Raw genomic sequence first — 81153 nt, forward strand, 5'->3', positions numbered from 1 at the left:
AAATTTGTCGGTTATGACCACCCTCGGCTCGCCAAACCTGGCAACCAGCCTTTTGAAAAAGCGCTTTGCCGCTTTGGCATTTCGGCGAGTTTGAACAAGAACATCGAGAACGTCTCCATTGGCGTCGATCGCACGCCACAGCCAGTGTTTCTTGCCACTGATCATGATCACGACTTCGCCCATGTGCCACTTGTCATTCGGTCGTGGGCGATCCCGCCTGATGCAATCTGCAAAGTGTTGACCAAAGCGATTGACCCACAGCCGGATCGATTCTCGGCTCACAATCACACCCCGCGCTGCCAACAAGTCTTCAACATCAGCGGTGCTCAACGCTAAACGGTGGTACGCCCAGACAGCGTACGCAATGATCTCCCGAGGGTAGCGGAAGCCCTTCAGGCGCGACATGTGGCTCGGGTCAATCATGGCGCCGACATAGCTTGCTCAAACCGGGCGAACAACTTGGCAATACCCCTGCAGAACCTCACTCCTGCCGATGTCTACTTTGGACGCGGCCGGACCATTCTGAAACAACGAGAAAGGATCACACGGAAGACCATCGAAACCCGGCGCTTGCTTCACCGCAAATCCGCCGCATAATCAACCCAACCAGATGAGCCAGATCCTCTCTTAGATCAGGCCCCTCACAGGCCCAAAACCCCTGACGACGGACACTTGGCTGGGACCGGACGTTCCACCAATCAGCTCCAATCCCGGATTTACGACTTAACCCCTCACCCGATGCTCGTTCGGCGGCACAACTGCGGTGCACTTTGATTGCACGGGCAATTTGCGTTCTCGACCCACATGCACGTGCTTCAACAATTTGCCTTGAACCTTGCTGACCTCACCAACTCAAACCTCATACTCCCTGAGTTGACAATCCATTTCATTTCGTAATAACAAATAATATATACCAACGCAGTTTCTTTTTGGAAGCAGCGTCAACATTCGTGGGCTGGATAGCGCATTCAAGCAGCAACACTGGGAGCAAATTGGTCGAACTATGAACATGCAATTCAAAACCCTACCCAAGGTTGGGCGCTCTGAATCCGAGATCGAGTTGGAACTGGATCTAATTCTGCAGGACAATGAACTAAGGATGGGAAAGGTCTTCCAACCACCCAAAGGTGTTGAAGACTTCTCAAAGAGGATCTTTGCAAAATTCATGTCGGAAAATGCGATCAAATCGCAACGAGGCGATTGGATCGGCGAGATAGAAAAACAAGTAATTCAGATGTGCGTTGGTCTTTTCAATGCCCCGGGTGACGCAAGCGGAACCTTCACAAGCGGGGGATCAGAGAGCATCTACACAGCAGTTCATGCCATTCGCGAATGGGCAAAAACCCACAAACCACACATCACAGAACCAGAGATCGTCGTTCCCTATTCCGCTCATCCGACTTTCACAAAAGGATGCCACTATTTCGGTTTGAAAGAAGTTCGAGCAGGGCTGGACGAAACCTGGCGGGCATCTCCGGAACTAATGGATGCGGCTGTTACCAAAAATACGATCGCTGTGGTCGCATCAGCACCCTGTTTTCCCTATGGCCTTTATGATCCCGTTCAAGAGATTGGCGATATTGCCACAAGACATGATTTATGGATGCACGTTGATGCATGTGTGGGCGGATACCTTGCCCCTTTTCTTGAAGAATTGAATATTGGTCTCCCGCGATGGGATTTCCGCGTCGGAGCGGTTCAATCAATCTCGGCAGATCTGCACAAACTCGGATGCTGCTTGAAGCCAGCTTCAACTGTTTTGTGGCGATCGGAACAGCTGTTGCAATACCATCATTTCCACCCAAGCAATTGGCCCTGTGGCACCTACGACATGGTCGGATTTGCCGGCTCGCGAACCGCAGGACCAATTTTTGCAGCCTGGGCCACCTTGCAACATTTGGGGGTGAATGGGTTTGTGCGGGTTGCCGAAGAACTTTTGATCAGAAAGAAAGAGCTTTTCGACGGGATCAACGAAATTGAAGGACTGAAGTGTTGGGACAACCACCTGGTTCCAGTGGTTTTTGAAGCAACCTCCGTCGACCTTGCGAAGGTGAAGGCCGAAATGAGTAATCGCAAATGGAACTTATACGGCACCCAAGAGCCACCACTCATCAATATTTGTCTTGATCCTGCCAGCGACGACAATGTCGTCGACGAGTTCCTTTCTGATCTAAGCGATGCAGTTCGACTGACCCGTCAGGGCAGCGTGCTGACCAAAGGGTCCCTGAGCTACTAGGCACACAGTGCAACGAGCACAAAACAGATGGCTCATTTCGGAGATGCATCCGCAAAAACCAATTGGAAAGATTGCGACAACAAATCGGGAGTTTTGAAAGAATGGCATATGCGATCTCTGTCGACACTGGTGGCACCTTCACAGACGTTGTCATTTCCAAAAACCACAACCTGATTGCAATCGGTAAGTCACTAACGACCAAAGAAAGAATATTCAGCGGTGTGAAAGACGCAATTCTCAACGCATCAGGGAACGCTGGGGTCGATATAGCCGAGATATTTAATGAAACCGATCGCATCATATACGGAACGACTCATGCAACAAATGCAATTGTAACGCGCAATACGGCGAAAACCGCCTTTCTAACAACCAAAGGCTTTCCGGATATTTTGCTTTTGAAGGAGGGTGGGAAACTCAGTGCGCACGATTTTTCCAACGACTATTCAGCACCGTACATTCCTCGCATCAACACGTTCGAGGTCGACGAGAGGATTATGTTTGACGGGGCAATACATCGGCCTCTCGACAAGACAAACGCGCTTTGTCTCGTTGAAGAAATAAAGCGTAGAAACTTCGAAGCAGTGGCTGTCTGTTTGCTTTGGTCAATCTCAAATCCTGTCCATGAACTATTGTTTGGCGAACTGTTGCAAGAACACGCGCCAAATATAGCTGTTTCGCTCTCGCATCAATTAAATCCCGTTATGAGGGAATACCGCCGCGCCTCAGCGACGGCGATCGACGCCTCCTTAAAGCCGTTGATGCAGAAACACCTTAGGAGCCTTGAGGAGGACCTGAACAATGTGGGTTTCGACGGTGAGCTTTATGTCAGCACGGTCGCCGGAGGCTGCAACAATGTTTCCAGCTTGATCGAACAGCCGATCTATATGATCGGTTCAGGCCCGGCTATGGCACCTATTGCTGGCAGTGCGTTCGCGACGGAAGAAGGGACGAAGACAGATCTGATTGTTTGCGACACTGGCGGAACAACATTTGATGTTGGATTGGTCCGGGACGGAAATCTGACCTTTACACGCGAGACATGGTTGGGGCCAAAATACTCTGGAGACCTTCTTGGGATTTCCGCCGTCGATGTAAGGTCCGTTGGCGCTGGCGGTGGTTCCATTGCCTGGCTGGACGATGCTGGACTCATGCATGTCGGTCCACAGTCGGCGGGATCAAATCCAGGTCCGGCCTGTTACAACCAAGGTGGAGAAAAACCCACGGTGACAGACGCGGCTGTTGTGTTGGGTTACATTGATCCAAACTACTTCTTGGGCAGTCGAATGAAGCTCAATTCAGAAGCTGCGTTTGCTGCCATCCAAACACTCGCAGACGAGCTTGGCGTTGGTGTACAAGATACGGCCTGGCAGATATTGCGGTTCGCAAGCGATTTCATGATGCGCGCAATTTCTGACATCACCATCAATGAAGGCCTGGATCCGCGCGAAAGCACCATTGTCGCCGGCGGCGGGGCTGCCGGCCTGAACATTATGATGATCGCTGAGGAGTTGAACTGTTCAAAAGTTATCTTGCCGCGTGTTGCATCCGTCCTTTCTGCGTCGGGAATGCAGTTCTCAAACATAGTTGCGGAGCAGTCGGCAAGCTTGCCTACAGTGTCTTCCAACTTTAGCTACGAAAAGGTCAACACGGTGTTGGCCGAGCTCATTGACCGGGTTGAAAGACTGGGAACTGGTTCTCGAAAGGACAGAGATGGCACTGTCATTGAGTTGACGGTGGAGGCCCGCTACGAGTCGCAGGTATGGGAACTTGATACGCCATTTACATCGTCCATATTTGACGGTCAGTCCAGCGTCGCAACGTTGGTCGAAGCCTTCCACAAAGTGCATGAACGAGTATTTGCCGTTCGCGATGAAACCAGCGACGTCGAATTCATCAACTGGAAGGCCAAACTCGTGGTGCCATCTGGCATAAACGCTGAACAAAACCCTGAAAAAAGAGATCCGAGAAGCGCCACCACTGACCAACACAGATCGTGCTTTTTCGGGCTCGAAAAAGAGATCAGTACACCGATTTACCGGGCCACTGAATTGCTGCCAGGGCATGTCGTCAGCGGGCCGGCCATAATTGAAGCAGAGACCACAACGGTTGTGGTTTTTCCAAAAATGTCCGCCGAAGTCACAATGTCGGGCAATTTTAGTTTGTTGTCAGACAATGGAGAAACGAAATGACGGTCGATGACACAGCAACATTTGATCCGTACATGACCGCCATTATCCATAATAGGATTCAAGGGATCGTGCGGGAGATGACCAATACGCTTCTTCGCGCGGCTCGGTCGACTGTTATCAATACCGCTCGGGATTTCAGCTGTTCCATATGCACTGCCGACAACCAGTTGCTGGCAGTGGGTGAAGGGCTGCCAATACACATATTCGGTAGTGGATTGCTGACTGAGGCGATGGGCAAGTTTCACGCTGAGAGCCTCGCCGAGGGTGACTGTTTTCTCCACAATGATCCCTACAACGGCAATTCGCACGCGGCAGACCATGCGTTTTTGACCCCGGTGTTTGTTGATGGAGAGCACCTATTCACGGCTGTTGCAAAAGCCCATCAAGCAGATATCGGCAACAGTGTGCCGACAACCTATATGGCGACAGCTCAGGATCAATATCAGGAAGGCGCCCTTATCTTTCCTGCGGTAAGGATACAATCGAAGTACGAGACCAACCAAGACATCGTAAGAATGTGCGAAGCTCGAATTCGTGCTCCACGTCAATGGTATGGCGATTTTTTGGCGGGCATTGGTGCAACAAGAATTGCAGAACGGCGACTGAAGGAGCTTTGCGCCAAATACGGCGTCGAAACCATAAAGAGGTTTATCAAAGACTGGCTAAACTACTCCGAGAACCGGATGATAAATGCCATCCGTGAATTACCTGAAGCCAGCTTACACAACAACGGAGCTCACGATCCGATCGCTGATGTTTTGCCGGATGGAATTGAGATAAACATCAAGATCAACGTCAAGCCGGAAGACGCAACAATTGAACTGGATCTGCTCGACAATGCTGACAACATGCCCTGCGGCCTCAACGTGAGCGAGGCCTGTGTTGTGTCTGCATGTTTTGCCGGCGTGTTCAATGTCTTGGACCCCAGTATTCCTCGAAACTCCGGCTCCATTCGAAGACTGCGCATTTCACTTCGCGATGGCTCCATCTGCGGCAGACCGAAGTTCCCACACAGCTGTTCCGTCGCTACCACAAATGTATCCGACCGCCTTGTTAACATGACCCATTCTGCATTTGCGCAACTGGGCGAAGGCCACGGGTTGGCTGAGGGTGGCGTAGGAATGGGAGCCGGGGGCGGCGTCATTTCAGGTTATGATACCAGAGGAGCGGAAACGCCCTATATCAATCAACTTATCGTGGCCGGTGCTGGCGGACCTGGCGCGCCGTCTGCTGACGGTTGGCCAACCTGGGCTTTGCCGGTAAACGCTGGATTGATGTACCGCGACTCCATTGAAGTCGAAGAATTCAAGCATCCCATGCTTTTTGACTATCTGCGCATCGTTCCAGGCAGTGCCGGTGCAGGTAAGTTTCGAGGCTCTCCTGCAACCGAATTGTCCTATGGGCCGACCGCCGGAGATATGGAAGTTCATTGGCCGTGTGATGGTACGGTGCATGCACCAAAGGGCATTCTTGGTGGTTTGGATGGTTGTACCGCCCGACATTTCCGATTGTTGCAATCAGGCAAGGCTGAGGAGTTGCCAAATGTTGTGGCCGTCACGCTTGGAGTGGGTGAAAGGGTAAGCGGTTACAGCACGAGCGGTGGTGGCTACGGTGACCCGAAAGAAAGAGATCCTAAGAAGGTTCTCAAAGATGTTTTGGAAGGCTATGAAACCGTCGAACGTGCCAAAGAGGTGTATGGAGTTGCGTTTACCGGTGATGTTGCGGGCGAAACCCTGGCTATAGACAAAGGTGCGACAGCAGCACTACGGACCTAGAAGACGAAAAACTCCAGCCCTATTGCCCGGGCCGGGCAATATCGAAGCAGCAGCTCACAATTTCATCGATGCATGACGACACAGTGATTGGCGTCCCAATCCACTTTGGAGATAGAGGCAACCTCTGAGGTCGTGTCCCAGACTCTGGCTTGAATCTGCCCAAGAGGGGTTCTTAGAACCTGATCGGTATATTTGCCCTTGTATATGGATTCGACATGTTCACATGGAATCCCGTGCTCAGCTTCTGAACTGCTTAACAAACGGATATGTTCTGATCGTATGCCGACATAGACCTCCATTCCCACATCAATCTTGGTGGTATCGTTGCTGGTTCCCTCCAGTTCGAAACCTGCAAGCTCAAATCTAACCTTGTTGTCATTCGCATCCAGGACTTTTCCTGAAAAAATGTTCTCAAACCCCATAAAAGAAGCCACCTCTCGGCTAACTGGGGAATCGAACAATTCTGCCGGCGAACTATTTTGAGCGATGGTACCACCGCTCATCAAGATGACTCGATCGCTCATTGTCAAAGCTTCTTCCTGACTGTGGGTGACATATATAAAGGTGAGCCCGACTTTTTGATGCAAATGCATGAGCTCAATCTGCATATCCATCCGCAGCTTCTCATCAAGGGCGCCTAGCGGTTCATCTAACAGCAAGATTTTGGGTTTCGTTACCAGAGCACGGGCCAACGCTACACGCTGTCGTTCTCCACCTGACAATTGGTGAATTCGTCTTTCGTATTTCCCCTCTAATTGCACGAGTTCCAGTGCCTCTCGGCCCCTCTTAGTGCGCTCCTGTTCCAGGACACCGCGGACCTTCAATCCATACTCGACGTTTTGACCAACGGTCATGTGAGGAAAAAGTGCATAGTGCTGAAAAACCGTCGTACAATCCCTTTGATTTGCCGGCTTACCTGTTACATCCGTATCGGCAATTCGCAACACACCAACTTGGCTTGGTTCTTCAAGTCCGGCGATAATTCTAAGCAATGTCGATTTTCCAGACCCGGAACGACCAAGCAGTGTTAGAAACTCACCCTCCTGCGCACAAATAGAGACATTGTCCAAGGCCACCACATCGCCATATCTGTGCGTAACATTGGACATTTCTAGAATTTTGCCGCCTTCCGTTCCACAACCATTCTTCTCGGTTTGTTTGGAGGGTGCGAGCTGCGGCACGGATTTCTCTTTGGTCATTTCTCTCAGTCTCCCGAAATCATCATTCGAATTGCGATCACGGATATCGCTAAACTGGCAACAGTAATCAGCGCACTCATCGCGTAGATCAAAGGTATCGTTGAATCGTGTGAACCGGATTGAATCCATAAAAACAACGGAAGCGTGAGTTCACCCGATCGCATAAAAATGCTGCGTGGCAATTCGTTGAATGACAGGAGAAACGAAAAGAATGCTCCCGCGAAAATGCCCGGTTTCATCAGGGGAAATTCAATATCCCTAAACTGTCGCCACCGCGATGCGCCCAGGTCTGCCGCCGCTTCCAACAATCGGGGATCGAATCGGCTTGATACGATCAACATACACAACAACGCGAAAGGAAAAGCCCAAACGAAATGTGCCAATGCCAGTGACCACATCCCCATTTTTACGCCGATTACCAACCGGTAGTACATGAACATGCCAGCTCCAAGGACGATCCCTGGAATAAAAAGAGGAAGCAGAAACAAAAGCAGGTAAGGCCACCCACCCTGAATCTTAGGCAGAACTCTACCAACGAGCAGCGCGCAGGCAGCACATGCCAAGCCGGTAAATACTGCAAGGCACAAACTTAAAAACACCGGTTGCCCAATCCGAAAGGAATTGTTGTCAATTAGTGCGTTGTACCACTTCAGGGTAAAATCCCCGGGTATCGTCGATAGAGGCTCGCCACTAAACGACATTAAAATCAACCAGATAATCGGGAAGTACAAGATTGAAAGGGTAAAGTACCCCAAGAATGCTGCGACAATCTTTGAGATGGTTTGAACTTTTCTATGGCTGCGAAGCATGCGCATTTCGCGTCACCTTTTGAGGCCGTCGAACACTCGGCGGATACCGCCGAGTGGACGAAGAGACAGAACAAAAACACCCTGCATCAAAAACATAGCCACCAGGACAAGCATCGCCATTGCCGCAGCTACGGTGTAATTCAACGAGCTTATGAGGTTGGCAATGGCCGGACTGAGCATCAACGAGTTGTTTCCACCAAGCATACTAGGTACCACAGTGTCGCCAAGCATGGGCACGAAGGTGAAGATGAACCCGGCCAGGATCCCCGGCATCGCGAGTGGTAGAATGACGTTCCTTAAAGTCTGAAAGTCCGAAGCTCCGAGATCGCCACTTGCTTCGATATAGTCGTCATCAATCAGTGATATTGAAAGAAACAGCGGCCAAACCATGCTTGGGAAATACGATACGACGAGACCGAAATGAACGGAGAATTCTGAGAATAAGAGCCAATTGAGCGGCTCTGCGATTAGGCCCTGTTCGATCAGCAGTCCATTGATCAATCCTTCGGTGGAAAGAACAGATCGCCAAACGAAAATACGGGCCGCAGGCGACAAAAAGAAAGGAACCATCATCGCCACAAAGGTGAGCGACTTCCAAAAATTGTTTTTCAAGGATTTTGCCAGCCACAACGCGAAGGGAAATGCCAGCAAAAATTCAATGACGGTGACCGTCGCACAGATGCGCAGAGTTCGCGTGATCACTGGAGCGCCCGAATACAAGAACAAGTCTCGATAGGCATTGAGCGTCGGCTCAAACAGAATGTTGATGCCACGGGTTTTCACAAATGATACCGCAAGGATACAAAGAAGCGGCGTGAGAATTCCGAGGGCCCAGATAGCGGTATATGTTTTAAGTGACGCGTAGCGAGGAAAGCCATTGGTTCCAAATCTGCCAAAAAGCAAAGCTGGCGAACTATTCGGCATGATTGGCTCCGAAATTGTCTAGTATTTTAAGAATGTATTGCCTACCAGCCGGCTTGGCACCGGCTGGTAGGCACCCTAATTTCTAGACAGCAAGCACCCGATTCATCTCGGCCGCAAGTTCCTGCGTGTTGTCCGGCAGGCCATTAAACCAGAAGAGTTCTTTGGAGAACTTGTTCTTCACTTTGTCTGTAGCAGCATCGAGTGCTGCAGTGGTTTCAGCTTGCATGCCCAGACTCTTTGCATATTCCTTACCAAGATCCGGGCGGGCGGTCACGTAACCGGTTTTGGGGGTTATTTGAGCCGCGTACGCACCTGACATAAACCAGTCAATCGCCTTGTAGGCGTTTTCCTGTGTGCCTCTGTCAACCACCTGGGCCGGGATGGCGAGCGTGTGGGCCCATTTTACATAGAATTCCTTGGCATCCGCATAGGCCAGATCCCTTCCCGCAGCAACACCTGCCTTTGCGGCAGGCTCCCAACATTCTTGAGCGTCGACTTCGTTGTTCTTGAAGTTGGAAACCTGGTCGTCAAAGGTTGACCAGAAATTGCGGAACTGTCCGGCCTTCTTGCGTTCGATCAGAAAGTCCCCTCCTTTCTTGATGGAACTGACCGACGGGTTTCCCGGGTCGTCATCGTCTATAATACCGACGGAGGTGGCATAAACAATTGCTTTGATCAGCGAGAAAAAATTGTCGCCAATTGATGTCCGCCCCATCGCATCCGGATTGTCATAGACTGTTGCCCAAGAAACTTCCTCGGGCGGTATTGGCAGGCCCAGCTTATCTGGCGCATAGCCGAAACTGTCTGCGTTCATCGTCAAAGGAACGGCCCAATGTGCATCGTTAAAGGCAATCATATCCATATCACGCACCGGCACGGACATGTCGCTCCAGTTGCTTAGTGCGGCCGTATCAAGAGGAAGAATGTAGCCTCCGTCAGACAGTGTTTTTTCAACGCCGGATATCGCAGAAATAATGTCATATCGATCCCCTGCATCATTCACCATGACCTCATTTAGATATACTCCAGAATCGTCTTTGATGAGATCGACTTCAATTTTCATTCCCGTTTCAGCTTCGAACAGGTCCCAAGATTCGGGCACAAATGTTGGCGCCGATAACAATACACGCACAGTCCCATCGTTGGCTGCCCGCGCTTGCCGGGTTAATCCGGAAGCGATCATTGGGGCTGAAAGCACGACCGAACTCGCAGCAATGAACTTTCTTCTGCTGAGTTTTCTCGTCAGTAGCTTGTTACTGTTTGCAACTTTCATTTTTTCACTCCTCCGTTAGTTCAGTTTGTTTTGCTGCAAACCACATCGCCATCCGGCAGCCAGGCACCAGCCGGCGCTTTCCCGAAACAAAGCCTTATTAACGAGCCAGAATCTGCAAGCACGCTCCGGAACGGAAACAGGCGACAAGAGTTCCGATGACCTGGATCCTGAAGCCCTTCCAAAAGTCTCGACTTTTTAACGGTTACACTCGTCATCTTTGCCCTCTGATGCAATTGGTTTGCCCAACTACGAGTACGCGCAAGGCCTTCACGCATCCCCTTCGGAAACTTTTGTTTGATATTTGTTATGACAAAATATGGGCCGCTATTTCGATTGTCAAGTTTGGCAAGCCCTTGACCAAACGAGCAGCCATCTAGGCTCCAGACTCATTGAATTACAGCCAGAACAAGACGGTGGCAGCGAGTGCTATGGCTGAAAGGAATACCGTTGGGGATCTGTCATATCGAGTGGCGACACGACGCCAGTCTTTCAAACGTCCGAACATGATCTCGATCCTGTTGCGTCTTTTGTAGCGGCGTTTATCGTATCGGATAGGCTTTTCGCGTGATTTCCAGCCAGGAATGCAGGGCTTTATTCCTTTGTCAATCAAGGCCTCACGGAACCAGTCCGCGTCATATCCCCGATCCCCAAGCAGCCAATCGGCTGATGGCAGGCTGCTCAGCAGGGCCCTGGCTCCAGTATAGTCGCTGATTTGTCCGGCCGTCATAAAAAACCGGATCGGGCGACCCAAAGTGTCTGTGACGGCGTGAAGTTTAGTGTTCATGCCACCTTTCGTCCGCCCGATCAGCCTGCCACGCCCCCCTTTTTTAACCGCAGGCTGGAGGCTGTGCGGTGCGCTTTGAGGTAGGTCGCGTCGATCATGATGGTCTTGTGGTCTGCTGCCTGCGCGGCCAATCCTTCCATGATCCGTGCGAACACTCCCATGTCACTCCACCGCTTCCATCGGTTGTACAGTGTTTTTGACGGCCCGTACTCACGAGGTGCATCTGACCACCGCAACCCATTGCGGTTGATGAATATTATGCCGCTCAAGACGCGTTTGTCATCAACGCGGGGCTTGCCGTGGCTCTTGGGAAAGAACGGTTTCAACCGAGCCATCTGCTCGTCGCTCAACCAGAAAAGACTGCTCATCTCGCCTCCTGAAGTTCAGGCGCTTGAATCAGTCAGATGCGGAAACTGCAACCAAATCAATGGGTCTGGAGCCTAGGGCCAGAACACTGGCAGCCAGCAGCAGTTAAGCTGACAAACTTTCAACAATCAGAGTGAGCTCTGCGCTTTGCAGAGTGCACATCAATCTGTGATAGGCACCAACTTCCGCGGCTTGACGCTTCTGCAGGGCCGCCGTTATTAATAATAACAAATCAAAGAGGTTGTCTGTCATCCGATTTGGTAGGCATCGTTGAGATTGGATAGCGTGTAGAGTTTGGCCAGTACACCAAAGTATTATTAGGATGCATCTACTGCAAGGGTCAGAAATTTTCGAACGTTTCAATTCGCCTCACCGCAGGCGAACTGTTGACAGTCCTTACGGCCCTCCTCACCGAATTGGGCAAACAGAGTGAGAAACGGATGCTGTTTGGCCAGTGCTCCAGGTTCGCTGAGGGTATCCTTATTTGGATATGGACTGATTTCGAATTGCAGGTAGGTTGCACAAGAAGGGAATGCGATGACAGTGGACAACCAACCAGTCGTAAGTCGGGCACAAAGAGAAACCGTTCAGGACCGCATATACAATGAAGTCAGAAACGGACTGATGTTTGGCCAATTTGCGCCAGGTCAAAAACTGAAACTGCGTGCCTTGGCGAAAGATGCCGGAACCAGTTATCTGCCGGTACGAGACGCGCTGGGCCGGCTTGTCGCCGAAAAGGCGCTGCATCTGCTGCCCAATCGAACGATTGCGGTTCCTGAGCTGTCCAGAGAAGTTGTTGATGACGTGTGGCGAGTCAGAATTCAGCTGGAGGAGTTTGCAACTTTAAACGCAGTAAAAAATCTCACGAAGGGTGATTTGAGCGCATTAAATAGCATTCAAAAGGAGATGAGTAAGAAGATTGCAAAGGGTGCGCACCTCGAACAGCTAAAAAGCAACAAAGCTTTTCACTTCGCGATATACGAAGCGGCACGATCACCGGTTCTCATCGGATTGATCGAAAACCTTTGGCTTCAAGCAGGACCCTACATCTCCTTTACTCGCAATATGAAGGATGATTCCAAGATACATTTTCATGAGGAGGTACTGCTTGCAATTGAAACAGGTGACGCAAAATCGGCAGCAAATGCGATCAAATCTGATCTGATGCAAGGCCTACACTTAATACGGGCGATGTTGGAGGAAGCTGAAGCCAACGAAACATGAAATCTGCGCACGTTTATTGTCGATGTCGTTCTGTTGGGTCGGCACAGGTTTTGGCATTTGACGATTGCGCTTCGCTAATTGGTTGGCCCTGAACAACCGGTAGGCCTATGATTTTGTTGATAAACGGGTCGGTTTTATTGGGCCGTAAGTGCAGGGTTTGGTATTATGGGAGCAGGAACCCTGCAATTTTGAGCCCTGAAATGAAGCCGAGAATGCCACCCCCGGACCAGGACGATCGGTATTGCCAAGTTGTTTGCGTCAGATTGCACTTCATTGGCAATGGTTGGATTATGCGGACATTTCAGCGGTGTAATCGACCCAGAGGCTGAACGCGTCGTTGCGGGCGTGGCGGTATGAAGTTGCGGTGAGTTGATAGCGGCGAGGGCGGAAGATCAGGCTGATCTGGTCATGTGCGGAAAGAAACCTCTGAGCCTGCCTATGAGATTTAAACCGGCCAAATATCTTCTCTCGCTTTCTGGTCGGGCGATGCGAAACTTCGATCGCGTTGTTTAGACCTTTGTGCGCGCGATGGTCAGCGTCTGGGGCCAGTGCTTTGACCGGTTTGATATAGCTACGTAATTTGTCGGTTATGACCACCCTCGGCTCGCCAAACCTGGCAACCAGCCTTTTGAAAAAGCGCTTTGCCGCTTTGGCATTTCGGCGAGTTTGAACAAGAACATCGAGAACGTCTCCATTGGCGTCGATCGCACGCCACAGCCAGTGTTTCTTGCCACTGATCATGATCACGACTTCGCCCATACGGCGCAAGCAACTTTTCGAGCGCAAACAGTGTCGAACCCGGAAACCCGATGACCTGTTTGCCTCCCTTGATCAGCTGCAATTGATCCATGCGCCGCGTATTGATCAGCACGACGTCACGGTCGTATCGGCCTTTAGGTGTCGAACCCTCTGTCAGACCGGTATTTGCGGCTTGCATGATGACGATCCTGTCGTGATCGACGCAGGCCTGCAGCACTTGCCACTGTTCCAGGAGAGTCGCGGGTTGAACAACGGCCAGAACATCACCTTAGCGCAAGGTCTCGTCGAACCACTACTCGGAATACCGGGCCTGGCGCGGCCCAACCGTAAGGATGCAGCATGAGAATTAGTTTTTGGCTCAGATCCCTTTGGCAGCGTTATGGTCCCAAGAGACGGCTTGTTGTCGTCGAAGGAGATACACCCCCAGCTCCAATCCCATCACGTCACGTTTATCTTTGACCCTGTACGCACGAAGGGAGTAAAAACGGCAAGATTTCAGAGTTTGGTTTGAGCTATTGACATCGGTCAGTGTTCCGTAAGTATATTCCGATATATAGTTGAAATTGGAATGTGCATGCAACAGATTTGGTCCGATGAGGAGCTGAGAGCGCGTTGGATTGTAAGTGACGCGGAGCTTGGCCTGTTGAAGGGCATGTCTGAGCGGCGGTGTCTGACGCTTTGCTATTACCTCAAGTATTTCCAACTTCACGCGCAGTTTCCCACGTCGTTGGATTTTGTCTCTGCGCAGGTGCTTGAGTTTCTGGCGTCGCAGATTGGTAGCGCCGAAGATCATGGGCTTCCGGTCGTTCCGAAGAGAACGGCTCGCTTTTACCGACGCCAGGTTATTGCGTTTCTCGACATTCAGCACTTTGACAAGGAGGCCCGCGCGGTTTTCCTGGATTGGCTTGTCGAGGCCGTTTTGCCGACCGCTTCAAATGAGGCGACATCGGAGGCTGCCATTGCAGAATGGTTCTTGTCCATGCGAATGATCCGCCCCAGGGCCAAAGCTCGGGCAAACCTGATGGCGAAGGCAGAGCGTCGGTTTGAGCGCATTCTGTTTGCCAGGGTCGCAGGTCGGCTTTCCGATGACCATCGGGCGCGCCTTGATGCCCTGCTTGAGACGGCGGATGGCTTTTCTTCCTTTGCCGAAGTGTCGCGCAGTTCCGGTGCAGCCAGCGTGGAAAATGTGCTCAGAACGGTGACACGCCTGGAAACTGTTCGAGCAGTCGGTTTGGATCAGTCGATCCTGGTGGATGTGCATCCTGATATTGTTGAACGGTTTCGGTTGCGGGCGGGCACAGAAGATGCGTGGGACATGCGCCGGCACCCGGATGAAACGCGATATGCGTTGCTATGCTGTTTTCTTATTCCCCGCGCGGCCGAGTTGACCGACGAACTCGGTGATCTTCTGATCAGCATCACCCACAAGATATCTGCCCGTGCGGAAACCAAGGTCATCAAAGAGCTTGTGGCCGAGTTTCGCAAGGTCGAAGGCAAAACGACGCTCCTGTTCAAGATGGCGCTCGCAGCAGAAGCTGAACCGACCGGTCGAGTGTGTGATGTGATTTTTCCGGTGGTCAGCCAGAAGACCATCAGCGATCTGGCCAACGAATATCGTACGGAGAACCCGTCATTTTCGTATCGTGTGCATCGTAAGATACGCCGATCCTATGCGCAGCATTACCGGCGCATTCTTCCCGTGATCCTCAAGTCACTCACCTTTCGGTCAAACAATCAGGGCTGGCGCCCGCTATTGGATGCCATTGAAGTATTGGCCGCAGATACAAGCAGGAAACCACAGTACTTTTCTCTTGATGAGGTGCCGCTTGACGGTGTTGTCAGACCCAAGTGGCGAGATATTGTCATTGAGCCCGGACCAAGCGGGCAATCCCGGATTAACCGCCTCAACTATGAGATTTGTGTCCTTCAAAGCCTGAGGGAGCGTCTGCGCACCAAGGAGGTATGGATTGAAGGTGCGGCCAGATACTGTAATCCGGATCAGGATCTGCCACAGGATTTCGATGACAAAAAGGAGCAGTATTTCCGGGATATTGGACAGCCATTGGAAGCTGATCTTTTTGTCGAACGCCTCAAGGGTGATCTCATCGCCGCCCTGGATGTGTTTAACCGCGATCTGCCCTCAAACAATGACGTGGCGCTGAAATCGCGGGGCGGGAAAATCCGGATATCGCTCAAACCACTGCAGGCCCAGGATGATCCGACAATGCTGGATGCGCTGAAGGAGGAATTGACCCGCCGATGGCCCATGACCAACCTGCTGGATGTGCTCAAGGAAGTCGATCTGCGTATCGGCTTCACCAAATCCTTCCCCACGGCGGCCGCGCGACAAGCCCTGTCCGGCGATGAGGTGTCCCGCAGGCTTCTACTGGCGCTCTATGGGATCGGGACGAATATCGGGCTCAAGGCCATCGCGGCCGGACCACACAATGTGACCTATAAAGAGCTGCTCTACATTCGGCAGCGTTTCATTCACAAAAATGCATTGCGCGCCGCAACCCGTGCCATTGCCGATGCCACAAACCGTGTTCGCGCCACAGACATCTGGGGTGATGGCAGCAGCAGTTGCGCGTCAGATTCTACCCAGCTCGGGTCCTGGGATCAGAACCTGATGACCGAGTGGCATCAGCGTTATGGCGGGCGTGGTGTCATGATCTACTGGCACGTTGATGCCCGCGCGACCTGCATCCATTCACAGCTGAAACAGGTATCTTCCTCAGAAGTGGCGTCGATGATCGAAGGTGTCCTGCATCACGGTACCGATTTGGAGATTGACCGCCAGTTTGTTGATACCCACGGCCAGAGCGTTGTCGGTTTTACCTTCTGCTCTTTGCTGGGGTTTGATCTCATGCCCCGGTTCAAAGGAATAGCGCGGCAAAAGCTGGTGCGGGCTCTTCCAAAATCCGAACGCGCCTATCCAAATCTTGAGCCGCTTTTCGTGTCCAAACCGATCAATTGGGATCTGATCGCTCAGCATTATGATGAGATGGTCAAGCTGGCGACTGCCCTGAAACAGCGGACCGCGGAACCAGAGGCCATTCTGCGCCGTTTCATCCGCGGCCAAAGCCACCCGGTGTTTGCGGCGCTTCTGGAACTCGGCAAAGCGGCAAAGACAATCTTTTTGTGCAAATACCTTGGCGACAAGGATTTGCGGCGCGAAATCAATTCTGGCCTCAACGTGATTGAGCGCTGGAACGGGGTGAACGACTTCATCTTCTATGGCAACGGTAATGAGTTGGTATCCAACCGGCGCGACGATCAGGAGGTCTCGGTTCTGTCACTGCATTTGTTGCAGGCCAGCATGGTCTATGTGAACACGCTCATGATCCAGGATATCCTCGCGGATCAGGTCTGGCGCAAGAAAATGACCAACCGCGACATGGCGGCACTGAACCCTCTGCCACACAGCCACATCAATCCATACGGAGTCTTTGATCTCGACATGAATACGCGCCTGCCCCTGAATGACATGCCGGTGGCGGCATGATCTATTCCGAAACTTATAACAAACGGAACAATATTATCTGGACGCAAAATCAACACCTTGCGAAATCCGTAATTCTGTTCCGTATAGGTGGCCGAAAAACAGGTGTAGAACCATGCTGATTGGCTATGCACGGGTTTCCACGACAGGACAAAACCTGGAAAGCCAGATCGAACACCTGCAGACGGCGGGTTGCGATAAGATGTTCCAGGAAAAACTGACTGGCTTTGACCGCCGTCGCCCACAGCTAGAAAAGATGCTCAAAACCCTACAGCCGGGCGATACTCTCATTGTCACCAGCCTGGACCGGCTGGCCCGATCTACCCATGACCTCTTCGCTATTACTCAAAAAATAGAAACATCTGAGGCATCGTTTCGGTCTCTTCGGGAGCCCTGGGCGGATACCACCAGCTCCATGGGAAAGTTCTTACTAACTGTTTTTGCCGGACTTTCTGAACTGGAGAGAAACCTCATCAATGAACGAACCGACGAAGGCAGGACATCAGCCAAAAAACGCGGTGTGAAATTCGGACGAAAACTCAAGCTCACAATCCACCAGCAAGATCAAGTCAGAACCATGCTACAGGAAGGCCAATCCATCCGCGCCATCGCTCGACATTTCAACGTCGGCGTCGCTACAATCGACAGGATCAAGCGATCAACCCACCAGAGTTGAAAATCTTGCCGTTTTTACCCCCTTCGTGCGTACATGGCCAATTCCAGGCCAAGGACTGCGCCAACGCGGTGCGTGGTGCCTTGACCGGATCACGGGTTTTCCCGGCGAAGTATGCCAATACCTGCTGGTCCTTGATTGTCGAGAATGACGGTGTCAAGGTGGACGCTACCGATGAACCGACCGAGGAAAAGATCGCTAGCGTGGACGATTTTATCATTTAACCCGGCGAGACCACCGACTTTCGCAAGGCAACATTCGAGGAATCCGAGAGCTGGTACAACGCGATCACCGCGGACATGTCCGGTTGGGCGAAAACCGGGCAGCAAAATTCAATCATCCGCAAGCAGGCTGGTCAAATTCGCCGCCGCCGCTTTCAGCATTTCGACATGCGCAACGGCATCGGTCAGGCTGAGCCTTTGTTCCGGTGCGTGAAATGACAAAGTCGAGACCAACCTGCCATTGCCTTCCTCAATCGGCACCGCGATGGCGATCATACCTTCCATGAACTCGCTATTGTCAGTGGCATAGCCGCGTTCGCGGATTTCCACGGCTTCGGCCATCAGCTGCCCGGGGTCCGAGACGGTTGTCGCTGTTTTAGCGGCCAGATCAGCGGACATTGCGTAGCTGCGCAGGTGCCGGCGGTCGAGGCTGCTGAGATACATCTTGCCACTGGCGGTGCAATAGAACGGCACGCGCGTGCCCACCGGAAGTTGGATGCGCAGCGGCCATTTGGTTTCGACCCGGTCGAGATAGACCATCGCATCGCGATCCGGGATGGCGATGTTGCAGGTCTCGCCGATCTCATCTGCCAGTTGGTTGAGAATGGCCAGCCGCGCGGTCCTGATCCGTAGCGATGACAGGATGCCGGTGGACATCTTGCGCAAACGAAGGCCGGGGGAATACCCCCGACCGTCAATCTCGCGTTGGATGAAACCCTCTTGTTCCAGCGTGGTGAACAGACGGTGGATCGTGGGCTTTGGCAGTCCGAGGCGCTGGTTCACCTCGGTTGGTGTGACGGGAACCCCGGCCTCGGCCATGGCTTCAAGTACCATGAGCAGTCGCAGGTTGGTCGGGATTGCCGCTTCTTTGCCGCCAGTATCCAAAATGCCGTCCACTTGTTTGGCTCACATAACTCGTCTTAGCCCGATGGGATCAGGATCGTCGACAGCGTTGGCACCAGGGCCACGATGATCCAGACCGACAGAAGGGCGAACAGATAAGGCACCGTGTAGCGCAACAGGCGGAAATAGGGAACGCCCGTCACCCCTGATGCGACATAAAGGTTAAGCCCATAAGGGGGCGTGATGAACCCAATCGACGCACCCACCAGGAAGATCACCCCAAACTGCACCGGTTCGACCCCAACGGAATGGGCGATGGGCGCCAGAATGGGGGCGAGGATGATGGTGACCGGCAGGCTTTCCAGCACCATGCCCGCGACAAACACAATCGCCATCGAGGTAAACAGCACCGCATAATAGCCGCCCATGCTGCGGACGAAGTCGCCGATGAACTGCTGTGCGCCCAGAACCGACAGAATCTGCTGCATCACCACCGAGACCGCGATCAGCGGTGCCAGAATGCCTGCGATCTGCGCCGAACGCATGGTGATTGAGGGCAGTTCCAGCGGGCCGAAGCCCTTGACCACCAGATACTCTGTAATACCGCGCTCGCTGAAATCGCGCTCCTCGGAAGGCGAGCCCATCAGCTTGTAGATCGGCAGGCTGCAAAAGCCCACGATGATGCAGAAACCCACGGTGACACCGGCCGCTTCGGTCGGAGAGAACTTGCCGGTATAGATGCCCCACAACACCAGACCGATCGCGAAGAATCCCAACCAGGCGCCGACCGCGGTTTTGAACACGCGGCCGAATTGCAGCCGGATCAGATGCCCCCAGCCGTTGCGGGTGCAGATCACGAAGGCCACCAGCATCATGCCGCCAACCATCATCGCACCAGGGATAATGCCCGCCACGAAAAGCTCGGAAATGGGCAGGTTCAGCAGGAAGCCGTAGACGATGAAGATGATCGAGGGCGGGATGATGATCCCGACCGTGCCACCTGCAGCGGCAGTCGCCGCCGAGAAGCGCTCGTCATAACCGCCCTTGACCATCTCGGGATGCAGCATCGACCCGATCGTGGCTGTAGTGGCCGAGTTCGAGCCCGAAATGGCCGCGAACAGACCGCAGGCCCCGAGGCTGGCCATAGCCAGACCGCCGCGTAGCCAGCCCAGACAGGAATAAGCGAAATCGCTGAGCCTGCGGGCAATGCCTGAGCGGTTGATCAGGTCACCGGTCAGAATGAAAAGCGGCATCGCCAGCAGGGCGAACCCGTCGGTGAACACATCCGCAAGCGCAGAGCCGGTGTTGATCAGCGGCAGGCCGAGGACAAAGCTCATCCCGATGACCCAATAACCGATGACCAGAAAGACCGGCACACCCAGCATGAACAGGAAGGTGACCCCTAGCGAAATCAATGTAACCCAGTTTCCGTCTGTCATGGTCTTCTCCTCAATCCGCGCCGATGGCGACAGGGGCGATCAACGGTGCGCCCGTCTGAAGGTTTTTCAGGTCGGTGAGCCAATTCTCCATTGACCGCGCCGCGATCAGGATGAAACTCAGTGGAACCGAGACCAGGAACCACCATTGCAGCACGTTATCTGTGCCCAACAGAATCTGGAAATTTGCCGCCGAATTGGCTGCAACCTGCGTCGAGGTGACAACAACGATCCATGAAAACCCGATCCACAGCACCGCATCCAGGGACAGGCACAGAAATTGCAGCGTCCTTGGCATGTTGGTGCGAAACTCGGCAAAGGCCAGATGGGTCCTGAGCTTGACGTTATAGGCACATCCGGCCCAGGTCATGATCAGGAAAAGAAAGGGCGGCAGGGTCGTCGACCAAGGCGCCTGCACATTCAAAATGAAGCGCCTGAACACCTCGACAAAGATGATGACGCCGATCAGCAGATAGGTCGACACCATCACCGTGGATTCCAGATTCCGCTCGACCCAGGGGACATATTTGTAGAGCAATAAAAAGAACGCCCCACCCAATAGCGTGGCAAACGCGCCGACCACCCAGGCCGCGTCGGTCTTGAGTGCTTCACTGATCATCCAGGCGTCATTGGATAGAACCGCGCTGAAGATCTCCGAGATATCGCTGACAATAGTCGTCATGATCTGTCTCCTCCCTGAGACCGACAATAGCGTATGTGTGAATATGCGGGATTTGATCGGCGGCGGGGCTCGCCCGCCGCCTGACCTGAGTGTTTAGGCTTTCCACCAACGGCGCGGTTCGACATTTTCCGGCTTCATATCGGCAGGCACTTCGCGCGCGATGCGATGCAGCTCGGTATAGGTGTCGATGCCACCGGCCCACTTGTTGATCCGCTCGCGCCACTGTTCCCATGGTTCGGGCTGATATTCGGGCGAGCACATTTCTTCGGCCAGCTTGATCTGTTCGTCCGCCAGGAACGCGTTGCGCACGTCGTTTTCGGCAAAGATCGTATCCGGCAGTTGCGGGTCCGAGAAGCCAACGGTCTTGACCAGAGCAGCCTCGTTTGCCGCCTGTACATGTACCTGCGCCAGATAGGAGGATTCCAGAACCGCGTCCTGCAGGTGTCCGTCCAGGCTGTCGAACACCTTGGCCGACATAGAGGTATGTTCGGTGCCGCAAAAGAACCGCAGGTCGACAGATTGCGTCACGACCGGTGCCATGTTGGCATAGGCCACCGCAGACGCCCAGGTTTCCGCGCCGTCGATCAGGCCGGTCTTGAGGCCGTCGAGCGTTTCTTCCCATGCCACCGGAACCGGGTTCAGTTGCAGCAGCTGCATCGCGATCCGGCCCAGCTGGGTGCCTGTCACGCGGTTCTTGGTGCCAAAGAGTTCTTCCAACTTGGTCACGGTGGGTCTTTCGGCAAAGGACTGACCCATCTGCAGCCCGCGCAGTTCGCAATGGCTGAACAGGAATTTCAGACCGTGACGCTTCTCCAGCGGCTCGCGCAGGATGGCGTTTGATTCTGGGCTGTAGAGGAAGTGATACTGCGACGCGCGGCCCGGGAACACATAGGCATAGTCGAGCACGTTCAGGTAAGGCGCTCCACCGGCCGAGTTCTGGGTCGAGGCGGCATAGATGTCGACGATACCGTTCTGGGTTTTTTCAACGCAGGACAGCTGGCCGCAGATCTGGTTGTCCCCGATGAATTCGACCCGGATTTCACCATCGGTGCGCGATTCCAGATCGCGGGCGAATTCCAATGCACCGGCGCGTTCGATCAGAAGGTTGCGCGCGTTGAACCCCGACGCACCGAATTTCAGCGTGTGCTTGGCCTCTTTCGCGAAGCGCTTTTCATAGGTCGATTCGGCAGCGGCGGCGAGCGATGGCAGCGATGCGATCCCGCCCAGAGACCCGGCAGCGAGCAGGGTCGACGACAGACCATACTGTCCTGAGAGCTTAAAAAGGTCCCGCCGCGATATTCTGCTGAGCTTGTCAGCTACTTTCATGGATTCTTCCTCCCGTGGTACAGAATTCTCGTTATTGAGACTTGTGGTATCATTTTTAGTGGATTAAAGATGGTGACGCAAGGAAAACTTGCACGAGACCAGTCCCGATCTGGCGGAGGGCCAAAAAATGCAGACACAACAAGCTGATTACATCGTGGTTGGAGGAGGATCGGCGGGCTGCGTCCTGGCGAATCGTCTGAGCAAGGACCCGGCAAATCGTGTGATTCTGCTAGAGGCGGGTCCGCGTGACTGGAACCCGTGGATTCACGTTCCGGTCGGGTATTTTAAAACCATGCATAACCCGTCGGTGGACTGGTGTTACCGGACCGAGAAGGATGAAGGCCTGAATGGTCGCGCCATCGATTGGCCGCGCGGCAAGGTTTTGGGCGGGTCGTCTTCGCTCAACGGACTGCTCTATGTGCGTGGTCAGAAAGAGGATTACGACCGCTGGCGTCAGATGGGCAATGAGGGTTGGGGCTGGGAAGATGTGCTGCCGCTGTTCAAACGATCCGAGAATCAGGAACGCGGTGCGGATGAGTTTCACGGCACGGATGGTGAGTTGTCGGTGTCCAACATGCGCCTGCAGCGCCCGATCTGCGACGCTTGGGTCGCGGCGGCGCAAACAGCGGGCTATCCTTTCAACTCGGACTACAATGGTGCCACGCAGGAAGGCGTGGGCTATTTCCAGCTAACCACCCGCAATGGCCGTCGTTGCAGTTCGGCTGTGGCGTTCCTGAACCCGGCTCGTAAACGCCCGAACCTGCAGATCATCACCAACGCATTGGTGCAGCGCGTCGTGATCGAAGGCGGTTGCGCCACCGGCGTGCGCTATCTCGACAAGTCGGGGCAGGAATGTGAAGTGACGGCAACGCGCGAGATCGTGCTGTCCTCGGGCGCGATCAACTCGCCGCAGATCCTGATGCTGTCGGGCATTGGTGAGGCGGAGAAACTGAAAGAGAACGGCATCGAGGTGGCGGCCGACCTGCCTGCGGTGGGCAAGAACATGCAGGACCATTTGCAGGCACGTCTGGTGTTCAAGTGCAATGAACCCACATTGAATGACGAGGTGCGCAGCCTGATCAATCAGGCCAGGATCGCGATGAAATACGCGCTGTTCCGGGCTGGACCGATGACCATGGCCGCCAGCCTTGCGGTCGGGTTCATGAAAACCGGCCCGCATGCGGATACGCCCGACATCCAGTTCCACGTACAGCCCTGGTCCGCCGACAGCCCCGGCGAAGGGGTGCATCCTTTCTCGGCCTTCACCATGTCGGTCTGCCAGTTGCGGCCCGAAAGCCGGGGCGAGATCGTGCTGGACGGCCCGGACCCGCAAACCTATCCGAAAATTCACCCGAATTACCTGGCGACCGATCTGGATTGCCGAACCATCGTCGAAGGGGTCAAGATCGCCCGCTCGATCGCGCGCGAAGCGCCCTTGAAGTCCAAGATTTCGGAAGAGTTCCGCCCAACCAAGGACCTGCCGCTGGATGACTACGAGGGCACGCTGGACTGGGCACGCAGCAACTCCTCGTCGATCTACCACCCCACTGGCACCTGCAAGATGGGGCAGGGTCCGAACACGGTGGTGGATGCGCGGCTGCGGGTCCATGGCATTCGCGGATTGCGTGTGGCCGATTGTTCGATCATGCCCGAAATCGTCAGCGGAAACACCAATGCACCGGCGATCATGATCGGCGAAAAGGCCAGCGATCTGATCCTTGAGGATCAGGCCTGACCGGCCTGAATCGCGGATCCCGGCAGGCTCGTCTGTTTACCCTTTGGGATGTGCGAACAAGGCGCATTCGCGCTTTCCGTGCGCAAGCGCGGTTGTTTATTGATCCAATGCGGGCCAGAGTGCTGGCCATTGGGCACCTGTAGCGCATCCAATGCGCCGCGCGGGAACCCGTCCCAGCCGGAGGCGTCTTCAGTGCGCGCGAGAATACGGTGACCAGCGAGACGCAGACGGGTACCGGGCAGGGCGGGACCGCTCCGCTCAACCGGCCTTTGCTGGGGATCAACTTTTTCGCTGGCGATGTCACGGCCGGGTTCGGGCCCTATCTGGCCATTTATTTGCTCGCGCAGTTGCACTGGTCGCCGCAAAGCATCGGCTTTGCGTTGGCGCTCGGCTCCATCGTGACGGTTATCGCACAGACCCCCGCCGGAGCGCTGATTGACTGGACCAGCGCCAAGCGTGGATTGATGGTGGCCTGCATCTCTGCCGTTGGGGTGGCCGCGCTGACGCTGGTGATCACGGATTCGCAATATGCGATCTATGGCGCGCAGGCGACGATGGGTGTTGCGCTGGCCTTTCTGGGTCCGCTGATCGCCGCGATTACACTGGGCGTCGTCGGGCGTCAGGCCTTCACCCGGCAAACCAGCGCCAATCAGGCCTGGAACCACGCAGGCAATGTGGTGGCCGCCGCCATTGCTGCCGGGCTGGCTTTGGCGGGGTTTGTGGACGGGGTGTTCATCCTGATCTCGGTCATGTGCCTCGGCATGATCTTTTTCACCGCATTGATCAAACCCTCGCAGATCGACCATGAGGCCGCACGCGGCGGGGTCGCCGAAGACAGCGAAGGCCAGGAACAACCCAGCGGCTTTGCCACCATCCTCAGTGAGAAACGACTGATCATATTTGGCGCCTCGATCATCCTGTTCCACTTTGCCAATGCCAGCATGTTGCCACTGGTCAGCCAGAAAGTGGCCAGCGGAGGCGATACCAAATCGGGCATCGCCTTTACGTCGGCCTGCATCATCTCGGCCCAGTTCATCATGATCGCCATGGCCATACTCTGCGGCAAGACCGCCGATATATGGGGCCGCAAGCCACTGTTTCTGATGGCGTTTTCGATCCTGCCAATCCGGGCGCTGTTATACACGCTGACCGACAATTCGGTGGCGCTGGTGGCGATCCAGTCGCTGGACGGGGTGGCCAACGGAATCTTTGCGGTGCTGTTCCTGCTGATCGTGTCGGATGTCACCAAGGGCACCGGGCGGTTTAATGTGGCACAAGGCGCGCTGGCCACGCTGGTGGGGGTCGGGGCCTCGGCCAGCAACCTGATCGCCGAAGAGATCGTGCAGATCGCCAGCTATGACATGGCGTTTTATTTTCTTGCGGGCGTGGCAGTTCTGGGCGCGCTCATATTTGCGTTCCTGATGCCGGAAACCGCCCGGCACGCGCGCCGCGATCTGGCCGATTCCTCTCATTCGGAGACCTGACAAGCCGCGCTTCCCGTAGACCACGCAACCAATTCCGGAGAATACCCATGTCCTTCAGCCTTGGGGTTTCAATCGCCGTCTTCACCCTGATCGCCATTCGCGAATGGTTGCCCTCTTTTCTCAAGATCTGGCATGTGATGACGGCGGGGGCCGTGGTGCTGCTGGTGAGCATGACGATCACGCCGCAGGATGCGCTCAAGGCGATTGACTGGAACGTGATGCTGTATCTCTTCTCGGTGTTTTCCATCGGTCGGGCGCTTTATGAAAACGGCATCTCGCACCGGATCGCCGGGTGGATGGTGGGCTGGCGGACGCCCGGCGTGTCACTGGTCGCCTTCATGCTGCTTTTTGCGCTGGTCGCCGCTGTTCTGACCAATGATGCGGCGGCGATCATCGGCACGCCGATTGCACTGATGCTGGCACATCAGACCGGTGCGGATCAGCGGACATTTCTGATCGCGCTGTGTGTGGCGGTCACCGTCGGCAGCATGGCGACCCCTATCGGCAACCCTCAGAACCTGCTGATCGCGGCCAGTGGCGAGGTGCCGGCCCCCATGGTCACCTTCCTGATCTGGCTGATTGTGCCAACGCTGATCTGCCTGGGCGGCAGCGCGCTCTGGTTGTCCTGGCGCATGGTGGTGACCACGCCCGAGGCCGGGACCAGTGAAATCGAGGGGCAGGAGGGCACGCAATGGCCGGTCCTGCTGGCGATTGCGGTTCTGGTGGTGCTGGTCACGGTGGAAAGCGTGCTGGCTGCGACCAGGTCTGATATCGGCTATCCACTGGGGGTTGCGGCGGCCATCGCCTGCCTGCCGGTCTACCTGTTCGACGGGGCGCGAGTGCGGACGTTCCTGCGGCTCGACTGGCCGACGCTGGTGTTTTTCGTGTCGATGTTCATCGTGACCGGCGCGCTGCTGGAGTCAGGCTCGCTGCAGGCCATGCTGGGCGACGAGCGTCAGCACATGAACGAGCCCATGGTCACCGCCGGGATCAGCTTTTTCGGCAGTCAGGTCTTTTCCAACGTGCCGCTGGTGGACATGTATCTGAAGCTGCTGCCCTCGTTCGAGGTGGCAAACCTGATGATGCTGGCGGGCGTATCGACGCTGGCGGGCAATGTCTTTATCATCAGCGCGGCCAGCAATGTGATCGTGCTGCAGATGGCCGACCGGATGGGTGCGAAAGAAGTCACTTTCACCCAGTTCATGAAAGATGTGCTGCCCATCGGGCTGGTCTCGACCGGGATCACAATCGCCTGGATCCTGATGCTGGAAACCCATCTGGGCGGGTGAGTGTGCTCAGCGGCAAAGCTCGATTGTCACATGGGTGATCCCGTGCTGCTCGCTCAGCCAGGTCTTGACCCGCGTCTTGACGTCCTGGGCATCGGTAGCGGGATCAACCGTTAGCTCCAGCGTCGCCATGCTGCGTTCCTGGGTGATGGACCAGGCGTGGAAGTGCCCCACCTTGGAGACGCCAGGCACCTCGTCCTGCAACTGATGGGTCACCGCGTCGCGGTCAAACCCTACAGGCGCGCCCTCGAGCAGGATATGGGCGCTGTCGCGGACCACCGCCCAGGCGGCGCGCAGGATGATCAGCGCCACAAAGACCGACAGGATCGGATCAATCGGCGTCCAACCAGTATAGATGATGACAATCGAGGCGATCAGCGCCGCGACCGAGCCCAGCAGATCACCGATCACATGCAAAACGGCGGCGCGGATATTGAGGTTCTCGCCACCGCCGCGCGTCAGGATCACAAAGACCGCGATATTCACCGCCAGTCCGGCCAGCGCCACCCACATCATCACCTTGCCCATCACCGGGGCGGGGTCTGACAGGCGGCCCCAGGCCTCCCAACAGATCCAGATCGCAACGAGAAACAGCATCAACCCGTTCACGAATGCCGCCAGAACCGAGAACCGGTCAAACCCATAGGTGCGTTTCCAGTCGGCGGGGCGGCGGGCCAGACGGAAGGCGCTCCAGGCCAGGATCATCGCACCGAAATCGGTCAGCATATGCCCGGCATCCGCAATCAGCGCCAGCGAGCCCGAGATCAGCCCGCCCACCAATTCCACGACCATGAAAAGACCGGTCAGAACCGCCGCCCGCGCGACCTTTTTCTCGTTGGCGGCGTGGTGGTGATGGTGCCCTGCGGCAGAATGATCGTGATGGGCCATGAGCGAGCCTCCTTGCGCGGCACGCCGGCCTCCCGGGGTCCGCCGTCAGTTTTTTGGCACTCTGTGACGGGTTTGATGGGTTCGCAAGCGGCAATAACAAAATTTCGCGCAGCGGCGAAACCAACAGCCGCAGCGCGTGACAGGCGCTGCGGCGTGCGGAGTGGCAGATCCGGGAGGACCGGATCAGGGGGTAGCAAATTCGCTTCCGGTCCAGACAAAATCGAGCTGTGCAAAGACCGGAGAGGTCAGGGTCACCTCGGCGGGGTAGAGCAGGTTCAACTCGTCGCCAAAACGGGTTTCGCCAGGAACAAGCCCGGTGATGTTGTGCCAGACGCTCCAATTGCCCGCATCCGTGACGGTGGTCGGATCGCTAACCGCCGCAGGCTGATGCCAACCCGCCGTATTCAGGATCGGTGTCAACTCGAAGCGCACATCATTGCTGGTGACCTCGGAACATTGGGCGGTGTCGCATTGCCAACTGGCCCAATCATCGGCGGGGATGGTGCCTGCATCGGGCGCGGCGGGGTCGATCACCCGCACCATCACCTGAAACGCACCACCCGCATCGGGGCGCGTGACCGATAGCGGATCAATGGCCGGATCACGCAGCGCCGCCGTGGGCGCCAGCCGCAACAGCCGTCCGATCAGGTCAAGCTGCGCTGGTCCATCAGCAGGCGCCATGCCGCCCGCAAGAGGCAGGCTGCGCGGCGCGCTCAAGACCGGCATCGCGCCACCCTGCACAGCAATAGCGGCCAATGCGGTGTCGAAGGCTGCGATAAAATCGCTGCGCAGACTGAAGTCGAGCGGGAAACTGGCCTGTTGCGGCCCCTCGGGCCTTACCTGCGCGCGCGTGACGAAGCTGAGAGGCGGCAAAGCACCGGGTTGGGGCAGGTTGATCTGCGGCCCGGCGATGCCAAGCGCTGCAGCAATCATGCGCGAGCGCTGCTCGACCTCGTCATACTCGGTCAGCAGGTTGATATACCCGCCCACCTCGGTGATGTTGCGCGGCGGCGGGATGCGCGAGGGCGCGACATCGCCCGAGATCGCCAAGCGGTGCGCGATGACCTCGCGCGCGCGCTGGATCGCGGGCGAATTGGTGGTTTCCAGGATCGAAATGATCGCCTGTGCGACATCCTCGTCGATCGACGTTTCTTCGGGCGGGTTTGTACTAGTATCACTCATAACCAAATCTCCTTTGCACGCTCAGCCGCCAAGACTGTTCAGGAAGTCCAGTGCAGCCGCGCTGCCCAGCTTCCGGTTCGACCCGTCGGGCGCTTCGGTGTTGACCTTGTCGAAAGCGCCAAAGATGTTTGACAGGATGTTGGCATTGCCCGGGTCCTTCAGCGCGTCCGCGCCGCCGGGGAAGTCCGAGAAGAAGCCGGCGAAGAAGTCACGCCGCTTGTCCTCGTCCTGCGCGCCCACCAGCGCGCTGATGTTTCCGGCATTGTCCCCGAACTTCGCAAACTCCGCGAGCTTGGACTTGTCGGCGGCCTTCTTGTCCTTTTCTTCCTTGTCCTGTGCCAGCGCCTTGGCAGCAGCCAGATCCTTGGCCTTGCCTGCCAGTTCGGTGGCCTTGCCGACCAGATCCTTGGTCAGATCGGTAGCGGAATCCACGGCCTTGTCGCGACCGGCCTGCACCGACTGGGTTTCGGCCTGCAGCTGTTTCTGCAGCGCCTCAAGCCCGGTCAGATCGGTGCCCGCGCGGGCCAGATCGGGGGCCGCCTTGAGGATCTCGGCCAGCGGTGAGGACGGGATAGCGCTGCCAGTGCCGATATCACCACCCGCGATGGTCAGAGCGTTCGTCGGCTGGTTCGCGGCCAGATCACTGGGTGCGCGGGTGCCGAAGATCGAACTGTCATCCGAGGGCAGGACAGGCGCGTCGCCCACCGGCGGCGGCGTCGGTGAATCCTGCCAGTTCCAGAACCGGCGATGGTCGATCATCTCGCAGGAATTGCAGCGGCCCAGAACGGCCTCGCCCAGCAGCCCACGTGTGGGCAGCGATATCGAGCGTCGCGGCGGGCGGAAATCCTCGCGGTGGAAGCGCAGCAGACTGTCCTGAATGTCACCGGTGGTCAGCTCGATCCGGTCCGACAAATCCGCCGGAATGTGGAACGGCATGATCATCGAGTTGCCGTAGAACCCCATCACCCGGTTCGCCACCGCGCTCAGCAGCGGGATTTCCGATGAGGCATCTTCGAGCCCGCCCTCGGGTACGCCAATCGTAAAGCGTTCCAGCAGGATCGCGCGTTCCTCGTCAGTCATGCTTTCCCAGATCGAGCGCGAATAGGACACGGTGTTGGACACCACATGCTGGTACAATTCCTCGATCCGGCGCAGGTCGCGACGGCTGAGCACATCGTTGACGGCAGCCACCGCGTAAGGCAGCCGGGGCGGCAGGGATTGCACACTGCCATCATCCAGTACCGTTGCTTCATCTGCCTGTCCGTCGTTGATCGTGGCGCTGAACCGGGTGACCAGCGGCGCGCCGATCTGGTCGTCGAACTCACCCCCGCTGAGCGAGGTGTTCAGGCTGCGCTCGATATCCCGCAGCGCGCGGCCCGGATCGTCGTTGCCCAGGATACCGTCGGTGATGCCCCCCAGCAGCCCGGGCAGGGTGATCTCTTCGCCTCCGGTAAAGAAGGAATAGGCGAAACGCCCGGTGCGGCGATAGAGTTCCACCCGCGCGATATCGGCATGCTCGACCGAACGTGGCAGGGCCACGCTGCCTTCATAGGTCGTGGTGCGCACGGTGTTGCGGCGGGTGTCGGCCAGCCGCACCAGCAGATTCTCGCGGTTCTTGGCCGGTTTTTCATAGAAATCGTCGATATCCACGGGTGCGCCCACCAGCGGCACCGGACCGATCCGGTCGCCATCCTTGGTGATGATCGCCGCCGAGATATCGTCATTGGGCATGAAGACGCCGCGTGCCGCGAACTTTACGATGTCCTGCGCGGTGCCCACATTGTTCTGCGGCTGGGCAAATGGATCAGCGGCGAACTCTTCCAGCAGGCGCAGCGCGCTGCGGCGTCTGCGGCGGCTGCCGAATTCCTTGCGCAGGGTTGCGGCATGACGCAGCACGGTGGCGTAGCGATGCAGCAAAAAGGCGCGGTTGACCGCGGGCGGCAACGCTTCGGGCTGTGGCACCCGCCGGAATGCGATCAGTTGCATCGGGACGAAACAGACCAGTTGCACCCCTTCGATCCGAGTCTCGATCGAGAAATCGCGCAGCACTTCGAACCATTGCATGGTCATGGCATGGCAATGGTTGCGGTTGGCCACGAATTTGGTCGACGCCCGGCGCCGGTCGGTGGCCGTGGCGGTGCGCACGCTGGTTCGGCTGGACCGGCGCTTGACCGAAGCCGAGCGTTCCAGCGAGGACGAAAATGCCTCATGGGTTTCCGACAGGAACGAGCGCGAGGTGTTCTGCGAGGCCGAGGACGAGCCGCTGGAACTGGAACTGGCCGAGCCACGGGTCCATCCCGCGCCACCTGCGATGCCGCCGAATAACCCGCCGATAAATCCGCCAATACCGCCACCGACGCCGCCCGAAAAGCCTTTGGAGCTTGAGCTGTTATTGGTGTTGAAGCGGGACGATCCCTGAATCAACTCGCTCAGCGCTGTGTTGAAGGTGGAATCGAACGAGGTATCGCGGCTTTCCTCGAATTCCTGCTGTTCGCTGAAGCTCAGGCTTTCGCGTTCGCGCACACTGAGTGTTTCGCGCTGTTCGGACACCACGATGCGCTGCTCTTCGCCCGGTGCGAGCGGCAGCGAATAGATCAGACGCCCCAGCGACAGCCCGGCATGCACCGCCGTGGAGCGCATCTTGGCGACATAGCCCAGCGACAGGCTCGAGGCTTTGGGCACATTCGTCGGGCGGGCCTCAAGATCCTCGAAGAAATCCTCGACATCTATCGGCTCTTCAATCGGTACCCGGTCGCGAAAATTCCAGTCGCCATCGCCGTTCTGCAAGGCGCTCAGCACGTTGGACGCGCTGACGCCCGCGCGCACGAACGCGCTGCCCGGTACAGTCGTAGGGAACGTGACGCCGCCGACCACCCGGTCGCGGGTCAGGTTGGCAGGCCCCACCAACGGATCGGTCAGCCGATAGAGCACCGAGTAGCGACGGCGTGAGACAGTGCCACCCTCGGTCCGGTATTCCGAGGCGCAATCGCCCTCGCCCAGCACCAGCGGCGGCTGGTTCGATTGGAAATCCTCGATATTCTCGTCCGCATCCTCGGAATCGACGGGGAAAAGGTCCGTCAGTTCACCGACCGCCGAGCGGGCCAAAGGGGTCAGGGTACGCTCCAGCACCACCAGACCCAGCTGGCCATCAATGGCATCCACCCGCGACACGGCATGGGTCAGGCTTGCATTCTGCCCCCGCAGCCGCAGGCGCAGCCCGCTCTGCGGCGCGCGCAGCCCTGGCAGGGCCAGCGAGAACCGCCCGCGCCGGTCAGTCACCGTCTTGGGGACAGGCCAGGAAAAGCTGCCCATGCCTTCGTTGCTGCCAAACTCGGGACGCATCGCTTCGACGATCAGCCGCTCGGCGGGTGAGCCGTCGGGGTTCAGGATCTCTCCGCGCAACTTGGTCGCAAGCGTGGCAGGGAATCCGGCAAAGAACCCGGCCTCGCCCAGATCCTTCTTGAAGGTGCCAAGCTGGCGGAACACGGCCGTCATGCCAAGGCTGCGGCGCTCGACCAGTTCTGCCACGGCATCGGGTGAAAGTTCGATCCCTTCGCCGCGTCTGAGGGCACGCAGTCGGTCCTGCTCGCTGCGTTTGTCAGAGATGACGGCAGTGACCGCATCGCCAGATGCCGAGAATTTGAGAGCCTCTTCTGCCTGCGGTTCTGCATCCGGGACGGAAACGGAGATGGAACGGGAAGATCGGTCTGAATCAGCCATAGTAAACCTTTTAACTAATTGAAAACGCTAAAATATAACAGAGTAAGTCAGAACAAATTGGTGCCAGTATGGATACAATCATAACACGATTCGGCCCGATCAGCGCATTTCAGGCGGTACATGCGCGGCGAGTGGCGAAACTGCGCCGATGGGTTTGGGCAGTGTTTATACGCTGCCAAAGGTGGTGGATTCCGCATAATCATTCACGGTTGGCCGCGTCACAGCGCACCCGATCTGGAACGGCAATGGGGGTCAGGCAAGCTCTCCGGCGCTTCGCACTTGTACTACGCGTTAAGCGGGCGGTAGCATTCGTCATAACCCCCTCGGGGTTGCACAATGACGTAATGAAACCAACACAAATCTGTGACCTATTTCACCTAGCCAATCCTGCGGGGCACGACAACAAAATTGGCGACAATTCTGGATATGCCCGGCTCTAGCCCCCGGCGGTTTCAGACCGAACGTGCCCTGTTCGATACCCCGGCCAACAGCATTTTGGGAACTTACCGATGACCAACACACCGCATTTACCATCCACTGCTGAGACGCAGGGCCAATTGGACGTATTCCATCTGACCATTCCCGAAATTCAGGGTGCCGGGCATGTCTCGGACCATGAAGGGCAGGAGGTCCGGACCTCGGGGATTGTCACAGCGGTGGATCGCGCGGGCTTCTATGTGCAGGACCCCGAAGGCGATGGTAACGACGCGACCTCGGACGCGATCTTTGTCTTTACCGGAAATGGCGCGGGCGATCTGGTATCGGTCGGCGACGCGGTGGATCTGCGCGGTGTGGTCAGCGAATTCATTCCGGGTGGCGCTGGCAGTGGCAACCTGTCGACCACGCAACTCTCGGATGTCGAGATAGACGTGACCAGCAGCGGCAACGCGCTGCCAGCGGCAACCGTACTGGGTGCTGCGGGCCGGACCCCGCCGACCGAGGTGGTGATCTCGGACGACGAATTGCCGGTGAACCTGCAGGAGGAGCCGGGCACCTTCAATCCCGAGACCGATGGCATTGATTTCTACGAAAGCCTTGAGGGAATGCTGGTCACCATCGACAACCCCACCGCCATTTCGGCCACCAACCGGTTTGGCGAGACCTGGGTTGCCGCCGATGATGGCGCGGGTGTGACCTCGCCCAGCGGGGGCTTGAATGATCGCGGTGGGTTGAACATCAACGCCGACGCGGATGGCACCGGCGACGTGAACCCCGAACGTATCCAGATTCAATATGATGGTGATCTGCTACCCGACGGCTTCGACGGGCCTGCCATCAATCTGGGCGATGACCTGTCGAACATCACCGGAGTCGTGGATTACGGCTTTGGCAATTTTGAGGTCAAGGTGACAGACCTCTTCGAGGTAGAAACACCCTCGACAAACACTGCCGAGGTAACTGCCATCGAAGGGGGTGACGACAGGTTGACTGTGGCCACCTACAATATCCTCAACGTCACCGCAGCCGAGGCAGATGGAGATGCCGACCAAATCGTGCAGCTCGCAGGTCAAATCGTGAACAATCTGGGGGCGCCGGACATCCTTGCGCTGCAAGAGGTGCAGGATGATAGCGGCGTTGCTGATGACGGCACGCTGAGCGCCGAGCAAACGCTGTTGGCGATCGTGGACGCGATCGAGGCAGCCGGTGGTCCGCGCTATGAATTTGTCAGCGCGGTGGTGGATGAGGATGGCGAAAATGGCGGTGTACCGGGCGGCAATATCCGCAACGCGTTCCTCTTCAATCCGGACCGGGTTGAAGCGAAAGAATTTGTCACGCTGGAATCCGATGTGCTGGCCGATCTGGGCGTGAGCAACCCGGACGCGTTCGAGGGCAGCCGTGATCCGCTGCTCGGCGTCTTTGAATTCAACGGGCAGGAGGTGACGCTGATCAACAACCACTTCTCGTCCCGCTTCGGGTCAACCCCGGTGTTTGGCGGGCCGCAGCCCTTCGTGCAGGCGGGCGAGGACGAACGCGAGGCGCAGGCGCTGACGCTGAACGAGGTGGTGGACGGCTTGCTGGCCGAGGACCCGGATGCGCGGGTGACGGTTCTGGGCGATCTCAACACGTTCGAATTCACCGATGAACTGGCCGAGGACCTGCCCGGCGTTGGTGATGAAAAGGTACTGACCAATCTGATCACCCGGGTTGAGGGGGACGAAGCCTATACCTTCAATTTTCAAGGCAACAGTCAGGTGCTGGATCATATCTTTGTCACCGACCGGTTGCTGGCCGACGTCGAGGTGGATGTGGTGCATGTGAACACCGATTTCACCAATTTCGCCTCGGATCACGAACCGGTCGTGGCAAGCTTCCTGATCGAGGACCCGAATGATCCCGGTGAGCTTCTGTTGGGCAGCAAAGGAAGGGATGTGATCGAAGGCACCGGGCGCAGCGATGTGATCCTCGGATTCAAGGGCCGGGATCAGCTCTTTGGACAGGACGGTAACGACGTGATCTTTGGCGGTCGCGGGCGTGACCTGATCGAAGGCGGTGACGGGGATGACACCCTTAGCGGTGGCCGGGGCAGGGATACCATCCTGGGTGGTGAAGGAGACGATTTCATCTTTGCCGGGCCGGGTCGCGACGTGATCGAAGGCGGTGCGGGCGACGATCTGCTGAATGGTGGGCGTGGCCGCGACAGCTTTGTCTTCGAGGGTGATTTCGGGGATGACACCGTGCTTTGCTTCAAGGTCAATGTAGATGAGCTTGAATTCGTGGGCACAAATGAGATCTCTGTCACCGAGACTGACAGGGGCACGTTGCTCACTTCGACTGGTGACGCACAAGGAAGCGTCGAATTGGTTGGTTTGTATAACTGTGAAGACGATTTTTTGATTTTCTGACAAAAATAGATCGCTAAATGAAAAATCCGGCGCAAGCCATTGCGCCGGATTTTTGCGTTGTTTCAGGAAATGTCACTCGGGTTTTCGGATGTTGAACACCATTTCATGCTCCTGCCGGCTGGCGCCCTCGCCGACGGCCACATTGTATCCTGCGTTTTCGATATTGTAGCCCTTTTGCATCGCAATGATCAGCACCGCGCCGAAGGTGGCGAAGCCAACCACAACACAAACGGCGGCTATGACTGCCAAGCTGATGAGCACGATCGATCCGGCTGACAGGCCCCCGTCAAAGGGTCGAGCAAGATGGCTTTGGGTTTCAGCCCCGATGAACTGGCCGCCGCGTTCCAGAATTTGCGTGCGGAAGGTTTCGGCGACAGGGCCGTCAATGGCCAAGTCCACCGCCGCGTCCTGCTCGATCAGTGCGCGCATACGGTTGTGCGAGCCAGGTTCGGTCAGCGGGGTGACCACCGGTGGCGGGGTGCCGTCTGGTGAGGCATGGACCCGCAGCCGGAACTGCAGGCTGCCTGTGGGCACCGGATGCGACCAGCGCACCAGCAGCCGCAGCCTGCTGGTCGCGCCGCGCGCCGGACGATCCACCACCTCGGCCCCGGCGGCAAGCGAGGCACCGGGCGTCGCCAGATCGATCAGGCTGAGTTGCAGCCCTTCGGGGATGTCGACCTCGAACACCTCTTCGCCGCTTTCAATGCGCGGTATCTGGAACAGACCTTCGGGCGCGGCAAAGCTGCGGGCCTCATCCAGGACCACGAGATTTCCACCCGGACCGGCCTCGGCACCGTCACCGGTGACGGTCAGGGCGCGGCCCTGACCCTGCACCGGCGCGGGCGAAGCCGCTAGGTAAAAAGCTGGTCGACAAAGCCCGCTGCGGCCTCGGGGGGTGCTCCCTTGCGGATCGCTTCGGCAATCGCCGCCGCCTTCATGTCTCCGTTGGGGTCGGTGGCCCCCATGGAATAGGGCCGCACCAACCCTTGTTGGGTCGCGATTGTGGTGCGGGTATGCACCGTCTGGGCCGTCGCCTCGATCAGGGATACCGTTGGCACCCCGGCGCTGAGGCCGATTTCGAAGGTCACGCCGATGGGCTGATCCTGCGTGTTGGTGATCACATGCGCCCCAACCGGCATGCCCACCAGCCCATCGTCAAGCCAGCCGATGGTTTCGACGGAGACCCCATAGGTATAGCTGGTGCCGCCGAAGTTTTCCGGCCCGCCCCGAACCACGGTGAACTGGCCGTTCACCCCGGCTGATGCGACCCAGCCCCTGACTTCGGACAGCGCACCGTAAAAGCCGATGCGGCGACCTGGGGCAAAGACGATGCCCGCCCCGGCGGTGCCGCCTTCGCCCAGGCCAGCGCCGACCGCTCCGCCAAAGCCGATGGTGACATCCAGCCGGTCGCAGATCGTCAGGATCGTGTCGAAATCGATGAAGGCCGCCGCCAGATAGGTGGCCGGGTTGATCGCGCCCACAGTGGCGCGGATGGCGTTTTCGATGGCAAAGATCAGCACCTCGGACTGCCACCCCTCCAGCACGGTTGCACCGGGCAGATGCACGGTATTGTCCGAAAAGGCACGGCCCATGCTGAAGCTGCCCACCCGCCCGCGCGCACGTTCCCCGGCGATATCAAGCGGCGGGTCGATGGGCAGCACGTTCTCGATGGCGCGGCGATTGGCGTCGCTGAAACGGTTGATGGTGTTGCGGCCATTATCGGTAAGAATTGCATCGCCGGAACCCGCCACCATGCCGGTGCGATCAGTAAAATTCCTTTGGCCACCTTTTGCCATCAGCGAACCACCATGCCCGATTTTGGAGCCGTGGGGGAAGTGGCCGATCTCATGGGCTGTGGTTTCACCCAGCATCCGGCCATACATCGCCGCCGCCAGATCGAGATTGGCGGAGGTCAGGCTGGAACTGCCCAGTTCGTCTTCAACCGCCGCCACCTCAGGTTTCGAGCGCATATGGCCCAGCAGAACACTTACAACATTGTGCTGGTTCAGAGGTGCCGGCAAATCGCCGGGCTGATGGTTGCGCCCCCGTTGGGTGCGACGAAACCGGGCTGTTGCACCAGTTTTGTGACTCTCCTCAGGGTCGATGGCATCGACTTCCGCAGTGATGTTGGCCAGCGAAACTGAAGCTGCCACCGCTTCGCCACCCGGGAACCCTGCGTTGGCGCCCACCACCAGATGTGGGGGCAGCGCCTCTCCGGGGAAGATCACCCGGATATTGGTGTCCTCATAGAGCAGTTGCATCACTTCGCGCATCTCGTCGATCAGCGCGGCGCGACGGCTGCGCAACCCGAGACCATCAAGGAAAGTGTCGACATTGGCGTCGAAGACGACCTTTACGAAATGGGGGGAACTGACCAGGTATTTGTTGGATTCGATCGTGGTGCCCGAGGCATCCTTGACCATGCAATCCACATGCGCGACGCCGGGTGCCAGCGAGCGCAGCGTGACGCGGGTTCCGCCCGCGCTTTGCGCCGTGCCCGAGCCAGCCTCGAACAATACGCGGGTGCGGTCACCAGCATCGGGAATGTTCCAGCGCACCGAGCCGCCATCGGGCATGTTGGGCACCGAGACCTCCAGCACCGTTGTGCCCGAGATGTCGTGGGTGTCATGGCCGAAGGTGCGGCGCGAGACGCTCATGCCGCGGCTGGTATTGGTGACGATGAAGCTGCGCGCGAAGGGGCGTGCGTAATAGCTCTGGGCGCTGACCGGGGTGCCGGTGCGGCCCGGGCCTGCGCCGCCTGCGGGGTCCTGCGGCATCGCGGGAGCCGGGGCGGGCAGGGCCACTGGCATCGCCTGCGCGGGCATCAGCGGCAGTCCACCCACCGAGGCGCGCGAGCGCGTCATCAGCGGCAGACCTCCGACGGCGGCGGGGCGCGACAGGCTTTGCGCCACCGACATGATGCCACCGCCGCGCGCCCAGTCGATCTTGTCGGGTGTCAGCAGCACGCCGCGATTGTGGTGGCTGTCACCACTGCGCCCGCGCGCCACATGCACACCCATGACGGGGATCGCCTCGGGCAGATCGCCACCGGAGCTGTCGTTGTTGAAATGGGCGAAGACCGGTGAGCCGGAATTACCTTTGCGGGTCTGCAGATTGTATTCAACGATCTCGCCGCCCGCGCTCAGGCGGCGCACCCGGTCGATATCCAGATGCTGGCGGTCACTGGCCACATCCTGCCCGCCATAGCCACAGACCGCGATGGGCGCGTCACCTGCAGGCGAGTGGTCGATCAGCTTGAAATGCTCGCCATTGGGCGGGCCTTGGGTGACGCGGATCACCGCCATGTCATGACTGCGATCCTTCGCGCCTGAACTCAGCCAGGTCGGGTGGATGGTCCAGTCCTGCCGCTGCACGCTGAAACGGTGCGGGATGTTCGAATTGCTCTGCTGGCCGGGGCGGATCGACACCGATGTCGCCTCTTCGATCGCCGTGCTGCCGGGGGCGGTGTCATAAAGGTTGTGACCCGCGGTCAGGATCAGATCCGGCGCGATATAGAACCCGGTGCCGCCATAGGTGCCCGACGGGTAGGTCATCACCAACTTGCAGATGGCCGAAAACGGAAAATAGCCGGTATTCTGCACGCCGACGCGGAAGTTCTGATGGCGGACGGCAAAGCTGGCGATCTGCCGGATCGCATCCCAGGGGTTGGTGGCGTCGATGATCGGATCGACGGCGGCAAAGGGGCGGGCACGGGCGTAATCAAGCGGCATGGCCATGGCATGTCCTTTCTGGGATCGGGAATTGAGGGATATGTCCGGCGCAAAGGGTCATTGCTGTTGCTGCCCTCCGGGTGCGCCGGTGATGGGCTTGTTTGCGCCCGGATTCGGTGTGTTTTCCTGGATCTGCGCAATCACGGCGGTGTCGGCGAACCGTTCCAGCGGGAAGTAGTCGGACTTGAACCGCAGGTCGACTTCGCCGGTCAGATCGGCCGAAACGTCGATCTCGGATTCGGACGATTTCTTGGAGCTTGAGACATAGCTGACAGTGGTTTTCATCGAGGCTTTGACCGGCGACAGGAACCAGCCATAACGGGCGGATGCTTCGGTCTTGGAGTCAAATTTCTGCGCCGATTCCGCCCGCGATGTGTCAGTGGTGTCGATGCGGAACCCCATTGACGCCTTGATCCGGCCCCGGGTGATGACGATGCGGTTCATGCCCATCAGCACCATCGTGGCCAGCGTCTGTTGGCGCGATTGCGCGATCTTGCGGCGCGCAGCGGGTACGAGGAGGGTCTCGATGCTTTCCTCGTCAACGCTGGTGACCTCTTCGCCGAGGTTCAGGTCGCCCTGGAAATTCGGCTGCGCCGCGTCCTCTGCACCTTCTTGCGGTACCAGGCGTGGTTTGCCCGACGAGGTATCGAGCCGGACCACCTGCGGATAAGCACCCGCCAGCCAGTCGCGGGCGTTGTTGTCGGTGATGTTGTCGGCTTCGAATTGCTGCACCGTCTTGGCGACGTTGGACAGCAGTTCGGCATAAGCTTCCATTTGCTGGATTGAACTGTCGACGATGGCCTGAAATGTGCCCTTGATCAGGTCGGCGACAAAAGTCGGGAAAGCGATGGCATTCAGGGTGTCCTCGGTGATCCGGGCCACGTTCGAGGCCGCGACAGGGGTGAAGCCGCCCTCCTGGTCGGGCTGGAACCCTTCGGCCTGCGCGCGCGCCGGGGCGGTCATGGCGGCGGGGGGCGTCATGGTCCCGTCCACTACCCGCCGCTCGCGCACCACCGGGGTCTGATCGAGCTTCATGGATTGGGTCCAGTCATCCTCGATCAGCGTGGCGGTATAGGTGGTGATCCGTTCCAGATCATCGCGCATTCTCGACTGCGCCCCGGCAGGCAGTTGGTAAAACGCGGGCGCGGATTCCAACAGCGCCTTGACCTGACCCGCTGCCAGCGCCTGCACTGCCGGAGAGGTCGTCATCTCGGGCCCGGTGTTCTGGCCGAACGGGCCGGGCAGCGGGTTGGTGTCCTGAAGCTGTTCCAGTTCGGTCATCCGCCGCCTCCTCCGGTTACAGTGGCGCCAGCACCCTCGACCGCGCCACCGACGGCGCTGCCCACGGCCCCGGTTGCGGCGCGCCCGGCCTGGCCTGCGGCGTCGATCAGGCCATCGGCGATGGTCGGGGCGGGCTGTTCGGCATGGGCCTGCGCGCGGTCGGCCACCACCTGCGCCGCTGATGGCCCGCTGGCGTTGCGCTGAGTCATGCCCGCGACGGCGTTGATCGGGTGGTTGGCCTCGGGGTTTGGGGTGTTGCCGCGAATGCGCTCGATGCTTTCGGCGCGGGCCAGACGGTTGAGCGGCAGGTAGTCGGTCTCGAAGGTCAGATCGACCTCACCGGTCAGGTCGGCCTGCACATTGATGGCACTGTCACTGTCGGATTGCTGCGAGCTGACATAAGCCACCGAGGTGCGCGCCGAAAACGCCACATAGAACATGCCCTGCACCGAGTTCTGGTGGCTGAAGTCAAAGGTCGAGGCCTCTTCCGCATGGGCGCGGTCGCTGGCGTCGATATGAAACCCCATGGTGGCGCGCAACCGGCCGTGGCGGATGACGATGCGCTGCAGCCCCAGCATCACCATCGAGCTGAGCATCTGCAGCCGCGATTCCGCCAGACGGCGCCGCGCGGCGGGCACCAGGTGTTGCTCGATCGTTTCTTCGTCCAGCGATGCGACCGGGTCGGGCAGACCCAGACGGCCCTGCATCCCCTCCAGCGCGCTGCCTTCAGCCTCTTCGCCCGCCTCGGTCAGGCCGACGCGGGGCGTTTCCTCGGAGGTGTCGATCTGCATCAGATCCGGGTAGGACTGCACCAGAAAATCCCGCGCCTGATTGTCGGTGATATTTTCGCGAGTGAACTCGGCCACCGATTTCGAGACATTCTCGACCAGTTCCATGAAGGCCCGCATCTGCTTGATCGTGGCCCCGATGATGGCGTCGAAAGTGCCATTGATCAGGTCCGCCACGAAGGTCGGAAAGGCGATCGCTCGCAAGGTGGACTGAGTGATATCGGCGACCCGACCGGTGGCCGCCGTCTGCAGGTTTGCACGCGCCGCCTGCGTGCGGGCGACGGGTTGCGCCTGCGGGGCAGGCTGGTCTTGCGGGACTGGGCGATAGGTGCGCTCATGCCGCACCAGCGGCATCTGACCAAGCTTCTGGGTCTGGGCCCAGGCATCGCGTGCCAGTTCGGCGGCATAGGCGCTGATATCGGTCAGTTGGCCACGCATCCGGTCGCGGTCCGTCTGGCTCAGCGCATAATAGCTGGGTGTGCGGTTCAGCAGCGCGTCGATCTGAGTCTGAACCAGCGAGACGGTCTCGGCACCCGGTCGGATACCCTCGGGGGAAGGCGCGCGGTCATAGGGGGCGGGCAGGCTGTTGAAACGGGTCATTGCAACCACCCCGGCGCGCTCTGATGGGTCGGCTGTGATGCCAGGTCGATCCCGGCGGCAGTGAGCCAGAGCTCGGCCCAACCCGCGGCCTGCGGTTCGCTGGAAATGGCGGCGGATATCGCACGGCTGTCAGCGCTGCGCAACGAGGGCAGGTGATCGGCCATCCAGCCGATCAGACGCAAGCCAGTCTGGGCACGGGTGATGTGACCAGCCAGATCGGGTGTGTCCGGCCCCAGCACATTGCGCACCACATCCCAGGCATTGGCACCCCGGAACAGCGTCGCCAGACCCCGATGATTGAGCGCATTCAGAGCGACCCGCAATTGCTGCGACAGCCGCTCGGCCACGATCAGCGTATTGCCCTGCATCCGGCCGCTGAGCGAAGCCAGCAGCGATTGCGCCGCCACTCCGGCGCGCATTGCCGTCCCGGTCGAGGAGCTATAGCCCCCCAGTGACTGCGCCGCGCGCAGCAGTGCAACGCAGAACCGCGCAAGCTGCGGCTCAAACTCGCGATTGACGGCGGTGTCGCCAAGATTGGGGTCGGCATAGCCCACCCCGAACACCCGCGCGAAGATCTGATTGCGCAGATCGCGGCCCACCCAGCCTTGCTGCATCGCATCGGCAAGTCGTTCCAGCCGCTCTGCCGCCTCGCGGTCGGTCAGGTTCAGGGTAAAGCGGTTGGCGGCGAGTTCCTCAGCCACGCTCATCAAATAGGTGCCTTCGATCTCGGCGGAGAAGTAGAGCGCAGCGACCACCTGCAACGCCTCGGCGCTGATCTGGCCGCCCAAGCCGCCGCGATACTCCGGCAGATCGATGAACAGCGGATCGCCGCCCAGCCCCATAGCCACCGCCGCCGGAAACCCCGGACGCGCACGGTCGAGCAGGCTGGCCACATGGTCCAGCGAGCGCGAGAGCGTGGCGGCGGGTTCGGGCATGGCTCAGCCTCCGATACCGGCGGGGGGTGGTGGCAGCGGCGGCGCAGGTGGCAGCGGAAGGGCCGCCCCTGCCTGCTGTTGCTGCGGTGTGGGCTGCTGCGCGACCTGGGTGATCACCGTCTCGTTGGTGCCCAGCATGTCCATCATGTTTTCCAGCGGGAAATAATCGGACTTGAAGCGCAGATCCACATTACCGGTCAGCTTGGCCTTGAGCGTCGATTTGCTTTCGCTTTCATCGGTCTGGTTGGTGTCGATATCGGTCTTGACGTTCAGCCGTGTACGCTCGGATTCGCGGTTCTTGGCAAATATCCACCAGCCGTCGCGCTTCTTCTTGTTGTGGCGTTTGTTGTAGGTCTGCTCAAAACTTGTATCGATTTCCTGATTGCGACGCAGCACGTCCCTGGCATCGATCGAGAACACGCAGCTGGCCTGGATCTTGCCATCGGTAACGACGATCCGGTTGATGCCCATCAGTACCATGGTGGCCAGCAGCTTTTGCCGGTCCATCGCCATGTTTTTACGCACCGCAGGCACGACCTGCTGCTGCATCACCTCTTCGTCGCCGGGATCAAGATCGAAGGGCAGGCCGAGGCTTTGCAGAAAGCCGCCCATCTGATCCTCATTGGCGTCCGAGCGCGGTGCGATACCGGGGGCATCGCCACTCCAGTCCTGCTCGAACAGGTCGGAATTGCCCGAAACCATCTGGTCCATCGCCTGTTCCTGCGAGACATTGTCCTGCATGTACTGATCGACCGATTTCGAGACATTGGCGACCATGGTGGCATAGGCCTCCATCTGCTGGATCGACGTCTGCACGATCGCGTTGAACACCCCTTCGATCAGCGAAGCGCAAAATTGTGGAAAATCAACGGCATCAATGACGCTGGCCAAGTCGGTCCCGGCGTTTTTGGTGGCCGCGTTCTGGAAATCGACACCGGCGCCGGAGAACCCGCGTTGCCCCTGATTGGGCGCGCCGGGCCGGGGTGGTTCGGCGAGCGCCTGCGCGGGAGCGCTGCCTGCGGGGTTGTCGATGAAGACAGACATCGGCAGGCCCGCGGTCTCGCCACCCGCATCGGTGATGAAGCGGGCCACCTTGACCGTATCGCGCGCCACCTCGCGCTGTTTCTCGGGCGGCAGAGCGCGGAAGGCAGCCGAGCGGGTCAGCACGTTGCGCACGTTCTGGCGCACATGGTTCAGCGTGTCGTCCATCGGACCTGCAGGTGTCTGCAGCGGCGGGTTGGGGGAGGGGTGCATCATTCTGGACCTCCGTCAATTGAGCCGGGGCTGGGGCCAGCCGGCCTGCGCCGCAACCGGCGCGCCATTGCCCGGCAAGGGTGGCGGGGCGGGAATCGGGGCAGGTGGCTCGGGGGCTGTCGCCGGGGTGGTCTCCATCGCGACGGGGCGCAAGAACAGCGCCAGACGCGCGGGCATTTCGGCACGCACGCGCACCGACAGCACGGTGACCGAACCTGGCCCGTAATAGCCATCCGGCGTCATCGCGGTCATCCAGCTATCGAGCGCGGACAGGTTCTGCGGACGCTCTGTCAGCGGCAGACGCAAGAGCGGCAGCAATTGCTCGGGCGTGTCGGGCAGGGCGTCGATATTCACGTCAACCCGCATTTCCGGCCCTTTCGGCGTGTTGAGCAGCGTCAGCGTCGCCGCACGTTCCGGCAGGCTGAACCTTGCGCCCAGCACAAAGGCCAGCAAGGTCTGGAAGCCGCCATGGCGGGGACCCATCCCGAAGGCCTCCATCAGCGGTTTGAACGCCTCCAGCGAGGTCTCGCCAGGGATTTCGAAGGCTACCTGCTGCCCGCCGCTCATTGCCGAGGTGCGGATCACCGTCGCGAAGGGGCGCAAGCCGGGCAGGGCGGTCAGGGCAGTTTGCGCCAGCGCCATCACCGGCGCGGGCAGCAATTCAAGCGTCTGCGGCCCCCACTCAAAGGCAGCATGCACCTCTCGCAGGCCCGATCCATCGACGCCAAGGGCATAATGCGCCCCGCCCGAGGCCGAGACGCCATAGCGCGCCCGCGCCGGTTCCGAGCACCGATCATACCAGCACAGCGGGTCATGGCCGAAATGGCTGTAGATCATCGAGCGTACCGTGTCGTTGGTCATCTCTCGCTGATCTCCGGCGCTGATTCCGCGCCCGGTTGGCGTGACCTGAAAGGCCAGCGCGCGGGACTGGGTTTCGGAGAAATTCGGCGCAAAGCTGCGTGACGCCTGCGCGCCCAGAGACGGATCGCCCAGCGACCAGTCCAGCGAGCGGTCGAGCGCACGCGCCACCTGTTGGTCCGAGGTGGGATCGGCGGTCATCAGGCGCTGCGCGGCGGTATGCAGTACATTCTTGGCGGCGTCAGCGGCGCGGGTGTGATAGGTCATCGGACCCTCCCTTCAGGCTGGTTCCCCGGATCAGAGCCGTGGCAACATGGACAGGATCTGATCGGGGCGGGGCGTCTGCCCGCTATTGACCAGATCGCGCAGCGCATTCACGCCGGTCATGTCGACCGGGGGCATTGCGCCGCCTCCCATACCTCCCATTCCGCTCATGCCACCCAGGTCGGGCAGGCTGGGTGCGGCATGGGTCTCGACCGGTTCGGAATATTCGTCGATCAGACTATCACCGATTCCGGTCACCGCGCGGAAATGCTGCGCCGCATTGACCAGGCGGACAGAGTCGGCATAGCTCAGATCGCCCTCATTGGCCTGCGTGTCAGAGAACAGCGGCGTTGCTGCGCCCTGCGACCAGACGGTGTGGTTTTCGGCGATCACCGACATGATGCTCTGGGTTTCGACGGCCAGCGTGCGATGCAGCACGGTGTTCACGGTGATGCCGAACTCGCGCTGGCTGACCCGTTCGATCACCTGCCACGGCGTGGTGACACCAAAGGCGGTCCGGACTGCGGGCAGACCGAGCACTTTCATTACCTGCTTGATCTGGCGCGCCATGCGTTCGGCGGTAAAGGCGGTCCCCGCCCAGCCCCGCAGCGAGACATTGGCCGCGAAATCGCGGATCGCCTTGCGCACGAACTCGCCGGAGGTCAGCTGGAACCGGCGGCCACGTGCGGCATTGTCGAACTGGGTGACCAGACTGCGCTGGCGCTCATATTCGGCCACCGCCGAGACTGAGCGCATCAGCAGCGTGTTAAACTCGGTATTGGGCTGGATATCGAAGGCCAATTCGCCCCCCGGCGCACCAAGAACGCGGGCATAGATCGAGCGCCGCGCGCCTTCGTCCAGCAGGTCGTCCTGATCCCAATAAAGATTGTCCAGCACCCGCGCCGAGCCATCCGAGGCCGGGATCGGCAGCAATCCCGCCACGAACAGCTCCAGTATCCGGGCGCAGGCCTTGATGGCAAATTCAAGCTGGTAGCCGACATAGATGGTCGACACGGCGCGGATATTCTCGCGCTCGATCTCGTCATTGAAACCCGCCGGATCGTTGAGCGGCGGCAGATCGACATTGGCCACGCCACCGCCGCCACCCGAACCGCCCGAGGCGACATCGCCATTGTAAGCGGCATCCACGGTGGGGGTCAGCAGGGTCATGTCACCCTGATGCTCAGGATAGGTGTCGACCGCTTTACGGGTGGCCACGGCGAGCGACTGGAAAAACGCCTTGTCGCCTTCGCCCAACCTGCGGCGGATAATTTGCCAGGTCCGGACAAAATACCCAATGCGTTGGGTCTGTTCAGGATCCGGCGCGGTCATCTGCAGGAACAACTCGTTGCCGTCATTGTCGATTTCGCCGCTCTTGTGGCTGTCGATCGCGACGGTGCCGGATTCGGCGGCACTGCCCGACAGTTCGGCCACAGCCTTTTGCGCATGGGCAAAAAAGCGGGAATCCTGCGGGTTGTAGTGCCCGTCCAGCAGCATCAGTGCTGCGGTGGCCGCTGACCAGACCGCCGCGTCATCGCCATCATTGGGGCCATGCCCCAGCAGCGCGACCGAGGTCACCACCGCATCGACATAGATCCGCTGATTGGCGGTGTCGCGCAGGGCGGGCGGCAGACCCGCCGGGTTGAATGCCAGTTTTTCAAGAATCTCGTCCCGAATGGGTGTTGGGTCGAACATTTTATCCTCCGTTCCCGTGTCGCCGGGGGTTTGGGTATCTGCCCGCGGCGCAGGCTGAATGGTTTTGCCCTCACGGGCGGACGCGAGCGCATGCTCGAAGAATTGTGTGTCGAGGTCGGCCCCCAGATCGGCGGCGGTGCGCCAGATGCCGCGCACCCGGTCCTGATGCACGCTGGCGGCGGTGACATTGCGCGACAGCCAGTTGGCGCTGTCTTTTTCGACCTCACCATTGGCATCGGCCAGCTGGGCCATGCAGATGGCCCGCGCGACCAGCGCCGAGGCGGCTTCGGCGGCCTGCAGGCTGGCATGATCCTCGCGGGCTTCGCGCAGCTGCACGGTCACCGTCTCGAGCATGTCGATATCCATATGGGCCGAGGCGCTTTCGGCGATCTCGGCCAGTGCCTTGCTCTCGGCCTCGGTGGCGGAACCTTGCATCACATAGCGGGACAGAATGGCGAGCCCGTCCTCGCCGACGGTGTCGATAAAGCTCATGGGCTTACCTCCTCATATGCCGGTAGTATTGCGTCGAGCCGCGCCAGCGCGGCGGGAATGTTCAACAGACCCCAACCGGTATCCTCATCCGGCTGGCGGCCTTGATTGTCAGCGGAAAAACACAGCGCCTGGCGGGCCTCTTCGGTGGTCAGGTCATGGCCGCGCCTGCGCGCGCGGGCGGCCAGCAGGGCCGCAGCGCCAGAGACAAAGGGCGCGGCGTGGCTGGTCCCGGTCGATCGGCCATAGCCGTGCAGCTTGGTGGAGTGCACCGCCTCGCCCGGCGCGCAGAGCGCCACATGCGGGCCACGCGTCGAGAAAGCCGAGACTCGGCCATCCAGCGCCATCGAACCCACGGCAATACATTGCGGTAGGGCGGCGGGGAAATAGGCTTCACTCAGGCCGGAATTGCCCATGGCGGCAACGGGGATGGCGTTGCGGGCGGTGGCATAGGCGATCGCATCTGCATGGGGCGGCGGGGCCAGCGGGTCGAGATCGTCGCGCGCGGTGCCAAAACTCATGTTCAGCACCTTGGCACCCAGATCGACGGCGGCTTTGATGGCAGCGTCAATATCGGACAACCCGCCAACGCCAAAAACCGGGCCTTCGCCTGCCCTTGCGGCGGCCAGCGCGCGCACCGGCACGATCCGGCAGGCGCCGCCGACACCATGGGTCATCGACAGTCCGCGCGCACCGATGATGCCCGCGACGTGGCTGCCATGGCCGGTCTCATCCCGCGCACAGAAATCACGCCCCAGACTATCACCAACCAGCGAGACGCCCTCGGTGATCTGGCCCATGCCCAGATCAACCGTGTCGTACCCAGCCACAAGGCGGCCATCGAATTCGGCATGCTCCAGCGCCACGCCGGTGTCGATCACTGCAACAGCAATGTCAGAAGAGCCGGGTTCAATCCGTAGCGCCGCCAGTGCCCCGACATGATCGAACGGGGCGCGGGGATCGGCGGTGCCGTGGTCTTCGGCAACAGGCGGTACGGTGGAGAGCGGCTCAGTACGGACCCAATCCACTGCATCGGCATCGCGCAGCGCTTTGACCACGTTATCGGCGCATGCAGGTTCGGCCAGTTCGATGCACAGGACCTGTGACAGGCCAAGTCCGGTTTCCAGATCGTTGTAATCAGCGTCCCGCTGGCCAATCCGGTTCACATGGACACCGGCATGGAACACCCGGCGCGCCCGCATGCCGGTGGTCTGGCGCAGGATCGCGCGGTCCACATTTCCGCTGCCATCAACCGAGCCGGACGCCCGGCGGGCGCCGTCCAGCACATCCAGATGGGCAGGTGCGCGGGTCTCGACGCCTTGCCGTAGCTTAAGCTGCAGATGACCGCTGCGTCTCATGTACCCGATCCTCCGGTCAGATCGAAATCCTCCATCTCACCATCGGGCATTTCCACGATCAGGCGACCGGGGCCCATGGCCCAGCCCTGCGGCAGGGAGAAAGAGACAGACGAAGGCTTCGCCGTCAGGAGGTTCAGGTTCTGTCCGTCCAGCCGTGCCACCGGCAGGCGACCGCCATCGGTCAGATTGTTGCCCCGCAGCTCGATATTGCGGGCATCGGGTTTGATCGCGAGCTTGCGGCGGCGCTGCCGCAGCCGGTCCGCAATCGGGTTCGAAATCGGAGGTGTGGATTGTTCGGGCCCTGGCCCCACAGGCGCGGAAATCTTCGGCTCAGGCTGCGGTGTAACCGGAGAGAGCGGGCCGCGCGGTGGCCAGAACCCACCCGGCTGCGCCGGTGGTGTCGGGTCTGGCTGTGGCGGGGTCACGCCATTGGTTGGTGGTCCCGGCTGCGGCGGCACGTCCGGGGGCGGCAGGTCCGGCGCCGCTGAATCGGGCATCGGCACCTCTGGTGTCGCGGTTTCGGGGTCGACCACATCGCTCAGCCGCGGCCGCGCGAGGTTGAGAGCACCCCGGATGCGGCCCAGATTGATGCCGGAATGACGCGACAGCCCCTCGTCGCCCGCGTTGCGCTCCAGATTGCGCAGCTGGGCGGCATTGCGCACACCGACTCGCGCCAGTTGCCGCCGCTCATCCGGGGCCAGTCCCAGCTCGTCCAGAGTGGGCGCATTCGCCATCTCCATCGAGATCGTATTCTCCTCGATCATCGGGCGGGTTATGGTGGTGAAACCGATGCTCACCGTGCTGGCTCCTTCTTCGTTTGGGGCGGCGGGGCGGAAGGTGACCCGCCCGGCCTGATCCATCTCGACGAATACCTTGAGATCGACGTTGAAATCCTTCAGCGCGAAGGTCAGGGGGCGGTTGACGGCCTTGAGCCGCAGCGCATCCTGCGTCTGGTCAAGCTGGGCGGTGATCGCCTCGAGAAACTCCTCGATTGGATAGCCACCAGCGGGGGACATCACGTCGCCTCGTCTGGTCCGGTGGCCGGGGTTGCGGTTTCAGGCAGCGCCTTGGGAGGTATGTCGGGCGGTGCCTCGTGAATCGTCAGCCGTGCGCGATGCGCCACCGGCTCGAACCCGGACCGGAAGGCCGACCAGGGTGGATGGGCGATAAAGACCGGGCCGTCTGCGCCATGTTCCAGAGACACGAGCAGCGGCAGGTCGATCTTGGCCTCGGTCACGGACAGGCCGGGATGGTCGGGCGTCGCGCCATCGGCCAGCGCGGTCAGGGTCTGAGCCAGCGTCGCGCGGATCATGTCCCACCTCCGTTACTGTCCATCGGCGGCAAGGGTGGTGGCGGCGGCAACGGGGCGGCTGGTTGCGGCGGGGTCTCACCGCCCTGACCCGGTACCGCGCCCTCGGGCTGCTGTTGCGGTTGAGTTGCCACATGAGCGTTCTGGTTGATGAGCTGGATCGCGGCGCTGTCGGCGAAGCGTTCGAGCGGGAAGTAGTCCGAGCGAAACCGCACCCGCACCTCACCGGTCAGATCGGCATTCATGTTGATCTCGGACTGGGCGTTGATGTTGGTGGTGTTCACCAGCAGCCCGCTTGCCGCGAACTGGTTCGAGCCCAGCTGCCCAGCCAGTGACCAATTGGTTGGCTTGTAGTCGGAAAACGTGAGCGAGGTACTCTGGCTGGCGTCGATGTGAAAGACCAGTTTGGCATTGATCTCACCATCCGAGACGACGATGCGGTTGATCCCCATCATCACCATGGTGGCCAGCGATTGGTGGCGCATTTCGGCCAGAGTCTTGCGGGTCTGCGGCACGACCACCTGCTCGACCGCGTTCTGGTCCAGATCCATCGGGCTGTCAAAGCCCAGATCCTTGAGGAAGCTCGGCAGTTGCCCCGCGCCCACGGCCTGGGTGTTCACCGCCATCTGCGGTTGGCCCGAGCTGATATCCTTCTGGAAGATATCGCCGTAATTCGAGGTCAGGTGATCGCGGGCCATATCGTCCGAGATATTGTCCTCCATGAACACATCGACGGTCTTGGCGGTCTCGGCCAGCAGGTTGGAATAGGCCTCCATCTGCTGGATCGAGCTGTCGACGATGGCCTGGAACGTGCCCTGGATCAGCGAGGCGCAGAAATCCGGGAAGCCGATGGCACCCAGCATGGTCTGGGTGGCGTCGCCTGCGTCCTGAAAGATGTTGCTGCCTCCCGCACCGCCGGGAGGAGCGCCGCCGGGCGCGGGTCCGCCTGCGGGGGGTGGAGGCTGTTGCGTGGGGGGCTGCGCGCCGCCACCACTGCCACGCATCTGGTTGAAATTGGGGGCCATCTGACGCGCCGGGGCATTGGCGGGGCTTTGGCCCAGATAGCCAAAGACCTTGGACATCGCCTGCGCCATGTCGTCTCGATCGGCGGGCGACATGCCCTGCCAGGCTTTGCTCTGCGCCAGCATCGCGTCAATCGCGGGCCGGTCCAGATGCGGCGTCTGCGCGTGGCTGTGGGGGTCATACATGGGCGGCCCCCGGTGCGGCAGTGGTGCCAGTCTCGCGGAAGGCAGGCGTCACCCGCAGTTTCAGCAGCGCATCGCCCTGCGGACCCGGCCCCAGCGAGGTGACCAGCGTATCGAGGGTGGAGTCCGGGTCGGGCATTTGCACCGGTGCCTCAGGGCCTAACGCGCGCAGCGCGGTCAACAGCGCGAAATGGCTGGCGTCGTCAAGCGTTTCGGTGGGCGCGAGGCCTTGCGCAGTCTGGAAGGCGTTCAGGCTGTCATGCCCCACTGCTTGCAGCGCGGCGGCCAGTTTGGCGGGTGTGTCGAACGGGTTGATCGCCGCACGGCTGAGCGTGATCGCCTGCGGCACACCGCTCCGGATCGCCAGTGTCAGCAGCATCGCCTGACCGCGCCGGTTCGCGATGCCCAGAGCGTCGGCCACCGGCAGCATCGGGTCCAGCCGCCTGGCGATGATCTGGGCGCGCATTGCCGCCTGGAAGGGCGGGTGCTGCGCGGCCTTGCGGAACCGGTCGATCCAGGGGTCCTCCCAGATGTCGCGGCCCTCGACGGGCTGCACCCGCGCGCCGCGCCCGTCCGGCGCATCGCCGCTCTGCGGGCCAGCGACCGTTGTGGCCGCGATCAGCTGATCGGCAGCGGGGCCGAATGTGGCGGCAAACCCGCCGGGGTCGGAGGCCTGCATCAGCGTCAGCAATTCACCCAGCTCGCCACTGTCCTGACCGGCCTGATGCGGCCCCAATGACAACCCGTCATGGGCGCGCTGATAATAGGGATGTGTCTGGCCCTGACGCCCCCGGAACGCTCCGTCGAGATTGAGCGCCTCGTACCGACCAGCGGCACCTTCGGCCAGAACCGTCTGGACCAGCGCGTCTTTCCAACCCTCACCACCTGCGGCGGGTGCAGCGGCAGTGGGGGTCGGTTGCGTCGGGACAGGGGCGGGCTGCACCGGAGTTGGCGGTGCTTCGGTTCCGGTCGTCGGCGCGGGTGGTGGCGTGTCGTCCAATGGCGGGATCGGCGCTGCAGCGGGCGGCGGTGCAACTGGCGCTTCGCTGGCCCCGTTCATTGGGCCCAGACCATCATCATAATGCGGCAGCGGGGCCTCCTCCGGAGCGTTTGCGTCATAGTCGCGGAACGCGGCGGATGTGCCGGACCCCAGGCCATAGGCATAGTCATCATCGATGAAGCCATCGGTTTGCGGTTGAGGGGGCACGATTTCAGGCGCAGGCGCTCCGTTCTGCGAGGCCGGATCTGCGGCCACGGGAACGGTGTTTTGCGCGGGCGTTTCCTGGATTGGCTGTGGTGCGACCGGCGCGGGGCTGTTCACAGAGCCGGGTGCCACCGGGCTTGAGCCGTTGATGGCACCGGCCCGAGGCACGCTGACCGGTTCCGGCGCGGCGACCGGTATCTGCATCTGCGGGTTTGGGGCTTGCACCGGCAACCCGCCGATCATCCGGGGCAATGGCGTTTGCGCAGGGGTCGGAGCGACCGCCATGACCCGACCGGAGGGTCCGACCGAGCCCAAACGATGCACCGCCATCCCCAGAACATGACTCAGGCTCGCCGCGCTCAGATCGCCGGCGAGGCTGACAAACGGGGCGTCGGCAAACCGGTCGGGGGGCAGGGAATAGATGCCGTCCGTGGCTGTTTCATCGGGGTAGGCCACCGCCAGATAGAACAACCGGGTCGGGCGCGGTTCCTGACTGATGGCATCCCGGACAAAGGCGCGGGGCAGCATGTAGAAGCCGGTCTCGATTTCGATGGGCAGGCCCTGAAAATCCTGCCGGGACGAGCGGAAGTTCTTGGGCGTCCGGCGATGCGCCTCGGCCGGGTCGAACAGCGTCGGTTCAGTGGCGACAATCACGTCGAAAAACCGCATCCCCGGTGCGCTGACCTGAAACGAGAGCGAGGGATCGGCGCGCCGCAATTCGCGGCGCGAGGGTGACACGGTGACAGGCATCGCCGCTGACGGGTCGCCCGAGCTGATCCGGGGCAGGGCAGGCATGGGCCGGGACGGAGAGGATGAGATATTCATGGGCGGGTTCTCCTGTCGGGGGCAGTAGCCTCGTCCATCAGCCGGGTGATGAGCGCGGGCAACTCCTGCAACTCGTGAAAGCCGATCCGCTCTTCGGTCTGACCAGCCTCGGCGCGCTGACGGGGGTTGGGAATACGTTCGACCCAACCCCGCCAGACCTCGGCGGCGCCAGCGATCTCTCGGGGTTCGCACCGGTAGATCACGACAAAACGATGGGATTGGGTGTGGCGGGCATGGGACACGTGGGACTCGGGCTCAGAGCAGGGGTTCCGGACCAGTCTGCACTGGGCGCGACACCGCATTCTCACCGCAGGATCACAGAGCTATCACAGGGGTAAGCGAGATAATTCAATTGGTTGTGGGGAAACAATCCCTCCGCGCGGCACGAGCATCCGGCGATGTGACAGCTTTACGATATCTGAAAGGAGGTTACCGGAGCGCGTGAAACAGCGCAAAGATCGGATCGCTCACCTGCTGGTTCACCGCGATATGCTGGCTTTTCAGCGGTTCGGTCCCCGCTTCGACATAGTTCCAGCAGGCCAGCGATGCCGTATGATCGTGAAACCGCATTTCAACCAGAACCGAAACCTCGGGAAAGCGCGCGTCATAGCCGTCGTGATAGGCGCGGTGCCAGACCTGCCACGCATGCACGAAACCCTGCTGAACAAGATGCTCGCTGAACCGGTCGAAGGCAGTCTTGAACGAAGTGAGGTCGTGACCATCGCGCAGGTTGAACGCACCGAACATACCGCAAGCTTCTGTATGTCGATCATCCATGAGCCCCCGGAGATGCCAACAACTGACACACAAATTACCGTACCGCCAAGAAGACGCGCGCCCGGATACGACGGAAAACCGGGTTTGCGGGCCTGTCTCGCGACCACCCAGTTCATGCCGCATGGTTTGGCCCGACAGGCCCCATGATCAGGCCGGTTTGGAGGGTCCGCCGCGCAATTGCTGGCTGACATCCTCGAGCCAGCCGCGCGCGGTGTTGATATTGGCCAGCGCCAGATCGACCTTTTGCGCCGGGCTGCGGCGGGCACCGTCCTGACGCGGTGGGGCCTCGACCACGCGCTGCTCAACGGCGCGGCTGGGGCGCGGCGTGACGGCCAGCAGGGTTTCCTGAATCCGCCGCGTCTCGTCCATCGGAGCGACGCCCAGTTCCTCGCGCAGGATCTGCTCGCAATGGGCGTATTGGCGCAGCGCCAGGGGCCGGTTGCCGGCATGGTAATGGCAGCGCATCAGTGCCCGGTGCACATGTTCCAGCAGTGGGTCCAGCGCCAGCAGCGTCCGGCCATGGCGCAGGCCCGAGGCCCAATCCTGCCGCCCCATAGCGGCAAGCAACAGAAACTCCAACGCTTCGGTGAAATTGGCGCGCAAGCTTTCACGCCAGAGCAGGCACCAGTCGGAATAGACCGATTCCAGCAGATCACCGCGATAGGCCTCGACCGCGCGCTCGATCCGTTCAAGATTGGCGGCAGACACTGCCTCGGGGTCTTCGGCGGCCACGATATCAGCTGCCGTGTTGAGGTGATCCACATCGACCTCATGGTCGGGCTGGCGCGCATATCCAACCTCATGTTGAGTGCGGACGAGCGATGTGGCGACATCCATGCCGATAGCGCGTAACGCCGCAGTGATGCGCCAAAGTTCGGTGTTCAGCGCCTTGCGCCCGCGCGTCTCGGGCAGATGTCCCCAGAACTGTTCGGCCAGCCGGGCCCGGTGAAACGTACGGCCCGATTCCAGGACCAGAAACGTGAACAATTCGGTGCCCCGGCGCGTGTGCAGATCGGCGCAGCGCCCGCCCTTTCCGGTGACCGAAAATTGGCCAAGCAAAAATATCTTGATCATGGGACCTCCTGATGTCGGCCCATTGCAAACTTTGACGAAATGATGAGGTCGCGTTGAACAGCTTACCCAAGGTCAATTTGGGTGAATCGCGCGAGTCGTGCAACCTTTTGTTGTAAATCTTACTTTTGTCTGCACAAAACCGCCGTATCCGGGCAAAGAATTGGATGTCACGCGGCGGGTCACCGCCTTTATTGCGAATAATTCGCAATAACCTTGACAGTTGCGAGTGATTTGCATTTACACACAGGCAACCTATCTGCTCTGCAAGGAGACAAAGATGTTGACGACCCTGTTCAAGACCACGTCTGTGGCCGCACTTGCCATTGCCTTGGCCACCAGCGCGCAGGCCGATGACAAGATGAAAGTGGCGACGACCTTTACCGTCCTGGCCGATATGGCCGCGAATGTTGCGGGGGAGGCGGCCGAGGTTGTGTCCGTCACCAAGCCCGGCGCGGAAATCCATGGTTACGAGCCGACGCCGCAGGATATCGTGCGGGCCTCGGATGCCGATCTGATCCTGTGGAACGGCATGAATCTGGAGTTGTGGTTCGAACAGTTCCTGTCCAATCTGGGTGATGTGCCGTCGGTGACATTGACCGACGGGATTGATCCGATCCCGATCGCCTCGGGCAATTACGAGGGCAAACCCAACCCGCATGCCTGGATGGGGCTTGATAATGCCCTGATCTACGTCGACAATATCGAGAAGGCCTTTTCTGAACATGACCCGGAGAATGCCGAAACCTACGCCAGCAACGCCGCCACCTATAAAGACGAACTGCGTGCCACTATCGAGCCCTTGCGTGATGCGATCGCCGCGATTCCGCAAGACCGCCGCTGGCTGGTCACCTGCGAGGGCGCGTTCAGCTATCTGGCCCGCGATTTCGGCATGGAGGAACTCTATCTCTGGCCGATGAACGCCGATCAGGTCGGTACGCCGCGACAGGTCCGTGCCGTGATCGACGGGGTGCGCGCGCATGACATTCCGATGGTGTTCTGCGAAAGCACCGTCAACACCGCCCCCGCCAAGCAGGTGGCGCGCGAAACCGGTGTTGCCTATGGTGGCGAGCTTTATGTCGACTCGCTGAGTGAGGCGGGGGGTGTGGTGCCAACCTATCTGGACCTGCTCAAAGTCACCTCGGGTACCGTGGCGCAAGGGCTGACGGCAGCCACGAACTGACGCCCTTCGGGCAAAAGGAAGACCAGATGCGCGATGATCATAGCCTGGCCAAGGATATGTCTGAAACCGGCGGACCGGGCGGCGGGATCAGTGCGCAGGATGTGACGGTCACCTATCGCAACGGCCATACCGCGCTGTGGAATGCCAGTTTCGAGATCCCGCGCGGCACGGTCACCGCGCTGGTCGGGGTCAACGGGGCCGGGAAGTCCACGCTCTTCAAGGCGATCATGGGGTTTGTACCTGCCGCACAGGGCGCGATCAGCATCCTCGGGATGGGGGTGAAACAGGCGCTGGGGCAGAACCTCGTCGCCTATGTTCCACAATCGGAGGAGGTAGACTGGGCCTTTCCGGTGCTGGTCGAAGACGTGGTGATGATGGGCCGATACGGCCATATGGGGTTCCTGCGGCGACCCAAACAAGCTGACCATGACGCGGTCGCCCAAGCCCTGCGCCGGGTCAACATGCAGGAGTTCCGTCATCGCCAGATCGGCGAGCTGTCCGGCGGCCAGCGCAAACGGGTGTTTCTGGCGCGCGCCTTGGCGCAGGACGGGCAGGTGATCCTGCTGGACGAGCCCTTTACCGGTGTCGACGTCAAAACCGAGGATCAGATCGTGGCGCTGCTGCGCGAACTTCGGGATGAGGGCCGGGTGATGCTGGTTTCAACCCACAATCTGGGCTCGGTGCCGGAATTCTGCGATCGCACAGTTCTGGTCAAGGGCACTGTGTTGAACTATGGCCCAACCGAGACCACCTTTACCCCGGAAAACCTCAAAGAGGCCTTTGGCGGGGTACTGCGCCACTTCACCCTGGGCGGCGAAACGCTGCATGACGATGAGGACGCGCGCGAAATCACGATCCTGTCCGATGACGAACGCCCCTTCGTGCAATATGGCGACAAGACCCAGCGCACAGATCAAAATAGCGAGCGCGAGGAATGATCGACTACCTCACCGAGCCTTTCAGCTACAATTACATGACAAACGCCATGTGGGTGTCGGCGCTGGTCGGTGGTGTCTGCGCGTTTCTGTCGGCCTACCTGATGCTCAAGGGCTGGTCGCTGATCGGGGATGCTCTGTCACATTCGGTGGTGCCGGGGGTGGCGGGGGCCTATATTCTGGGCCTGCCCTTTTCGCTGGGCGCATTTCTGGCCGGAGGGCTGGCGGCAGGCGCGATGCTGTTCCTGTCGGAACGCTCGGGATTGAAGGTCGACGTGATCATCGGGCTGATCTTCACCTCGTTCTTCGGGCTGGGTTTGTTCATCGTGTCGATCAACCCGATGTCGATCTCGATCCAGACCATCACCATGGGCAATATCCTGGCCATCACCCCCGAAGACACGCTACAACTGGCGATTATCGGCTTTGTCTCGCTGGCGGTACTGCTGGCCAAGTGGAAGGACCTGATGGTCACCTTCTTTGACGAAAACCACGCCCGCGCCATCGGGCTGCGGCCCGGGTTGCTGAAAGCGGTGTTCTTCGTGCTGCTCTCGGCCTCGGTAGTGGCGGCGATGCAAACGGTCGGAGCGTTTCTGGTGATTGCGATGGTGGTGACGCCCGGAGCGACGGCCTATCTGCTCTGTGACCGGTTTCCGCGACTGATCCTGACCTCGGTCCTGATCGGGTCGGTGACGAGCTTTTTCGGGGCCTATATCAGCTACTTTCTCGATGGGGCGACCGGGGGTATCATCGTCTGCCTGCAAACGCTTCTGTTCCTTGCGGCCTTTGTCTTTGCCCCCAAACACGGATTGCTGGCGGCGCGGCGCAAGGCGAACGAGGCGTTGCGACGCGGGCCCGCGTCCGAACCGGAACGGAGGGTGGCCTGATGGATATCGACACCCTTCTGCTGCCCTTCCGGTTCGCCTTTATGCAGAACGCCTTCCTGATTTCGATGATCGTGTCGGTGCCCACCGCGATGCTCTCGTGTTTTCTGGTGATGAAAGGCTGGGCCTTGATGGGCGATGCGGTCAGCCATGCGGTGCTGCCGGGGATCGTGCTGGCCTATATCCTTGGTCTGCCGCTGATCGTCGGAGCCTTTGCCGCTGGCATGACCTGCGCCATGGCGACCGGGTATCTGTCCAGCAACAGCCGGGTCAAACAGGACACGGTGATGGGCGTGGTGTTTTCCGGCATGTTCGGGCTGGGCATCGTGCTTTATGTCTCGGTGCCGACCAATGCGCATCTGGATCATATCCTGTTTGGCAACATGCTGGGTGTGGAACCGCATGAGCTGTGGCAGGCCGGGATCATCTCGGGGCTGGTGGCGTTGGCTTTGGGGCTCAAATGGAAAGACCTGCTGCTGCACAGTTTCGATCCGGCCCAGGCGCGTGCGTCGGGGTTGAGGGTCAACTGGTTGCATTATGGCTTGCTGGGCGCGTTGTCGCTGACAATCGTGGCGACACTGGCGGCGGCGGGGCTGATCCTGGCCATCGGGTTGCTGATCGCACCTGGTGCGATTGCCTTTCTGATCGTGCGCAAGTTCTCGACCATGCTCTGGGTCTCCGTTCTGGTCTGCATGGCGGCGATGCTGATGGGCACCTATGCCAGCTTCTTCCTCGACAGCGCGCCTGCGCCGACCATCGTGCTGATCCTGACCGCGATGTTCCTTGTCGCCTTTGTGCGACGGCAGATCATCACCCGCCGCATGTCGATGCGTCGGGTCGAGGCCGCCCTGCCGGAAGGGCCGTCCTCCTGATGGCGCGCATCGTGATCGCAGGCGCGGGGGCCATTGGCTGTTTCACCGGCGGTTTGCTGGCGCGGGGAGGGCATCAGATCACGCTGCTGGGACGGGCGCGGGTCTTGGATGCGGTGCGGGAAAACGGGCTGACGGTCAGCGATTTCTCGGGGCTTACGACCCATATTGCTGCTGCTGATCTGACGCTCTCGGAAGACCCGGCCTGTCTGTCCCTGGCCGATCTGGTGATCGTGACGGTCAAGACAAGCGCAACCGCTGAGATCGCGCAGCAGATCGCCAAATATGCGCCGCCCGATGCACCGGTCCTGTCCTGGCAGAACGGGATCACCAATGCTGACACCCTGCGCTCGGTCCTACCGGATCGCGATATCCGCGCCGGGATGGTGCCCTTTAACGTGGTGCCAAAAGCGGCGGGCAGCTATCACCGGGCCACCTCGGGCGATATCGTGATCGAAGCGGGGCCGGGTGCCTTGGGACAGATGTTGAATGTGCCGGATCTCGCTGTAACTGAAAGCGAGCGGATCAAGGCGGTTCAATGGGGCAAGCTGCTGATCAACCTCAACAACGCGCTCAACGCCTTGTCGGGGCTGACCTTGCAGGAACAACTTCTGGACCGGACCTGGCGGCGTTTGATGGCTGATCAGATGCAAGAGGCGCTGTCGGTGCTCAGAGCCGCCGGAATCCCGACGCAGTCCACCACACCGCTCGCGACCTGGATGCTGCCCCATGTCTTGCGCCTGCCGACCCCGTTGTTTTCACGGATCGCAGCGCGGATGCTGACCATTGATCCGCATGCGCGGACCTCAATGGCCTATGACTTGCTGGCAGGCCGGGTGACCGAGATCGACACGTTGCAAGGCGAGATTATCGCGTTGGGGCAGCGATATGATCACCCAACGCCGATTTGTGCCCGGGTCGCTGTCCTGATCCGCAGCGCGCCCGATCAAGCCCTGAGCCCGGACGACATTCGCTCCACCTGAGCCCGATTGCTTACATGAAGGCCATCAGCCCGGTGAAAAGGACCGCCGAAAGCAGGGCGGTGGCAGGCACGGTCACGACCCAGGCGGCGATGATGGTCATGAAATGCGAGCGGCGCACCAACTTGCGGTGGCGGCGCTCTTCGCTGGCGATCCGTTGCACGGGCAACGACCGGCGCTGACGGTACTGGGCGTGCCACTCGCGGTAGAACCCCACTCCGAACACACCACCCACGGCGATATGGGTGGAACTGACCGGCAAGCCCTGCCAACTGGCCAGCAGCACGGTGATGGCGGTCGACAGGGCGACGCAGAAGGCCCGCATCGGGTTCAGCTTGGTGATCTGGGTACCCACCATGCGGATCAGACGGGGCCCAAACAAGAACAGCCCGAACGAGATCCCGAAGGCCCCGATCGCAATCACCCAGCCAGGCACCGGCACCTGTGCCGCAAAGGCACCGAACTGGCTTGTGTGCACAATGGCTGCCACCGGCCCCACCACATTGGCGACGTCATTGGCGCCGTGGGCAAAGCTCAGCAGCGTCGCCGCCACCACCAGCGGCAGACCAAAAAGATCCTTAAGCGAACGGGTTCGGTTCTCCATCCCTGTGGACTTGCGTCGAACCCATGGCACCGTCAGCCGCCATGCGAGCCCCCCTGTGAGCAGACCGATCAGCAGAGCGGTGCCCAACTCGACCCTGACAACCCGTTGCAAGCCCTTGACGGCCAGATAGGCCGCAAATGCCCCGGCCATCACCGCGACCAGCATAGGCACCCAGACCCGGGCAGCCGCGATCTTGTCGTCGCGGTCCTGAATGCGCGCCTTGATCAGCGCCAGGAGCGCGGCCGCAATGACCCCGCCCAGCAGCGGTGCGATGACCCAGCTTGCCGCGATGGCGCCCATCATGGGCCAATTGACCGCCGCCAGCCCTGCGGCTGCAACACCCGCGCCCATGACCCCACCGACCACTGAATGGGTGGTCGAAACCGGGGCGCGGATGAGGGTGGCGAAATTCACCCAGAGAGCCGAGGATATCAGCGCCGCCAGCATCGCCCAGATAAAGACCTGCGCATCCTGCATTGCAGTGGGATCCACGATGTTCTTGGCAATGGTTTCGACCACTTCGCCACCGGCCAGCAGCGCACCGGCGCTTTCGGCCAGGGCAGCGATGCAGATCGCGGTTCCCATGCTCAGCGCGTTTGCGCCCACCGCCGGACCCATGTTGTTGGCCACGTCATTGGCACCGATATTCATCGCCATATAGGCACCGAAGATCGCGGCGGCGATCACCACCAGCCCGCCGGTGGTCTGCCCAAAAAACAGTGCTGCCGCGAATCCGGTAAGCACGATGAAAGCCAGCGCAAGGCCCGGTGCGACCAGCGGGCGCGCCGCATAAGAGGCGGCCAACTCGGCGCGCGAGATGCGGCTCAGGTCACGATCAAGCTTGGTCCAGCGGATTTCGTCCGGATGGTCACTCATGGTGCCACCTGTATAGCGCATCCTTCGGGCCGAGACCGAACGTCTTGTGTTTCAAGGAGATCAAATGTGGCAATCGGTAAGATCAGAGCGCGCGCAGCAGGTCTTGCAGTTTCGGCTCGGCCACCAGATTTGCGGCTTCTTCGGGGAGCATCCAGCGCCGTTCTCGCTGACCCGCCTCGGGGAAATCATCGGCAAGTGTGTCGACCCTGACCCGATAGACACTCACCCGTACCGGCTGCGTTGTGCCATCTTTCTGGCCCTTACCGTAATCAAAGCTGCCGACCGGATCCTCATCCACCTGTTCAGCCAGAACGCCCGCCTCTTCCCAGGCTTCCTGAACTGCGGCTTCCGCGCCAGTCTTGCCGTCGATGGGCCAGCCCTTGGGCACCACCCAGCGACCGGAGCCCCGGCTGGTGATCATCAGAACTTCCTGCTTTTTCTTACGACCGCGCACACATAACGCCGCAACCTGCACCGCCTCCGGACGCAGGATGAGGGGACGCACGACCTGTTCCCAGGTACTCTTTAACGCCATAAACATTACTGCCGACCCTTTCATCACCGCTTATTTGCGCGGCTATAACCCTGATACTTGGACATTTTGCCTGAATTTTCAACAAATCCGGGGGCATTGGGTCCCCATAAATCTGAAAATTTGCATAATAACCGCGAAAAAACGACTAAAGCGGCGTGAATCCGCCATTCTTTCGCACTTACCGCCCTGAAGGGCGGCGTTTGGCGCGCAGGGTAGGGTCGGCCTGTGTCGGGTCTTCGGGCCAGGGGTGTTTGGGATATTGCGCGCGCATGTCCTTGCGCACATCCGCATAGGACCCGGCCCAGAACCCCGGCAGATCGCGGGTGATCTGGATCGGGCGCTGCGCCGGTGACAGCAAGGTAACCTTCAGCGGCACACCACCACTTTCCGGGTGGCGGGTCACGCCAAACATCTCTTGCAGCCGGACCGAGATCTCGGGGCCGTCAGGCCCGTACTCAATCGCCACCTTGCGCCCAAGAGGCGTGACGAACTGCCCCGGCGCACGACGGTCCAGCTCCTGCATCTGGGGCCAGCTGAGCGCCGCCTTCAACGCCGGGAAAAGGTCGAATTTTCGCCAACCCTGCGCACTGCGCACCCCGTCCAGCATCGGCAACAGCCAGTCCTCAAGCGTGTCGATCAGACCCTGAAGCGAGAAATCAGGGAAATCGCTGCCCTCGGCGCGGGCCAGTTCCACGCGGGTGGCCAGCCTTGCCGCCGGACCCTCCAGCCGCAGGCCCAGATCGCGCACGCCCTCCATCATCGCCTGCGCCACGTGGTCGGGCGGAACATCTTTCCAGATGCGATCCTCCAGCGTGATCGCGCCCAGCCGCTCTTGCCTGCGCGCGATCACGCGGCGTTCGCGTTTGGACCAGACGCAACTGTCGACCCAAGCAATCTGCTCGCTGAAACTATCGCGGATCTCGCGCTCTGTGATCTGCACGGCCTGACGGATGCGCGCCTCGCGCGGGTTGCCGTCGGTGTCAGTGGCAACCAGATAGAGCGCGCCCGCCAGCGGATCGCCCGCATCCAGCACCGCCCCCTTTCCGCCGCTCAGAACAAAACGCGGTGCGTCGCCGGGGCGGCGTTGTCCGATGCGGTCGGGATAGGCCAGCGCCGCCATCACGGTCGGGCTGGTTGCCTTGCCTTCCCTCGGGGCCTGCCGCGCCAGCCGTCGGGCTTCGTCCTTGACCCGGCTCACGGCACCGGGATTGACCTGATAGGGCCGCTCGCGGCGAAACCGCTGCAGATCGCGCAGCGCTGTCAGCCGCAGGCCCAGATCCACCGGTGCCCCGCGCAGAATGTCGCGATCCGCCAACAGGGCAGCAAGCGGCGCGGCGTCCCGTCCGGCGCGCAGCAGCATATGCCCCAGACGCGGATGCAGCGGCAGCCGGGCCAGCGCCCGCCCGTGCTCGGTGATCTGCCCGCGCGCATCCAGCGCACCCAGCAACGTGAGCAATGCGCGGGACTCCTGCATCGTACCCTCGGGCAGGGCGGTGAGGAAGGGCAGATCGTCGGACCCGGCACCCCAAAGCGCCAGTTCCAGTGCCAGCCCGGTCAGGTCGGCAGCCTCGATCTCGGCAGGGGGAAACGCCATCAGGGCGCCTTCTTCGCCCTTGGACCACATCCGGTAACATATGCCCTCAGCCACGCGCCCGGCGCGGCCTGCGCGCTGGGTGGCCTCGGCACGTGTGACCTTCTCGGTCACCAGACGCGACATGCCGGAACCCGGATCAAACCGTGCCCGCCGCGCCCGACCCATATCGACCACCGCACGCACATTCGGCAGGGTCAGCGAGGTCTCGGCGATGGACGTGGCCAGAACCAGCTTGCGTCCGCTGCGCGCTGGCGTGATCGCCTTGCGCTGCTCGGCAAAGGGCAGGGCGCCAAACAGGGGATGCACCGCGCAGTCCTTGGGCAGGCGATTGGTCAGCCGGTCTTGTAGCCTGCGAATCTCTCCCTCACCGGGCAGGAAAACCAGCACATCGCCGCCCGTCGTGCGTGTCTCCCGCTCGGCGGTGCACACGAGGTCGCACAGTGCCGCAAGCGGGTCCGCATCTTTCGCCAAAGGCCGGTCCAGCCAGCGCAGATCGACCGGATAGCTACGCCCTTCGGAGCTGATCAGCAGCGCCTGCATCAATTCTGCCACCGGCCCGGCATCCAGGGTTGCCGACATCGCCAGCAAGATCAGGTCGTCGCGCAGCGCGCCCGCCACCTCGAGACACAGGGCCAGTCCCAGATCGGCGTTGAGTGAGCGTTCGTGGAATTCGTCGAAAATCACCGCGCCCACATCGGGCAGGTCAGGGTCTGATTGCAGCATCCGGGTCAGGATGCCCTCGGTCACCACTTCGATGCGGGTTCGCGGCCCGGTTTTGGCCTCGCCCCTGATGCGGTAGCCGACCGTCTCGCCGACCGCCTCGCCCAGGGTCTCGGCCATCCGCTCGGCAGCAGCGCGGGCGGCCAGGCGGCGCGGTTCAAGCATGATGATCCGGCCCTTGGTCGACCCGGCCTCGAGCATGGCCAGTGGCACACGGGTGGTTTTGCCCGCCCCGGGCGGGGCCTGCAGCACGGCACGGCCCGACCGGCGCAGCGCGTCCAGCAGATCGGGCAGCGCGTCCTCGATGGGCAGTCGGGTCATGCCATCACCCGCGCTTAGCGCCGGAGGACCGTGGCGGGACCAAACAGGGTATCAGCGCGCACCTCGACCAGCCGCATCAACTCGCCCGCAGGGGCGTAGGTGACGGTGACTTCGAAATTGCGCTTACGTTTCAGGTCCTCGGGGGAATAACCGCCAACGCGGCGAAAGATGCCATGACAGGTGATCAGCGGTCCGGCCTCGGTGCGGCGTGTCATCGCCAGCTCGGTCAGGCGCTTGCCATCAAAAACCCGCTGTGTCAGGTCACACAAACCTTCTGCGGGCTGATCGCGCATCACCGCAAAAAGCGCCGTCAGCGGATCAAGCGCGCCTTTCTGTTCGGCGTCGGTCACGGCGTATCTGGATTTGCGCCCCGTGTCTGGGTCACCGCGGCGTGCGACACCTCCGGAATAGGTCAGCCGTTCCTTTGACTGGCGGCGTCCGGTATTCATCTCTTCGGTATAGTTGCGTGGCTGGAACGTGTTTCCCTGCACGCGACCGTTGGATTTCAACTGAAACCAAACGCCGGACAACGCATTGACCAGGCCGGTCGTCTCGAACCGCGAGGCGACAGCATAGCGCGATCCTTTGACCGTGCCGGACAGGGCCAGATCGCCGACCTTGGCACCAAGCGCGCGCACGTCATATTGCCCTTCGGTCTGTTGTGCCGCGACAAGGCCGGGCAGGCACAGAAGCAGGAGGACCCCTATCATTCGCATCGCTTTTGATCCCTGTCGGTTCGGTACTGGACAAAGGCGATATACCCACGGCATGAAGGCACCACAACAGCAATGGCGGGGCCATGACCACTGATACTCTGTCAGACAGGATCTTGAACGGCGAGCGCCGGGCACTGGCCCGTGCCATCACTTTGGTCGAAAGCCAACGCGCCGATCATCGGGCCGAAGCGGCGGAACTGCTGGATCAGCTGCGCAAATCGGGGCGTCAGGCGATCCGCATTGGCCTGTCCGGCACGCCGGGTGTCGGCAAGTCGACCTTTATCGAAAGCTTCGGGATGTTTCTGACCGGGCAGGGGCTGCGGGTGGCGGTTCTGGCCGTTGATCCCAGTTCGGCCCGCTCAGGAGGCTCGATTCTGGGCGACAAGACCCGGATGGACCGGCTGTCGCGCGATCCCAATGCATTTATCCGCCCTTCGCCCAGTCAGGCGCATTTGGGCGGCGTGGCGCGGCGCACCCGTGAGGCGGTGAGCCTGTGCGAGGCGGCAGGGTTCGACGTGGTGCTGATCGAAACCGTGGGGGTGGGCCAGTCGGAAACCGTTGTGGCCGAAATCTCGGACCTGTTCCTGTTGCTGCTCGCGCCTGCCGGTGGCGATGAACTGCAGGGCGTCAAGCGCGGGATCATGGAGATGGCCGACCTGATCCTCGTCAACAAGGCAGATGGCGATTTGCGCCCGGCGGCGACCCGCACCTGCGCCGATTATTCCGGTGCCCTGCGCCTGTTGCGCAAGCGCCAACAGGACCCTGACGGCTATCCCCGGGCGCTGATGGTCTCGGCGCTGGAAGAGGCCGGGCTGACCAAAGCCTGGGAGGATATGACCTCGCTGGTGAACTGGCGCCGCGAGAACGGTTTCTGGGACCGCCGCCGCGCGGATCAGGCGCGCTATTGGTTCGAGCAAGAGGTACGGCACGCGCTGTTGTCCCGGCTCGAAACGGCAAAGGCGCGCAGCCATATGCATCAACTGGGCGATGAGGTAGCACAGGGTCGCCTTGCTCCGGGTATTGCGGCGGAAACTCTTCTGGCGGCGCTGGGACAGGACTGACCTTTGCGATTTGCTGCAACGGCACATGGGCCGGGCGCAATGGCAAAGATTTCGCGATACCCGTCTTGACCCTTCCGGTGATTCCTCTTACACGCATCCAACCAGTTTTCGGGCGCGCCTTTGGGCCGCGCCCTTCATGATTTGGCAGAAGTCTGACAACGGGTCAGAAGATCTGCCGCCAGATACGAAGGATGAAACCCATGTCGCGCCGTTGCGAACTGACCGGAAAAGGCCCGATGACTGGCAACAATGTCAGCCACGCCAAAAACAGAACCCGTCGCCGGTTCCTGCCCAACCTGAATGATGTGACCCTGCAGTCGGAAACCCTGAGCCGTGGCGTCAAGCTGCGGATCTCGGCTGCGGCGCTGCGCTCGGTCGATCACCGTGGTGGTCTGGACGCGTTCCTGGCAAAAGCCAAGGATGACGAACTGTCGGCCAACGCGCTGAAGGTCAAGAAAGAGATCGCGAAGGCGCAAGCCGCCACCGCCTGATCCCTGACCGGATGGACAAAATGAACCCCGCACCGGACCCGGTGCGGGGTTTTCTTGTTTGGGTCTCCTGCGCGGATCAGGACGAGAGACGGACCTGCGCAATCGCATCCTGAAACGCCGGATTGGCGATGATCGCATCCGCATAGGCATGACCCAAGGTTTGACCAGCGATGATATCCATCGGGTAATGCACCCCTCCGGTCACGCGGCCATGGCCAACCTGTTCGGCAAGATCGATAAGGGCGACCTCATGCTCGGGGAACGCCTCGGACAGGAGCCGGGCATAGACCACCGCGCGGATCGAATGGCCGCTGGGGTAGGAGGCGACCGGGCGCACGTCGCCGATCGGATTCACCGCCTCGTTCACCACGAAGGGTCGGGGCAGGTCATAAACCGATTTGAGCGCATCATAGTCAGAGCGCACCTCGTTAATCGACTGATCAATCACCGTCTTGAGCCCTGCCGCGTCGACGGTGAACATATCCGAGCCGAGGATGGGCCAGAATCTCTCGACAGTGAGCGGTGTTTCCACAAATTCGACCTGCTCCGGCGTGCGCGTCACCTGCGCCCATTCAACAATCGCCATCTGGGTGTCAAACGCGGCACTGTTCATCTCGGGCGGCGGCGGGATCAGTTCCGTCGCATTGACGCTGCCTTCGGGCAGGTATCTTTCGGTCGCGGCATAGCTCGGTTGCGCGACGCCAATCGTCAACAGGGCAAGCCCCGCGGCAAAGGCCGGGGCCGTCAGATAGCTTCTGGCTGGTGTCATGTTGATTTCTCCTTTCCCGGTCGCGCGGCGACCCTCTGTTGTGTGATCACAAGTAGATGGGAAGGTGACCCGCCGATCCCAAGCGCAGGCGACGGGTTTGGCGACAGATGAGCAAATCATCATATTGGCTTAATGCCCGCGAGATCGGTAGTTCGAGCGATCTTGCCCCTGTCAGGCGTCTGAGTCGGTCCCAGCGGTGAAGAACACCCTGCCGTCCATGATGCGGCGTTGGGTGCGGAAGGTGCTGACCGATATTGCCTCGGGGCCGTCAGGGCCTTGCAAGACCTCTGCCATCACCGGCAGAACCCCGGAGGGGTTGCCAATGCGCAAAGGCCGTGCCGCGCTGGTGATCCGGTTGACCAATGTGCCGGGAATATGCGCGGCCACGCCGGTGCACATGCCCCCGGTGAGCGTGATTGCGCGGTGGGAATTGCCCATCGAGATCAGCCGCACGCCCAGATCGTGACTGTCCGCGCCATGGGCGCTGCCATCAAGCGCGGTAAAGGTCTGTGGGGCGCCGATGATGGCGACCTTGGGGTTGGACAACGCAGCCTCTGTGACGGTTTCGGCTAGCCCCATCCTCACCGCAGCTTCGCGGCGGATGGCTTCCATCCGCGCCATGTAATCGGTATCCGCATCAAGCGCCTGTGGCATTTCGGAGGCGGTTTTACCAAGCGCTTCGGCCCGCACGAAGACCACCGGATTGGCCGCGTCCACCAGCGATGCCTCTACCGCGCCCAGCCCGGCGACCCGCAGGACATTCACAGGCTTGCCCGTCGGCAGCAGCCTGCCCGTCGCCGCGCCGCCGGGGCGCAGGAAATCAAGCGTCACGCGCGCGCCGGAGCCTGATACGCCGGGGATCGTGAAATCACCTTGTTCGACCGGCGCACCGTCTTGAACGGGAAACCGCGCGTGATAGATTTGACCGGTATTGGTGTTGAAAATCCGCACCAGAGCCTCGCCATCCTCATCTGCCCGCACCAACCCTTCCTCCACCGCGAAGGGACCGACGCAAGAGGACATGTTTCCGCAGGCCGAGCCATAATCGGCCACCGGCTGATCCACCGCGATCTGCACGAATGTATACTCCACATCCGCGTCTTTACGTGCCGAGCGGTCGACGATCACCACTTTGGACAACGAAGAAATGCCGCCACCCATGCCGTCAAGCTGCCTGCCATAGGGGTCGGGGCTGCCCAGAACCTGCAGAAAGATGCGGTCGCGCGCAGCTTGGTCGGCGGGCAGGTCGGAGCCGTTGAACACCACCGCCTTTGATGTACCGCCGCGATAGAACGTCGCCCTGATCCCCTGTCGCATCTCATGCCGCCTTTTTGCCAAGAAACGCCCGGAATGCCATCGGCAGCAAGCCGCCATGGGCAAAGATCTCGCGCTCGCGATCATTGTACAGCCGCAGGTCGAGCGGTGTCGTGTCGCTGCTGCCATCCCTGTGGTGAATGGTCAGGCTGGCCCCGGTCAGATCGTCAGAGAGGGTGATGTCATAGACCTCGGACCCATCAAGGCATAGCGTCTCGCGCGTCACACCCTCGGGGAAACAAAGCGGCGCGATGCCCATGTTCACAAGGTTCGAGCGGTGGATACGCTCGAAGCTTTCGGCAATCACGGCGCGGATACCGGCCAGCCAGGGGGCCTTGGCCGCCGTGTCGCGCGACGAGCCGCAGCCATACTCTTTGCCGCCGATCACCACCAGTTGCTGGCCACGCTCCAGATAGCTCCGGATCGCGCCGAACACCGTGGCAACCTCGCCTTCGGGCTCGATCCGGGTCCAGGACCCTTCCTTGCCGGGCACCATCTCGTTGCGCAGTCGGTAGTTGGCGAAGGTCGAGCGGATGATGACATCCGAACAGCCCCGCCGCGTGCCGAAAGAGTTGAAATCATGTGGTTCGACGCCTTTACCGATCAGGAATTGGCCCGCCTCGGAGTCGGGCGTGATCGTGCCCGAGGGTGAGATATGATCGGTTGTTACCGAGTCGCCCAGAATAACCAGCGGGCGCAATCCCGTTAGCGGCGCGACACCACCGGGATCGGGTTGAATGGTCTGCACGAAAGGCGGAAAACTGACATAGGTGCTGGGTGCCCAGTCATAACGGCCGGTACTGGTCTGCAACGCGGTCCATTCGTCATTCACGTCCCCGATTGCCTTGAAGTTGCTGATGAAATCATCCGCCGTCACATAGGTGTCGATGATCGCGTCGACCTCTTCTGCCGCAGGCCAGAGATCTTTCAGGGTCACCGGAGTGCCGTCGCGATCCATGCCAAACGCATCCTGCGAGACATCCCGCAGGATCGTGCCCATCAGCGCATAGGCCACCACCAGCGGCGGCGAGGCGATCATGTTGCGCGAAGCCAGCGGATGGATACGGCCCGCGAAGTTGCGATTGCCTGACAGTACTGCGACCCCCTTCACGTCATGCGCCCTTATCGCCGCCTCATGTTCGGGCCGCAGCGGGCCGGACATACCGTTGCAGGTCGAACAGGAGAAGGCCGCCACCTCGAACCCCAGCTTGTCGAGATCATCCTGCAATCCACTATTCTTCAGATACCGCGCCACCACACGCGAACCGGGCGCGAGCGAGGTTTTGACATGCGGTTTGACACTCAGCCCGCGCGCCACGGCGTTGCGGGCGATCAGCCCGGCCAGGATCATGTTGCGCGGGTTGGCGGTGTTGGTGCAACTGGTGACGGCGGCGATGATCACGTCGCCATCGCCGATATCGTGATCCGCGCCTTCAACCGGCACCCGGCGGGCCGCTTCCACCTCATTCTCCAGCGCCAGCGTTCTGGTCGCCTTGTCCAGATCGATCCGCTGTTCCGGCCGGGACGGACCCGAAACCGAGCGGCCAATGGCGCTGAGATCCAGCGTCACCACCTGAACGTATTCGATCCGGGCATCGACGCCCTCGGACCACATCTGCTGCGCTCTGCAATAGCTTTCGGTGTTGCGGGTCGTTTCGGCGCTGCGCCCGGTTTCGCGCTGATACCGGAGGGTGTTGGCGTCGACCGGGCAGAACACTTGGGTTGAGCCATATTCCGGTGACATATTGGCGATGGTGGCGCGGTCGGCCACGCTCAAGCGACGGTAGCTGGGGCCGAACATTTCGACAAACGTATCCACCACACCCAAAGCACGCAGCTTTTCGGCGACAACCAGCGCCACATCCGTTGCGGTGATGTCGTGCGAGGGGTCACCGATCACCTCCAGCCCGACAACCTTGGGCACGTTCACGGCGGTGGTTTCGCCAAAAAGAAGCCCTTCAGCCTCCAACCCGCCGATGCCCCAGCCGGTGATGCCAAGCGCATTGATCATCGTGGTGTGGCTGTCGGTACCCAAGCAGCTATCGGGGATCAGTACCCGCGCGTTTTCATTTGATCGCAGCACGGTCTGGCCCAGGAACTCCAGATTGACCTGATGGCAGATACCGCCGCCCGGCGGAATCACCCGCAGTCGCGGAAACCGCGCCTCGCAGGCCTTGAGAAAGGCGAACCGTTCGCGGTTCACTTCAAATTCACGCGCCATGTTTTTTTCCAGCGCAAACCGTTCGGCCCAATGGTTGATCGTCATCGCATGGTCAATCACCAGATCGACGGGTAAGCTCATGTCGACCTCCGCCGGGTTGCCGCCTTGCGCCTCGAGCCTGTCGCGCATCGCCATGATGTCGACCAGAGCCGGAATGCCCAGCATGTCATGCAGCAGCAGCCGCGCCGGACGGAATGGCACTGCGGCGCCCGTGCGGTCGGCCACCAATGCGGCATCCACGCCACCTGCGGAATGGCGCGCGGCGTTCTCTGCCAGCACCCGCAAGGAATAGGGCAGGGTGGTCAACCGATGGCCCAGCCCCTGCGCATAGTCGATTGCCTGATATTCTGTGCCTGCCACGTCAAAATACTGCACGTCTTGCCCTCCGGTCGTTCCGCGCCAGAGCTAGACAATCCACCCCCGGAACCGCAAGGTTGGACATACAGCGTTTTGCCAGAGAGAACTCATGTGCGCCACCAGAACGGAATCGGTCGAACGGGCCATGTCGATCCTGAACGCGTTTTCGGCCCAAAGCCCCGAGATGACGCTGGCACAGTTGGCCGAGGAAACCGGGCTGCACAAAAGCACCATCCTGCGGCTGACCAAATCGCTGGCGATCTATGGATTTATCCAACGCGACAGCGGCGGGGTGTTCAGCGTTGGTCCCAGTGTCTGGCGGCTGGGCCTGATTTTTCGCCGTGATTTCACACGGCGCGAACATGTGGCCCCCGCGTTGCGTATGCTGGCCGAATCCACCGGCGAGACGGCGTCATTCTATGTGCGCTCGGGCAATGAACGCGTCTGTCTTTACAGGGAAAATTCGCCCAACCTGCTGCGGTTCCATGTCGAAGAGGGGATGCGATTGCGGCTCTCTACCGGGGCCTCAGGCATGGTACTGCGCCGTTTCAGCGGCGAAGATGTAGGCGATACAGGCACCTTCAACGACGCCGGAACCGCGATGTCAGTGGGAGAGACCAATCCCAACATCTCATCCGTTTCCACCCCGGTCATTTCCCGCGACGGCGCGTTACAGGGGGCGTTGACGGTTTCGGGCCTGGCCAGCCGGTTCGACGAAGACGCCCGCAAAGCCGTGGTGCCGCTGTTGGAAAGTCTTGCCAAATCGCTGGCGGGTTGAGCGTTCTGTCTGGCGAAACTGATTTCTACCCTTCTTGATGGTCCCTATGCCAAACCGCTAGACACGCGAAACACCAACCAAGCGCCGAAGGACAGGCAAGATGCTGACACATGAGATCAACAAGGCCTTTCGTGAACGCCTGAACACTGGTGGGGCGGTGCTGATGCCCGGCGCGGCAAATGCGATGGCGGCGCGGGTGATCGAGGATCTGGGATTCGAAGCGATCTATATCTCTGGCGCGGGCGTAACCAACACGTTTTATGGTATGCCCGATCTGGGCTTCATCACTCTTACCGACATCGCGCAGCATTGCACGGCGATCCGGAACACCAGCGATCTGCCCCTTGTGGTGGATGCCGATACCGGTTTCGGCAACGCGCTGAACGTGCATCACACGGTTCGCATGCTGGAGCGGGCCGGTGCCAGCGCGATCCAGCTGGAAGATCAGGTGAACCCCAAGCGTTGCGGGCATTTCGCGGGCAAGGATGTTGTCCCGTTGGCCGAAGCGCGGAGCCGGATCAAAGCCGCCGTCGACGCGCGCCAGGACCCGAACCTGATGATTGTCGCCCGCACCGACGCCCGCGCGACCGCGTCGCTGAACGAAGCGCTCGACCGCGCCGCGGCCTTTGTCGAAGACGGCGCAGATATCACCTTTGTCGAAGCGCCGGTCTCCGAGGAGGAAATCCGCGAAATCCCGCAACGATTGCAGGGCACACCACAGTTGGTCAATCTGGTGGTTGGCGGCAAAACCCCGATCCTTGATTTCGACGCGCTCAACCGAATGGGTTACGGGCTGGTGCTTTATGCAAATGTAGCACTGCAGGGCGCGCTCTATGGCATGGTCGGCGCGCTGTCGCAGCTAAAGACCGACGGGATCATGACCGAGGACGGGCCGCTTGCCGGGTTCCGGATGCGGCAGGAGGTGGTACGCAAGGATCACTATGACGCATTGGAGCGGAAATACACCTGACAGGTGATGTCGTCCCCCTGTGTTGCCTTGTGGGAGCAGCCCATACGGGCCGCGTACAAGGTGCGACAAATGGACCCTCTGGCGCTGATCCGCCCAGAGTGGTCACCTTCACAGATCGCTGAATTCCTAGTATTTAAATGACTTTAGTCAAGCGCCTGCACATTTTGCGCAATTGATCGAAGAGCTTCGTAGCTCACGCGATGTTGACATGGCAAGCGCCTCGTCGACATGCTAAACATCACCCAGCAAAGCTGAAAATGTTTCAGATAAGGGACTCCTGACAATGACCTCTGTGACACCTGCCTGTCTCTCGCAAGGCCGTTCCCGGCTTGGACGCATCTGTTTGATGATGACGCTCGTGGCTGTCGGATGGATCGCTGGCGGCAGCCTGCCCGCGACGGCGCAGGACACCGCGCCGATCCCGGTGAAGTTGTTTGCGCTGGACGCGGTCGAAGAGGTCCGGACCCGTACCTTCTTCGGCAAGGTCGTTGCAAAGGAAACGGTGGATCTGGCGTTTCAGGTCGGTGGTCAGATCGTCAAGTTCCCGGCCGTCGAGGGCGAAATCGTCCCCAAGGGCGCATTGATCGCGCAACTGGATCAGGAACCCTTCGAGCTGAGCCTCACACGCGCCACCCTGGCAGACGAGCAGGCCGAGCGCGACCTGGTCCGGATGAAACGCCTGGAAGGCAGCGCGGTCAGTCGCGTGTCGCTTGAGAATGCGCAAACCAACGCCGAACTGACCGTTGTGCAGCTCAGGGAAGCGGAATATGCGCTGCGGCAATCGACTCTGCTGGCACCCTTCGACGCGTTGGTGGCCTATCGCGAGGTCGCCAATTTTACCAGCGTATCGCCTGGCACTCACGTGATCCGCGTGCATGACATGTCAGAACTGCGCATCGAGATTGATGTCCCCGAAATTCTGTTCCAGCGGGTCAACGACAAGGCTGACGTGACGCTGCAGGCGAAATTCCCGGCCAGCGACACGCTGTTCCCGCTGGTGATCCGCGAAGTGAATGCCGAGACATCGCAGATCGGCCAGACCTTTCGGGTGACGCTGGGCATGGCGCCGCCCGAGGGGATGCAGCTGTTTCCCGGTTCCTCTGTCCGTGTTCTGGCCACCATAGCCCGCGCGCAAGGCGTGATGCGGATTCCGGCATCGGCCGTGTCTACGGGGGATGGCGGGGCCACATCGGTCTATGTCTTCGACAGTGCGGATGGCGAAACCGGCAACCTGCGCAGCGTGCCCGTTGAACTGGCCGTTGGCCGCGATGGCGGTTTCGAGGTGCGCGAGGGCCTCAATCCGGGGGACGAGATCGTGGCCGCCGGGGTGTCGGTTCTGACGGATGGCGCATTGGTTCGTCGTTTCACCGAATTCCGCCAGTAAGGACAGATCATGCAGATCGCGCGTTTCAGCATCAACAATCCGATTGCGACCTGGATCGTCATCCTGACCTGTCTTTTCGGCGGGATTGTCGGGTTCTTTTCCCTCGGCAGGTTGGAAGACCCGGCCTTCACGATCAAGACCGCGACGGTGGTCACGCTTTATCCCGGCGCGACGGCCGACGAGGTCGCACGCGAGGTGACCGAGAACATAGAGAGCGAAGTCCAGAAGATGTCCGAGGTCGACAAGATCACCTCGGTCAACACGCCGGGTCTGTCGGTGGTCAAGGTCGATATCAAGAAGCACTTTCCCAGCAGCGCTCTGCCTGCGGTCTGGACCAAACTGCGCGCTCGGGTGGACGATGCCACCCCGTTTCTGCCCGATGGGGCGAACCCGCCTTACGTCAATGACCGCTATGGCGATGTGTTCGGCATCTATTTCGCCGTCACCGCCCCCGATTTCACCGACCGCGAACGCCATGAGCTTGCGACCTTCATCCGGCGCGAGCTGCTGGCGGTCAAAGGGGTGGCGGATGTGGCGCTCAGCGGATTGCCCGAAGAAGCGATCTATGTGCAGCCCGATCTGGACCTGACTGCAAATCTGGGCGTTCCGCCAGCGGTGATCGGTCAGAACATCGCAACCGCAAACGCTCTGGCTGATGCCGGGCGGGCAAACGGAATCCGGATCAATCGGCCAGACGGGTCGAACACGGTCGAGGAAATCCAGAACCTGACCATTGGCGTCAACGGCGAGCTGGTGCGCCTCGCCGATGTCGCAAGCGTCGAGCGCAGCCGGGTCGCGGATCCCACGCTCATCATACGTCAGGACGGGGTCGAGGCCTTTACCGTAGGTGTCGCGGGCATCCAGACAGAAAACATCGTCGAAGTGGGATACCGCGTTGATCAAAGGCTGGCCGAGCTGCGGTCGAGCATCCCCGCAGGTGTCGAACTAAGCCCGATCTACCAGCAGCACTTGATCGTTGACGAAGCATCGAATGCCTTTCTAATCAACCTTGCCATGTCGGTCGTCATCGTGATCGTGGTGCTCGCGCTCGCCATGGGCTGGCGCGCGGCAATCGTGGTGGGAACGACGCTGCTGCTGACGGTGACGGGTACCATCCTGATGATGTCGATCTTCTCGATCGAGATGGAGCGGATCAGTCTGGGCGCGCTCATCATCGCGATGGGGATGCTGGTGGACAACGCCATTGTGATCGCCGAGGGGATGCAGACCGATATGGCGCGCGGCAAATCCTCGCGCGATGCGGCCGCCAACAGCGCGGACAAGACCCAGATCCCGCTGCTGGGCGCCACCGTGATCGGGATCATGGCCTTTGCCGGAATCGGGCTGAGCCCCGACGATACCGGCGAATTCCTGTTCTCGCTCTTTGCGGTGATCGGGCTGTCTCTGATGCTGTCCTGGATTCTGGCGATCACCGTGACGCCTCTGCTGGGGCACTATTGCTTCAAGATCGGCAGCGGTGGCGAGAGCGACGCCTATGACGCGCCGATGTTCCGCATCTTCGCATCGGTTCTGGGTGCGGCCATTCGGGTCCGCTGGCTGGTAATCGTGTCGCTTGTTGCATTGACCGCTGTCTGCTTTGCGGCGTTTGGCAGCGTCAAACAGCAGTTCTTCCCCTATTCCAACACGCCGCTTTTCTTCATCCACTACAAGCTGGCGCAGGGAACCAAGATCCAGAAGACCTCGGAGGATATGAAGCGGATCGAAGCCTGGCTCGCCGAGCAGGACGAAGTCGTGAACATGACTACTTTTGTGGGTGATGGTGCCAGCCGGTTCATGCTGACCTATCCCACCGAAGACCCCAATATCAGCTACGGCCAGATTATCGTGCGCGTCGACAACGTTGAAAACATTGCTCCGCTCAGCGCCCGAGCCGAGGCCTTTGGCCGCGAGAATCTGCCCGAGGGTGAGTTCCGGACCAAGCGCCTGCTTTTCGGTCCCGGCAGTGGCAGCCCGATCCAGCTGCGTATCTCGGGCCCCGACCCGACCGAACTGCGCCGCCTGAGCAAAGAGGCGATGGCCGTGCTGACGCAGACCTCCGACAAGCTGACCACTCTGCGCACTGACTGGCGTGAACGCGAGGCGGCCATCATTCCTCTGTTCTCAGAGGACCGCGCCCGCACCGCAGGCATCACCCGCAGCGATATGGCCGAGGTGCTTCTATTCGCGACAGAAGGCATAACAAGCGGCGTTTTCCGCGATGGCGACCGGCTGTTGCCGATCTATGTCCGGGTCGATCCCGATGACCCTTCGGTGCTGTTGGATCAGCTGATCTACTCTGACACGGCAGATCAATTCGTGCCGCTGGCTCAGGTGTCGGACGGGTTCGACTTCGAAATGCAGGACACATTGTACCACCGCCGCAACCGGCTACCGACCATCACCGTATCCGGTGATGTCAGCCCTGATGTGACGCCAGCAGAGGTCCAAAGCACGATAATGGATGCCGTCGAAGCGATACCGTTGCCGCTGGGATACAGCATGGAATGGGGCGGCGAGTACGAAGATTCCGCCAATGCCAATGAAAACCTTGCCCGCCAGTTACCGCTGTCGCTGCTGGTGATGGTCCTGATTTCGATCTTCCTGTTCAACGCGCTGCGTCAGCCGCTTATCATCTGGCTTCTGGTGCCGATGTCGGTCAATGGGGTAGTGATCGGATTGCTGGTGACCGGTATGCCGTTCAGCTTTACCGCGCTGCTGGGTCTGCTCAGCCTGTCGGGGATGCTGATCAAGAACGGTATCGTTCTAGTGGAAGAAATCGACCACGTCCGCGAAACCGGAAAACCGCTGCAGGAGGCGATCGTCGAAGCCTCGGTCTCGCGGATGCGGCCGGTTATGCTGGCGGCGGCGACGACCATTCTGGGTATGCTGCCATTGCTGACCGACGAGTTCTTCCAGTCGATGGCCGTGACCATCATGGGCGGTCTGGCCTTTGCCTCGATCCTGACGCTGATCGCGGCACCGGTCTTCTACTATGTGCTCTTCTCACGTGATGCCAAGCGTGAGGAGGCAGTCGCGGAACCCGCGTGATGCGGGGCAGGGGGGGGTGGTTTCGCCTCCTGCCCGCCTTGGTCATCGTGCTGGTGGGTATCGGCTGCGCGCCCAAACGCGCGCTGCCGCCACCGGACGCCGCCACTTATGAGAGCTTTGAGCCGGTGGGCATGCCACCGGATATCCGCTACTACGCCGATGATTTCGAGGTGGACAAATCTCAGGTCATCGCCGAATTCCGCGCTGCGGTGTCGCGCGAAAAGGACGCGGACGGTGTGCAATTGCTCGCCCTGTCGGGTGGCGGGGCGGATGGCGCTTATGGGGCAGGGGTGCTCAACGGCTGGTCTCGCAGCGGTCGGCGGCCCGAATTCGATGTGGTCACCGGCATCTCGACCGGCGCGATCATCGCCCCCTTTGCCTTTCTGGGCTCCGACTATGATCCGCCACTGCGCGAGTTCTATACCGAGACCCGCACAGCGGATGTGGCGCAGTTGCGCATTCTGGACGCGCTGATCTCGGGTCGAACCATCGCAAATGTCACGCCGCTGAAAAAGAAGATCAACCGCGAGATGACCGACCAGTTAATCCGCGAGATTGCCCAGGAACATGCGCGCGGCCGCCGCCTGTTTGTTGGCACCACCAATATCGACGCCGAGCGACCGGTCCTGTGGGATGTCGGTGCCATCGCGTCCGTGGGCACACCGCAAGCGCATCAGCTGGTCCGTTCCGTCATCCTCGCCTCGGCCTCGATCCCGCTGGTTTTTGATCCGGTGCCGATCCAGGTCAGCAATGGTCACGAGGTGCGGCAGGAGATGCATGTGGACGGCGCGCTGACGCAGCAGATCTTTGCCTACCCGCCGGGCCTGCCGGTGAAACAGACCCTGCGCGAACTTGGATATGCGAACAAGGCCAACACGATCTGGCTGATCCACAACAAACGGCTGGAACCACGCTATCGTGAACAGGACCTGCGCTTGTCCAAGATGGTGGACCGTACCCTGGGCACGCTTGTCCGGTCCCAGGGGCTGGGTGACATTGCCGCGATCACTGCATTGGCCAAACGTGACGATCTGCGCCTGCGTGGCCTTGCAGTGCCAGTCGGGTTCCAGACGGAACCAAAAGAGTTTTTTGACCCGGGCTACATGCGTGCGCTTTATACTCAGGGCTATGCCGACGGGCTGCGGCCCGACAGCTGGCGCGCCGATCTCAAAGAGATTTTCCTCGCCAGGTAAATGCCGTTACGGCACTGGTTTACGCTAGCTATTGTCAAAACGAGACCTTGTTCTTATTTCTGAAAAAAATTCAGATACGTTCAGGTGTGCTATGCAATCTGCCAAATCCAAACGGCGCCAGGAACCCGTCAGAATCCCACGCCAGGCACGGGCTCAAAAGCGAGTCGAACAAATCCTTCTGGCCGCAAAGTCTGTTGTCGCGCGCAAGGGATACAACGATCTCAAGATGACCGATGTTGCCCACGAGGCCGGTATCACGATCAGTTCAATGTACCAGTATTTCCCCAACAAAGGCGCGGTGATTTCGGCGATCTGCGAAGAATACCTGAGCCAGCAGCGCAGCAATCTCAAAGCAGCATTCCGCACGCCTCCGGGGACGCTGGAAGAGGTCGTCGACAGGATGGATATCCTGATGCAGAGCTATTATCAGACCTTGCGCGGCGACCGGGTTCTCAAAAAGATATGGTCTGGTGCGGCCTCGGACAAGTCGGTCCTGTCGGCAGAATTTGATGATACTCTGGACAATGTCGAAACGGTCCACGCCGCCGCGCGGCACTTCGTTTCGAATGACAAGCTGGCGGAGTTCAGAAAGACACTGACTGTGCTCTTTGGCTTTGCCAACGCGGCCGTGAACCAGGCGGTGGATCTCGACGATACTGAAGGTCAACGCACAATAGAGATCGCAACAAGAATGCTGCGCGCCTCGTGGAATGCAGGTATTCACCCGCTTGCCGAAATCCGATCCGACCACGTAAGCGCTTGACATCCCGAGTCAAGTGATCTTCAACGCCTCTTACTGGATTGATATTACCATAATTCAGATTATGCAGTTATCATGTGTAGTCGAAAAGCCGTAATGTCACCCATCAGCAATTCAGAAGTGTCACTCTGCCCTCAAAACAAGACGAGGATGAGCGGACATGGGATGGGTGATGATGAGCGAGCGCGAGTTGAACCGCGTGGAGGTAATGCGGCGAACCTGCTGGGTCTGACACGGCGGCAAGTATTCCGGCTTCTGAAGCGATACCGCCAAGACGGCGCATCCGCGATCCGTCATAAGGCGTGCGGCAAGCCTCCGAACAACCGGATCCGCAAAGCGAAGCGCGACTATGCTCTGTGTCTGATCAAAGAGAATTACCCGGATTTCGGCGCGACACTGGCGGGTGAGATACTGACCAAGCATCACGGGTTCAAAGTGTCTCGTGAGACCTTGCGCAAATGGATGATTGAAGACGGCATTTGGCTGTCGCGTAAACAGCGCCGGACATTTCACCAGCCGCGTCTGCGCCGAGAATGCTATGGCGAACTGATCCAGATCGACGGCTCCGATCATCGTTGGTTTGAGGGTCGCGCGCTGCCTTGCATCCTGCTCGTTTTCATTGATGACGCCACCAGCATGTTGATGGAGCTGCGGTTAGTGAAGTCGGAAAGCACGTTCAGCTATTTCGAGGCCTTGGAAAGCTATCTCCTGAAGCATGGACGGCCCGTGGCTTTCTACTGCGACAAACACACGGTGTTCAGTGCGTCCAAGACAGACGACAGGAACGGCGCAGGCATGACCCCAATTCGGGCGGGCGTTGAATGAACTGAACATCGAGATTCTGTGTGCAAACAGCTCTCAGGCCAAAGGCCGGGTTGAACGGGCGAACCGGACGCTTCAGGACCGGCTTGTCAAAGATCTGAGGCTGGCGGGCATTTCGGACATGGAAGCCGGAAACGGCTTTCTTGAAGGCTTCAAAGCCCGCTTCAACGGCAAGTTTTCCAAGGCCCCGGCCAAAGCGGACAACCTGCACCGCGCGCTAAATGTAGAGCCGGACAAGCTGGCTGAAGTGCTGTGCTGGCGCGAGAACCGCTAAGTCGGCAAGCAGCTCACATTCTCTTATGACCGCAAGCGGATCATGCTGGAAGAGAACGACCTGTCACGCGCTCTGGTCGGCAAATATGTGGATACCTATGCCTTTACGGATGGCCGGTTTGAGGTGCGCTGGAAAGGCCAGGCCCTGCCCTACAGAGTCTTTGATATGGACCAGCGCGTCACCCATGCTGTCGTCACCGAGAACAAATGGCTCAGTGCGGTTCTGGCTCATGTCAAATAGCTACAGGAGTAGGTGGCGCCCAAGCCCAAGGTGCGGACCAATTCCGAGAAGATGAGGTATAAGCCCAAAGCCCGAAAGAGGGTTGGGCCAGAGATTACCGTAGCAAGTGAATGAGTTGTAGTGGTTCAGATGTGATCTGACAGTTGACCGTTGTTCTGTCCGCTGCGGACGAGTTCCAGGACAAGACAACACGGCCGAACCAGCTCTGGCAGACCGACTTTACCTATTTGAAGGTGATCGGCTGGGGATGG

General features: G+C 60.1%; 59 protein-coding genes and 4 pseudogenes. 25 read left to right on the top strand and 38 right to left on the bottom strand.

Annotated features, from left to right (window positions below):
* Positions 1-423 (bottom strand): IS6 family transposase (locus M3P21_RS16175; RefSeq protein WP_249711508.1); only part of this gene is annotated, 423 nt, incomplete at its 3' end.
* A gap of 586 nt (positions 424-1009) precedes the next feature.
* Here M3P21_RS16175 and M3P21_RS16180 point away from each other — a divergent pair.
* The 3 genes from M3P21_RS16180 to M3P21_RS16190 all read left to right on the top strand — a co-directional run bounded on the left by M3P21_RS16180 (position 1010) and on the right by M3P21_RS16190 (position 6200).
* Entirely contained in the window at positions 1010-2236 is a 1227-nt protein-coding gene (locus M3P21_RS16180) for a pyridoxal phosphate-dependent decarboxylase family protein (RefSeq protein ID WP_249711510.1), read from the top strand.
* Positions 2237-2337: 101 nt separating this feature from the next.
* Positions 2338-4425: a hydantoinase/oxoprolinase family protein gene (locus tag M3P21_RS16185; RefSeq protein ID WP_249711512.1), complete on the top strand. Its 2088-nt coding sequence runs from the start codon at positions 2338-2340 to the stop codon at positions 4423-4425.
* Positions 4422-6200 (top strand): hydantoinase B/oxoprolinase family protein, encoded by a 1779-nt coding sequence (locus M3P21_RS16190; RefSeq protein WP_249711515.1) that lies wholly within the window; start codon positions 4422-4424, stop codon positions 6198-6200. The genes M3P21_RS16185 and M3P21_RS16190 overlap by 4 nt, the downstream gene beginning before the upstream one ends.
* A gap of 62 nt (positions 6201-6262) precedes the next feature.
* Here M3P21_RS16190 and M3P21_RS16195 read toward each other — a convergent pair whose 3' ends face one another.
* The 5 genes from M3P21_RS16195 to M3P21_RS16215 form a co-directional block, all read right to left on the bottom strand.
* The gene (locus M3P21_RS16195) at positions 6263-7399 is read right to left on the bottom strand and encodes an ABC transporter ATP-binding protein (RefSeq protein ID WP_249711517.1); all 1137 of its coding nucleotides are present in this window, start codon (positions 7397-7399) and stop codon (positions 6263-6265) included.
* Positions 7400-7404: 5 nt separating this feature from the next.
* A complete protein-coding gene (locus M3P21_RS16200; RefSeq protein WP_249711519.1) occupies positions 7405-8214 on the bottom strand; it encodes an ABC transporter permease in 810 nt (269 codons plus the stop codon).
* Between the two features lie 6 nt (positions 8215-8220).
* Positions 8221-9132, bottom strand: a complete 912-nt coding sequence (locus tag M3P21_RS16205; protein ID WP_249711521.1) for an ABC transporter permease — start codon at positions 9130-9132, stop codon at positions 8221-8223.
* An 82-nt stretch (positions 9133-9214) separates the two neighbouring features.
* Complete coding sequence (locus M3P21_RS16210; protein WP_249711523.1) at positions 9215-10405, bottom strand: ABC transporter substrate-binding protein; 1191 nt, start codon at positions 10403-10405, stop codon at positions 9215-9217.
* A gap of 394 nt (positions 10406-10799) precedes the next feature.
* Positions 10800-11557, bottom strand: a protein-coding gene (locus tag M3P21_RS16215) for an IS5 family transposase (protein WP_249711525.1) whose coding sequence is annotated in 2 segments (ribosomal slippage) — positions 10800-11236 and positions 11236-11557 — 759 coding nt in all. Because the reading frame shifts where the segments join, the coding sequence is not laid out codon by codon here.
* Between the two features lie 535 nt (positions 11558-12092).
* Between M3P21_RS16215 and M3P21_RS16220 the strand changes: the two genes are divergently transcribed.
* A complete protein-coding gene (locus M3P21_RS16220; protein WP_249711528.1) occupies positions 12093-12779 on the top strand; it encodes a GntR family transcriptional regulator in 687 nt (228 codons plus the stop codon).
* 288 nt (positions 12780-13067) lie between these two features.
* On the opposite strand, the pseudogene M3P21_RS16225 reads toward M3P21_RS16220, so the two are convergent.
* Together M3P21_RS16225 and M3P21_RS16230 are read right to left on the bottom strand one after the other, a co-directional pair.
* Positions 13068-13535, bottom strand: a pseudogene (locus M3P21_RS16225) (IS6 family transposase); the annotation flags it as partial.
* Between the two features lie 43 nt (positions 13536-13578).
* A pseudogene (locus M3P21_RS16230) lies at positions 13579-13755 on the bottom strand (D-lactate dehydrogenase); the annotation flags it as partial.
* A gap of 357 nt (positions 13756-14112) precedes the next feature.
* Between M3P21_RS16230 and M3P21_RS16235 the strand changes: the two are divergent.
* The 3 genes and pseudogenes from M3P21_RS16235 to M3P21_RS16245 form a co-directional block, all read left to right on the top strand.
* Positions 14113-17043, top strand: a complete 2931-nt coding sequence (locus tag M3P21_RS16235) for a Tn3 family transposase (RefSeq protein WP_249711530.1) — start codon at positions 14113-14115, stop codon at positions 17041-17043.
* 112 nt (positions 17044-17155) lie between these two features.
* Entirely contained in the window at positions 17156-17716 is a 561-nt protein-coding gene (locus tag M3P21_RS16240; protein WP_249711532.1) for a recombinase family protein, read from the top strand.
* A gap of 41 nt (positions 17717-17757) precedes the next feature.
* A pseudogene (locus M3P21_RS16245) lies at positions 17758-18021 on the top strand (FCSD flavin-binding domain-containing protein); the annotation flags it as partial.
* 24 nt (positions 18022-18045) lie between these two features.
* Here M3P21_RS16245 and M3P21_RS16250 read toward each other — a convergent pair.
* The 4 genes from M3P21_RS16250 to M3P21_RS16265 all read right to left on the bottom strand — a co-directional run bounded on the left by M3P21_RS16250 (position 18046) and on the right by M3P21_RS16265 (position 22221).
* Positions 18046-18831, bottom strand: coding sequence for an IclR family transcriptional regulator (locus M3P21_RS16250; protein WP_373320052.1), 786 nt, complete (start codon positions 18829-18831; stop codon positions 18046-18048).
* Positions 18832-18854: 23 nt separating this feature from the next.
* Positions 18855-20216 (bottom strand): TRAP transporter large permease, encoded by a 1362-nt coding sequence (locus tag M3P21_RS16255; RefSeq protein ID WP_249711534.1) that lies wholly within the window; start codon positions 20214-20216, stop codon positions 18855-18857.
* Between the two features lie 10 nt (positions 20217-20226).
* A complete protein-coding gene (locus M3P21_RS16260; RefSeq protein ID WP_249711536.1) occupies positions 20227-20895 on the bottom strand; it encodes a TRAP transporter small permease in 669 nt (222 codons plus the stop codon).
* 93 nt (positions 20896-20988) lie between these two features.
* A complete protein-coding gene (locus M3P21_RS16265; RefSeq protein ID WP_249711537.1) occupies positions 20989-22221 on the bottom strand; it encodes a TRAP transporter substrate-binding protein in 1233 nt (410 codons plus the stop codon).
* Positions 22222-22348: 127 nt separating this feature from the next.
* Here M3P21_RS16265 and M3P21_RS16270 point away from each other — a divergent pair, with 127 nt between their 5' ends.
* The 3 genes from M3P21_RS16270 (at position 22349) to M3P21_RS16280 (ending at position 26729) form a co-directional block, all read left to right on the top strand.
* Positions 22349-23956 (top strand): GMC family oxidoreductase, encoded by a 1608-nt coding sequence (locus M3P21_RS16270; protein ID WP_249711538.1) that lies wholly within the window; start codon positions 22349-22351, stop codon positions 23954-23956.
* 209 nt (positions 23957-24165) lie between these two features.
* Positions 24166-25440, top strand: a complete 1275-nt coding sequence (locus M3P21_RS16275; protein ID WP_249711539.1) for an MFS transporter — start codon at positions 24166-24168, stop codon at positions 25438-25440.
* A 47-nt stretch (positions 25441-25487) separates the two neighbouring features.
* A complete protein-coding gene (locus M3P21_RS16280) occupies positions 25488-26729 on the top strand; it encodes an ArsB/NhaD family transporter (protein WP_249711542.1) in 1242 nt (413 codons plus the stop codon).
* Positions 26730-26735: 6 nt separating this feature from the next.
* On the opposite strand, the gene M3P21_RS16285 is transcribed toward M3P21_RS16280, so the two are convergent.
* The 3 genes from M3P21_RS16285 to M3P21_RS16295 all read right to left on the bottom strand — a co-directional run bounded on the left by M3P21_RS16285 (position 26736) and on the right by M3P21_RS16295 (position 32516).
* Positions 26736-27614 carry a cation diffusion facilitator family transporter gene (locus M3P21_RS16285; protein WP_249711544.1) on the bottom strand — a complete coding sequence of 293 codons (879 nt, stop codon included), beginning with the start codon at positions 27612-27614 and terminating at the stop codon, positions 26736-26738.
* Between the two features lie 183 nt (positions 27615-27797).
* Entirely contained in the window at positions 27798-28796 is a 999-nt protein-coding gene (locus M3P21_RS16290; protein WP_249711546.1) for a hypothetical protein, read from the bottom strand.
* Between the two features lie 21 nt (positions 28797-28817).
* Positions 28818-32516, bottom strand: a complete 3699-nt coding sequence (locus M3P21_RS16295; RefSeq protein WP_249711549.1) for a hypothetical protein — start codon at positions 32514-32516, stop codon at positions 28818-28820.
* A gap of 509 nt (positions 32517-33025) precedes the next feature.
* Between M3P21_RS16295 and M3P21_RS16300 the strand changes: the two genes are divergently transcribed.
* Entirely contained in the window at positions 33026-35359 is a 2334-nt protein-coding gene (locus M3P21_RS16300; RefSeq protein ID WP_249711551.1) for a DUF8508 domain-containing protein, read from the top strand.
* 72 nt (positions 35360-35431) lie between these two features.
* Here the strand turns inward: M3P21_RS16300 and M3P21_RS16305 are convergent, their stop codons facing one another.
* From M3P21_RS16305 to M3P21_RS16380, 16 genes are all read right to left on the bottom strand, one after another.
* Positions 35432-36193 carry a hypothetical protein gene (locus M3P21_RS16305; RefSeq protein ID WP_249711553.1) on the bottom strand — a complete coding sequence of 254 codons (762 nt, stop codon included), beginning with the start codon at positions 36191-36193 and terminating at the stop codon, positions 35432-35434.
* Positions 36194-36210: 17 nt separating this feature from the next.
* Positions 36211-39096, bottom strand: a complete 2886-nt coding sequence (locus tag M3P21_RS16310; protein ID WP_249711556.1) for a trypsin-like serine peptidase — start codon at positions 39094-39096, stop codon at positions 36211-36213.
* A 51-nt stretch (positions 39097-39147) separates the two neighbouring features.
* Positions 39148-40371 carry a hypothetical protein gene (locus tag M3P21_RS16315; protein ID WP_249711558.1) on the bottom strand — a complete coding sequence of 408 codons (1224 nt, stop codon included), beginning with the start codon at positions 40369-40371 and terminating at the stop codon, positions 39148-39150.
* On the bottom strand, positions 40368-41759 hold the full coding sequence (locus tag M3P21_RS16320) for a hypothetical protein (RefSeq protein WP_249711560.1): 1392 nt from the start codon (positions 41757-41759) through the stop codon (positions 40368-40370). The genes M3P21_RS16315 and M3P21_RS16320 overlap by 4 nt, the downstream gene beginning before the upstream one ends.
* Positions 41756-42694, bottom strand: a complete 939-nt coding sequence (locus M3P21_RS16325; RefSeq protein ID WP_249711562.1) for a hypothetical protein — start codon at positions 42692-42694, stop codon at positions 41756-41758. Before M3P21_RS16325 ends, M3P21_RS16320 begins: the two co-directional genes overlap by 4 nt.
* 3 nt (positions 42695-42697) lie before the next feature.
* Entirely contained in the window at positions 42698-43951 is a 1254-nt protein-coding gene (locus M3P21_RS16330) for a hypothetical protein (RefSeq protein ID WP_249711565.1), read from the bottom strand.
* A gap of 12 nt (positions 43952-43963) precedes the next feature.
* Positions 43964-45073: a hypothetical protein gene (locus M3P21_RS16335; RefSeq protein WP_249711567.1), complete on the bottom strand. Its 1110-nt coding sequence runs from the start codon at positions 45071-45073 to the stop codon at positions 43964-43966.
* A gap of 30 nt (positions 45074-45103) precedes the next feature.
* Entirely contained in the window at positions 45104-47257 is a 2154-nt protein-coding gene (locus M3P21_RS16340; protein ID WP_249711570.1) for a hypothetical protein, read from the bottom strand.
* The gene (locus M3P21_RS16345; RefSeq protein WP_249711572.1) at positions 47254-48612 is read right to left on the bottom strand and encodes a S8 family peptidase; all 1359 of its coding nucleotides are present in this window, start codon (positions 48610-48612) and stop codon (positions 47254-47256) included. The genes M3P21_RS16340 and M3P21_RS16345 overlap by 4 nt, the downstream gene beginning before the upstream one ends.
* Positions 48609-49628 (bottom strand): hypothetical protein, encoded by a 1020-nt coding sequence (locus M3P21_RS16350; protein WP_249711574.1) that lies wholly within the window; start codon positions 49626-49628, stop codon positions 48609-48611. The genes M3P21_RS16345 and M3P21_RS16350 overlap by 4 nt, the downstream gene beginning before the upstream one ends.
* Positions 49628-49924, bottom strand: coding sequence for a hypothetical protein (locus M3P21_RS16355; protein ID WP_249711575.1), 297 nt, complete (start codon positions 49922-49924; stop codon positions 49628-49630). Before M3P21_RS16355 ends, M3P21_RS16350 begins: the two co-directional genes overlap by 1 nt.
* Entirely contained in the window at positions 49921-51129 is a 1209-nt protein-coding gene (locus tag M3P21_RS16360) for a hypothetical protein (protein ID WP_249711577.1), read from the bottom strand. Before M3P21_RS16360 ends, M3P21_RS16355 begins: the two co-directional genes overlap by 4 nt.
* Positions 51122-53155 carry a hypothetical protein gene (locus M3P21_RS16365; RefSeq protein ID WP_249711579.1) on the bottom strand — a complete coding sequence of 678 codons (2034 nt, stop codon included), beginning with the start codon at positions 53153-53155 and terminating at the stop codon, positions 51122-51124. Before M3P21_RS16365 ends, M3P21_RS16360 begins: the two co-directional genes overlap by 8 nt.
* Positions 53152-53397: a hypothetical protein gene (locus M3P21_RS16370; protein WP_249711580.1), complete on the bottom strand. Its 246-nt coding sequence runs from the start codon at positions 53395-53397 to the stop codon at positions 53152-53154. Before M3P21_RS16370 ends, M3P21_RS16365 begins: the two co-directional genes overlap by 4 nt.
* Positions 53398-53584: 187 nt before the next feature.
* Positions 53585-53902, bottom strand: coding sequence for a DUF6614 family protein (locus tag M3P21_RS16375; RefSeq protein WP_249711582.1), 318 nt, complete (start codon positions 53900-53902; stop codon positions 53585-53587).
* A gap of 177 nt (positions 53903-54079) precedes the next feature.
* On the bottom strand, positions 54080-55006 hold the full coding sequence (locus tag M3P21_RS16380; RefSeq protein WP_249711583.1) for an AfsR/SARP family transcriptional regulator: 927 nt from the start codon (positions 55004-55006) through the stop codon (positions 54080-54082).
* Between the two features lie 277 nt (positions 55007-55283).
* On the opposite strand from M3P21_RS16380, the gene M3P21_RS16385 reads away from it, so the two are divergent.
* From M3P21_RS16385 to M3P21_RS16405, 5 genes are read left to right on the top strand one after another with little or no spacing between them, the layout of a single operon-like run.
* Complete coding sequence (locus tag M3P21_RS16385; RefSeq protein WP_249711585.1) at positions 55284-56186, top strand: metal ABC transporter substrate-binding protein; 903 nt, start codon at positions 55284-55286, stop codon at positions 56184-56186.
* Positions 56187-56212: 26 nt separating this feature from the next.
* Complete coding sequence (locus M3P21_RS16390) at positions 56213-57124, top strand: manganese/iron ABC transporter ATP-binding protein (protein ID WP_283781011.1); 912 nt, start codon at positions 56213-56215, stop codon at positions 57122-57124.
* The gene (locus M3P21_RS16395) at positions 57121-58008 is read left to right on the top strand and encodes a metal ABC transporter permease (protein WP_249711587.1); all 888 of its coding nucleotides are present in this window, start codon (positions 57121-57123) and stop codon (positions 58006-58008) included. Before M3P21_RS16390 ends, M3P21_RS16395 begins: the two co-directional genes overlap by 4 nt.
* Positions 58008-58877, top strand: coding sequence for a metal ABC transporter permease (locus tag M3P21_RS16400; protein ID WP_249711589.1), 870 nt, complete (start codon positions 58008-58010; stop codon positions 58875-58877). Before M3P21_RS16395 ends, M3P21_RS16400 begins: the two co-directional genes overlap by 1 nt.
* Positions 58877-59857, top strand: a complete 981-nt coding sequence (locus M3P21_RS16405; RefSeq protein ID WP_249711591.1) for a 2-dehydropantoate 2-reductase — start codon at positions 58877-58879, stop codon at positions 59855-59857. Before M3P21_RS16400 ends, M3P21_RS16405 begins: the two co-directional genes overlap by 1 nt.
* Positions 59858-59867: 10 nt before the next feature.
* On the opposite strand, the gene M3P21_RS16410 is transcribed toward M3P21_RS16405, so the two are convergent.
* The 4 genes from M3P21_RS16410 to M3P21_RS16425 all read right to left on the bottom strand — a co-directional run bounded on the left by M3P21_RS16410 (position 59868) and on the right by M3P21_RS16425 (position 65214).
* Positions 59868-61334 (bottom strand): inorganic phosphate transporter, encoded by a 1467-nt coding sequence (locus M3P21_RS16410; RefSeq protein WP_249711593.1) that lies wholly within the window; start codon positions 61332-61334, stop codon positions 59868-59870.
* Positions 61335-61416: 82 nt separating this feature from the next.
* On the bottom strand, positions 61417-61839 hold the full coding sequence (locus M3P21_RS16415) for an NUDIX hydrolase (RefSeq protein WP_308445967.1): 423 nt from the start codon (positions 61837-61839) through the stop codon (positions 61417-61419).
* Between the two features lie 208 nt (positions 61840-62047).
* Complete coding sequence (gene hrpB, locus M3P21_RS16420; RefSeq protein ID WP_249711596.1) at positions 62048-64504, bottom strand: ATP-dependent helicase HrpB; 2457 nt, start codon at positions 64502-64504, stop codon at positions 62048-62050.
* A gap of 14 nt (positions 64505-64518) precedes the next feature.
* Positions 64519-65214 (bottom strand): DUF3108 domain-containing protein, encoded by a 696-nt coding sequence (locus M3P21_RS16425; RefSeq protein ID WP_249711598.1) that lies wholly within the window; start codon positions 65212-65214, stop codon positions 64519-64521.
* An 89-nt stretch (positions 65215-65303) separates the two neighbouring features.
* Between M3P21_RS16425 and meaB the strand changes: the two genes are divergently transcribed.
* Together meaB and rpmB are read left to right on the top strand one after the other, a co-directional pair.
* Positions 65304-66281, top strand: a complete 978-nt coding sequence (meaB, locus tag M3P21_RS16430) for a methylmalonyl Co-A mutase-associated GTPase MeaB (RefSeq protein WP_249711600.1) — start codon at positions 65304-65306, stop codon at positions 66279-66281.
* A 200-nt stretch (positions 66282-66481) separates the two neighbouring features.
* Positions 66482-66772 carry a 50S ribosomal protein L28 gene (gene rpmB / locus M3P21_RS16435; protein WP_249711602.1) on the top strand — a complete coding sequence of 97 codons (291 nt, stop codon included), beginning with the start codon at positions 66482-66484 and terminating at the stop codon, positions 66770-66772.
* A gap of 76 nt (positions 66773-66848) precedes the next feature.
* On the opposite strand, the gene M3P21_RS16440 is transcribed toward rpmB, so the two are convergent.
* The 3 genes from M3P21_RS16440 to acnA all read right to left on the bottom strand — a co-directional run bounded on the left by M3P21_RS16440 (position 66849) and on the right by acnA (position 71451).
* Positions 66849-67541 carry a phosphatase PAP2 family protein gene (locus M3P21_RS16440; protein ID WP_249711604.1) on the bottom strand — a complete coding sequence of 231 codons (693 nt, stop codon included), beginning with the start codon at positions 67539-67541 and terminating at the stop codon, positions 66849-66851.
* Positions 67542-67712: 171 nt separating this feature from the next.
* Complete coding sequence (locus M3P21_RS16445; protein ID WP_249711606.1) at positions 67713-68858, bottom strand: 2-methylaconitate cis-trans isomerase PrpF family protein; 1146 nt, start codon at positions 68856-68858, stop codon at positions 67713-67715.
* A gap of 1 nt (position 68859) precedes the next feature.
* Entirely contained in the window at positions 68860-71451 is a 2592-nt protein-coding gene (gene acnA / locus M3P21_RS16450; RefSeq protein WP_249711608.1) for an aconitate hydratase AcnA, read from the bottom strand.
* Between the two features lie 91 nt (positions 71452-71542).
* On the opposite strand from acnA, the gene M3P21_RS16455 reads away from it, so the two are divergent.
* The 7 genes and pseudogenes from M3P21_RS16455 to M3P21_RS16485 form a co-directional block, all read left to right on the top strand.
* Positions 71543-72211, top strand: a complete 669-nt coding sequence (locus M3P21_RS16455) for an IclR family transcriptional regulator (RefSeq protein ID WP_249711610.1) — start codon at positions 71543-71545, stop codon at positions 72209-72211.
* A gap of 100 nt (positions 72212-72311) precedes the next feature.
* The gene (locus tag M3P21_RS16460; RefSeq protein WP_249711611.1) at positions 72312-73181 is read left to right on the top strand and encodes an isocitrate lyase/PEP mutase family protein; all 870 of its coding nucleotides are present in this window, start codon (positions 72312-72314) and stop codon (positions 73179-73181) included.
* A 346-nt stretch (positions 73182-73527) separates the two neighbouring features.
* Positions 73528-74565: an efflux RND transporter periplasmic adaptor subunit gene (locus M3P21_RS16465; protein WP_249711613.1), complete on the top strand. Its 1038-nt coding sequence runs from the start codon at positions 73528-73530 to the stop codon at positions 74563-74565.
* A gap of 9 nt (positions 74566-74574) precedes the next feature.
* Complete coding sequence (locus tag M3P21_RS16470; protein ID WP_249711615.1) at positions 74575-77613, top strand: efflux RND transporter permease subunit; 3039 nt, start codon at positions 74575-74577, stop codon at positions 77611-77613.
* Positions 77613-78806 carry a patatin-like phospholipase family protein gene (locus M3P21_RS16475; RefSeq protein WP_249711616.1) on the top strand — a complete coding sequence of 398 codons (1194 nt, stop codon included), beginning with the start codon at positions 77613-77615 and terminating at the stop codon, positions 78804-78806. The genes M3P21_RS16470 and M3P21_RS16475 overlap by 1 nt, the downstream gene beginning before the upstream one ends.
* 91 nt (positions 78807-78897) lie before the next feature.
* On the top strand, positions 78898-79569 hold the full coding sequence (locus M3P21_RS16480) for a TetR/AcrR family transcriptional regulator (RefSeq protein ID WP_283781014.1): 672 nt from the start codon (positions 78898-78900) through the stop codon (positions 79567-79569).
* A 157-nt stretch (positions 79570-79726) separates the two neighbouring features.
* Positions 79727-80980: pseudogene (locus M3P21_RS16485) on the top strand (ISNCY family transposase); the annotation flags it as partial.
* Between the last annotated feature and the right edge of the window lie 173 nt (positions 80981-81153).

It is taken from the genome of Ruegeria spongiae (assembly GCF_023502395.1).
GTDB lineage: Bacteria > Pseudomonadota > Alphaproteobacteria > Rhodobacterales > Rhodobacteraceae > Ruegeria_C > Ruegeria_C spongiae.

Coding starts and splice junctions, on each gene's coding strand:
- M3P21_RS16180 (WP_249711510.1), top strand. CDS start 1,010: ATGCAATTCAAAACCCTACCCAAGGTTGGGCGCTCTGAATCCGAGATC.
- M3P21_RS16185 (WP_249711512.1), top strand. CDS start 2,338: ATGGCATATGCGATCTCTGTCGACACTGGTGGCACCTTCACAGACGTT.
- M3P21_RS16190 (WP_249711515.1), top strand. CDS start 4,422: ATGACGGTCGATGACACAGCAACATTTGATCCGTACATGACCGCCATT.
- M3P21_RS16195 (WP_249711517.1), bottom strand. CDS start 7,399: ATGACCAAAGAGAAATCCGTGCCGCAGCTCGCACCCTCCAAACAAACC.
- M3P21_RS16200 (WP_249711519.1), bottom strand. CDS start 8,214: ATGCGCATGCTTCGCAGCCATAGAAAAGTTCAAACCATCTCAAAGATT.
- M3P21_RS16205 (WP_249711521.1), bottom strand. CDS start 9,132: ATGCCGAATAGTTCGCCAGCTTTGCTTTTTGGCAGATTTGGAACCAAT.
- M3P21_RS16210 (WP_249711523.1), bottom strand. CDS start 10,405: ATGAAAGTTGCAAACAGTAACAAGCTACTGACGAGAAAACTCAGCAGA.
- M3P21_RS16220 (WP_249711528.1), top strand. CDS start 12,093: ATGACAGTGGACAACCAACCAGTCGTAAGTCGGGCACAAAGAGAAACC.
- M3P21_RS16235 (WP_249711530.1), top strand. CDS start 14,113: ATGCAACAGATTTGGTCCGATGAGGAGCTGAGAGCGCGTTGGATTGTA.
- M3P21_RS16240 (WP_249711532.1), top strand. CDS start 17,156: ATGCTGATTGGCTATGCACGGGTTTCCACGACAGGACAAAACCTGGAA.
- M3P21_RS16255 (WP_249711534.1), bottom strand. CDS start 20,216: ATGACAGACGGAAACTGGGTTACATTGATTTCGCTAGGGGTCACCTTC.
- M3P21_RS16260 (WP_249711536.1), bottom strand. CDS start 20,895: ATGACGACTATTGTCAGCGATATCTCGGAGATCTTCAGCGCGGTTCTA.
- M3P21_RS16265 (WP_249711537.1), bottom strand. CDS start 22,221: ATGAAAGTAGCTGACAAGCTCAGCAGAATATCGCGGCGGGACCTTTTT.
- M3P21_RS16270 (WP_249711538.1), top strand. CDS start 22,349: ATGCAGACACAACAAGCTGATTACATCGTGGTTGGAGGAGGATCGGCG.
- M3P21_RS16280 (WP_249711542.1), top strand. CDS start 25,488: ATGTCCTTCAGCCTTGGGGTTTCAATCGCCGTCTTCACCCTGATCGCC.
- M3P21_RS16285 (WP_249711544.1), bottom strand. CDS start 27,614: ATGGCCCATCACGATCATTCTGCCGCAGGGCACCATCACCACCACGCC.
- M3P21_RS16290 (WP_249711546.1), bottom strand. CDS start 28,796: ATGAGTGATACTAGTACAAACCCGCCCGAAGAAACGTCGATCGACGAG.
- M3P21_RS16295 (WP_249711549.1), bottom strand. CDS start 32,516: ATGGCTGATTCAGACCGATCTTCCCGTTCCATCTCCGTTTCCGTCCCG.
- M3P21_RS16300 (WP_249711551.1), top strand. CDS start 33,026: ATGACCAACACACCGCATTTACCATCCACTGCTGAGACGCAGGGCCAA.
- M3P21_RS16310 (WP_249711556.1), bottom strand. CDS start 39,096: ATGGCCATGCCGCTTGATTACGCCCGTGCCCGCCCCTTTGCCGCCGTC.
- M3P21_RS16315 (WP_249711558.1), bottom strand. CDS start 40,371: ATGACCGAACTGGAACAGCTTCAGGACACCAACCCGCTGCCCGGCCCG.
- M3P21_RS16320 (WP_249711560.1), bottom strand. CDS start 41,759: ATGACCCGTTTCAACAGCCTGCCCGCCCCCTATGACCGCGCGCCTTCC.
- M3P21_RS16325 (WP_249711562.1), bottom strand. CDS start 42,694: ATGCCCGAACCCGCCGCCACGCTCTCGCGCTCGCTGGACCATGTGGCC.
- M3P21_RS16330 (WP_249711565.1), bottom strand. CDS start 43,951: ATGATGCACCCCTCCCCCAACCCGCCGCTGCAGACACCTGCAGGTCCG.
- M3P21_RS16335 (WP_249711567.1), bottom strand. CDS start 45,073: ATGACCTATCACACCCGCGCCGCTGACGCCGCCAAGAATGTACTGCAT.
- M3P21_RS16340 (WP_249711570.1), bottom strand. CDS start 47,257: ATGAGCTTTATCGACACCGTCGGCGAGGACGGGCTCGCCATTCTGTCC.
- M3P21_RS16345 (WP_249711572.1), bottom strand. CDS start 48,612: ATGAGACGCAGCGGTCATCTGCAGCTTAAGCTACGGCAAGGCGTCGAG.
- M3P21_RS16350 (WP_249711574.1), bottom strand. CDS start 49,628: ATGTCCCCCGCTGGTGGCTATCCAATCGAGGAGTTTCTCGAGGCGATC.
- M3P21_RS16355 (WP_249711575.1), bottom strand. CDS start 49,924: ATGATCCGCGCGACGCTGGCTCAGACCCTGACCGCGCTGGCCGATGGC.
- M3P21_RS16360 (WP_249711577.1), bottom strand. CDS start 51,129: ATGTATGACCCCCACAGCCACGCGCAGACGCCGCATCTGGACCGGCCC.
- M3P21_RS16365 (WP_249711579.1), bottom strand. CDS start 53,155: ATGAATATCTCATCCTCTCCGTCCCGGCCCATGCCTGCCCTGCCCCGG.
- M3P21_RS16375 (WP_249711582.1), bottom strand. CDS start 53,902: ATGTTCGGTGCGTTCAACCTGCGCGATGGTCACGACCTCACTTCGTTC.
- M3P21_RS16380 (WP_249711583.1), bottom strand. CDS start 55,006: ATGATCAAGATATTTTTGCTTGGCCAATTTTCGGTCACCGGAAAGGGC.
- M3P21_RS16385 (WP_249711585.1), top strand. CDS start 55,284: ATGTTGACGACCCTGTTCAAGACCACGTCTGTGGCCGCACTTGCCATT.
- M3P21_RS16390 (WP_283781011.1), top strand. CDS start 56,213: ATGCGCGATGATCATAGCCTGGCCAAGGATATGTCTGAAACCGGCGGA.
- M3P21_RS16395 (WP_249711587.1), top strand. CDS start 57,121: ATGATCGACTACCTCACCGAGCCTTTCAGCTACAATTACATGACAAAC.
- M3P21_RS16400 (WP_249711589.1), top strand. CDS start 58,008: ATGGATATCGACACCCTTCTGCTGCCCTTCCGGTTCGCCTTTATGCAG.
- M3P21_RS16405 (WP_249711591.1), top strand. CDS start 58,877: ATGGCGCGCATCGTGATCGCAGGCGCGGGGGCCATTGGCTGTTTCACC.
- M3P21_RS16410 (WP_249711593.1), bottom strand. CDS start 61,334: ATGAGTGACCATCCGGACGAAATCCGCTGGACCAAGCTTGATCGTGAC.
- hrpB (WP_249711596.1), bottom strand. CDS start 64,504: ATGACCCGACTGCCCATCGAGGACGCGCTGCCCGATCTGCTGGACGCG.
- M3P21_RS16425 (WP_249711598.1), bottom strand. CDS start 65,214: ATGATAGGGGTCCTCCTGCTTCTGTGCCTGCCCGGCCTTGTCGCGGCA.
- meaB (WP_249711600.1), top strand. CDS start 65,304: ATGACCACTGATACTCTGTCAGACAGGATCTTGAACGGCGAGCGCCGG.
- rpmB (WP_249711602.1), top strand. CDS start 66,482: ATGTCGCGCCGTTGCGAACTGACCGGAAAAGGCCCGATGACTGGCAAC.
- M3P21_RS16440 (WP_249711604.1), bottom strand. CDS start 67,541: ATGACACCAGCCAGAAGCTATCTGACGGCCCCGGCCTTTGCCGCGGGG.
- M3P21_RS16445 (WP_249711606.1), bottom strand. CDS start 68,858: ATGCGACAGGGGATCAGGGCGACGTTCTATCGCGGCGGTACATCAAAG.
- M3P21_RS16455 (WP_249711610.1), top strand. CDS start 71,543: ATGTGCGCCACCAGAACGGAATCGGTCGAACGGGCCATGTCGATCCTG.
- M3P21_RS16460 (WP_249711611.1), top strand. CDS start 72,312: ATGCTGACACATGAGATCAACAAGGCCTTTCGTGAACGCCTGAACACT.
- M3P21_RS16465 (WP_249711613.1), top strand. CDS start 73,528: ATGATGACGCTCGTGGCTGTCGGATGGATCGCTGGCGGCAGCCTGCCC.
- M3P21_RS16470 (WP_249711615.1), top strand. CDS start 74,575: ATGCAGATCGCGCGTTTCAGCATCAACAATCCGATTGCGACCTGGATC.
- M3P21_RS16475 (WP_249711616.1), top strand. CDS start 77,613: ATGCGGGGCAGGGGGGGGTGGTTTCGCCTCCTGCCCGCCTTGGTCATC.
- M3P21_RS16480 (WP_283781014.1), top strand. CDS start 78,898: ATGCAATCTGCCAAATCCAAACGGCGCCAGGAACCCGTCAGAATCCCA.